Below are 115343 nucleotides of genomic sequence, written 5' to 3' on the forward strand. Positions count from 1 at the left end.
AGCTTTTCATGGATTAAAAACTCCTGTTTTTGATCTAATTTAACTAAAATCAAATCGAATGTCAAAGTATCCAAACACGTTCTAAGGTGATTAGTGCCTTTATACGCATTCAGTTAAGCTAAGAGACGTAATAGTAGCCACCCGGCGACGCCAATTAACAGGGCGTAACCCAGACCTGGTAGTAGTGTTTTACGTAAGATGGCGCCTTCTTGACCACTCAGGCCAACGACTGAGCTGACAGCAACGATATTATGGACACAGACCATATTGCCGGCTGCCGCACCGACGAGCTGGGCTGCCAAGATAATCGTGGGCTTCAAACTCGCATTGGCCGCAATATCAGCTTGAATTTGCGCAAAAGTCAGTGTCGAGACCGTGGTACTACCAGTTACGAACGCCCCTAATTGGCCTAGGAATGGTGCCATGATGACCCAAACACCAGCTAGATAGGTCGCGATAAACTTGGCGATATACATTGGCATGCTGGGTAGGTTGGCCTGATTCAAGCCAGAATTAGTGAAGACTTGAACCATGATCAGGGTAACACCGAGGGCAATTGCGGTGTTGCCCATCGAACGGATGACCGAATGGGCAGTTGGTAGTAAGGGCTTTAATGAACGGGCTTGTACTAGTAACCCAATGATGGCCGCTACCGCCAAGATTGTCCCTGGCGAATAGAGGAGTTCCCAATCAGAGTTGATTTGACTATAACCTAGAATGTGGGACCACGATAAGTTAGCATAACGGGTCAAAACCTGTTTGATTGGTGTCACGACCCGGCTAGCGAGTAATAGCACAACGACCAACAGGTAAGGAAACCAAGCGGTCATCAGGTTCATCGGACTAGGCGCAGGCGTCTGGGCTGCCATCCCGTTCGTCCGCCATGGCGTCAACTGGCTCGACTTTGGTAACAACCAGTGCAATCGGATCGTGATGATGGCAATAACCAGCGTTCCCAGCGGTGCGATGATTGAAACAAATTCATAACCCACTAGCCAAGCACTGAGGAGTGCCAGTAGACTGTAAACGAAACCGATCACTAACGCCCAAGGTAAGACGGAAAGCCAGCTTTTCAAGCGGTGTGCCTTAGGGCCAAACCACATGATGAGAATTAAAATGAGCACCGCTGGCATTAGCGCACCAACGAATAAATCGAGTTGCGTGATGCGCAGGCCAATCAAGTTCAAGACGGATGCTTTTTCGGTCACATTACTCAGTCCCACGGTCAATGGTGTTCCAACGGCGCCGAACGCTGCGGGGGTCGAGTCAGCCACTAAGGCCAAGATAACGGCCGCCATGGGTGAAAAGCCGAGTGCAATTAGTAATGGTGCAGTGACCATCGCTGGGGTCCCGAAGCCCGAGACACCTTCAATCAAGCCCCCAAATAGGAAGGCTACCAAAACGGTTTGTAGCCGCATGTCAGCAGACAAACTTTGAAAGCCCTGGTTAATCCGGTCGATTGCACCAGTGGCACGCAAACAGTTGAGCATGAGTAAGGCGCCAAATAAGATCCATAAGATGGGGAGGGCTTTATGAATCGCCTGCAAAATTGAGGCGGTGAGGACCGTTGGACTAATCTGCCAGAAAAAGTAGCCGGTAATAATCACCACCAGAGCGCTAATGGTCATTCCACGGGTCGCGGATAAATTCAGGCCCCCGAGAAGAATCAGTGGCAGGATGATTGCAGCACTTGCAATAAAAATCATGGTCGTAAAGCCTCCTTAGATGGTGCCTAGTCGTTTGACTGTGCTCGTTTGAAATAATACTGACCGTAGAGCGTGACCAGCGTAACAATCAGAGAAATCGCCGTTAAGGGCCAAACCATCCCTACTAGATAAGTGTTCTTCAAAGCGGTTGAAGCTGGATTGAAGAAATTGAGCAAGTTTAATTGTCGAAAACTGCTAACAATTACTAAGAGGCCGAAGAAACACAGTTGACAAAGCAGGCCCCCATAAGTGGAAAAGCGATATTTATGAATAATTGCGAGATCTGGATCATCAACCTCAGTGGCATAAACGCTAGTATTAATGGCTGGGTTTTCAAAACCGACGTACAACGAGATCAGGAGCAAACCGGCAACATATAAAACGGGTTGGGCCGTGGCAACTAACAAATGGCCGACAATCAAGCCACCGCGCGCAATCGTGGTGGCACGATGTAAGTCATGCCGTCCCAATAATAAATATAGTGGCCGGCCAGTCTCAAAGCCCAACAAATAGATGGCGAAGACCAGGTACATCCCCATTTTGCCAAAGACAAAGACACCGAAGAAACTATTAAACAGTAGGACAAAACTCAGTAAAAAGCCCCGATCAACGATCCGTAGTTTGTTAGCCGGCATGGATTGCCAATCAGCAGCTAGTTCTAGATTTAGTAGAACAATGGCCACGACGATAATTCCTAATACGGCCGGTAGTGCGATTTGTAGGCTCGCCTTACGAAGTAACGTCAGTAAACCAATCGCAGCAAAGAAGACGATAAAGACCACAACGCGCCACGGCTTGATGGGACGTACTTGGGCCATTTCGTGTTGATCGTAAAATGCGAGCGAAAACTGACTCAACAAACGGCCAGCAGGCAACGCAATGATAAATAGTAGCGCCAGTAGGATAAAGGCAAGCCGGTAACCCCAGTTCAGCGCAAAATCTAGCACAAAGAGAATGCCGAGAACTAAGAAAATTAACCAGTAAATTTTCTTTAACTTAAAATCCGTCTGCGCGGACAAGTGTAACTTGATCGTCAAGTAATAGGGCCAGATGTTGGCGGATGTATATCCTAAGAATAGGGCCCCAGCCAGCACGGCCACGATGTTAGCCGTCAAACTGAACAACAAGCTACCAAGCGCACCCAGCCAGAGGCAAATGAGCAAATAACTACTAGCCTTGAGGTTTAGGTGTTTAGTCCCAAAGACGCTCGCCGCCCGGGCCACGTAGAAGACCACGATCGCAGCTAAGTAATTCGCGTTGTGGGTCTGCTGATACTTAAAGAGAATTAGAACGTAGGGCAGGACAATACCGACGTTAGCCAAGAAGTTAAGCGTCGCGACAGAGAAGTCCAACCCAGAGTTTCGTAGACGAGTCAAAGATAATCACAACCATTTCGTTAGTTTTTCTAGGCCTAGTATACCAATTAATGCACATAAATGGTGTTAAAAGGTATGTTTAGGCACTTTTACCTGTAAATTGAGCGCCGGGATACGTAGATATATTTAAGCCAATCGTATAATCTTACTTTAACCAAATAAATAAAAAAACAATTCTTACCAGGAACGTCACACTTCTTTCATATTTATTCACAAAAAACATAAAATTCTTATTTATCATTATCCACATAATTTAAATAATGAATGGGGTCATGTAGATATGATTTATGCACAAATATTAGCCGGCGGTAAAGGAACTCGTATGGGCAATGTTCCGATGCCAAAGCAATTCTTGCTGCTTGCCGACAAACCAATCTTAATCCATACCATCGAAAAATTTACACTTGAAAGTCGCTTTGATGCCATTTTGGTCGTCTGTCCAGCCGATTGGGTCAGCCATACTGAAGATATCATTAAAAAGTACATCACCGATGAGCGCGTTCACGTTGTCGTTGGTGGGGCCGACCGTAACGAAACACTAATGAGTGGAATCAACTATATCCAAGATCATTACGGGATTCAAGACGATGATGTTGTTGTTACCCATGACGCAGTTCGGCCGTTCATCACACAACGTATCATTAACGACAATATCGTCGCCGTTTTAGAAAATAAAGCAGTCGATACTGTCGTTCCAGCAATCGATACAATCGTCCGCGGTGCTAATGATCAGGTGACCGATATTCCGGTTCGTTCCGAAATGTATCAGGGTCAAACCCCTCAAAGTTTTCACATCAAAACATTGATCGACTCATATAACGCACTCAGCTCCGAACAAAAGGCATCACTGTCTGATTCATGCAAAATCTGCTCGCTGGCTGGTCAAAAGGTTAGTTTAGTACGTGGTGAAAATTATAATTTTAAAATCACAACGCCGTTTGACTTACGCGTTGCATCAGCATTAGTAGAAAAGAGGTCATAAGATGTTAAATCAAGTTTATCGCTTAGTAAGTCCCCGTCAATTTGAAGTTGAAACGGTCGCCGAAGAGGTAGACGCCGATGATTTGATCGTGCGGCCAAAGTTCTTATCGATCTGCCATGCTGACACGCGCTATTTCTTTGGCCAACGCTCCCAAGCCGCATTACGTGCTAAGCGCTGATCCATGAGGCCGTGGGTGAGGTCGTTTATGATCCTCGAAATGAGTATAAGCCTGGGACGCTCGTCGCAATGGTGCCTAATACGCCCGTTAAGAAGGATTCAATCATTCAGGAAAATTATTTACCTTCTTCAAGATTCCGTTCAAGCGGCTACGACGGCTTTATGCAAGAATATGTTTGTTTACGACGCGACCGCGCAATCACCGTGCCAAGCGACTTCGATCCACACATGGCCGCATTCATTGAGATGGTCTCGGTCGGCGTTCAAGCATTAACCAAGCTTGAAAGTACCATGGATGAGGACCAACGGGTTATCGGTATTTGGGGCGATGGTAACTTGGGCTATATTACAGCGACTCTGGTTAAGCAAATTTTTCCAGACAGTCAGTTGCTGGTATTCGGTCGGCATCAATCCAAGTTAGATTATTTCTCATTTGCAGACAAAACTTACCTGGTCGATGACATTCCAGCCGATGTCAAGGTCAGTCAGGCCTTAGAATGTACCGGCGGCCAGGGCAGTGAAGCAGCGATTCAACAAATTATCCAGCATATTCAACCGATGGGAACTGCCATTCTAATGGGCGTCTCTGAAAACCCAGTCGGTATCGATACCCGGTCTGTCCTTGCAGAAGGATTGACGTTACGAGGCGTCAGTCGCAGCAGCCGTGAAGATTTTAAACGTGCCGTTGATATTTTATCCTCCAGTCCAGTCACTCGCGAACGGTTGCAAAATTTAGTTGGCTACGTTCAAAAAGTGAGTTCCATTCAAGACATTACCAACTTCTTTGATAGTGCACTTACTAATTATTGGGGCAAGGAGGTGATGGAATGGGACGTCTAAAGACGGTAAAGCTCGTGTTACTACACACGAGCTTTAATTTATTCTATCAATTTTTTTATAAAGTGTTTGGCCCGAAGAAGGGACGGATCACACTTGCCACGATGCGCAGCGGTCAATTAAACGACAATTTGGCAGCTCTTGAGCAGGGCCTAAAAACTGCCAACGTTAAACCGGTTACTGTGTTTTGCTATCATTATGACCGCACCCTGGCTGGAAAAGTGGGCTTCTTGCTCGCCTCCATTAAAGCGCTATACGTGATTGCCAGGGCTGACGTCTTTGTGATCGATGATTACTTTTTTCCACTTTACGCAATTCACAAACATGATGATAATCAAGTGGTACAATTATGGCATGCCATTGGTTCATTGAAAAAGTTTGGCCTCAGCTTACCGAATGCTGATCAGAGCGTCATGAAGCCGCACACAAATTATGATTGGGTCTTGATCAATGCAAAGTCTGATCAGCCTGCTTATCTAGATGCCATGGCTATCAATCAAGATCACGTCATTGCCACTGGATCGCCAATGGTCGACTCGTTGCTTAATCAACAACCACAACAACCGCGGCTCGCCGCCCATCGTATTCTATACTCACCGACTTATCGGCAAGGTGTCCAGGGTAAGCAGCAAGTCATGGGATATGTCAACAACATGATTGCGGCCTGTCAGCAGCTGACCGGTCCATGGGAACTGTACATTTCGCTGCATCCGTACTTAAAACTGTCAGCGATGACGCTACCATCCAACGTGCATATCTTCCAAGATGCTGAGCGGGTTAAGACGCTGATGCCAACGATTGATTTATTTATAACCGATTATTCGTCATTATCATTGACGTTTAGTTATTTTGAACGACCAATCATTCTGTATACGCCTGATTATGATGATTATATGCAAACATCCGGATTCTATGTCGATTACTATCAATATTTGCAAGCACCGCACTTCAGCAAAGCGGCGCGAGTTGTCGATTTTATTAATCAGGAAGTTGATCATATGGATCTATCTTATGTACATGAATTAAAGCAAAAGACATTTCCACATCAAGATGGGCATAATACCGAACGGGTCGTTCAATTTGTTGAAAAATTAGCAGGGGGAGAACATTAGATGATACAACGACTAAAACGAATCGCGCGTCGCATCGTATACGGACGGAATCAACCGCAATATACTCGTAATCGTGAACTGGTTGAGGACGCACAAACGACCAAGGAAGACGTTGATTTTCTAAATACATTGCGAATTGAGAAAGATGCCGAATCATTGATCAAACGTCAAGTGACTAAGCTGGAATTCAACAGTTCTTACTTAGTGATTGAGGGAATGGCGTGGTTTGAAAAGTATCCCGAACAAGATACTGAACGAATTATTAAAAGCTTAATTTTGACTAGCAAGACGAATGAAGAATTAGAAATTCCGTTGATCAACGTTCGTGGTCAAAACGCTGATTTTCCATATGCCGGGTATCATGGTGACATCAACTTTTCGACACTCAGTGAGGGTAAACCGCTAACGCCAGGCACTTATGAAATCAAGATACAATTAAAACAGTATCTAGGTAATGGTTGGATTATCAGACTAACCTCCATTGGTCAAGTGGTGGAAACACAGCAAGACTTAAATTATACGACTAAAATGACAAGCTATTCAGCGAAAAGCAATAAGTCATACAGTCTAATTTTTCGGTATAATTTAGCCGCCCAAGCCTTAAAGGTCACTTCATATAAACTGAGTGATGTCAACCCGCTTGAAAATGAGTTTACTGAAGATGTCGGGTTAGATAGTGTAGCGATGCGTGCCATTAAACGCCGGGCGCTAAAACTCTGGTATCGGTGGTACTGCCTTCAACCGATTCATAAGAAACAAATTTCATTTGTTTCCGATAGTCGGGTGACAATCTCCGGTAATTTCGAGTCTATCTACCAGGAATTAAAACGTCGCAATACTGATTTTAAGATTTCATTCTATTTGAAGCCAAGTATTAAAACCAAAAAATCCTGGAAAGAGGTTCGAACGTTGGCTAAAGCGTTGGCTACTAGTCGCTATGTGATTTTAGATGACTTTTACCCACTAGTTTACCCATTGCATATCCGGGAAAATGCGGATTTGATTCAGGTATGGCATGCGGTCGGTGCCTTTAAAACATTTGGTTACAGCCGGTTGGGGATGCCTGGTGGTCCTAAGGTTCAATCGTTAAATCATCGCAATTACACCAAAGCCTTGGTTTCTTCGCATAACATCGCGGATAAATACGCGGAAGGATTTGGAATTGCGCCGGATAAGATTCAGCCGCTAGGAATTCCGCGGACGGATATCTTTTTCGATGAGCCCAAGAAACAGGCAATCCGGGAACGGCTCGCGCAAGATTTGCCATTCATCAAGGGCAAAAAAGTCATTCTCTTTGCCCCAACATTTCGTGGCAATGGTCAGCAATCAGCATACTATCCCTTTGAAATGTTGAATTTTAGAGCAATCTACGAAGCGTTACACGAAGATTACGTCTTTTTACTGAAGATTCATCCGTTTGTGCAAAACAAACCAACGTTACCATATGAATATTCGGACTTCTATTACGATGTTTCTGATTATCGTGAGATCAACGATTTATTACTCGTTGCTGACCAATTAATCACTGACTACTCATCAGTTTGTTTCGAATACGCACTACTGAACCGGCCAATGATTTTCTTTGCGCCGGACTTAGCGGATTACATGCAATCCCGGAGTTTTTACTTCAACTACTTTGATTTTATTCCTGGTAGTTTAGCGGAAAACACGGGTGAGTTGATCAGCCAGTTGCAACATCCACAAGTTGACCAAGCTAAATTGGACGGCTTTGTGAACTTCTTCTTTGATGATCTAGATGGTAAGTCTACAGCTCGTTTCGTGGATGCGCTTGAAAATGACTTCGAGGATCCGAACGCAGCTGAGTTAGAAAATAACGACGGTCTCGCCATTAGTGAAGATGGTAAGATTATCCCTGATTGGGGTAAAAAGGCTAAATAATATGTTAAGATAAAGCAGTCAGTCACATCATCAGCGCATTTACAGCGTTGATTGTGTGACCGACTGTTTTTGCTAGGAAACTATAGGAGGAATTGATCATGTCACAAATTACGACACGGCGGCTCACCACTGCTGACGTGAACAAACTACAACAAATCAGTATTGAAACCTTTAAGGACACGTTTGGTGTACAAAACACCTCTGAAAATATGGCCGCATACTTACAAGATGCATATAACTTGCCCAAGTTAACCCATGAATTAGCGGAATCCGAATCACAATTTTATTTTGTTGAACGAGCCGGTGAATCATTAGGATACTTGAAATTAAACACCGGTGCGGCACAATCAGAAGCAATGGGTCCAGACACTTTAGAAGTCGAACGAATCTATATCCGAAAAGCTTTCCAACACCAAGGGCTCGGTAATCAATTTATGCAACAAGCGATTCAAATTGCTAAAGCTGATCATAAGCAGAAGATCTGGCTTGGTGTTTGGGAGCATAACGAACCCGCGAAGGGCTTCTATGCGAAGTGGGGCTTTGAACAATTCAGTGCTCACGATTTTGTGATGGGGGACGATCGCCAAACCGATTTGCTCATGATCAAGTCACTGACCCAAGACTAAGGGCAGTAAAGGCTTTTGAGTGAACTGCTTTTACAAGTTTAGAATTAGTCGCTGTCTGTGGCGACCAGCAGATTACAAATTTATTTACCCCTTGTTTTTTACGGGCAAGGGGCTTATGCTGATAATCAATCGCACGCGATTGAAAGGAGCATCCGCATGACACCAGAAATTGACCTTGCTAATCAACTTTGTTTTAGCATATACAATGCCAATCGGTTATTTAACAAATTTTATGTCGAAGCGTTAACACCATTCAAACTGACTTACGCACAGTATCTCGTACTAATGGCATTGTGGGAACACGACGACCAGTCATTACACGAGTTAGGTCAGGTTCTGCGCTTAAGCAGCAACACCTTGACACCGCTTTTGCGACGCATGGAAGACGCAGGGTGGTTGCAGCGCGAGCGACCGGCAACAGATCGGCGCCAGTTACTCATTCATCTCACGACGCAGGGTAAGCAACAACAAGCACCAATCGAAGCCGCGATTGCAACTTGTATCAGTCGCTACCACCTGACTGTCGATGAATATCAACAAGCACTGGCCCTGAACCAGAAGATTATTACCGCATTATCACAGGATTTGGCCTAAACGGGCCTTTTTATTGACCGTTTCAATCGCGTGCGACTGAAATATAATTTTAGGAGGAATCTCTAATGGCAGATTATGACACAATTTTTATCGGTAGCGGGCACGCAACGTGGCATGCGGCAGTGGCCCTAGCACATGCGCAACATAAGGTAGCAATCATTGAAGAAGATACCATCGCCGGGACGTGCACTAACTTTGGCTGTGATGCTAAGATTCTGTTAGACGGTCCCTTCGAGCTGACTGAACAACTCAAACAATATCAAGGGATTGGCGTCAACACAACGCCCACCATCGATTGGTCACAGTTGATGGCCTATAAGCAACAAGTCATTCAACCTTTATCGGTACAAATGACGGCCGTCTTCAAACAATTGGGGATTACAATTATTACCGGTCATGGTGAGCTGACTGATACCCACACTGTTCAAGTAGCGGACAGCACGTATACAGCGGATACCATCGTCATCGGGACCGGACAACGACCAGCCAAGCTGGCTATCCCGGGTGCGGACCTGATGCATGACAGTCGTGATTTTCTTGACCTACCAACCATGCCTAAACGGTTGACCTTAATTGGTGCTGGAATCATCTCGCTGGAATTTGCCAACATGGCCGTGTTACTAGGGTCAGAAGTGCATATTATTGAGTTTGCCGATCGAGCACTACCCGCATTTTATTCAGAACACGTTAAAAAGATGATCACACATCTACAGGCAGCCGGGGTGCACTTCCACTTTGGCGAAGCGCTTAGCCAAGTGACTAAAACGGCCACAGGGTTAATGGCAACCACTGCCAGCGGCCTGAAGATTGAGAGTGATGATATCATTGCGGCCACTGGTCGGATTCCAAACATCGAACACTTAGGACTAACGAAAGTTGGCATTAAGACCGACCGGCACGGCATTATCGTCGACGACCATTTTCGGACAAGCATTCCAAACATTTACGCCAGTGGTGATGTCATTAGTAAGACTTTGCCGAAGCTAACCCCGACCGCGATCTTTGAATCTAACTACATTGCCGGCCAACTGCTTGGTAGCACTGCCGCCATTGATTATCCGGTCATTCCAGCGGTCGTCTTTACGCTACCAAGAATCGCCCAAGTCGGTGTCAGTGTCGAGGCTGCCCAGCATGATACTGAACACTTTCACGTTCAAGCGCTGCCATATGGTAAACTGTTAGCCTTTCAGTATCAAAACGAGGTCGACGCTGATTTACAATTAGTCTTTGACCAAGAGAATTACCTCGTCGGTGCCTCAATCTATGGTAATGGCGCACCAGACCTGATTAACTTACTGACCATGATTATTGCTGATCACGTCTCCGCCACAACGTTAAGTCAGAAGATTTTTGCCTTTCCAAGTGCTTCAGTGGGGATCATTGATATGTTGACACCACTACTACACCATGACTAGTTATTAAACCAACTAACTAATTTAAAGATACTGGGTATGTTGCTGACTACCCAGTATCTTTTTGTCGTTTCAGATTAACTCACTGACTGAGGACACCTAATAATTTAGCGAGCAGGACCATGGCGCCACCGAGTGACCAAAGAAAGATACCCCAGCTTAGCCAGCTAGCTTGAACAAACAGGCTGATCAGAATAAACCAATTCATTCCAAATAGCCACCAGCCGAGCGTCCTTTTCAAAATCGTTGACCAAGTATAGGGTGCCGCATACCGATTTAGCGGCTTAAGCGCGATTAATAAGGCCGGAATAAGCGCACTCTCAAGCATCGCCAAATAATGGTGCGGATCACTCGTATAAGCGATTGCTCCCAGCAGACCATAGCGACTCGGAATCGTCGTTAATAGGGCCCGTTGCGCGGTGTAAATGACGATCGGTTGTCCAATCAATAATGCGAGTAATCCCCAAGTTGCTTTTTTCATCAATCTCCGCCGTCCTTATTAGTTAATAATACTATCCTACCAATTTATGTACGGCACTAACTACCGAATAAGTGTAAATTTCTCGTGAAAAAGACGTAAAGAATAGGCATGATTCGTTCACTATGTTTTCATAACATAAATAATAGGCATTTTAAAAAAGTATGCGTATAATACCTTCTTAATAAGTTTCGATGGGGGAGTTATGATGATAATAATCAGAGTTGCAATTATGATTTCAGTTGTTTTTTACTTGTATTTTATTATTAACTTATTGTTGATCAATCACTATCGGGAGCCCATTCAAAGCTATGAAAAAGGGCCCACACCCTATGAATTATTTTTGGTCATTCCGGTGCTCAATGAAGAACACGTGATCTCGCGCACGATTACGCAACTTACTGAATCACTCGAACAATTACCACCAACCGTTCACGCCCAGATCATTGCCGTCGATGACGATTCGACTGATCACAGTCTACTGTTGTTAACTCAGTCATCGTCGCGCTTCTTACAAATCCTACACCGCACGGGCAACCAGCGTGCAGGTAAGGGGGCCGTCCTCAACACTGCCGTCCAGTATATTCATAAGACGTTAGCGCTAAAATCTGATCCGCAACGGACGATCGTGGGGGTCCTAGATGCGGACGCATTCATGAATACTGCTGATTTGACGCGGGTACTGGCGCACTTTGAACAAGAACCACAGTTGGCCATGATTCAAACGAGCGTGAATATCTACAATCAGCCCAACTGGCTGACTAAGATGCAGAATTTTGAATTCATGGGGGTTAATAATGCTACCCAACAGTTACGCAATCGCCTTGGTCAGGGAATTGCGTCAGGTAATGGTCAGTTCGTCCGGCTAGATTTAGCGTTACAGAATCCGTGGGGGAATAGCTTACTTGAAGATCTCGAATTCACTTTGCGGACCTGGCTGCTAGGTGGTACGCGAACGGCCTTTGATCATACCTTGGTTGTCCAGCAAGAGGCCGTTGAACAACTACGCCCATTTTTTCGTCAACGGGTACGCTGGTGTCAGGGTGCCGTTCAATGCATGCGTTATCTACCAGCACTTTGGCGTTCGGGACGTCTGAACCATTTTCAAAAATTGGACACGACCTTTTGGATTTTGATGCCTATCAGTGGTTGTATCGTGCCACTGACCAGTCTAATCACGTTAGTCGTGCTTGTGAGCCGTAGCCTACAACATTGGCAAGTTGGGTGGCATCACTTGGCTATCGGGACATTACTAGTGATCGCTTTTTCGGCTTGTTTGGTATTAGCAGCACTGTATCAACGCAACTGTGCCATCGTGAAACAACCCGTTGGATTCATGAATGCCCTCAAACAAAGTTTAAGCTTTCAGGCATTCTTATTGATCATTAGCCTGACGCCATACGTCGCCATTTATCGGCAGTTACGCGGTCAAACAGCGTGGGCTAAAACGCGCCATGGTGTTACGACCCGCGTTGCAAAATATCCAGATACTGGCTTAAAACGCTCATATTAAGATGAAGGTGCATGCCGATGAAGTGGTGCTATAAGATATTTCAAATTACCGTTCTCACGATTGCAGCTGCCTTACTCGGGTGGATGATTGTCGCCAACTGGCAAGTCAACCTGAAATTACACCTCGCAATCAGTGCTTGGATAGGCGCTGGTTTATTCGTATTGTTCATTGGTGCCACGATTGGCCTTGGCAGCTGGTGGTTGAGCCGCCACCAAACTAGCTGGTTAGTTGCAGCACTGATGGGGTTAACTATCTTAAAATTTCCACTAGTTGCAGGGTTAAAGATCGACCCGACCTCAGATTTCTGGAATTACCATACACTAGCCGCGTTTAGTGCCCAAGGATTCACCTGGACCCAACTGTTACACCATGGTATCGTTGGCAATTACGTCGTTTTTCCGCACGCTTTAAATATCGCGAACGGCTACAGTTTAGTCGCAGCTTTTGGCGGGGCCAACTTTTTTGTCAGCCAACTAATCAATATTGGGTGTACTTTAGTCGATATGGTCTTAATTTACTGGCTAGTCGCACGGTGGCTCTCACGACAATTAGGCATCATGGCTGCCCTCATTTTTTACTGGATTCCAGCTTATTGGCTGTACGGCACGCTCTTAAATGGTAGTGAACCGTTCTTTTTCACCAGCGTCCTACTCATGATGTATGCGCTTACGCGGGCATTAGTCCCACTCACGACGACCACAATCACGGATCGACGACTATACCTAGCGTTAGCGATCGTGATGACTGTCGTGGCCAATATGCTGAGGCCAATCATGGGCGTCTGGTTAATTGCACTGGGTTTGATGAGTTTGTGTGTCCTGCTTAAATCTCACCACCTTTACCGCGTTCAAGTACGTCAGCTCCTCACATACAGTGCGGTCGTGTTAGGACTCATGTTCACAGCGACTAATCTCGACAGCTGGTTATATGGCTTTAAGGTTGCGCCAGCCCAAGTTGAAACTTTATACAGCCTGGCTACGGGGACAGATGTTAAAAGTCACGGGACCTATAGCCCGGCACTACAAGCTACCGTCAGCCACGAATTACGGGTGGCGCCCACGTTGACGCAAGCCTATCCGCGAATCACACGAACGATGGCGAGGACTTTGCAGACTAATCTCAAACAAATCAAGCCACAGTTGGGGTCATTTGTTAATGAAAAAATGCAGGGCTTTATTCGTGAGGATTATGGCTATGATTGGAGCTTATATAACTTAAGCCATCATCCCGGTTTGCTTAACCGCCACTGGTTTTATTTAGCCCCTATATCTATATTGATTACAAGTGCGACGGTTTATTGGCAGGTAATGCTGGTGATTGCGTTATTCAGTGTTTTAATGGGGCTGGGACTGCTATGGCATCAACACTATCTTAACCACTATTTGCTAATGGCAGCGCTTTTGTTAGACGGTTTCACCTTAAGCGCTTTACCATTAGAAGTACAGGGCCGCTATCATATTATCTTGTACTTACCAATCCTTATGTTGATGACTTGCGGGATCGCGGGGGCCAAGCTCTGGCGGCGTCAAATCAAGCAGAGTTGAGTAACAGTGGCCATTTCAAGATCAATACCCAAATGAATCGCTAGCGTTCGAAGCTCACTGAATGAAAATTAAACTGATGATATAAAAAAGATTATTGCTGACAGTAGTGACTGTTACTTCAGTAATAATCTTTTTATAATGTTTAAAAGGGGACAGATCGTCTAATTTGTACTATCAAATTATTGTGGCTACGGTCATAGTTAATAGCTGGCACTGCCAGTATCGTTAGCAAATACCACGGATCAATTGACTTTAATGGCCCGTAATCCCCATTTACTAATGCCGATTGGGTGCTCGTCAAGGTGCCAGGACAGCCCGGTGATGACCACTAAATGATTGATTGCTCTTCGCCAACATGTCATGGCAACGGGTTTCAAGCTAGGGCGACCATGCAACTTAAGCAGGGCGACAGTCAGTACTATGGGCGATGGATGACGCTGTTAGTGGCTGGGGGAGCGGTTCGGCGTAATTACGCGGGCTAGCAAAATCATTGCTATGAGCCGTCATGTCAATCCGCCAGGCTTCAGCCAAAACGTGCGTTGAAATGGAATAGGCTTAAAAGTAGGGCGACCGGGTGCTATTTTTGGCCGGGTAGGGGTTGTCACAAAAGGTTGAAATGAACCCCAACGACCCATTTGGGCGTAATATCGGTTCGCGTGATGACATTGCGTTCGTGACAACTTGCTACAAATTACACAATTTTATTTACCGTGGTATTGAAAGAACCCATCACCCCGGTAAATTATTCACCAAACTTTTGATCTAGCGCATGTCCAACAAACATATGAGGCCATGGCGAATTACTGTTCGTAGTCTGCAATAATTGTTGACACTAAATTGAATGGCACAATCAGTTTCAATAAATACGCTTAATTTTAGGACTAATGGTCTGAAAATTAACAAGTTGTCAAGCCACAATTCTGACTAATAATCGCCAAAAAACAGTTGAAAGCTAGGCTAGTTGCCGCTAATTACCTGGGCTTCATACAACCGCAGGTACTCAAGGATGCCACTCACATTTATGGTGTTCAGCCCGCGGCCTCTAATATAAATTACGGTAGACTGATGTGGTTGCCGACAAGATAAATTAGTATTGTCGTTAGCAAACCATCGATTCAATAAATCGGCTTGATAAACAATTACGTTCTAAAAGCCAGTTTTAAACCCAAGGTGCACAGCAATTCAGTCGATTGACTAACAGTTATGAGCAATAACATCATTAACACAGTCAAAAGCTATTTCATGATGCATGGTGGCCACCTTATGAATCATAATCATATATTCACGGTAAGTCACATCCATATGATTCAGTGAGTTCAGTAGATTTTATAAAAATGTGCTATAAATTAATTTACCACCTAAAAATTATCGCTGTGCTAGCAGTAAACTTGATGACAATTCACGCGATAAAAGCGGTTTGTTGTGATTATGATGGCTTATGTGTGGATTATGGGTAAATCTAGCTAGGGGGCTTTTTTTACATTTCCTAGTTTACATAATATATATTATACAAAGTAGAATCAAAAACAAAATTGCTCCCCCACGACCTGATTTAGGTCCCCTGTGGTAATTTTTTGATTTTAAGTTAGCTTTCTGGTGATTCAGTTCTCAGATTGTCATTTTGTCGCAATCATTTTGCTGGCTCTAACTGTTCAGAATTTTTCAAGACGTCCGCTTAACTTAAATTATTTTTTATGATTCACAAACATCAACACTAAAATTAGTCGATTGAATTTCAACCGAGCATTTTTCGTTAATTTGGATCAACTTATCTGAATCACTAAAAGTTCAAATGTTTTCAGACTCCTAAATCCAATTATCACTAGTTTGCATGCACGCTCATAATTTGCTGATAACTAACATCGATTTTACGGTTTATTTAAGGGACAACTCTTCAACTAATAAACGAACACGCGCTTAGAACGCGTCTCTCAGCATCGGTCAAATCGCTTGTTTTTGTTGTAAATTTATGTTTTAGTTAAAGTAAGAATTCTAACCCAGAAAGGATGTCCTACTATCAATGACCGCTAAATTTCCGTATGCTAAAAGCTTTCTCGCCTCATTAGAAACTGCTGGCAAGCAAGCTAGTACGATTGAGCAATATGAATTAACCTTGGCTGACTTTTTCAACTATGAGCAGCACTTCAATGAAACCTTTGCTAAGGATCAATTATTAGCAGATTTAACTGAGAATGATATTCAAGCTTACTTGGCCATGCTCCGTGAACAACGCCAATTCAAAACATCGACACTGAACAAATGTCTGTCGAATCTAAACGGCTACTTTAGCTATTTATTTTCACACCGAATTATTACAACTTTACCAACCTTTACAATCAAAGGGCAACCCTTGACCAATCGTCAACAAACAACGACCTGGCCAGAGCAATTGGCGGCATGGTTAGCAATGGATGATCTGCATCCATACACCCGCTTATTCTTGTTACTAACGACCAAGGGTTATACTGCCACGGAGATGCTAACCCCAGGGTTTTATCAGCAGTTGAATGCAATTACCTTTACAGCAGTAGAACAGGCTTTTCTGGTTAAACTACGGGCCTATTTGCAGCCATTACAGACTCAAAGTGGTAGTTCGGATCTTTTTTTAAAGCAGCGTCAACGCGGAACCGACCCACATATCACCCTCGCGGCATTGCATAAATACTTGGCGGGTGATAGTCAACGTTTAGGTGTGCCATTAAAGCCGGTTGCATTGCGCCAGGACTTCATGCTGTGGTTTCTCAAGCAACACCGGACGACCGAACCGACTGAGATCATGCAACAACTACGGTTAGATGAAACCAGCCTCGAGTATTACCAAAACTTGCTACGACAACGTGATTTGCGAACTTTAAAAGCCACTAAAACCGACTAAGTGACACTGATGGGCTAACTGCTACAGTTAGCTTTTTTAGTTAAAGTAGCTTTACGTTGTTGCACGATCTTTACATAACTTTACAAACACGTCACAAGCATTACGTGGAATTTGCTAGTTAATTAAGAAGCCTTAAAACGCCTATACAACGCACCTTTTTGCAGTTAAACTAGTTTTATTGAATTTAACTAAAGTATTGAAAGGATGATTTGATGACATTCTATCGTTGGTTAGAACCGTTTATTGAACAAAATGGTCCGTTCGCGCCAGCCGCTTGTTATGCGCACTCAGATTTTGATTTTCCTTTGACTAGTAATGTTCATGAATTATCTGATTATATTACTTACTTAAATATTCGTGACTCAGTCAAAAAATCATTTTATTCAGCATTGGACGCGTACCAAGCAAGTTAACAATCATAATTGAACTCAAAAACCAACCTACTAGCCCAGCGACGATTGCTGTGGTTGCAGGTTGGTTTATTCGTGTTTTTAGCCTTATTTTTATCGAGATGAGACTCAAACGATACGAAGATCGCAAATCTGAGCCATTTTCAACGCTTAATCACCATCTAGCTTATTGCCAATGTTGCTTAATAAACGCCTCACGACCACCCATTTCTTCGATTTGATAACGGAATGGATTGCGTCGATAAAAGTCTTGGTGCTCGGCTTCTGCGGGATAAAATGGCTTCGCATCTTCAATGGTTGTCACAATCGGCTCAGCAAACTTACCGCTAGCTGCAAGTGCATCTCTTGAAGCAGTTGCAGTTCGACGTTGAGCTTCACTATTAACAAAAATTACTGGTCGATAACTGTCACCACGGTCCTGAAATTGGCCAGAAGCATCGGTTGGATCAGTCTGACGCCAGTAAATTTCGACCAAGTCAGCATAACTGATTACATCTGGGTCAAAAGTGATTTTAACCGCTTCAGTATGCCCAGTCGTGTGGCTGGCAACTTGTTCATACGTCGGATTAGCGACGGTACCACCAGTGTAACCTGAAATGACTGACTTGATCCCGGGCTGTTGATCAAACGGTTTGACCATGCACCAGAAACAGCCACCAGCAAATATTGCAGTCTCTGTCATCTAAATTCCTCCCGTTTATTAACTCAATTATTTAAATAAACTCTGATACTGACCATAACCAGCCTTTTCAAGGTCGGCAACTGGAATGAACTTCAGTGCTGCTGAATTAATACAATAACGAAGCCCGCCACGATCTCGTGGCCCATCTGGAAAGACGTGACCTAAATGTGAGTTTGCTTGTGTGCTAGTCACTTCTGTTCGATGCATGCCAAACGACTCGTCACGGTGTTCGTTAAGATTAGTCTGATCGATTGGTTTAGTGAAGGATGGCCACCCACAACCCGCATCATATTTGTCACGCGAGCTAAAGAGTGCTTGACCACTAACTACATCAACGTAAATACCTTCCTGGTAAAAGTTATCATACTCACCGCTAAATGGCCGTTCGGTCGCTGCCTCTTGAGTAACGGCGTATTGTTCAGGCGTTAGACGCTGTCGTAATTCACCTTGCTGTTTATCCATTACTATCAGTCCTTCCATAATTGAGTTGTGTACAATCTAATTACAGTATTTATCATACCCCAATCTAGCTAGAATGCAAAAAAGAAGCTCCAACAAGTGGTAGCTTCTTTTTAAATTAATCTGTAAATTAAGCGTTGAAGGCGTCCGTTAATTGAGGGACAACTTGCTTCTTACGTGAAACGACACCTGGTAAGCTTAACCGGTTGTTAGCAATCGTCTTACCAAAGGCTTTTTCAACAGGTTCCGTTGGGTTACCAACGACTAATAATTCCGAGTTACTATCTAAGATATTAGTAGCCAAGATTAAGAATAAATCATAGCTGTCACTCGCATTTTCGTCTTTTGCAGCAGCTTCTAAAGCAGCTTGACGCTTGAAAACATCATCCAAGTCAACTGTATTGATTTGCGCAACGCGCACGGTCTTGCCAGCCATTTCAAATGACTTCGCATCGGCATCGATTAATTCCTTTTCAGTCTTGCTGTCAAGGTTAGTGCCCGCTTTAAGCATTGCTAAACCATACGTTTCATAATCAATATCAGCAATTTTAGCTAAGTCTTTAACAACTGCCACGTCAGTTTCCGTTGTGGTTGGGGACTTTAAGAGTAATGTATCTGAAATGATTGCAGATAACATTAATCCAGCTAACTTGGCTGGAATTTCAATGTCATTTTCTTTGAACAACTTGTAAATGACAGTGCTGCAGCAACCAAGTGGTTCAGCCCGGTAGAATAATGGTTGGGCCGTGTCAAAACCAGCAATTCGATGATGATCAACCACGTGACTAACAGTTACGTCAGCAATGTCACTCACACTTTGTTGAGGTTCGTTATGATCAACAAGCATAACACTGTCAACTTCATCACTGGCCTTAGTAATCACCCGTAGTGCTGGTTCATCGAAGTAATCCAAAACAAATTGAGTTTCTTCGTTTGGTTCGCCTAATGCAACTGCTTCAGTGTCCGCTCCCATCTTATTTTCGTAGTATGAGAACGCCTTAGCCGCCACGATTGCGTCGGTATCAGGATTTTGATGCCCAAAAACTAATTCCTTACTCATTAGCACAAAACTCCCTTAAAACTTATTTTTGATTAATCTTTTGTAACCGTGAAATATAATCTTCGGTCCGTAAGTAGGCATCAAATTCATCAAGGAAATTCTTGATTCGCGGAATTTGGTCCTTATCTTTACGGAAGACAAAATTTAAGTCAAACTTGATGGCTGGTTCAAATGACAACGTGTGGAGCTTATCAGTTGCCGGATTAGCCACCATAAATGAATTTGGCAACGCCGTGTTAGTATTAGTTGCTGCCACAAAGCGATAAATCTGTTGTGGCGTCGTAAACCGTGCGACTGCCGTTGGCAAATCAGCCAACTGGTTCTTATAAGATTCCTTAACCACTTGATCCAAGTAATAGTTTTCAGGATACGTCACCCATGGATTGAGCGTCGTATCTTTGAACTTGATGCGCTTCTTATTCGCTAACTTCTCGTCACCCGAAATGAATAGCAATTCGTCTTGGATAATCTTCTTAGACTGGTATGGCTTCCAGTTCTTGATACTTTCATCAGGTAGGTACATGACTGCCAAATCAATCCGATTATTTTCTAATCGTTCCCAAATCTCTTTACGCGTCAGCATGTGCAACGAAATAATAACATTTGGATTGGCCTCGTAATACTTAATGGCAAAATCCTCAAATACATGGTCTTCAATTGAAGCTAGCACGCCAATATTGATTGTTCCTTGAGTAGCACTAGTTGTCTGCTGGATTTCATCAGTTGCCTTGTTCAATACACTATAAATACTGTGGGTTGCGTTAAGCATTGTGTAACCGGCGTCAGAGAGACGTAACTTTTTCCCAACGGAATAAAATAAAGGGGCACCAACGGTACGCTCTAGTTTTTTGATCTGTTGGGTCAATGCTGGTTGCGTAATTCCTAAAATTTGAGCTGCCTGTGTGTAATTCATAGTTTCAGCTAGTTGCAAGAAATACGTTAACGTTTTCGATGAGAAAATACTTTCTTGAGTTGTCTTCATGAATTTTACCTGATCCTTTCTTCTTATCGCCATCTTATGATATCTATAATTTTATACAAGATTCAAAGTGAAAGCAAGCGGTTGTTATTGGTAAATAAAGCTTAACTAATTCATAATCTTTTACCCTGTTATAATATTATCTTAATCGAATGCCCGTTAACGTGCAAGTATTCGCATTGGAAACTATACCGTTAGTGGGATCGGATGGATCTGCATAGAAACAGGTTCCCCTTCAGTATCAGTATCAACTACAAAAGAGCCATTAGAATAACGCGCACTAGTAGGATGATCATCATTCAAGATCGAATGGTGCTTACCACGATCAGTCAGCACATCAAGTGCAACCCCATTTGCGTCACTAGCAACTAAGACATAATCAACGACCCGGTGTGGATTGTTTTTCAACTCCCGTAAGACTTGAACGCCCCGCCGTGCACGACTTGTCACGGGTAAATCTGCCACCTTCATCTTCTTGAATGAACCCCGTTGCGTAATCATGGCAATCAAATCATCATCTGCGGCGATTGTTGCCCGTACAATGGCATCGTCGCGCAGATCCATAGATTTCACGCCGACCGCCTTCGCACCAATCGTTGGGACCTCGCTTAAATCATAACGAAGGCCATACCCATGTTGCGTTATCAGAATCAGGGTTCCCGTTGGTGCAGCTGGTAAGTATTCGACTGTTACAACGGTTGCATCGTCTGACTTCATTTTGATGAACTGGCTAGCCCGAGTCTTATAAGTTCGACCCGGCGTGTAATCAGCAAAAGCCGTTTGTTTGATATAGCCATCACTAGTTGCCACTAAGAATTTTCCGGTAGCTTTAAGGTTCTCAAAAGAATAGACCCACGTGATGCGCTCGTTTTCAGCCAGCCCAATCGTCTGAGAAATGTGCTCACCGGTATCTTTCCATTTGGCGTCAGCAATTTCATAAATCGGCCGGTAAATGAGATGGCCCATGTTGGTGAACATCATTAAATGATCTAACGTGCTATTTTTAGCTAGATAGATCGGATAATCCTCATCTTTAAGCCCGTTATCATCGGGCTCAGACGCTGAATAAGAGCGTAAGCTGGTTCGCTTGATATAACCATCATGGCTAATCATAACAATGACGTCTTCTTGTGGAATCACGACCTCGGTCTTGACCTTTAATTCTTGAATTTCATTTTGAATCTCAGTCAAACGGCTCGTTGGATAGGCTTTTTGAACGGCCTTTAGTTCGCGCCGTAAAACTTTATCGAGTTCTTTAGGCTCTGCCAGAATCAGCTGATAGGTTGCGATAGCCTTGGCCAGTTCAGCTGATTCTTTTTCTAGCTGCGTCACATCGGTATTGGTTAACCGATAAAGTTGCATTGTCACGATGGCTTCAGCTTGAATCTCAGAGAAATCGAATTGACTGACCAAGTTCTGTTTGGCGTTCTTCTTATCCTTGCTACCACGAATCGTTTTAATTACTTGGTCGAGGATGGACATCGCCTTGATTAATCCTTGAACGATGTGTTGGCGATCCATAGCCTTCTGTAAGTTAAATTGGGTCCGACGGGTTACAACGTCCCGTTGATGTTCCAAGTAGGCCGTTAGAATCGTTTTCAGCCCAACGTGTTCGGGCCGTTGATGATAAATGGCGACCATATTGAAGTTATAAGTAATTTGTAGATCGGTATTTTTGAGTAAGTAAGTCAGAATACCTTCTGCATTGACGTCACGCTTCAGTTCAATCACCACTGATAATCCCTGACGGTCACTTTCATCACGAACTTCGGCGATACCTTCGATCTTCTTCAGAATGCGAATTTCATCAATTTTTTTCACCAATTGCGCCTTGTTAACTTCATAAGGGATCTCTGAAACTTCAATCTGTGATTTATTCCCCTTAAGCGGTACGATCCTGGTTCGCGAACGCACGACGATACGCCCACGGCCAGTTTCATAGGCTTGCTTGATACCTGCTAAGCCTTGAATGATCCCCCCAGTTGGAAAATCGGGGCCCTTGACAAAGTCCATCAAATCTTCAAGCGTTGCCTTAGGGTGATTCATCAGGAATAAAATCGCATCAATGACTTCACTCAAGTTATGCGGCGGAATTTCCGTTGCATAACCGGCTGAAATCCCCGTTGCCCCGTTAACTAATAAGTTCGGAAAGCGGGCCGGTAAAACAGTTGGTTCGTACTCCGTATCATCAAAATTTAGGACCATATCGACAGTCTTTTTATCAATGTCTTGAAGCATTTCACCAGCGATTTTGCTCAAACGTGCCTCGGTATACCGCATGGCGGCAGCCGGATCACCGTCCATGGAACCATTATTCCCGTGCATTTCAATCAGCGGTTCCCGTAACTTCCAGTCCTGACTAAGACGAACCATTGCTTCATAAATCGAAGAATCACCATGGGGATGAAAATTACCCATGACGTTTCCGACTGATTTAGCGGACTTACGGAACGCTTTGTCAAAGGTGTTGCCATCCTGATTCATGGCGTATAAGATTCGTCGTTGTACTGGCTTCAAGCCATCACGGATGTCTGGCAAGGCCCGTTCTTGAATAATATATTTAGAATAACGGCCGAAGCGGTCGCCCATGACGTCTTCAAGGGTTAGTTCTTGAATTTTTGGTTGTTCAGTTGCCATTTTACGACCCCCTCTATTGTTTTAGCTGTTGTGCCAATTCTTCGTCGGCTTGCTCATGTGCGGATGAGACGGCCTCGTTATCTAGTAACGACCCGTCTTCGTCCAAATTAAAGTGGACGTTACTTTCGATCCATTTTCGACGAGGTTCAACTTTGTCACCCATTAACGTTGTGACCCGTTTTTCTGCTAAGGCAGCGTCATCGATTCGAACTCGGACTAAGGTCCGTTTTTCAGGATCCATGGTTGTTTCCCATAGCTGTTCCGCGTTCATTTCGCCAAGTCCCTTGTAGCGCTGGAGTGCATAGCCCTTACCAAATGACTTGGTCTTGAGCGTTAACTCTTCGTCAGTCCATGCATATTCCGTCCGTAACTGCTTGTTCTGCTTTTTTTGTAATCGATACAGCGGTGGCAACGCAATGTAGATTTTACCAGCGTCAATCATTGGCCGCATGTACTTATAAAAGAATGTCAGTAAGAGAATTTGAATATGGGCACCATCGGTATCGGCATCGGTCATAATAATGATCTTGTCATAATTACTGGCCTTAATATCAAATTCAGGACCAACACCCGCACCAATTGTGTAAATCATGGTATTAATTTCTTCATTCTTGACAATATCAGCTAATTTGGCCTTTTCGGTATTCAACACCTTACCACGTAATGGCAAAATTGCTTGAAACTTTCGATCACGCCCCTGTTTAGCTGAACCACCGGCCGAATCCCCTTCGACTAAGAATAATTCATTCTTCTTAGCGTCTTTAGACTGCGCTGGCGTTAATTTTCCAGAAAGTAACCGTTCCTGCTTATGACGCCGCTTACCGTTTCGGCTTTCATCACGGGCCTTACGGGCAGCCTCACGAGCCTGCCGAGCTTTGGTGGATTTGCGAATCAGCATTTGAGCAAATTCACCATTTTCCATCAAGAAGAATTGAAGTTGTTCACTCACAATATTATCAACAATCGTTCGTGCTTCGGGTGTTCCGAGCTTTTCCTTAGTTTGACCTTCAAATTGTAAGAGATTTTCCGGTACTCGTAATGAAATAACAGCGGATAACCCTTCACGGACATCGGAGCCTTCCAAATTTTTATCCTTGTCCTTCAATAGGCCAACCTTGCGAGCATATTCATTGAACGCTTTCGTCCAGGCACTGCGGAACCCTACTTCATGAGTCCCACCGTCTGGCGTTCGCACGTTATTGACGAATGACAACAAGTTTTCCGAATAGCCATCGTTGTACTGCGCAGCGACCTCAACTTCGACACCTTCCTTAGTGCCGTCAAAGAACATAATATCCCCGAGGGTGTCCTTATCTTCATTGAGGTAACTGACAAACGCCTTGATACCATCTTCGTAATGGAAGACCAGCTCTTGTTGTTGATTTTCCCGTTCGTCAGTCAGCGTGATTTTGACGCCTTTCAGTAAGAATGCAGATTCACGCAACCGTTCAGCCAACGTTTGAAAATTATAAACCGTCGTTGTAAAGATACTAGCGTCCGGCTTAAAAGTCATTGTCGTTCCAGTTGGCTTATTAGTCTTCCCTTTCTTTTCAAGGGTACCGACGGGATGACCCCCATCTTTGAAATGTTCAACGTAGCGGTAGCCATCACGGACGATGGTTACCGTCAATTCGGACGACAATGCGTTAACGACGCTCGCACCGACCCCATGCAGCCCACCAGAAGTCTTATAACCACCCTGGCCGAACTTACCACCAGCATGCAAAACCGTGAGGATAACTTCAGGTGTTGGAATACCGGAAGCATGCATTCCAACTGGCATCCCACGACCATGATCGACAACGGTGATGCTGTTATCGGCGTGAATAATCACGTTGATTTCTTTACCATAGCCAGCTAAGGCTTCATCAACGGCATTATCGACAATTTCATAAACTAAGTGATGGAGTCCGCGGCCGTCTGTAGAACCGATATACATTCCGGGACGTTTCCGAACGGCTTCTAATCCTTCAAGTACTTGGATTGAAGAATCATCATATTTTGGGCTTTTCTTGGCCATTCTCACAACTCCTTTTATCTTTAAAAATCTACCTCAACTAGGTGCGGCTTTCAGGTAACCGTAATAAAATAGTCCTAAAAGCCCCAACCTGTCAAGGTACAATTATGTTAATTTCTAATTGTCACTTGTGGCTCTTCATCTGTTAGCATACACGTTAACAATTAAAATAGCAAACACACGTTCGCGTCTAAAACTATCTTTTAAAAATTAAGCCACTTACTAGCTTACCTCATGTTGATTCTAAGCGCCAGTTCAATGAATAAACTTATTACTGGTCACGACCAGTTCTTAAAATGCGTGATTAATTTGACAGTTAGCGCTTTAAAGGCCCTAACCACCCGCTTTTAGGCACATAATAATTATCAAAAAATCATTTTATTTTCATAATTTGACACGCAATCATCATTTTTTAAACTAATTAATCCCCACAATCTTAAAAAGAATGCTAAAATATTGAGTGATTCTATTGCAGGAGGAACCAACTTTGAAAATAATAATTATGCTGATCATCGCCTACTTAATTGGCGCGATTCCTTCGGGTGTCATTATTGGCAAGTTTTTCTTTCACACTGATATTCGTCAAGCAGGTAGCGGTAATATCGGAACTACCAACACGTACCGGGTCCTAGGCCCGACCGCTGGGACAATTGTCATGGTGATGGATATTCTAAAAGGCACCATCGCAGCACTACAACCGACCTTGCTATTTCATATGAATAACCGGTATACCTTATTGATTGGACTAGCAGCTATTTTAGGACATACTTTCTCAATTTACATCGGCTTTAAAGGTGGTAAGGCCGTTGCCACGAGTGCTGGGATCTTATTGGCCTACAACTGGGAGTTCTTCTTAATTGCTAGTGCCATCATGTTATTATTGGTTTACACGACCAGTATGGTCAGTGTTGCTAGTATGACGGCTTTTCCAATCGTCACGTTGATTGCAATTTTTTACTATCAGGATTGGTTGCTATCACTCGTGGCCTTTGCATTGACCCTCTTCATCTTCTATCGGCACCGCAGTAATATTGCACGTATCAAAAACGGGACCGAATCATTGGTACACTTCGGACTTGGTTGGCGACGTCAGCAACGGGCTAACCGCAAATAATTATGTTACTTTCAAGACCATTTCATTACTGAGTGGTCTTTTTATTTAGGAACGGGTAAGCTTTGGTGCTGGGTTTGTATTTTTTGTTTCTAGTTAAAGTAAGATGATACAATTCTTTATTTTGCTATCTTTTCAGACCACAATAAAAACCGGTCAAACCTGTCGACCGGTTTCACTAAACCACAGTATTTTAGTTAGAAAAAGCTAATCGCATATTTAGCATCAAACGTCTGGTTCGCTGCAAGCCGGTTAATGCCCATCTTATGGCTTAATTGACCGTCGCTATCAACGTTATCCGCAATGCCCCACCATGGCTCTAAGCACACGAACGGCGCTTCTGCGGGGTATGGTGACCACATGCCGACGTATGGTGCATCTTCAATCGTCATCGCTACCCCATGATCATCCAGATCAGTGTCCAACATTAACGTCGTCTCGTGATGATTCAAATCCAAAATCAGGGCATCGTCCTTAAACAAATCCCGGCTAAGTGCTAATGGCTTGGTCAGGTCGAAGTCATCCGCATTTGCCGCATCGTTCAACGGTGCCTGTAATGGAATATGCGCGTAGACCTTTCGTGGTGCCACAGTAACCTTATAATCAGCTAGTGTGCCCGCCGGATCAGCGAGTGGTACGTTAAATGCTGGGTGCCCACCAACAGAAAATAACAGCTCTTGATTAGCTGGATTATGCACATTGTAGTTAACGGTCAATTCATGATCCGTCAACGTATAAATCAAACGTAATCGAAACGCGTACGGATACATCTCCCGCGTCGCACGACTATCGGTCAATTCAAATGTTGCTTGTGTGGCCGTTTGGTTGACGACCGTAAAGTCATTGTCGCGGGCAAAACCATGTTGTCCCATGTGATAAGCCTGACCAGCAACAGTATACTGGTCATCCTTTAAACGACCAACGATTGGAAAAAGCACGGGTGCGTGCCGGCCCCAAAAAGTTTTGTCGGCCTGCCACATGTACTCAATACCGTCACTCGACTTGACACTACTTAATTCCGCCCCAGCTTCATTGATCAAAACGGTGAGGTACTCATTCTTTAATTCGACTGTCATCCGCGTAAACGCCCCCTTGATAAATTTTATAAGATGTAACGACTAAGATCCTTATCCTGTGCAATGTTACCGATTCGCTCGTTGACATAGCTTTCAGTGATTGTGACTTCGCCCATTTCCATGTCAGGACCTTCGTATAGCAATTCTTCCAAGAGCTTTTCCAAAATGGTGTGCAAACGACGGGCGCCGATATTTTGTGTCTCATGGTTGACCTTATAGGCAATCGTGGCAATCGCTTCGATAGCTTCAATCGTGAACGTCACTTTAATGTTGTCCGTACCGATCAAGGCGATATACTGCTTAATCAACGCATTCTTAGGTTCCGTCAAAATCTTAACAAAGTCATCCTTGCTTAAATCGTCTAATTCGACTCGAATTGGAAAACGGCCTTGCAATTCAGCAATCAGATCACTAGGTTTACTTTCCGCAAAGGCCCCGGAAGCGATAAACAGAATGTGATCAGTATTGATGGGACCATATTTTGTTGAAATTTGCGACCCCTCAACGATTGGCAGAATATCTCGTTGAACCCCTTCACGTGAAACTTCACCGGAACCTTGCTGACCACCCTTAGTAATCTTATCAATTTCATCGATAAAAATAATCCCGGTATTTTCAGCACGGACAATCGCATCATGATAAATATCAGCGTTATTGACTAACTTTTCGGATTCTTCCCGGACTAAAATTTCTCGGGCCTCTGAGACTGGCATTGTCCGTTGGATCCGCTTCTTGGGCATTAAGGCACCTAAACTATCACCAAGATCAATACCCATTTGACCAAGCATGTTATTATTACCCGCGGCGGCTTGCTGGGGGTCATCCATCTCGATGGTAACCTCTGAGTTTTCTAAGCGCCCCGTTTTCAACTGATCGGCAACTGATAATCGTTGATTACGAACTTCATCGGTCACTTCTTCGTTACTTGAATCGTCAACGTTGGGGGTCTGGCCGTTTTGCATCTGGCTAAACATGTTCATCATGTTTTGGAACTCGTTACCATTGTTCTTAGCCTGCTTCTTTTGGGCTGGTACTAATAATTTGACGAGCCGTTTGTCAGCAGCCTGCACCGCTTGTGCCCGCACACCAGAATAAGCCTGTTGTTTTTCCATCTCGGTAGCCACGTCCACTAAGTCACGAACCATGGATTCAACATCGCGACCAACATAGCCGACTTCCGTAAACTTAGTTGCTTCAACCTTCACAAACGGGGCGTGCACAATCTTAGCCAACCGCCGGGCAATTTCGGTCTTCCCGACCCCGGTTGGTCCGATCATCAGCATATTTTTGGGGGTAATTTCTTCCTGCATTTCAGCAGAAAGTTCCATCCGCCGATAACGATTACGTAGCGCGATTGCCACCGCTTTTTTAGCTTGGTTTTGACCAATAACATAATTATCAAGCGCGGCCACAATTTGTTTCGGTGTCTTATTGATTTCTTCCATAAGCGTTTCCTCCTACATTACAACGTTTCTGAGATCACATTATGATTGGTAAAGATATCAATGTCGCCGGCAATATGGATTGCCGCTTCAGCGACTTCCTTGGCACTCATATCCTTGGCATGCAGCTGCATTGCGCGAGCTGCGGCTAAGGCAAAATTACCACCAGAACCAATGGCTAAGACGTCGTTATCCGGCGTGATTACTTCACCACTCCCAGAAACAAGTAACATGTCATCTTTGTTCATGACGATCAACAAAGCTTCCAATTTCTGTAACGCCTGGTCACTGCGCCATTCCTGGGCAAGCTCAACGGCTGCCCGTTGTAAATTACCAGAAAATTCGTTGAGTTTCTTTTCAAAACGATCTTCAAGGTTAAACGCATCCGCGACACTCCCGGCAAAACCTACGACGACCTGATCATTATAAATCCGCCGAACTTTATGGGCTGTCCCTTTCATTACGACTTTTTCACCCATCGTGACCTGACCATCACCGGCCATGGCGTTATGGCCGTTTTGGCGAACGGCGCAAATGGTAGTTGCTTCAAATTTCGTTGTCATGTTCAGTCTCCTTTGTCGATTCCCGCGTTGCCCGTGGGAAAAATTGACGATAATCTTGTTGTAAATGTTCCTTTGTCACGTGCGCATAAATTTGCGTCGTTGACAAACTTGTATGACCTAACAGCTCCTGCACGGTCCGTAAATCGGCACCATTATTCAGCATCTGCGTTGCAAACGTGTGCCGGAGCATGTGGGGATGAATATCAGCCGTTAAACTACTTTTCTTAACGATTTGATTCAAGACATATTCGATTCCGCCGCCAGTAATGGGGCCGCCGTGACGATTAATAAACACCGTTTGGTGCGTTTGACCATACTTGGCCATCACGGGCTGCCGGCAGACGGTTTCGTAATGCTGAAGCGCGGTAGCCGCGTACCGACCAAACGGGACGTAACGTTCCTTATCGCCCTTCCCACGAATCAACATCATTTTTAGGTCGTAATCAACGTCGGCTAATTGTAGATCGACACACTCACTCAGCCGAATCCCAGTACCATACAGGACTTCTAATAACGCCGCGTTCCGGGCCCCCATCACGCTATCATCCGCATAGACGGTTTGAAATAATACGTCCAGCTCCTTTTGATAGAAAAAACGGGGTAAGCGCGCCGCGTGTTTTTTGAGTTGGACGTACACGAAGGGATTCAATTTAGCTAAATCATTCTTAACCAAAAAGTTATAGAACGACCGCAAGCTTGAAACTTTCCGAGCAATTGAATTTCGGGTCAAGTGCCGGTCATATAAATGACTTAAATAGACGTTAACGTCCAACCGGTCAACTTCAGTATACGCTTTCGCGCCGCCATTTGCCGTTAAGAAATCATTAAAAGCTTGAATGTCTTCCCGATAAGCAGCAGCGGTCTCTTCCGAATACTGTCGTTCAACCCGAATGTACTTTAAAAAGAGGGTTAAATAATCCGTTTCCATGCAAAAACCTCCATACGTTGCTACTTTAGCAAAGTATGGAGGAAAACACAATTATGCACCCTGTCAATGGGGCGATATTTTAGTTGTTAACGGTCAACGTTTCATCTTTAAAAGTCGTCAGGTCAGCCAAGGCCCGTTCAGAAATCGCCGTATTACGTTCACGCTTATCCCGAATGCGCTGTTTGAGTTTTGGCATAATGCCAAAGTTGGCGTTCATGGGCTGGAAGTTGCTAGCGCTCGTATGCGTGATATAGTGGGCCATCGCCCCCATCATCGTGTCCGTTGGAAAAACGACCGGTTCTAAACCAAGTGCTAAGCGCGCTGCGTTGGTTCCAGCAACGATGCCACTCGCCGCACTTTCAATATAGCCTTCGACACCCGTCATTTGGCCCGCAAAAAATAAATCGGGCCGTTGCTGTGTCTGATAAGTTGGCGTTAATAGTTTCGGTGACTTCATAAAAGTATTACGATGCATGACGCCATAACGGACAAATTCAACGTTCTCCAGACCCGGAATCAGTGAAAAGACCCGTTTTTGTTCGCCCCACTTAAGATGAGTTTGGAAGCCGACAATATTATATAGATCACCAGCGGCATCATCTTGGCGCAACTGAACGACCGCAAAGGGTTGTTTGCCCGTCTTCGGATCTTCAAGGCCCACTGGTTTAAGTGGGCCAAATAGCATCGTTTGGCGCCCACGTTGTGCCATCACTTCGATCGGCATGCAGCCTTCAAAGACATCTGAATTTTCAAAATCATGCGCTTCGGCCATTTCGGCGTGAATCAACGCGTCATAGAAAACGTCAAATTCGGCTTCCGACATTGGGCAGTTCAGATAGGCCGCTTCACCACGGTCATAGCGTGATTTGAGATACACCTTATCCATGTCGATCGAATCTTTCGTTAAAATCGGTGCGGCCGCATCAAAAAAGTGTAAGTCATCTTCGTCGTTAAACGCTTGAATCGATTTCGCTAAGGACGCCGCCGTTAATGGTCCAGTCGCTACGATCGTAATGCCATCTGGGAGACTAGTAATTTCTTCATTAATAATTTCAACATTAGGTAACGCGGTGATTGCAGCCGTGATTTCTGCAGAGAACGTATCCCGATCAACGGCTAGCGCACCACCAGCTGGGACAGCGTGGTGTTCAGCCGCTTGCATCACGATCGAATCCATCTGCCGCATTTCGGCCTTTAGTAGGCCCGCCGCGTTGGCTAATTGGTTCGCCCGCAGTGAGTTCGTACACACTAATTCAGCAAATTGCGCCGTGTGATGGGCGGGAGTCATTTTGTTGGGCCGCATTTCATACAGCCGGACATTGACGCCCATATTAGCAATATGCCAAGCGGCCTCTGAGCCGGCTAAACCGGCGCCAATTACGTTTACTGTTGGTATTGATGCCATCCAGAATTCCTCTTTTCTTGTTGTCATACCATTGATAGTATTGTTGTCATCATACCTGAGAAACTAGCAGAAGACAACTAATGGCATCAGCAAATCCTGCAATGACATGTCCACCGTCAAGCTTAAAGCGAACATTAATTTAAACGGGCGTTTATTTTCCCGATAAAACACTTGTTAATCAGTTTAAATTACGAATTTTATCAACGTATTTTCAAAAATTGTACGCATTATTTGACAATGCACAAAAAAAGATCATCCCTAGATGACCTTTTTTTCATTTATTTTTGAACGTTTTCGGTATAATCGCCATTCGGACAAAGCACTTGCTTGCCACCTTTGACCTTCTTTTCGACCAGGTAATGGCCATCCTTCGGGCAATCACGGCCAACCGGTTTATCCCAAGAGACAAAGTCACAATCTGGGAAGCGGGAACAACCATAAAAAATCCGGTTCTTCTTCGATTTCCGCTCAATGACCTGGCCCTTCTTACATTGCGGACAAACGACACCAATTTCTTTAACGATCGGCTTCGTATTACGACAATCCGGGAAACGGGAGCAGGCAAAGAATTTGCCGTAACGGCCCATCTTCACAACCATTGGCGCGCCACAAATATCACAATTGAAGCCCGCTAATTCGTCTTTGATTTGGATCTTCTCCATACTTTCCTCAGCCGTTGCGACTTCTTTAGAAAACGGCTTGTAGAAACTATCGACGACTTTAACCCAGTTTTCCTTACCTTCTTCAGTCGCATCCAACTGTTCTTCTAAACTGGCAGTAAAGCCGACATTAACGACATCCGGGAAGTATTCCTGAATAATATCGTTAACGATCTCGCCGAGTTCAGTCGGCACAAACCGGCGCGCTTCTAATTTGACGTAGTAGCGCCGCTGAATCGTATCCAGGGTTGGTGCGTACGTTGACGGCCGCCCCACACCATTTTCTTCCAATGCTTTGATGAGGTTGGCTTCAGAGTAACGTGCGGGTGGCTGGGTGAAGTGTTGTTGCGGATCAGTCTTCGATAACTTGACCACATCACCTTCACTTAAATCTGGTAAGACGTTATTCTTTTCCGTCTTATCGTAGATCTTCGTAAAACCAGCAAACTTCGTCTTCGACCCGTTCGCCCGGAATTGGACGTCATTTTGGTCGATCGTGACCGCCATTGTGTCAAGTACTTCGGGCGTCATCTGACTAGCCACAAACCGTGACCAGATCAGCTGGTATAACCGGAATTGATCCTTCGTCAAGTAGTCTTTGATGCTAGCTGGTGTCCGGAAGACGGATGAGGGTCGGATTGCTTCATGGGCATCCTGAGCGCCTTCTGGTAACTTGCCCTTGACAGGTTTGGTGGCCGCATATTCTGCGCCGTATTCTTTATGCAAGAATTGTGACGCTTCGTGCTTCGCAATCGACGAAATCCGCGTCGAGTCAGTCCGCATATAAGTGATTAAGCCGACGCTACCTTCCTTACCACCAACATTGATGCCTTCATATAATTGTTGTGCTGCCATCATGGTCTTACGCGTCCGGAAATTCAACTTCCGGTTGGCATCCTGTTGCATGGTAGAGGTTGTAAATGGCGGCGCCGGGAACCGTTTACGTTCTTTTTTGACGACTTTGACGACATTAAAATCGCCATTCCGGTCTAATTGGCCCAAGATTTTTTGCACCGCATCGTTGTCATCCAACGGTTGCTTCTTACCATGGGTTCCATAAAAACTTGCCATGAATTTGGAACGACCCTTTTGAAATTCACTATCGATCGTCCAATACTCTTGGGGTTTGAACGCTTTAATTTCATTTTCACGTTGAATGATCAAATCTAGCGCGATCGATTGCACCCGACCGGCCGATAACCCCTTTTTGACCTTTTTCCACAATAATGGACTAATTGAGTAACCCACTAACCGGTCCAAAATTCGCCGGGCCTGTTGGGCATCCACTAGGTCCATATCAATTGAACGCGGTTCCTTAAAAGCGTTTTTGACCGTATCCTTGGTGATTTCATTGAAGACGACCCGGTTTTTATCCTTAGGGTCAAGTCCTAATAAATAGGATAAGTGCCAAGCAATGGCTTCCCCTTCACGGTCCGGGTCAGATGCGAGGTACACGGCTTTGGCTTTTTTAGCCTCTTTCCGCAATCCTTTGATCACATCACCCTTACCGCGAATCGAGATATAGTGCGGTTCGTAGTCGTTATCCACGTCGACACCCATCTTGCTCTTCGGTAAATCCCGAATATGGCCCAGACTAGCGACGACTTTATAAGAACGACCTAAATATTTTTCAATCGTTTTTGCTTTAGATGGTGATTCCACGATCACCAATTTTTTAGCGGGTGTTTTGCTTTTCCGCTTGGTAGCAGTTTTAGTTGCGGTCTTCCGCTTTGCCGCCGGTTTGGCTTTAGTTGTACTTGCAGCCACTCGATCAGCTCCTTACAGGTTTCATTATCATTATTATAAATATCAGTTTAAGAAATCCCTGTAATCATATTTCAAAAATTTCGTGTTGTCAAATTTTTGGTAAAAACTCTTCTATTATATGTCGCGAATTTAAGACTGGTTTGGCCCCCGCAACGATCAATTGATTGCACCCAACTGAAAATGGTGCATCAATTGGTCCAGGTACCGCCAGAACGTTGCGATTGTTTTGTAACGCGATATTAGCAGTGATCAGACTCCCAGAATGGGCCTGCGCCTCGACCACGATAACCGTTTGGCACAGCCCGGCAATAATCCGGTTACGAGCAACGAAGTGGTATGGTTCCGGACCCACCCCCAGCGGGTACTCACTGATTAGTAAACCGACCTGACTAATTTGCTGCTGTAGGTCACGGTGTTGACGGGGGTAACTAATATCCAGCCCGGTCCCAATCACCCCGATTGTCGGTAAGTTAAAACGAAGGGCGGTCCGATGTGCAAAACCATCGGCTCCCTTCGCTAGTCCACTGACAATGGTCAACTTTGCCGTTGCTAACGGTGCCAATAATTGCGTCGTGACCCGTTCCGCATACGATGTGGCCTGCCGAGCACCAACAACCGCAAGTTGACGTGTCGTTAGTAACGCACGCTGCCCGCGCAAAAACAACACTAATGGTGGTTGATAGGCTTCTAATAAGGCCGGTGGGTAATCATCATCCAAGATTGTTAAAATATCAAGCTGCGCATGGCGTTTTAGTCGCTGTTGAAACGCCATACTTTGCCAATCAGCGGTAAAACGCCCCTGCTGACTAGCAGTTAAATGGGCCAACTTACCTAATCGGCGGGGATCAGTGACGACCGTCTGAACCTGCCGACAGTGTTGTAACACGCGTACCATCCCGGCATACCCGATGCCGTGCGCTAAATGTAATCGAATCAATAAACTTCTTAATTGCATGTTATCACGACTCCTTAAGTTCGCCCTTGTTGACATTAGTCGTCAACGGAACGGCTTCTTTAAAGAGTAGTTACGGATTTAGACCCGCTTAGCATTTCGAACCGGTGAAAAAGATTGGCGATGAATCGGCGTAGCGCCGAGACTGGCCAACCCGGCCAAATGCTTAGCAGTCCCGTAGCCCATATTATCAGCAAAGTCGTACCCGGGATACACTTGATCATACATTGTCATTAAGTGATCCCGGACGACTTTGGCGACAATACTAGCCGCCGAGATGCTCGCGCTTTTCGCATCGCCCTTGATTAGACGGGTCTGTTCAATTGGTACCGGCACCTGCATCGCATCAACTAGTAAACGTGTTGGCCGGACGGACAGGTTACGGACGGCTTGGGCCATTGCGACTCGGGTCGCCTCATAAATGTTTAATTGATCAATTTGTTGGGCATCCGCAACGCCGATTCCCACGGCGACCGCTTCTTCTAGGATCCGTGGCATCAGGGCCGCCCGTTTCTTAGCGGTTAATTGCTTTGAATCATTGACTTCTAGCAAATCAAAATGATCGTCCAAGACTACAGCGGCAGTTACGACTGGTCCAGCTAACGGGCCGCGACCAACTTCATCGATCCCAGCAACGTATTGTCCGCCGTGGGCCCAAAAATCCCGTTCTAAACGCATATGTTGATTAAAACGTGTCACTAACGCCGCCTGTTTTTCAGCTTGTCGCAAATAGTGTTGATAAGCCTGTTGCACGCCCTTGCGAGGATCGGCTTGAGCCGCGGCTAGAAGCGATACCGTTGGTTGGTCAGCCAGTAGCCGTTTAAAATCCGCAATCGTTCGTTCAGGCATCGGGTTGATCCCCCGTTAAGTCGAGCGTAAAACGACCGAGCCGGCCCTTGCGAATATCTAAGAGGAAGGCCACGCAGAAACGTTCCCAGTCATCGCGCATCCCCGCATTTTTCGTCATCGCAATCAGTAATTCCGGATTTGGTAAGGTTAACTGCTCAGCCGTCAAATGATAACGATCGACTAAGCGTGCCGCGTAGTGCTGCTTGAAGAAGTCCAAGGCAAACAAAGCGACGTCATCGTTAGGATAGATATTTTCCTTAATCGCACCCGTGACGGCCAGCTTGGTACCAACGACTTGGTCTTCAAACTTCGGCCATAAAATCCCTGGGGTGTCGAGTAATTCCAATTTATTGGACGCTTTGAGCCACTGTTGGCCCTTGGTAACGCCCGGACGATCACCGACTTTGGCAATTTTTTTATTGACAATATGGTTTAATAAGGTCGATTTACCAACGTTGGGGATACCGACACAAACTGCGCGGATTGGCCGATTAGTAATGCCACGGGCCGCAATTTTTGCTAACTTGTCAGCTAACATGTCACTAGCCGCTTGCGTCATTTGTTTACCAATCGTACGGCTACGTGAATCGACCGCGATCGCAACTTGACCCTGGTCTTCGTAATACTTGACCCAGTCAGCTGTCGCTTGGGGATCTGCCAAGTCCTTCTTGGTCATAATTAAGAGGTGTGGTTTTTGTTGGACCGTTTTTTCAATTTCTGGATTCCGGGAAGCCACTGGGATCCGGGCGTCGACCAATTCAAAAACAATATCAACTAAATGTAAATTGTCCTGAATTTGATGAATCGCCTTGGCCATGTGACCTGGGTACCATTGAATATTTGCCATTACGTTGTGCTCCTTTTTCTCGTGGCGTGAATGCCTTCAAACTTTGATCATTGTTAAAATTCTTTAACGGCACTGGCTGTCAAGCCGATGCTGCTAGCTCCAGTGGCGACATGCTTAAGTGCTGTGCACCAACCGCCACTAATGCATTCATTCAACGAAATCGTTGGTCGCTATGCCGCCCATGAACTAAAATACCGGACGCTTGCTAGTCCAGGACTGGCATGATGCAGCAATCTATATTTTACCATGTTTACACCGACCATGCTTTGAAACCGACCATTGATCTGCTGCCCAATACTTCCACACGTTAATTTAGCTAACCGGAACATCGACCCCATTTTATTGGCTGCAAGCTTGCGGTAGCTGTCAATTAGCTCGTTAGTCCAAGCACATCGCATAACCGTCCTTAACGTTAACGTCCACCGATACGATCATACACACAGTTCACCTACTACAACTGCAAATAAGCGCGACGTCACAGCCTTCATCATCAAGATGGCCGCAACATCGCGCTTGTTTGATTGTCGTTTGATAGCCGTCAGCTAATTAACTGACGTGACTTAATCCCAGAATTTAGCCGCAATCTTTTGTCCCTGATCAATCTTTGCCCACTGCTGAGCCGCCGTTAACTCGTTGCCTGAGTCACACGAAGCGAAGCCGCATTGATGAGATAAATATAACTGGTTCTTATTCAAAATTTGACTAGCTTGCGTCAGTAACCGTAACGCGCGATCTTCATCATCTAAGGTATTGGTCTTACTGGATAACAGGCCCAAGACGACTTCCACATTCGGCCGGTCCTCAAGTACCTTGAGCGCTGAAAGATCACCGGCGCGGTCATCGTCCCATTCAAGGAAGAAACGGTCGTAGTGTTGGTCATGCAGGAATTTCTTAGCAATCGTATTGTAACTGCCTTCTGCAAAGTGCCGACTTTCATAATTACCACGACAATTATGCGTCCAAACTTTCAACCCTAATTGATGGCCAAAATCAACTAACTCATTATTGGTGTTGACGGCTACATCAGCTAATTCTTGGAGACTGCCATTTCCAGCACCAAAGGGACTTTGCTGATTATCACTGGCAAACACTTCCCACAAGCAGTCATCGAATTGGATGATTTTGCCACCCGCAGCTTGATAATCCGTTAAGAATTCTTTATACGCCCCGAGTAAGCCTGCATGCAAGTCATCAACAGTTTTGTAAATCTGGTCAGGGCCATATAGCTTATCGATGTATCCAAACTCAACAAAGGCGTGTGCGGGACTCCAGATCGTTAATTTAACGTCATTACCATCGGCTTGTGACTTAAGTTGCTGATAAATATCAATAAAATGATGATGCTTGCCAGAAAGTGGTGCTGTGATTTCAATGCCAATATCTTTACGTGTTTCAAAATCACTGCCGTCATGATCGCGAAAATTATAACCTTCATCCGCAATAAACCGCCGAACACCACTAAACCCCCAAATAAAATCCAAATGCCACATTGACTTCGTATATTCGCCATCCGTTAGCACATCAATCCCATGCGCCTTTTCGGTGGCAATCACCGTCTTCACTGCCGCTGTTTCGGCAGCCTGGTAGCCCGGCAAAGCCTCATAAAATGGGTATTGAATATCGTCACGATGTTCGATTTGATTTTTATAAGTAAGTAAACTAGCCGGGCGTAAGAGTGAGCCGACCAATTGGAAATGTGTTTTTGTCATAATGTAATCATCCTCCGTGTCTGTCTTAATGAGTTTATTATAACAATCTGATTAAAAAATAGATAAGACTGATTGCATTGATGATATAATAGGCAATACCTATAACCTAAATAATTTATTCAATCACACCAGCTACAATCATGCGTTAATTAGATACTGAAACCAGACATTTCTCAGGAGGTGCACTTAATGCGTATTCAACAATTGCGCTACTTAGAAAAAATTGCCACGACTGGCTCGATCAACGAGGCGGCCAAACAGTTATTTATCAGCCAACCCTCATTATCCCAAGCAATGAAAGAACTCGAAAAGGAATATCAAGTACAGCTGTTTTATCGTCATAAAACGGGGATCACTTTGACGGATACGGGCCGTGAATTCATTAACTATTCTCGCAGTGTCCTCGACCAAGTTAATTTACTCAACGAACATTTTGGTCAGGGAACCGTTCGCAAGCGTATCTTTAGTGTCTCTGCGCAACACTATGCGTTTGTCGTGAACGCCTTTGTCGAATTAGTCAAGGAAATTGGTGGCGATACCTATCAGTTCACATTACGCGAGACTGAAACGGCCAACGTGCTCAATGACGTTCAGACTTTGAAAAGCGAGCTCGGCGTCATTTATCTTAATAAGTTCAATCAGACCGTGCTTAGCCGTTTAATTGCTGACAAAGACTTAAGCTTCGTACCGCTATTCGAGGCTCGCCCGCATGTTTTCGTCGGTCGTGATAACCCATTAACGCACAAGCAAGAACTGACTTTGGATGACCTACGAGACTATCCCTACCTCTCTTATGAGCAAGGCGATACGAGTTCCTTTTATTTTGCAGAAGAAATCCTCAGTACGCTACCTCATAAAAAGCATATCCGCATCAGTGATCGGGCAACGATCTTCAACTTGATGGTGGGTTTAAACGGCTATACGATCAGTTCAGGCATCATCAGCAGTGAACTCAATGACGAAAAAATTGTGGCGATTCCACTAAAAGTGGATGATGCAATGACCCTTGGATACCTGCGCCATAAGAAAATCGAATTGAGCGCTACGGCCCAGCGCTATTTGACACTATTGAAACAGCACATTCAAGGATATGGCTTTGACGTTTTTAATAATAATTGACTGATCGACACATGACGTGACTGAATTCATTTTTTGTTAACAACATACAGTGGCGGGTTGTTTTTTGCAATTTGATCAAGGCTTTAATGTCCAAACCGCAATCGCCTTCACTAAAGCAGGACACCTAAACCATTTAAACATCATATATATCCTTTTTCAAAACCCCCGCTGAGTATGGATTAACTCAGCGGGGATATCAGTTTTTTTATCTTAATTTATTGATGAGATTTCAACACACTCAAAATTCAATCAATCTTGTTCATAATAATATGCATTTAAAGTATATGTTTTAATAGGGGTAATCTGTAATTCATATTTTTCAACTAAATCAGCTAACTCCTGACCATCAATTAGTGTTACCGTATTATTTCCCTGCATCGCCTTAGCTTTAGCTCGGTTAGTGAAATGACTAGTTGTCACAAAGATACCATATTCAGCATTAAAACTATCCATGACGCCCTTAAATTTATCAATTTCAGGTTCGGATACCTGGTCCTGCGTATACCGTTTGCACTGTATTGCCACCCGGCTAGTACGAAACTCGTCGGATTTAAAATAGCCAAAGCCATCGATACCGTGATCAGCTGAACGTACCACACCACGATTTTTATCAATGGTCACACCCATTTTTGAAATCAATGCTCGCGAAAAGTTTTCAAACTTTCCAGAATTGAATTTTTTTAAACATTCAATTAAATCACTCTTCCATTGTGATTCATCTGCATCTTGTCGCGACTCTGGATCATCGATTACGACCAGATCCTCATCCCTATCTGCCAACTTGTCATCAGATTCCTGCATTGCTGTTAATTTCCGATGTACTCTTTCACGTGTCTTTTGATTCCAATAGTTCGTAACTAGTTGGGTTTGTTCAGAGGTCGGATAATTTGATAATTCAGCAGTTCTGCCGATACTTGTCAGTGAAATTTCCTTTCCCCATTACATGGAACTAATATAGCCAACTGTAAGTAGATTTTTTAACCCAAAGTTGAAATCGTATAGGAAGGGATTATACGCTCTTCCGGTCCGTGCACTGACTTTAGTATCATAGACATCCTCATACTTCAGATTAACATATTCATTTGTAGCAATTGTCTGGCGTATTATTTTTCGTGAGGCTGTTCCACCAAGTTCCCGTAGTGCTAAAACGATTGCCTTCTCTACATTCCAACGCTTATAACTCATCTCAAATGCCAACTTTCAAATTTAATGCCAACTATTTTTTGACACAGCAAACTGTCAATATTCGGCTTCAAAATTTATTCTATCATGTTTGAATTAGTCTTGCGTTGTGCGTTTCCCCATCTAACCAACTAAGATCACGAAAAAATACGACATTCAGGTTGAATGCCACATTTTAGTTTGGTTTAGCTACTTGTTTGTTCCAACATCCAATGCATGTTTGGCCGCAAGCGCACGACCAAAATCAGTTTCATCAAAATGATCAATGATTTGCTGAAGCGCGGTCGCACTTAAACTGGCCCCAAATAACGGACTGCCGGGTTCAGTCATAATACCATCCGCCAGTCGGGGATAGCTAATGGGATCAAACCCAAGCGTCTCCACAAAGTGGGCCACAGTTGCTACGGCTTGGGGCTCATCACCAGCTACCAATAGGGCCTTCCGCGCCGGATCGCCATTAGGTCTGGCGTCTTCTTGCAGATTATGATAACCCATATGGTTCAGTGTTTTAACCAGATGGCTCCCTTTGAAGTATTGCTGGACTTGTTCGCTGGAGGACGTCTGGGGATCCAGAACTTCTTCCCGTACCCCGTCTGTTTCCCACCAATAATTCATAGCGTCAATTACAAGTTTGCCATCAAGCGCCGTAGCCGGGATTTGCCGGTAACGACTCAGCGGCAATGCTAAAATAATTAACTCACTGTTGGCGATGACATCCTGATTTTCCGCCGCAATTGCACCCGGAACTAGTGTTTGAATCGTTAGTTCAATTTTGCTTACTTTGCCAGAGCCCGAAATGCGAACGTCATACCCGGCCGCCAATGCCAGTTCCGCTAAGACGATACCAACTTTACCGGCGCCGAGGATTCCAACGTTTTTGACTGTCATTTGGTCGTCACCTGCTTCGCTTGTAAAATAGTTTTAACTTGTGGAATCACCTGTGTCGCATACAATTCAATCATCCGTTCACGTTGAGCCGCCGTTTGATTACCGGCCCCGTATACCAAGTCAAAGCGCCCCAGCCCTAGTGTTTCAATCGTCGTCGCGATCCGTTGCGCAACCACGGTCGGCGTCCCAACATAAAACGACCCGTATTTGGTTTCACGGTCAAATTGTTCGTGACTCATTGGCGCCCATCCCCGGGTCAATCCAATGCGATCAAAATTAGCTTTGATATTTTGATAAGCCACCGTCAAGGCCTCATCCTGATCATCCGCAATGAATCCATGTGAATGCACCGCAATCGGATAAGCTGGCTGATTGAACTTTTTAGCGGCTTCATGATACAGCTTGATATACGGTTTAAATCGGTCCGCCCGACCACCGATGATTGCAATGATGACTTTATAGCCAATCTTAGCCGCGCGAATAATTGATTCTGGTGAACCACCAATCCCAATGTAAGTCTCAAGTTCACCAGTAGCTGTCTTTGGATACACGTCTTGATTCGTTAACGAAGCCCGAAACTTACCCGACCAAGTCACCGGCTTTTCCGTTCGCAATTGGTCATATAGTGCGAGTTTTTCGTTAAATAGGTCATCATAATCCGTCAAATCATAGCCAAATAACGGGAACGATTCGGTAAACGACCCCCGTCCTAACATCACTTGGGCGCGCCCATTAGACAGACCGTCTAACGTTGCAAACCGTTCATAAACTCGAACCGGGTCATCGGAACTCAGCACCGTTACTGCTGACGCTAATTTGATGTGCTGGGTCACGGCAGCGGTGGCTGCTAACACCGTTTCCGGACTTGAGACACTGTAGTCTGGTCGGTGATGTTCACCAATGCCAAAAACATCCAGCCCATACTGATCCGCTAACTGAACTTCGCGCACGATTTGGCGCAATGACTCTCCCGCCGACTGTAAACTACCATCCGTGTTCGCCACAATATCCCCAAATGTTTCTAACCCAAATTCTAGTTGATTAACATCAATCATCTTAATGCCCCCATTACTTTTGTTTTACTTACTTTTAGTAAGTTGTTGATGTTAATATATCGTATTATCTCTTTAAATGCAACTGATAGGCACAGCTTGACAGTCACCTTCAATCATGATTAAAACAATCTGCCAATTGGATGAATTCCGGTTCGGTAGTAATTCAGCGATACAAGCATCGCACAGAATAAAAAGAGGTATTCAATTAGAATACCTCTCCGTAAGTTGTTCCGAACCAATCATCATTGCAAAAATCAAGTTTGCACATGCTATCTAGCTCTGGGCCTGCCGTTGCGTCTCATGACGTTGTGCCCATAAGTTGATCACTAAAGCGACGATCATTAATCCGAACGCAACAATCATGATATTTTGTAGTCCAGTGTGTAAGATGCCACGCATCATCGGCACTAGGTGCGCTGGTAGCCGGCCCGCCCGACTAGCATCACTTAACTGGTTCATCATCGCCATGGTGATTTTACCATCCGATCGTGCCACCCCACTAGTCAGAGCTTGGTTCATGATTAGCCCAAAGATAGCCGTGGTAAACGTCTGGCTGAGCATCCGAATCAAATAACTAAACGAAGTCGCAACTGGAATGTCACGTTGATCAGCGTCTACTTGGACCTTAACCTGCAGCTCATTAAAGCAGGCCCCATTGCCCCAACCTTCAAAGAAGCCAGCTAAGAGTAAGACCCAGTATGGAAGCTTAACACCGCCAATCATCAATGGAACGAAGGTCAGCGTCAAAATGATAATATTGATCGTCAAGACGCGATGGGGCGTCAAGTGCCGCCGCATGCGGGGAACTGATTCACTACCCCCAAAATTAGCAAAAGCACTTGGAATCTGCGTGGCTCCCCCAATTAACGCTGACGTCCCTAGCAAGCCCTGAGCCCACATCGGACTGTACGTCAAAAAGGCAACGAACGCGCCCCAAATAAGCACAAATAAGACGAAATCGACCACTAACGGCGCGTTCTTAAACAGGCGGCCCGGAATAACCGGGTCCACAGCGCGACGTTCCACGATGGTTAAACTGCCCAACACAATGAGCGCCCCCACGATCACGATCGCGACAATCCATAACGACACCATGCCGATCAGTTCAATACCACCAAGCAAACTGATGATCCCAACCGCCATCAATAACGCCCCTGCACGATCCATTGGTTGCAAGTTATGTTCCCGCTTAGGTTCTTGATAGAAGATTTGTAACAGCACGGCTGAGACAATCCCAATTGGTACGTTGAGGTAAAAGATCCAGTGCCAAGACCACACATCGACAATCACACCACCGACCATGGGGCCAATAATCGTTGCCATACTAAAGCAAGCCGAGACTAGTCCCAGTGCCCGCATTCGATCACGCGGATTCTTAAAAATGTCCGCATACATGATGTAAGGTAAGGAAATCATCCCCCCGTTGCCGAGACCCGCAACACCCCGAGCAATAATCAAAAACCAGATGTTGGGTGCTAATCCTTGTAGTAAGGAGCCGACAATAAAGAGTGCCGTCGTCATTTGATAAGCTCGCTTATTACCAAAGCGCTCACCCATTTTTGACCAGATCAAGGTCGAAACTGCCGTTCCTAGTAAGAAAACAGCGACGATCCACGCCATTAACCGTAGACCGTGTAAATCCGCAATAATTGCTGGTAGCGCCGTATTGACATTCGTACTATCGATACCAGCCATAACGTTCGATAGTAACAGGGCGCCCTGAACAAAATAAATGGCCCGTCGATTCACAACAAAACTTCTTTCTATAATTGCTAAACATCTCGCCAGTCGTTCAGCTAAAAGTTACCTCAATCCAACCCGTTGAAATTCACTATTTCATACTGATCAATTAACGCACAATTTCTAGTATACCGCTTTACCCCCACCGCAAGGCAAGTCTAAATCTTGATTTAAATTCATGATGAACAAGACTTTCCACTGCCGATTTATAAAGCCACCCGTGACAAGCCATTTTTGAGCCTAATTCGTAGATCCACCTCCATCTTGTCAAAGCTTCGTTGACGGTACCGCATTAAAATTCCGCAACTAAAAAGGCATAACCGAAAGCCATGCGGATTTCGGTTACGCCTTTTAAAATATACGAATCAGCTTTGAACTAATTTGTCTTTTCAATCAATTTCATTGCTGCATCGTAAGCCCGATCATTATCACTGATCTTATTAGCTAATTCAGTCTCGATCTTAGTCAGTGTCTGTTTATCGACCTTGCCATTGACCGTTAACTTGGCATGCTTTTGATACTGCTTGACCGCACTGGTGGTTGAATCACCAAAGTAGCCATTAACGGTTCCTTTAAAGTAACCTAAGGCTTGCAAGTACTTCTGGAACGTCTTGACATTGCTATTGACCTTGTCAGCTTGTAAATCACTGACCTTGCTAATAACCGTCAAGCTTGCATAACTCGGCTCATCAGCTTTAACATCAGGTGTCAAGCCCTTCTTGTTGATCCAAGTGCCGTTTGGTGTCAGCCACTTCGCGACCGTGATCTTCATCTCAGTCTTATCATTAAAAGTCGTCACCGTTTGAACGGTCCCCTTACCATATGACTGTGACCCGACCAGTTTAACACCTGCCGATTGATGCAAGGCTGCGGAGAAGATTTCAGCTGCCGAAGCACTCCCACCATCAATTAAGACGGTCGTTGGCTTCGTTTCTTTAAAGCCACCATCATACTTCTTGGACGCCGTGTATTTTTCGGTCGAACCATCGCGTGCTTGGACCTGCATGATCGTCTTACCATTCTTCAAGAAGATTGAGGCCATCTTCAAGGCAGCCGTCATCAACCCGCCAGGATTACCACGCATATCGATGACTAACTTCTTGGCCCCCTTCTTATCGAGTGCCTTCAACGCCGTCTTAAATTCCTTAGCAGTATTCGTCGAGAAGGTCGATACCGTAATATAACCGATCTTCTTATCGCCACCGACTAACTTATAATCAACGGTCGTCACTGGAATCTTAGCCCGCTTCAAACTTACGGTAAAGGTTTGACCACTGCGTTCAATCGTCAATTTGACCGTCGTACCGATCTTACCACGCATCATGCTAACGGCTTGTGTCAAGGTCTTACCGGCCACTGACTTGCCATTGACCGCCTTAATAATGTCCTTCGGTTTCAAACCAGCTTTCTTAGCTGGCGTACCAGCAATTGGTGAAATAATTTGAACATAGTTGCCAGATTTTTGAACCTGGGCACCAATTCCAGAAAACGAACTGTCGATCGTGTCATTCAAGCTTTCCGTCTCGCTCTTGTCCATGTACTCGGAAAATTTATCACCTAACGAATTGACCATGCCGTTAATGGCACCGTTGGCCAACTTATTCGCATTGACCGGTTTGTAGTAATTCTCATTGATCGTTTCATAAACTGATTCGATCTTTTTCATTGCTTTACTAGTCTGCTGCATACTGCTGAGCTGGGCATTGACTTGCCGACCAATCAGCCAGTACGTCCCACCCACCCCAATGCCTAATGCGACGACAATGGAAATAATATAGGTCCATAGACCAACGCGTCGCTTGGGCCGGGGCACTTTTTTTATGTGCGGATTAGTTTGTTTGGGTTCCTCTGGCATACCGAACGTCCTCTTTCCTACAAATTAATTTAAGCTTCACTTGCCAAATAGGCTTGCCACGCGTCATCAAAGACCGTCATCGTTGGCAAATAACCAGCGTTCAATTCCAAATATTGTGAGAGTTCGTGAAAATCTTTACTCTGCTTTGGAAACGATTGATCCAAAAACGCATTATTGGCAAATTCGGCAATGGCATCGGTACTGTCTGGGTTCCGTTGCGTCATCAAGAATGTATAAAATGTTTTATGCATGAATTCACTCCTTAGTCACTAGTTTTTGGAATATGCATTTCGAACTTGAACTGATTATTCTTCAAATCAAGCTTATCTACACTATAACGAACATCATGTTTACCAACTAATTTATTCAAGTAGAGGTCGATTGTCTTCTTCTTGGCATTCAACTTGACCCACTTAGGTGTCTTGTAATTATTATTAATATAATTAATCACAAAGCTGATTGGCAAGGACATCGTCCCGACCGATAAATTGGTTGCTTTCAACGAAATATTGCCGTTATCGATGACACTTGGTTGCATCGTGATCACAAACGACACGTTCTGACCCAGTACCTGCGTCGTTCCGAGCAAATAAGCGCCGGTAGACCGGACCACGAAGCGATATTTCATGTCTTGGCCCTTTTGTAGATCATTCAAATAATAACTCGCAAGGGCGTTTAATTGTTTTCGATTCATTGTAATCGGCACACTAGCCGCATCCGTATTGCTTGCAGCCGTCAAACTAGTGCTTTCGCTAGGCGATCGTAAGACCTGGGTGCCGACGTAAGCACCGGTGCCGACAATCAACGCAATCAAGACAACGGCGACCCATTTCCAAACATTGATTGGACCGTTTGTCTTCGGATTTTTAGGTGCTGATGCCTGCTTGTTTCGTTGTGCTTCCCGCATCTCATTACCTCCCTATTTTTTGATTAACCACGCATCATGGGCCATCATGGTCTGATACAGTTTGGTTGTAAACACACGATACCCCCGCTTATTGGGATGGAAATTATCAGCAGTCGAAATCAAATCATTCGTCTTGTTTTCTGTCTCTAAAGCGCCAGTAATGGCCTTTGAGCTGGTTAAGCTAGTTAAGGTCGTGGCACTCGCTGCTTTCTTCAACTTGCGAATCTGGGCTGCCGTCTTGTACTGGCCGTGTGACATGGTCCAATTGATATCCATAAAATACGTGTGCTTGTATTGACTAACCGTCGTCTGTGTCTGATCATTCCACTGGCTAATGTAGTGCGTGATCGACGTCACATTTGGAAAGTTCACATAAATTGGATTATAGATGCTAAAGACAAAAACTGACGCAGTGCCATTCAAACTTTGTAATTTATTAAATAATTTAGTTAGTTTATTCGCATATAAAGTTTGCGCTTTAGCAACCGTCGCGTTATTTTTGGCCGTATTGTTAGAAGTTAGGGACCCTTCGAGCGTTTGCAAGAGGTCGTTACCGCCAACCGTCACAGTAATCACATCCGCCTTGGCAATTTTCTGTTGTAACACTTTCGACTTATTAATGCGTGCTAAAATCTGGTCACTCCGATCACCGGACTTACCAGCATTCGTGGTCGTCACCTTCAGCTTTTGCTTAGTCGTCAACGTTTTTTTGATCTGACCAACGTAGCCACCCTCGGACTCATCGCCGACCCCTTCGGTTAAGGAGTCACCGACCGCGACCAAGTTGATTTTCGCCTTTTGGGGCGTCTTCTTGGCAGTGGTCTTTTTAGTCGTTGTTGGGGTAGTCGTCGCCGATTCATTTTGCGGATGCAGCAGATAATTGACCCCGAAAAACACCCCGACCGCTAACACCGCCACCACTAAAATGATTTTGATGGTTTCTTTAACTTTGGACATTGGCATCCAACCTTTCTTCACCGTTGAGCAGTCCATTTAATCAGAGCTAACTCATCTTTGAACAATAAAATGGTCACCATCCCCTGTTGGGACGATCACCATTTGCCATTAGTGCTCGTAGACAAGTCGCCTGTGGGACACCGCTCACTTTACGCTGGCGCTTGCGTATGATATTCCACGGCAAACGCACCCGGGCCACCATGGGTCGCAATAATTGGCACCGTTGGTTGAACACTGATCTTGAGACTTGGTAAAGCCGCTTGTAGGCGCGCCCGATATTCTTCCACGCGCTCCGTGGCGCCAACGTGAGAGATTGCAACTTCGGCGACGTTCGGCGTTGCAATAATATCGTCGAGAACCTTATCAAAAAACTTATTAATCGCCTTAACACCGCGCCCCTTCATCTTCACATCTAGGGTGCCGTCATCAACTTCCAAGGCAATCTTAACATTCAGTAGCGTACTGATTGCCCCCGTCAGACGACTGATTCGACCACCAGCAACGAGGTTATTCAGGGTCATTACGCCCATGAATAGCTTTGTATGGGCCTGAGTCGCATGAATCTGATCGATGACCGCCTGTTTGTCAGCACCACTCTGGGCTAACTTAGCAGCAGTCAAAACTTGAAAGGCCATCGCACGGTCGGTCGTCCGAGCGTCGATCACGGTGACATCGGTCTTCGTAATCGAAGCCGCTTGTTCCGCCGTGTGCACTGTTCCTGAAATGGCTTCGAGCATATTGATACAAATCACACTCGCGCCATCCGCACCTAACTTATCAAACGTTTCAATGAACGTTCCGAGTGCCGGTTGGCTCGTCTTTGGTAAAGATTTAGCCGTTGCCATCTTGTCAATAAATTCTTCACGCGTAATCGTTTCATCTTCCACGTAAATGGTGCCATCGATCATGACAGTCAACGGAATCACGGTAATATCGTATTTTTTTACCTCGGCATCCGTCAAATTTGCCGAAGAATCGGTCACAATCTTGATTTTCGTCATACTTTGCCACGCTTTCTTATACTTGTAACGTTTAAACGATCGTTACAATAAAATTAATGCTTTCAGTATAGCAGAAATCTGCCTGAGTTTCACGGTTGCCACTGAATTAACGACGGCGGAAATCATCAAATTCGTACGGATATTGATTTTTCTCATCCACCGTCCCAATTTGTTGGCTCACCAGCTGCCACTGCGTGTAATCCACGGCCGGCATCCAAGTATCACCATCAAACCTTGCGTTGATACGCGTCCGATATAAATAATCGGCCACCGGTAACACGGCTTCAAACACCACCGCACCACCAATGACAAAAATCGGTTCATCCGGATGGGCAGCCGCGAGTGTTTGGATCGCCGCCACATCTGCTAGTTGATGGACTTCCGGTGGCAACTTTAAATCAGACTGACGTGAGAGCACCCAATTGGTCCGCCGTGGGAGCGGGCGTTTAAAGCCCGCAAAAGTCTTGCGCCCCATCACGACATGGTGTCCGGTCGTCAGCGCTTTGAACCGCTGCATATCTGCTGGTAAATGCCAGGGAAGCTGGCCCTGGTTGCCAATCAGGCCATTTTGATCTTCTGCCCATATCAATGCAATCATTGCGGCCTCCTAAATCGCGACCGGCGCTTTGATTGCCGGTGCGGGATCATAACCACTGAGCTTGATGTCACTCATTTGGTAATCAAAAATACTGTCATGAGCCCCACTTAAAGTCAGCTGGGGTGCTGGCCGAGGTTGCCGGGTCAACTGCGTTTTAACTTGTTCCACATGGTTAGTATAAATGTGCGCGTCACCCAACGTATGCACGAACTCGCCCACTGCTAGGCCCGTCTCCTTAGCAATCAGATGTGTTAGTAACGCATAACTCGCAATATTGAATGGCACACCTAGGAAGACATCGCCTGAACGTTGGTAGAGTTGGCAAGAGAGCTTACCATCCGCGACATAGAATTGAAACAGAGTATGACACGGTGGTAACGCCATGTTCGGCACATCTTCTGGATTCCAAGCGGAAACGATTAACCGCCGCGAATCCGGATGCGTCTTGATCATTTCAATCACATTGGCAATTTGATCGATCGTCTTTCCCTGACGCGTTTGCCAGTGACGCCATTGCGCACCGTAAACGTCACCCAAATTACCATACTTGGCCGCAAACGCGTCGTCTGTCAAGATCTGGTCATCAAAGGTCTGCATCTGAGCTTGATAAATCGGCGCAAAGTCAGGATCATCTAGCCGGCGGTGTTCAAAATTCGTCATATCAGGGCCGTCATAATCGGCACTCGTAACCCAATTTTTGAACGCCCATTCGTCCCAGATATGGTTGTGATGTTGCAATAAATACTGAATATTCGTATCACCATGCAAAAACCATAGTAATTCGCTCTTGATCAGTCCAAAGGGAACTTTTTTGGTCGTCAATAACGGGAAGCCTTGACTCAGGTCAAAGCGCATCTGGTAACCAAACACACTGTATGTTCCCGTGCCGGTACGGTCATCCTTATACGTGCCGTGTTCTAAAATGGTGCGCGCGAGTTGTAAATAACTATCTTCTAACATGCGATCATCCTTTCAGGCTTCTGCATACTGGCTGAGGTAGTCCCAGCGATCCATCTTCTCATCAATCGTTTGTTCCGTCTTAGTCAATTCTTTTTGCAAATCAGCCAACTTGCCATAATCACTGGCATTGGCAGCCATCGCCGCTTCGATCTCACTCTTATGGCTATCCAATTGCTCGATAACCCCTTCGATCTTGTCGTATTCGAGCTGTTCCGCGTAAGTCAGCTTGACTTTGGCTTTCTTGGCCAATGGTGCGGTCGAGTCATCCGTGACCGGCTTAGCCGTAGTTTTTGTCGCAGTGGCCTTGGCCGCGTCTTTTTGATCCTTCAAATAACTGGAGAAACGGCCAGAATAGCGTTCAATATGCCCCTGACCATCAAAAATCAGTAGTTTCGTGCCGACCTTGTCCAAAAAATAGCGGTCATGGGAAACAGTGATGACGGTCCCGGCAAAATCATCGAGGTAGTTCTCCAACACCGTTAACGTACCAATATCCAAATCATTAGTCGGTTCGTCCAATAAGAGGACGTTCGGCTGTTGCATCAACAACTTCAGTAAGTATAGCCGGCGCTGTTCGCCCCCAGATAACTTGCGAATCAGCGTGCCGTGCATCGAACGTGGGAACAGAAACTCTTCTAGTAACTCAGTCACTGAAACATGCTCGCCCTGCTTATTCAAGACCGTCTCACCGACATCTTGCAAGTAATTAATGATGCGCTTGTCGCCCGGAATCGGTTCGGTCTGTTGAGTATAATAGGCCATCTTGACGGTCTCACCGATCGTCACGGTCCCACTATCAAGTGGCAGTCGACCCGCAATCACATTCAATAAACTAGATTTCCCGGCACCGTTGATTCCAGTGATACCGATGCGGTCATTGGCTTGGATCAACATCGAAAAGTGATCCAGGATGGTTTGCCGATCAAACTGCAAGCTCGCGTCCTTTAACTCGATCACTTTCTTACCCAAACGCTGCTGACCGAGCGAAATATCAACATCGTTATCAACTTGGAGCGTATTCAAATTATCCTTCAAATCATTGAACCGATTGATGCGCCCCTGTTGCTTCGTGCTACGCGCGGGTGCTCCCGCACGCATCCAAGCCAGTTCCTTTTTGTACAGCTGCTGTTGCTTATGTTCAGCTAACACGTCACGGGCGACCCGTTCGGCTTTCGCTTGCACGAAATCTTGGTAATTTCCCGTATACTTATGCAGCTCGCCAAATGACAATTCAAACATCTGGTTGGCGACTTGATCCAAGAAATACCGGTCATGGGTCACGACAATCAAAGCACCCTTATAACTAGCTAAATAGCTTTCTAACCACTCAATTGAGTCAAAATCAAGATGGTTGGTCGGTTCGTCTAGTAATAAAAGATCCGGTGATTGAATCAACACTTGCGCCAGGCCCACCCGCTTCTGTTGGCCCCCCGACATCTGACTGACGGTCTGCGTCAGGTCGGTAATGTGCAGTTGTGTCAAAATCGTTTTGACATCACTTTCAGCCGTCCAAGCATCTTCTTGGTTCATTCGATCCTCAGCGGCCACGTAAGCTTTTTGGGTCGCTTGGTCTTCGGGATGATCAGCATAAGCGGCCAACGTTTGCTCGTAGTGGCGAATCGCTCGAAAGACTTGCTGACTACCGGCCAAAACGGCATCAATGACTGTCAGATTCTGGTCAAGTTCCGGCTTTTGCTTTAAATAACCAATCGTATAATTTTTGGGCATCACCAGTTGACCGGCTTCCGGTGCCGTAATCCCGGCTAATACGTCTAATAAATTCGTTTTCCCGGACCCGTTAACGCCAATGACACCAATCCGGTCATGTTCATTCACAATAAATGAAATATCGTGAAATAACGTCTTCTCACCATAAGTTCGGGTCAGATTTTCTGCTCTTAAAGTTTGCATTGTTACGATCCACCCTTTTTTTACATCATTAAGTTCTATCTTAGCTAGAATCGGCTTAAAACACAACTGACAAACGCGCAAACGTTAATATTTCCTAACGATCATCGATTCGATTGGGTCGTGAGTCACAAAAAAACTCCTGAGGCTCACTCGGCCCCAAGAGTTGTTTGGCAACACCTTATTAGTTATGATCACCATAAACATCAAAGACGGTCCGTTCATCATCAACGACTAAGTGTAATTTTCCATCGCTGGCTAATGAGCTCGTCTGATAAATGTTGTCGATACCATCCGCATCCCGTGGCTTGAATGGCAAGTAAATTTGTTCACTACCACGTTCGTCGCCAAACAGGATGTCAATTTTTTCAATGTCTTGATAATGCGTCACCCGTTCAAACATCCCACTTGTCACGGATGATAGTTGGGTCGTGTCCGGATCGATCGCATCAGCGTCAGGTTTAAATTCAGCCTTAAATGATTTACAAGGATGAATGATGGTCATATGGCCACCCTTAATTCGACCGTAACTCGTCGTTACCCGGCCGATCCACAGGTCAGAGATATCTTGATGATGAACTGTCCAAGTGTCACCATTCCGAAAATGAAATTTCAATGCTTCTAATGCTCGTTCCATTCAAATCACCTCATTGAATTAGTTTCACTTTAATCGTAACAGATTCATAGAAAATATCAATGGTTTTTTGAATCCGCTACCATCCTTGCAAAATCAAGCAAAGCATCCTGCTGATTTGGGACCTGTTTCATCACCACGGCCTGTAAGCAAGCCGCTAGAATTTGACCCATCATTGGCCCAGGCGTCACCAATTTAGCTTTCAATAAATCGCCACCGTTAATGGCCAATTCATGCTTGTCATGGATTGGTAAGCTAGCATAAGCTTGCACCAATTGTGCTTGGTCCTGGCCAAAGCCTAAAATCGTAGCCACCTGATTAGCCGTTTTCAGCGCCTCTAAGCCCGTATAAAAGTTCTCCTGCGCAGTTAACTGACCGTTGTGTTTTAACGCCATCAGCGCTTTAATAGCGGCCGTCACGTGATTAATCAGCTCATTGCTCGTCTTCCACGTCTTTAACAACTGGCGAACAGCCGCTTCGTCAGTCCGTTGCATGGTCCAGCTAAGCAAGGTCCAAGTACTTTCAATACTCGGCAAATGCCAAGCTGGAAGTGCCATTAACTGCCGCAACATCGCTTCTTGATCAGCCATTGCGGGCATATAACGATACAAGTCAGTGGTCAGCAAGCCGGTCAAACCAGCAACTGGGTGCTGCCCCATCAGCAGCTTCTCCCACTCGACACGCGTCCGTTCCACGGCAATTTTCGCCAACAACGCCGCATTATCGGCAATCGCTTGTTCGGTCTGCGATTCAATGGTAAAGCCTAACTGACTTGCAAACCGAACGGCACGCATCATCCGCAGCGCATCTTCGTGAAACCGTTCTTCAGCCACTCCAACGGCGCGTAAGATTCCTTGTTCCATATCTGCTAACCCGTCAAACAGATCAATCACTTCACCGTTAGCAGTCATGGCTAAGGCGTTGATTGTGAAATCCCGGCGCTTCAGGTCCTCTTTCAATGATCGGACGAACGTAACCTGATCAGGGCGGCGAAAATCTTGGTAACCAGATTCAGTCCGAAACGTCGTCGTTTCATAACCATTGCCGTGATCTAAAATCATCACCGTTCCGTGCTCGATTCCCGTATCAACCGTCCGTTTAAATAATTGTTTGACCTCAGCCGGAAACGCGCTGGTCGCAATATCGACGTCATGTAGGGGCTTCCCCAAAATCGTATCGCGAACACACCCACCAACAAAGTACGCCTCATAGCCGGCCGCTTCGATCGTCTCAATAATCGGCTTAGCTGCTTGAAACTCAGCTGGCAACTGCGTCAAAATCATAGTAAGTGCTCCAAACCAACAAAGAGTTCGTGATACTGGTTAACTTTTTCAACCGCCACTTTGACACCAGTCATAAATGAGATCCGGTCAAAGGAATCTTGGCGAATCGTTAACCCTTCACCAGGGCCGCCAAACATGACCTCTTCGTGCGCCACTAGTCCAGGTAACCGAACCGCGTGAATCCGCATCCCTTCATATTCGGCACCACGTGCGCCAGGTAGAGTTTCAGTTGCGTCAGGATTACCTTGTTCCTTTGGTTGCCGAACTTCAGCAATCTTCTTAGCAGTACTGATAGCAGTACCACTTGGCGAGTCAATCTTATCGTCATGATGCATCTCGATAATTTCAACATCTGGGAAGTACTTCGCTGCTTGTTGGGCAAATTGCATGAGTAAGACGGCACTGATCCCAAAGTTAGGCGCAATGAGGCCGCCCACTTGCTTGTCCTTTGCTAATTTTTGCAACTCGGCAACTTGTTCATCGGTCATCCCAGTAGTCCCAATAACAGGCGAAATACCATGGTTAAGTGCAAACTTTGCATTTTCATAAACGGCGGTTGGAATCGTAAAGTCGATCCAGACCGTGGCATCCGTCTTAATTTGGTCTAAATCATGAAAAGCTGGCACGTCTTGACCCTTAAAGCGGTCGTCCTCACCTAGATTTTGTTCTCCACTGCGCGCGTCATAGACCCCAACCAATTCAAAATCAGGATTATCAATGACCATCTGAGCAGCCGTACTACCCATCCGACCCTTATAGCCGGCAACAATTACTTTTACCACAATAAATTCCTCCTCAAGATTAAGCTAATTATATTTTAGCAGACAATTGCCAAATTAGGCAGGAGAATCCTCGCCGAACCTGTTTAAACTGTTAAACTACCCCCATTTTGTTCGTACCCAATGACTAAAACGGTCCCGCTAATTAACTTGCTACTTTGTGAGACGAGCCACGTCCGTCCTATAACACTGATATGAATAAAAAATAGTGTCTGACTCAAAGCGTAGTCCCGCTCGGTCGAACACTATTTGCTTATATATTTCGGCCGTCAACAACACCTGGTGACGCTAAATTAACGTGTCAATCGTCGCTAACACCCCATCATGATTATTGTCATGTGACGTAAGGTACGTAGCCATCTCTTTGACAGGTGCAATCGCATTTTGCATCGCAAAACTGTAATCGGCCTCCCGTAGCATTTCAAGATCATTACCGTTATCACCGAACGCGGCCGTTTGACTAGGGACAACGTGCCAATGCTGCTGGAGATAAGCAAGCCCGGTTGCCTTGTTAACATGTGGTGGAATGACGTCAAGCCCATTACCACCGCTGACAGTTGCACGTAACCGGCCAGCAAATTGCTGATTGATCAAAGCGGCGTGCGCATCAGCATCCGTGGCTTGCCAACTAAAAGTCGCTTTATAGATATGGTCATCAATTGCTGATAGCGATGGCACCACTTGCAGCCGGCTCAAATAGTACCGCATGATCGGACTGTCATCTTGGGGCCGAATATATGCCCCTTGCTTGCCGGAGACCGAGATCTCAGCACCAGCTAGTGCTGGTTCAGTCGCCACGTAAACTAACAGTTCCTGATAAAGCGCCGGCTCAATCAGGCTTTCAGCCAACACGTTGCCGTGATTATCAATGACTAACCCGCCATTTTCAGCCACATACGTCAATTCACCATTGATCCCGTCAAAAACATCAATACAATGTTGCAGCTGATTGCCGCTCGCCACAACAAAGTGCTGGCCCTGAGCATTCATTTGATCCAACTGGGCCTGAAACCGATGGTGATCAAACTGATGGTCGTCTCTCAAAAACGTGCCATCTAAATCGGTGGCAATAATAGCTACTTTCACGATAGTAAACGCCTCACTTAAATTTGGTATACGTTCATTTTACCAAAATTGAAAGTGGTTTCAATAACTTTAGAAATGAAGCCTCTCAGCAAATGGTGAAGAACTAAAGGCCTAGTAGCCCTGATCCTCGTAGTCTTCTAGCATCGCAACCATTTCACCATCATCTGGTTCAATCGTTAGATAATTCCGCAACGCTGCCACGGCACTGTCGGCCATTCCTGCTTCGCGGAAGAAATAAATTGCTGGCTTAAGGAAATCCTTGTTATGTTCAAAGAACGGATAAGCCGCTTCGTAATTATCCTTAGCCGCCTGAAAATGATCGAGCCGGTCATTAGAGATTGCCAAGTTCCAGTAGAACTGCGGATCAAACTCATTACTTTGCAAATATTGATCTAACAAGTCGATATTGTCTTGATAACGTTCCCGCTGAACTAACAAATTAGACAGTTCCAATACCGTAGTCAAGTTATCAGGGTCAATACTCAAGCCTTCCCGCAAATACTTTTCAGCTAATTCCTGATCGTCTAATTTCAAGGCTAAGCGGGCAGTTTGCAAGTACAGCTGCTCATTGTACTGGTCGACCGCTAAACCTTCTTGTAAGGTCAATAACGCCTTGTCCAGTTGATGAAGTTGCTCTTGGGCCTGGGCCAAGTATGGGTACAGGGACGCATACTGATTGTCTTGTTCCCGCAGTTTGTCGAAGATATCAACAGCTTTCTGAGGTTCGTTTAATTGCAAATAAGTGAAGCCTAATTCAAACTGGCTGTCCGGCGTGAGCTTGGCAGGCTTGATTTGTTCTAAATAACCCACCGCCTGCTCAAAGCGCCCGGACTCAGCATAAGCCACCCCTAGTCGTTCAACTAAGTTAACTTTAGAGATCTCTAGTTGTCCCTGCTTGATCAAGTCCAAGTAGAAGCGAGTCGCCTGACCGTAGTTACGAATCAAGAAGTAAAATTCTGCGAGCGCAAATTCGACAACTGGTTCGTCCGGTGCCAGCTGATAGGCTTCCTTGAGTTTTTGCTCACTGACTTCAAATAACTCTTGGGTCTGGTATAGATCGGCCTCAACTAACAACGCTTGAACGTATGCCGGTGAGTCTGGCTTAACTTGTTGTAAATAGTCGAGTGCCAGGTCCGTATCGTCCTCATCGATGGCAATATCAGCCAGACTTGTCCGTAAGTCGTCCTCATCCGGATACTTAGCCAGTAACTTCTTATAAGTCCGTTCCGCTTGCTTTAAAAAGCCCAAACCGTACAATTCTTCAGCCAGACTATACAGCGTCTGGTCATCGTCCTTACGTAAGGCCCATGCAAAGTGCTTTTTGGCCGTGTCAATTTGCCCGTTTGATAGTGCTGCGAGCATTTTTTCTGAATAACTCATTACACCCATCCTTTAAACCACTAAGAAACGACTTCATTTAGTCGCCATGGTTTCATCATTTATTTCAATAGTCAGCCTGATATCGTCACATGGGATACCAGCTGTTAATCACTTGAACTGACAGTCTATCATACCGCAGACGACAGCAAAAAAGCCAGTATAACGGTCGCTATACTGGCTTTCATGTTTGCATTTCATTAACTGATATGCATTATTTAACTGCGTCCTTTAAAGCTTTCCCTGGCTTAAATGCAGGTACTTTGCTTGCAGGAATTTGGATTTCGTCACCAGTTTGTGGGTTACGGCCCTTACGAGCTGCACGTTCACGTACTTCAAAGTTACCAAATCCGATCAGTTGAACTTTTTCACCCTTTGCAAGAGTGTCTTGGATTGATGCAAAGACTGCGTCAACTGCAGCAGTTGCGTCTTTCTTCGTTAAGTTAGTTGCCGCAGCAACGTTGTTAACTAATTCAGCTTTGTTTGCCATGTTTGATTCACCTCCCCGTTACAGAGTGAAGGATCGCCGTGCTTTTTAACATCGTTGATCCAGATGATCATTTTTGAGTGGTCCAAAAATGAGAGAAACGATAACAAGCATCATTTCTTCATCAAAGATAGCATAGGAATGCTGTAATAGCAAGCTTTTTTAGCCTTTTCAGCGAAAATAGCGCAAAAAGATGATAATCGTTTACATCAATCAAATAATGTGCTAAAATGCTGACTTTACGCGCTTTAGCCTACTTACGTCGCCGTTCGATCATGTGGATCGGCGTACCACTAAAATCAAAGGCATTCCGAATTTGATTTTCAAGGAAGCGTTCATATGAAAAGTGCATCATATCAGGGTCATTCACGAAGACCACAAAAGTTGGGGGTTGAATCGCCACCTGAGTGGCATAGTAAACCCGTAGCCGCTTACCATTGTCACTCGGTGTCGGATTCATCGCAATCGCATCCATAATAACGTCATTTAAAACGGACGACTGAATCCGCCGCATATGGTTCATATTGACTTTCTTAATCAACGCGGGTAGTTGCTCCAAACGTTGATTAGTCTTAGCAGAGACAAAAATAATCGGCGCATAGCTCAAGTAAACGAACTGATCACGAATATATGCTTCGAATTCTTGCATGGTGTGGTTGTCTTTCTTAACCAGATCCCACTTATTGACCACGATGATAATACCCTTACCCGCTTCATGCGCATAACCAGCAACCCGCTTATCCTGCTCACGAATGCCTTCTTCACCATTGATGACAAAGAGTGCCACGTCACTATTATCGATTGCCTTGAGCGCACGCATAACGCTATAACGCTCGGTATTTTCGTAAACTTTTCCTTTTTTACGGATACCGGCCGTATCGACCATCACAAACCGGTCACCATCCTGATCAGTAAACTTGGTATCAATGGCATCCCGGGTTGTCCCGGCCACGTCAGAAACGATGACCCGGTCTTCACCCAGCAAGGCGTTGACAATTGATGACTTACCCACGTTCGGGCGGCCAATCAAACTGAAACGAATCGTCCCCGGTTCGTCCTCCCCACTTTTTTCAGGAAAGTTTTTGATAACAGCATCGAGCAAGTCCCCAAGTCCGAGTCCATGCGCACCTGAGATAGGGTACGGATCGCCAAAGCCAAGGGAATAAAAGTCATAGACTTCACTCCGAAGTTCAGGGTTATCGACTTTATTAACACCCAGCACGACCGGTTTGTTCGACCGGTACAAGATTTGGGCAACGTGTTCATCAGCGTCCGTGACGCCTTCTTTGATGCTAACTAAATAAATAATGACATCAGCTTCATCGATTGCAATTTCGGCTTGCTGTGTGATCTGTTTAATGAATGGGGCATCTTCGATATCGATCCCACCCGTATCGATCAAACTGAATTCTTGACCAAGCCATTCACTGTTGGCGTAAATCCGGTCACGGGTCACACCCGGTGTATCTTCAACAATCGAGATCCGATCACCCGCAATCCGATTAAAAATCGTGGATTTACCAACGTTTGGTCGCCCAACAATGGCGACGACTGGTTTTGCCATATTAATTCCTCCTTTACCCTCGTAGCGTCAGGTTCCTGCTACGAGTCTCAAATTAATTGGTAACACCAACTAATCTGTTCCTAAAAAAATATCCTTCAAGGCAAGCTTGAAGGGTATTTTTAATCAATCAATGATTAGTTTTCATCATTGTTGCTTTCAGCATTCTTCAATTCGTCACCGATCAAATCACCTAAAGTGAAACCAGTTGATTCTTCAGGAGCATTAGCCGTTGAACGTTCGCTAGCAGTCCGGTTGTCCCGGTTGTTGTTACGACGACGGTTATTGTTACTCCGACGTTCTGGTTGACTTTCGTTGTCATCGTCAGCAGTTTGTGGCTTTTCTTCCAAAGCTTTAATTGATAAAGCTAACCGCTTTTCGTCTGGACGAACGTCTAAGACTTTGACTTTGATTTCTTGACCAACTTTTAAGACATCGTTTGGTGTTGCAATGTGTTGGTGTGAGATTTGTGAAATGTGAACTAACCCTTCAACACCAGGGAAGACTTCCACAAAGGCACCAAAACTCGTCAAACGCTTAACTTTACCATCAAGTACAGCCCCTTGTGGTGCTTTTTCTTCAATACCATCCCAAGGTTCTGGTAAGGTTGCTTTGATTGATAATGAAACCCGTTCGCGGTCAGCATCAACGGATAAAATCTTAACCGTGACTTCTTGACCAACCTTCAATACATCAGCAGGCTTTTCAACCCGTTCGTATGAGATTTCTGAAACGTGAACCAAACCATCAATTCCGCCGAGGTCAACAAAGGCACCGAAGTTCGTCAAACGAGCAACTTTACCTTCAACGACATCACCAGCTTGTAAGGTCTTCAAAGCTTCTTCACGCTGTGCTTCGCGTTGCTTTTCAACAACGGCACGGTGTGACAAGATCAAGCGATTTTCGCTAGGTTCAATTTCAATAATCTTAAGTTCAAGTTCTTGGCCTTTATAGGCATTTAAGTCTTCAACATAATGATCATCAATCATTGAGGCAGGGATGAAGCCACGAACACCAGCGTCAACGACTAACCCGCCCTTAACAACTTGCGTTACCGGAGCTTTAATCGTATGACCTGCTTCGTATTCTTTTTCAACATCGTCCCAAACTTTGCGAGCTTCTAACCGACGATGTGACAGTAAATAACTGCCGTTTTCCTTGTCGCTGCCAATTCGAGAAATGACAACCAAGTCTAATACATCACCGACTTTAGCGGCTTCGTTGACATCGTCAACCCGTTGTGTTGAGAGTTCCTTCAAAGGAACGACCCCTTCAACACCGGTACCTTGGATACCAACAATTACTTGTTTGTCGTCGTCGATTGCTAAGACTTCACCCTTAACAACGTCACCGACGTTTACTTCTTCAACGCTGTTTAAAGCGTCTAAAAGTTCATTTTTCTCTTGGCTGTTTTCGTTTTCACTCATGCAAATTTCCTCCTGTCAACAATAACTCTAACCTATATCATAGCTGAAAATGCAATGAAAAGCTAGCTAAAAGCATTAAGTTAATGCAATTAGATTGTTGAACTTTGTTTTTTTGTAATAATTTTGGCAATGGCAGCAACAACTTCATCGATTGACATTGGCGTCGTATCAACAAGTGTGGCGTCCGTTGCTTGTGTTAATGGTGACACTTTACGCGTTGAATCTTTGTGGTCACGTAATTCAATCTCAGCCTGTAGCTGAGCCAAGGGCGTGTCGATCCCTTTTTTTACATTTTCGGCGTATCGACGCTTAGCCCGTTCAGCCGCTGAAGCAACTAAAAAGATCTTAACTTCAGCATTTGGCAATACCGTTGTCCCGATATCACGACCGTCCATCACGATCCCACCTGCATTGGCCATCTCTCGCTGTTGCTCAGTTAAAATCGTACGCACCTGTGGTAACGCCGCAATCGTCGAGACGTTATTCGTCACGTCTGGTTGGCGTATCGCCGCCGTAATATCTTCCTGATTAGCAAAAACCAGTTGATCCGGCTCGCCGGGTTTAAAACTGATCTTGAGCGACTTCATTGCCGTAATCACAGCCGCTTCGTCTGCTAAATCAACGTGCTGTTGCATTGCCCAGTACGTGACTGCCCGATACATGGCACCAGTATCCACATAAATATAGCCAAACCGTTTTGCAACGAGTTTGGCTACGGTACTCTTGCCAGCTGAAGCCGGACCATCGATGGCCACCTGTAATGCTTGCTTAGCCATTAACTAACCCCTCACAATCTGAAAAAATCGTGTATTAACGGACACGTAACCGTTGACCAGCCGAAATCGTTGCATCAGATGATAACCCATTTAATTCCAATAGCTTATCCACTGAGATTCCAGCATTCGTAGCGACCCGATAGACCCCTTGACCGGCTTCTACCGTGACGTACTTAGTCCCTGAAGATGATTCTGAGGAGCTACTACTACTGCTAGCGCTGCTGTCGTCAGTACTCGCACTTTCTTCCGAGCTGGCAGCAGTAGAACTAGCAGCCTTGGAACTGGCAGCTTTAGAGCTAGCCAAGGCTAGGCTACTACTTTTAGCAGCCGCCTTTTTCGACGATGCGGCCGCCTTCTTCTTGCTAGCAGCAGTCGATGACTTACTGGCAGCAACACTGGCCGATGACTTCTTCGAGCTCGAACTAGCAACTTGTTCAGTCTGTTGCGGATTATTAAGCGAATTCTTTTTCACCAAGAAATAACCAATTGGTGCCAAAGCAAGCAACAATATTAGTACGACTAACACGGTCGTTAGCGTAGAGTTGCTACTGTCTTGTTTTCGTTTTTGAGTTCGCGATAAATTGCCCGAGTCATCCCGATCGTCTTCAAAAGTTTTGTCCCACGGCTTATCCGCTTGGGATTTGTCATTATCATTTTTTTGACTCATAGGGTGTTCCTCCTCAAAAAACTTTCAACCAATATTGTAACATAACCCGGAATCGATTTCTTTAAGAATTTGGTAAAAACAATTGAGCTAAGTGCTGATCCCACGACATTATCGTGGCTGTTGACTCATCATGCGTCGCCATCAACCCTAACGCAGCCAGCGGTAGTGGTTCACCAGCCAACTGACAACACTGATCTGTATGGGTAACAGCTGGCTCACCAAAGTAAGTTAACATCACGGTCCGATGACAAGTTGTCGTTTGGACGTAACCCATGAGCGCCCGCAATTCACGTTCCTTAGCTGCTTGGCGATCAGCAAAAATCGTTGCCACGGTCGTTGGGGGAGTTCCTTGTAGCCAGTATGACTGCAAAACCTTACTACGATCATCAGTCGGTGGCTGCTGCGCTTGATAACGGCTATAATCTTGCTGAATTTCATTGGGAGTCGCAGCCGTCAATTCGTTCAAATTCCGCACCAGGTTTTCGTCACCTGGTGCGTACAACATAATCGCCATCGCCTGCTGACCATCACGACCTGCGCGCCCAATTTCTTGAACATAGTCGGCCAAAGTCGTCGGTAAATGATAGTGGATCACTAAGCGAATATCAGCTTTGTTGATACCCATTCCAAAAGCAGATGTAGCACAGATCACATCCAATTGTCCTGCCATGAACTGCTGCTGGATCTTGAAACGGTCATCGGTCGCTAAGCCGGCATGATAAGCCGCGACCCTTAACGTGGTTGTCGTTCGTAGCCATTCCGCTATCAAATCAGTTTGCCGCTTGGAAGTAAAGTAAACGATGACTGGTCCGCGCGCACTCGTCACTAAATGTTGCAAGGTCGCGCGTTTACTAGCTTCATCATTGACCTGTTCGACTGCTAAGTAAATATTAGGACGATTAACCGAATATAAGACTTGCTGGGCATCTGGAACGGTTAATTGTGTCAAAATATCTTGTCGAACGCGTTGTGTAGCCGTTGCCGTGAGCATTAGCGTTGTCGGTGCCTGTAACCGTTGTCGAATTTGACCCAGGCGACGGTAGTCAGGGCGAAAATCTGGTCCCCAAGTTGAAATGCAGTGGGCCTCGTCGATAACTAATAACGCCAGTTGCACTTGCATCAGCGCTGTTTGAATAATGTCTTGACCCAACATTTCCGGCGAAATGAACAAGAATTTAAGCTGTCCTAAATGATTCAGCAGATACTGGCGAGCACCATAATCTAGTTGGGAGGTCAAAGCAGCAACTTGCTTTTCGCCTTGATAGTTTAAGCGAGCCACCTGATCTTGCATCAAGGAAATCAGCGGTGAAACCACCACAACTAGCCCGGGTAGTGCGGTCCCGACGAGTTGATAGATCAATGATTTGCCGGTCCCAGTTGGTAACACTGCCAAGACATCTTGACCTGCTAATAATTTCTGAATGACGGCTAGCTGCCCGGGGCGAAATTCATCGAAGCCATATTTCGTTTTCAACAGCTCATATAATTCATCTTCTGACATGCTGACACCTCATAATCTGAAATAGCCGAAATTCAAAAAAATCTAGCGTGGGTAGCGCAGCTTGGGCCTCTTGGAATGACCAGTTTGCAATGTCGGACTGGGCTGCAAAGATGGTGGTCAACTGCTGAGTTAATTCATGATTCAACACCATTTCAAACGGAAAATCAGGCGACCAAATCGCCACCTCCAACAAGTGCTCCCGTACCGTACTCATCTTTAAGTGCCGCGTCTGCGCAATTGCTGCAAGTTGCTGGGTCTTCAAGAAAGCTTGGTAAGTTTGCTCAGCGCTTTGACTGATGGCACTCGCTTGAGTGAGCACTGACAACAACTGGGCAAATGGATCACGCGGGTGTCGCTGAATCCAAGCAATCCATTGGCATATCACGTCCGTGTGCATCAAGCTCGCCTCCCAGGGTTGCCGACCTAATTGTGCCGCTAATTGCTCATTAGTCAGTCCCGGTTCTTGATACCCCGTTATGCCTTGAACAAACACCGTTGGTAACTCTGGGTCTGCCAAACTCGTCAAGAAGGCAGTCAAGGCCGCATGAATTTGCTCGCCAAGTTCCACCTTCGACTGCTGACGTAACCATTGTTTGACCTGGGCCTGAATCCCCGGATCAGTCGTCACCGGATAGTAATGGCGATTATGATGTACGAGTTCGGAAACGACTTGTAGGGCTAGCTGACTGACGATTCTAAATCGGCGGACATCAGTGGTTTGAAACACTTCAAAATTTTGGGGCATGTATAAAGTCTGCCGGAGTTTGGCTTGCCGTTGTTCCCCCGTCTGCGTTAATTGCCAGCATCCCGTGGCCGTACTCGTCAATTGACCGTTTTCAGTCAAAGCCGCAGTTGCTGCCATGAAATCTTCCAAGGGAACCTCGTGGCAACTGTCGAGCAAATCCAAGTAGCCGGCAGTTAACCCCGCAAAAAGCGTGGAGACCGTACGGCGACCGCGCAAGACATTGAATAGGCCCTTTGCTCGTCGCGGCGTTGTACTGAATAACAATAAAACGTAGTCTGTAAACACGCTAAGGCCTCCCTTAAGTCTTGCTGTTGTGATTGTTAATTGCGCACTAAATGTGCCAGTTTTTAAATTAAGTCGTGATCAGCCCAAATTTACGTGCGTCAGTGTCGCTGACAGTGACCCGCGACACAGCATAGCGACCGACAGCTTTTTAATCTTTCTAAGCCTTGATCGAAGCTTCAAATTTATCAACTTACTGCCACATTAAAGCTCATGGATAACCATCCGCCAACCGGCAGTGTGCGTCTTTAAGAATATCACGGTGGCACCAATATAAAAAGGCAGTCACCCTGCAGTTACGCAATTAGTGACCACCCACATTATTTTAACGACTTAAATTAAATTCGGCTCATAAGCTGATTATGGTTGCCTAACCACTTAGCTAATCGCTGATAGACCAGCCAGAAGACGTTACCCACTAGCAATCCCTTGATCAAGTTAAATGGAATGACTGCCACTAACACCACTGTATTCAGCGACATGCTGAGCTTCATACCCATTACTTGCAAATAGAATGGCAGAACAAACGTTAAGTTAGCCAACGATTCAATCACCACCAGGCCGATTGTGGCGACCACAATCGCCACAGGCATCCGCCACTTGGGATTGCCCCGATAGTAACGAAGTACTAATGCAAATGCTAAAATCAATACTGCCGTACCTAAAAAACTAGCAAAAGAACCGATTAAGTCATAGATGGCAAAGCCCATCATGGCTGAATGTAGGAGCAGTTTGATGATAGTGATGACAAACGCGCCCCCGACACCAAAGAGAAAGAGACCAATCAGAATTGGAATATCCGAAAAATCAATCTTCATCCATGGCGCTACCGGTAAAATCGGAAACTCCAGTAACATTAAAATATACGCAATGGCACCGAGTAAGGCTATGCCCACTAGTCGGTGTAACGTTGTATGTTGCATAACGCACCCTCCTATGGGTCATCTTCAATGAACCGCATTACCATTTGTTCAACTAAAAAAGTCCGCCCGATCACACTAACTGTCATCTGGGGGCGGACTTACTTGCAACGCTTGGCAAATAAGCTCGATCTTCTTTATACCAGACTTTACTGTCGACTTTGGAATTGCACCAAATCACTATGCACACGCATAGGTCGCGGGTTATTACCGCCGGTCGGGAATCACACCCTGCCCTGAAGATGAACCAATATTTATTTTTACAAATTCATTTTAACGGCTTTCATTCAAAAATGCAAGCGCTATCGTTCACCTTTTAACTTACTAATTTCAATCGGCTTCAATTTACGGTATTCGCCCGGTTGTAAACTTTGCAAATCGAGAACCCCATAACGTTCACGTTTCAACTTAGTCACTGGGTGACCCACTGCAGCCAACATCTTTTTCACCTGGTGGTTATGACCCTCGTGAATCGTTAGTTGGACCAGCGCATTATTCTTCTTGTGATCACTATCTAACAAGTTCGACTTCGCTGGAGCTGTCTTACGGCCATCGATTTCAACACCCAAGCGCAATTGCTTGAGATCAGCATTGGTTGGTACCCCTTCAACTTTGGCCAAATAAGTTTTTTTGACTTCGTACTTCGGATGAGTTAGCCGATTAGCGAGAGCCCCATCATTTGTCATGATCAACAAACCTGAAGTATCGTAATCCAAACGTCCCACCGGATAGATTCGTTCCGGTACGTCTTCAAAGAAGTCTAATACCGTTTTACGGCCCTTCTCATCATGAACAGTTGTAACGACCCCCCGCGGCTTATAAAATAAATAATACACGAGTTTTTCTGCATTCAATGGCACGCCATCAACCTCGACATGGTCACTAGGTTCAACCTTTACACCGAGCGTGGTGACCGTCTTCCCATTCACCTTAACGTGACCAGACGTGATCAACACTTCTGATTTACGCCGCGAAGCGATGCCCGCTTCCGCCATTACCTTTTGTAATCGTTCTGCCATTATTCATCCTCACGTTCTGCTTGTAATTTATCCTGAAATGCATTTAAAAAGAGGTCTGTCTCTGGTGCCGGATGCTCAGCGTCACTTAAAGCAGCTAAGTCAATCGCTGGTAAGTCATCCAAAGACTTTAGCCCAAAATAATCTAAGAACAGTTCCGTCGTTCCGTATAAAATTGGTCGTCCCGGCTCACTTAAACGCCCCGTCTCAGTAACTAGTTGTCGCAAAACCAGCTTTTGAATCGTTGACCCACTGTGTACGCCACGAATCTCATCAATTTCAATCCGCGTCAAGGGTTGCCGATACGCAATGATTGCTAACACTTCCAACGATGCTTGCGACAAACTCGTGGTGAGTGGTGCTTCAAAGTAGCGCTTTAACACCGGCGCCACCGCGGCCTTAGTTGCTAGCCGGTAAGTATTCGCCGTTGATAAGATCATTAGGGCACTGTCTGGGTCGGCTTGATACTTCGTGGCCAGTTGTGTGAGCATCGTTGTAATCGCCGGCTTAGCAAACCCCGTGGCGTGCTCGATTTCGGCGACCGTGATGCCCTCATCGCCAGCCACAAATAATAGTCCTTCAATTTGTTCAATGTTCGTCATGCTGTTCATCCTGTCGTAAATATAAATGAATCGGACTCAGTGGCTCAGCTTGCTGCAGCGCCACTTGATCCTGCTTGGTTAATTCTAACACAGCCATAAAGGTTGTCACTAACATTTCATCGCTGGCACTAACCGTAAATAGGTCGGCAAAATCCAGTCCTTGTGGTTGATGTTGCAATTGCGTCGTAATTTGTGTCATCCGCTCATCAATGTTGATGGTTTCAGCCACAACCGTTTTCGTTAGTGGCCGTACCCGCCGCCGTTTAGCCACTAATTGCCGAAAAGCCGCTTGCAGATCATCTAATGTAATCCCCGCAGTCAGCTTGGGCGCACTCAGATCAGCTGGTACTAACATCGCTTCACGCGTAAAATGCTGATGGCGCGCCTGTTCTTTTTCTCGCAATTCACCAGCGGCTTCCTGATAAACCTTGTAAGCCAACAGTTCAGCTACAAGTGAGTCACGAGGATCATCGTCCTCATTATCTTCGTCCATCTCATCTGGTTCAGGCTGTGGCAATAAGAAACGGCTCTTGATCGTCATCAAAGTCGCAGCCATAACCAAATAATCACCAGCAATATCTAATTTTAGCGCTCGCATAGAGTGTAAGTAATCCAAATACTGCTGCGTAATTGCCGCAATTGGAATATCATAAATATCCATCTTGTTTTGGCGGATGAGGTGCAACAGCAAGTCGAGTGGCCCCTCAAACTCCGAAATCTTAATGGTGATTGGTTGTTGTTGGTTGTTTGTCACGATTACGCTCCCACGCGCCAATGATCGGCGCCATTTCTAAAGTTCCCATGACCCGTTGCTTGGGATATAACGCGGCCAACTCATCCAACATTTGATACTGGTTGGCCGCCGTCCGTTCCTCGGGTGATAATGAATCGTGATGCAGTAGAATAAAGTCACTGCCGACTTCAATGCCGATAATACCACAGAAATCGCCGTCACCTTGCCGCCATAGTAATAGTTGGTGGTCTTCCGTTGACTGATACCACTGCATCTCAGTTTGTAGATGAATTAGGTCCTTAAAATCTGGAATAAATGACAGTAGCCCCATTGCTACCTTTTCATAATCCTTCCGATATTTAACGAGCACGGTATTGCCTCCCTTGACTGCTTGATTCCGCACCGCATCTATGCCCGCGGATGATATTTATTATAAACCTCAGCTAGGCGTTTTTTCGAAATATGCGTATAAATTTGAGTCGTCGAAATATCGGCATGCCCTAAAAGCTCCTGAACGACACGCAAGTCCGCACCATTTTCTAAGATGTGAGTCGCAAACGAGTGGCGCAACGTATGCGGCGTCACGTTTTTTTCGATGCCAGCCGCCTTGACTTCTGCCTTCAGATTTTTCCAAACCCCTTGCCGACTTAATTTACCACCGTGATTATTAATAAACAAATAGCTATTCCGGCGTTTGGCAGAGACGAGTTTGGGCCGAGCCGTTTTTAAATAACGGGTAATAAAATCAATGGCAACATCACCGATAGGAATGATCCGCTCTTTATCACCCTTACCGATTGTTTGAATCAATCCCAAGTCTAAGTGCAGATCATCCATCGTTAAATTAATTGTCTCGCTGACTCGCAGACCGGTCGCATACATCACTTCTAACAGAGTTCGGTCTCGTAATCCTAACGGGGTATTCAACTTGGGCACCGCTAGCAACCGTTCGACCTCGCGTGGTGACAATACTTGCGGTAAATGCTGCGCCCGCTTAGGCGTGTCGATTTTTAGCATCGGATCAGTATCGATAGCGTGCATCTGTGCTAAATATTGAAAAAACTTACGTAAACTAGAAACACTGTGAATGATTGTATTTCGCGATTTACCAGCCTCATCTAGATACTGTAAATAATTCAATAGGACGTACCGATCAACCACCCGATAGTCCGTGATTTGCTGACTCATCAAGTATTCGCTAAACGTAGTCAGGTCCTGAGAATAACTCTTAATCGTATTCTCAACTAACCCCCGTTCAACACGCAAAAAATGCAGGTAATCAGCAAGCTGGTCCTGCATTTTTTGATCAATCGTCGGCTTGCTCATCCGCATTTTCCAGTAACTTGATCTCGCCTGGTTGTTGACTGATCAAGCGTTGCTTCAAGAGATTACCCACAGCGCGCTTAAATTGTGATTTGCTGATACCAAAGTAATTCCGAATATCATCGGGATCACTCTTATCCCAAAATGGTAGCGCGTGGTCAGCTTGATGTTGCAATGCTGCTAATAACATTTGGGCATCATCGCCAATTTCTTCGTATCCCCGCGGCTTCAAGGACAAATTCAATTCACCATCGCGCAAGAAACCAATGACCCGCGCCTTGACGTGTTGCCCCATGCGTGGTTCCTGTTCACGTTCTGACGGATGAACAAAGCCCAGATGATTGTCATCTGTAATAACCGACGTACCGGCCATCTTCAAACGAAAAACGGTCGCCATGGTATCCGTATTCTTAACTTGAGCCCGGTCATATGGCTTGGCAATTGCTTCAAAATCCGTCAATTCTGCCAGCGTCGCCCATAGCCGTTGCTTATTGTCACGGGCTAACTTAACGTATAAACGATCATCTTTTTTAGGCCATAGTCGACTGATGGTCGGTAATTCGTCTAATGACACCACCAAGTCCTTATTTGGTAAACCAACATCGACAAAGACACCCAGATCATGCCGCGTCCGGACAACCGTTCCCCACACAAAGTGATCAAACGAAATTTCCGGGACGAACCGCGTCATCTGCAGATGATGGTCTTCATTCTCATAAACAAAACCTTCGTAAAGCCCGCCAATGTGCAATGGCTTCTCTGGTTCAGTTTTATCGACCCACAACGTCTGTCCATCAATCTGTACGAAGTATGCTTCATCGTTTTCATCGGTTACCTTCGCCGTAACCACTGTTCCAATAATACTATCCATGTGATAACTCCTCTAATATATCCGTCTATAAATATCAACGGATGGTTCTTTTAAATTACTGTAAGCTCAAATGCAAGACTTGAATAATGCAATAGGTTATACCAGCCGCAATAATTGGCCCGGCCGCGATTCCCTTGAGCAAAACAACACCCATAATGGTCCCGAATACTAATGCCACGGTAATCTCTGGTGTCGCTGACAAAAGCCCGACACCGTGAAATGAGAGCACTGAAACCAACACTCCACATGCAACCGCAATCCAGCCAACTGGCGACTTAAACGCATGCCAAAGGTCCCGAAATCCAATCTGACCAGTCGCAATCGGAATTAAAATTGCGACGGTAATCACCGTCACACCCCAATTGATTCCCTTCTGACCAATCGTCGTCAGCAATTTACTCGTATTAGGAATCAATTTGATAAGCAACACAACCACGGTCGCAATTTGTAAGGACTGATTTTTTCCTAACCATGCCACCACTAAAATCGCTAATAAAAATAACCAACTTTCCATACGACACCTCACGTGTTATCAATTGTAACTGAAAATGGCCCGAATTACGAGGGGTGTTGGTCGTTACTCACCAATTTCACTATCCCCCCCTGATCAATAACCGATTCCTGTTCTTTAATTTAGGCGGGAACAGGGTTAAAAGGTGCCAAATCGTTTGGATTCCAGCTCGTCAGCAAGGTTCGTCCTATTCCGACTTACGGGGCTGGGTGACAATTGCCGGAACGTAGCCGACGTCGATTTGAGCTCACGCAGCAACCCACTGCGCAATCTCAAATACGAGTCTTATTCTAGGCCGGAAGCAACCCACTTCCAGCCAAGAATAATTTGGCTACTGAGCATTGTCACCCAACCCCTCCAGTCGGTAAGCCAGTCGAATGGCTGATGAACGACCACCTAACTTGTCGCTGAACGGGTTTACTACTTAGAATTTTGAACATGCGTTAATGCTGTCTCAATTGTTTTGGACACCTCAGTACTAATACGGTGGAATTAGAAATAATCGTACAATCACAATTATATTATCAAACTAACTGTTGTATGATAAAATCGCTGTTTTAAAATAGCAACATCTAATTCGTTCAATGCTGGGTCCACCCATGTCGGCCATTCGCATACTATCACGACTGGAAGGCGTTTCGGCCAATGCTCAGCGGTGAAATTCCACTTAGTAAGCGTTTTTGGCTTGGTTAGTGGAAGACCAGTATTTAAGACGTGGTCTTCGGCTTAAATCTGTGTCCACCGCGTTCCAGCAATTGGCCGAAATGCCTGGAAGTCGGTATAGGGCGCCGCTAGCTAAGTAAATTTCCGCTAAGTAGATCTTTTTCCAGCGGGCTTAAGCTGGATCATTTGACGTTGACGATTTGGCACCTTTTAACCATGTTTCATACTAATTTAACTGGGAGTGAAGCACTTTATGTAATATAAAAAGCCGCCGCAAAGCGACGACTTTTCAATATCAAATTAGATTTGATCTTAAAGGGCGTTTGAAGCACCGCGGTATACAAGGCCACGACGTGAATCAACTGTGATCAATTGACCATCAGCAATAACACTAGTAGCGTCCTTAACACCAACGATAACAGGAATTCCCATTGAGATACCAACAACAGCAGCGTGTGAAGTTAAACCACCGTTTTCAACAACTAAAGCACTAGACTTTTCGATTGCTGGTAAGTAGTCTTTGTCAGTCGTCTTAGTAACTAAGACGCCACCTTCAACGGCCTTGTCGATAGCTTCTTGAGCAGACGTTGCGATTACGGCTTTACCGATAACCGTTTCATCACCGACACCTTGACCATCAGCTAACTTAGAACCAATTAATTGGATCTTCATGATGTTAGTCGTACCGCGTTCGCCAACTGGCACACCGGCAGTGATCAAGATTAAGTCGCCTTCCTTGGCAAAGCCAAGTTCAACAGCCTTAGAAGCAGCTAAATCAAACATGTCATCAGTGGTTTCTGGTTTTTCAGCCACGATTGGTTGAACACCCCAGTTAACCATTAAGCCACGTTGCGTCCGTTCGTCAAAAGTGATTGCTAAGATATCAGCATTTGGACGGTACTTCGAAATCATCTTAGCAGTGTAGCCAGATTCAGTCGCAGCAACAATCGTCTTAATGTTCAAGTTCTTAGCTGCCCGAGCAATCGCAATACCGATTGTTTCAGTAACACTAGTCTTGTCGAAACGGTTTAATTGTAACGTACCGTTTTCAGCCAAAGTGTTTTCAGCCTTTTCGTCAATCTTAGCCATCATGGCAACAGATTCAACAGGGTAAAGACCGTTAGCACTTTCACCAGAAAGCATCGTTGCGTCAGTACCATCAAAGACAGCGTTGGCAACGTCAGAAGCTTCGGCACGAGTAGGACGTGGGTTTTCTTGCATTGAGTCTAACATTTGAGTAGCCGTAATAACAGGCATACCTAAAGCATTACACTTCTTGATTAAACTCTTTTGTACCAATGGCACATTTTCAGCAGGAATTTCAACACCCATGTCACCACGAGCAACCATCAAACCATCACAAACCTTAAGAATTTCATCGGCGTTGTCGATACCTTCTTGTGATTCGATCTTAGGGAAGATTTGAACGTGTTCCATGTGCTTTTCTTCAAGTAATTCACGAATGTCTAAGACATCTTGTGGCTTACGAACGAATGAAGCAGCGATGTAGTTGATTTCATGATCCAAACCAAAGCGAATATCACTTGAGTCTTTTTCAGTGATCCCAGGTAAGTTGATTGAAACGCCAGGAGCGTTAACACCCTTACGTGAGCCTAAAACGCCGGCGTTTTGAACAGTTGTAACCAATTCGCGGTTAGCTTCGTCCTTTTCGTCGATCTTCATATCTAATAAACCATCATCAAAGAGGACATGGCCACCTACATGAACATCATCATAGAGGTTCTTGTAAGTAACGGCAATCTTATCATGGGTCGTATCTAATGAATCATCCATGGTGATACGAACCTTGTCACCGATCTTGTATTCAGATTTTCCGTTAGCTTGAACGGTCGTCCGAATTTCAGCACCCTTAGTATCAAGCATGATACCAACGGTCTTACCCGTAATCTTTTCTGCTTCGTGAACTTTGTTTAAGCGATCTAAATGTTCTTCATGATCACCATGTGAAAAGTTAAAGCGGAAAATATTTGCGCCGGCTTCGATTAATTTAACAATAGTGTCAGTATCGGTGCTGGCAGGACCAAGTGTTGAAACAATCTTGGTTTTTTTCATAAGAAAAATCTCTCCCTTGAAAGTTTTTATAAAAAGACATTAACGTCATTTTTATCAAATTAAAATAAGAACTAACATGCCATGATTACTTGAATGAAATTTCTTCATTCAACTTATCTAATGACACTTCAACGTCATGCTTAGATTCAAATAAATCTAAGATGTTGTGGTTGACTAATTGGTTGTTTTGAATCCCAACCGCTAAGCCACCCTTGCCGGCAAGCAAGAGTTCCACAGCGTAGGCACCCATCTTGCTGGCCATGACACGGTCTTTAGCAGTTGGATTCCCACCACGTTGCATATGAGCAATGGTATTCCCACGAGCATCAAAGTCACCATATTCGGATAACTTCTCAACAAACTCCTGGGCACCCATCACACCTTCGGCTAACACGATCAAGTTGCTCCGATGACCATTGGCCCGGTTATGCTTAATCTTGTTGGCGATTTCTTCCATGTCCCAATCAACTTCGGGGACCACAATAGCAGTCGCGCCGATTGAAACACCGGACCATAAGGCTACGTCACCAGCGCCACGACCCATAACTTCCACAACGAAAGTACGGTCATGACTATGAGCCGTATCATAAATCCGGTCAAGGGCTTGCACGTTGGTGTTGACAGCAGTGTCAAAACCAATTGTGAAGTCCGTGTAAGGAATATCATTATCGATCGTCCCTGGAAGACCAATCGTGTTGTAGCCGTGTTCCGTTAAGCGCAATGCGCCATGGTAAGAACCGTCGCCACCGATAACAACTAAAGCATCAATCCCAAACCGCTTCAATTGTTCGATCCCTTTTAATTGACCTTCTTCATGGGCAAATTCTGGATAACGTGCGGAGTATAGTAAAGTTCCGCCGCGTTGAATCACACCATCTAAGTCGGCTGCTTCTATTTTGTGAATGTCACCGGCAACTAATCCAGCAAAGCCGTAATTGATGCCGTATGCTTCCAACCCTTCAGCCATTGCTTTACCAGCAACTGCACGAACGGCCGCATTCATACCAGGAGCGTCGCCGCCACTGGTTAAAATACCAATGCGTTTCATTTTTTCACCTCAGGCAATAAATTGAGTTCGTAACTCCATAAGTGATTCTAACACTTTTCACGTGGATTGTCTGTTATTTTCTAAAATTAAATGCGTTAAAAAACGCCGTCGTATCAAGGGATAGCGTTCTTCATCACCACATTATCGCGACCTAATAAGGTTGTAAGCGCTCCAACCAAATCTGGATTTTCTGCGACCCAATACTGTGAATTTAGTTCAACCGTTCGATGTGCTGCTACCGAGTAAATTAGAACTGGATTAGGACCTCGATATTGACTTAAGATCCTTAAAATTTCCTTTTGCACAGTCGCCGTTGCTTGCTCAGGTTGCAACCGCAAAAAGAGTTGGCCGGTTGGTTTGGGTAATTGTTCCGCCAACTGCCAGGTGTTTACGATCACTTGCAAATCCCGCTGTTGCTCGACCTTACCAGTAATTAACACGATTGCTTCTGGTTTCAATTCCGCCTGAATCCGTTGATAGGTGTTGGGAAAAATCGTCAAGTCAATTTCGCCGGACAAATCACTTCCCGTTGCAAATGCCATTGGTTGACCACGTTTGGTCCGAATCGTTCGGACCTTAGTAATATAGACCAGTATTTGTGCCGGTTGTTCACTCGTGAGCGTGCTGACTAATTGCGTATGTCGTTGTTGCGCGAGCCAATCATACGTTTCCACAGGGTGCCCTGAAACGTACACACCAAGATACTCCGCTTCTTTGGCCAATCGCTCACCTAACGAAAGCTCCGGCTGTTTTTTGATCTTAGGGGCTAATGATTCAAATAAACTCATACTGCCACCGGCTAACTCGGCACTTGACATCAATTCAGGCACACTGGTCAGTAGCTCTGCACGGTTCAAACCAAAGTGGTCAAAAGCCCCCGCATAGATCAGTGCATCCATCAAATCGGCTTTGAGCCACTTCGCGTCAATCCGTTGCATGAACTGCTGAAGACTTTTAAACGGTCCGTTCGCCTGCCGCTCGTCTAACACACTCGCAATAAAGTCACGGCGCAACCCTTTGATTGAGCTGAGTCCAAACACAATGGCTTGACCATTCCAATCAAAGTATTGACCGCTCCGATTAATATCCGGGGGAATAATCGCCACTTGGTGCTGACGAGCTTCCGCTAGATACTGTTTCAGCTTCGTTCCATTGCCCAACACAGAATTCATCAATGAGGTAAAGAACGCTCCGGAATAATGGACTTTCAAGTAAGCAAGTTCAAAAGCCATCTTACTGTAGGCAATCGCGTGTGAGCGGTTGAAACCATAGTTCGCAAATTGTTCAATATATTGATAAACCTGTGTCGCAACTGCTTCGGAATAACCATTCTGTTGTGCACCAGCGATAAATTGTTGCCGCATTTTATCAATCACAGCACGTTTTTTCTTGCTCATCGCCCGCCGCAATAAGTCGGCTTCACCTAGTGTAAAACCGCCCATGACCGCGGCGACTTGCATGACTTGTTCTTGATAGACCAGAATACCGTACGTTGGTCCTAAGATGGGCGCAAGTTGTTCCGCCGGATAACTGACCGGTTCTTGGCCTTGTTTGCGGGCAATAAAATGGTCGATATTTTCCATGGGCCCCGGCCGGTAAAGTGCATTGACCGCGGCGACCAATTCAAAGTTATCCGGGTGCAGACGCCGTAACACGTTTCGAATTCCCGCCGATTCAAATTGGAAGACTCCGGTCGTGTCGCCCGCCTGAAATAATTTCAGGGTCGCTGGATCGTTCAAATCGATTTTAGTAATAGCCAGTGGCCTGCCAGTTTGACGCTGCACATAATGTAGCGCACTTGCCATCAAAGACAAATTCCGTAATCCTAAGAAATCCATCTTTAACAAACCAACCGCTTCAACAGTGTCCTTAGTATACTGGGTCATCATCATAGTTTCACTACCTGCTTGTAGTGGTACGATCTGAATTAATGGTTTTTGGCTTAATACCACCCCGGCCGCGTGTGTTGAATAATGTCGTGGCAACCCTTCCAAACGGCGAGCTGTTTCAAATAATAATTTATTTTTAGATGAATCAGCAACGAGGTTTTGTAACCGTTGTGAGCCCTGGTAGGCCTGGTCAAGTGTAATATGCAATTGGTTTGGGATTGCGGCACTCCAGTCACTCATCTCGTAAGTTGAGAGGCCAAACACACGGCCAACATCGCGCAATGCTTGCTTTGCTGCCAAGGTCCCAAACGTAATGATTTGTGCGACGCGGTCATGACCATACTTATCATGAACATAATTAAGTACCTGTTCACGGCGATTATCTGGAATATCCAAGTCAATATCTGGCATATTCGCCCGTTTAGCGTTCAAGAAACGTTCAAATAGCAAGTCATATTTTAAGGGATCGACATCCGTAATATTGAGTGCATAAGCAACTAATGAGCCTGCTGCAGAACCTCGCCCAGGTCCAGTTGTAATCTGGGCCTCATGCGCAAAATTCATGACATCCCACACGATCAAAAAGTAATCATCAAAGCCCATCTGATCGATCACGGTCAGTTCGTGATCCAAACGGTCCTGGTAAGCCTGCTGATCAACCGACGGCGTTATTGCCGCCAATCGCTCCGTTAGACCAGCCGTGCATAACTGCCGTAAATAAACATTCGCTGGTTGTCCAGCGGGCGTTGGAAATTGCGGCAACTGTGGCTGTTGAAATTGTAATTCAACTTGACACTGTGCCGCAATTTCGGCCGTAGCCGCCACCGCCGTCGTCAATCCCAGTTGCTCATAGTCAGCCGTTACGGTGTTGGCCGGCCGTAAGTAGTGACTGCCTTCGATACCTTGTAACGATTCGGGCTGTTCGATCTGTTGGCCCCGATCGATTGCTCGCAAAACTGAAACGGCAAAGTAATCCTTTGCTTGGACATAGTCGACTGGATCTAACGCAACTACCGGCAATTGATGCTGTTGCGCAAAGGCCGTCATTGTTGTTCGCAATGCAGGGGCCTGATCCAAAGAAATCCCTAAGTAAAGGCTAGCAGAGTCGACCGCCTGCCTCAGCGTGGTAATCCAATCAGCAGCTCGCTCAGCGGTGTTTTGTAACAACAGCGCAGCTAGTTCACTGTCTTTAGCCGGGGTTAAGACCATTAAATGGTTCAAATAAGGTAATACGGCTGTTAGCGACAATCCTGCATCCGTCGCCGTCTGCTTCATCGTCGACAACCGCATCAAGTTTTGATAGCCAGCTTGATCTTTCGCAAGCACGACCAGACTAAACGTTTGCGCCGTTAGTTCACGTCCTAATAAGTTCAATGTTATTCCCAATATCGGGGTAATTTCTGCCTGGCGACAGGCATTATAAAAATCAACAATACCGTACATGATATCAACGTCTGTTAAAGCCAACGTGGAATACCCCTGTTGCTTGGCAGTTTGGACTAGCTCACTAACTGTACTAGTGCTGTGAAGTAAACTAAAAGTACTCAATACTTGCAATGGAACATATTGCGCCACTATCGCCGCCCCCTTTCATAAAATATCAGCTTTCAACTCGCATCGAAAACGTAACATCCGATCAGCTACGTCAAGCCCGCTCCCAATTGATGGGTAAACAAAGAATTTACCAGTCTATTCAATGCCAGTTGATGACCAATCTTGTCCTCAGATATATTCGTTACTATTCATTATACCAAACAGTTGTTCTAAGCGGCAGTTTTAAGTCATCAGATAACGTGCACGGTTATGTTTACTAGGGTTTCACCGCCGTCTCGTCGTAATTATATCAGCCTAATTAAAGCCTTAATATCCCGTTATTACCTAATTGCTTTTTCCTGTCGGTGTGTTAAAATAATTTTCATTGGGAGGTGTCGGAAAATGATGAGACAACTTACGATTATCTTTTGGAGTGTCCTCTTCGGTGAAGTCATCGGCTATATCGGTGGCGCCCTCGAACAACTCTCCTATAATCCTGGTGAAATTGGCATCGTTGCCGCAATTTTTGCGCTAATCGTGGTCAACAGCATCACTTATATTACTAATCATTCCCAACCCGCTAAAGGTTCAGATAATAAGTAATTAAAAACAACCAGAGGCTTTGCTTCGCTTAGTCTCAGCACAACAAAAAAAGACGAGTATCCCGATTGCGGTTACTCGTCTTTTTTTGTTGTGTGCTTGACGCGCCAGCCAACTAGAATGCTGGTACATACCCGACCCTAACATTCAGATTAATGACGCTTACGATCCATCACTTGCTTTGAGCATTTGCAGCGTTTTGGCATATTTCTGCTTTGCGCGTTGTGCTGCTGCCCAAAATGCCAAATCGGCCGCTGATAAAGAACCACGTTGTACATTAATTTTTCGATTCATTTTTTGCATACTGGTCAAACCTTTTACGATCGTCGTCCATGTTCGCTTACTCCTCGATTTTGGAGTAGCTTAACACGACAGCGTCGGCGGTAACAACTCTTTTCTCAGTATGAGGTTAAACGCACGGGCGCAAGGTCCCCCTCGTCCGAAGCTAAGCGCGGCTACCATCATCATAAACCAAAGATAGCTGCCTCACACCTACACGATCAAGCCATCCAGAATCATAGGCTCAACCAAGTCACAATAATAATCCGCCTAAAAAAAGCTGGACCGTGAGCATCGCAAGGTGCTCACGGTCCAGTTTTTATTGGCCCAATTATCGTCACTGAAACGCATTATCACGCGTTCAAATCAGTGATTACGCTTATGCCGGCTGGGTCGATTGGTTTTCGAAGACTAAGTGATCGTCCATCAAATTAATGGCGACTGTCGATTTTGGTGCCACGCGCCCCGCAATGATCTCTTTTGCCAGCGGTGTTTCGACGTGATTCGTGATAAAGCGCCGGAGCGGCCGGGCACCGTATGCCGGTTCATACCCCTGCTTAGCGATCCACTTCTTCGCTTCGTCAGAAATTTTCAGTGTAATCTCACGATCTTGGAGACGGGCAGACAACCGATCAATCAATTTCACCACAATTTCCTCAATTGCGCCCAATTGTAGTGGCGTGAACATAATGATGTCATCGATTCGGTTCAAAAATTCCGGTTTGAATCGACTTTGAACCAGCTGCATAACCTGTTGATGGGTGTCGGCCGACAAGTGACCCTGGTCATCAACCCCCGCCAGTAGCAACTCTGATCCTAAGTTCGACGTCATAATCAAGATGGTATTTTTGAAGTCGACGGTCCGTCCTTGACCATCCGTCAACCGACCGTCATCCAATACTTGTAACAAGATGTTAAACACATCTGGATGCGCCTTTTCAATTTCATCGAATAACACGATCGAGTACGGATTACGCCGGACAGCTTCGGTCAACTGACCGCCTTCTTCGTAACCAACGTAGCCCGGTGCCGCCCCGACCAATCGCGAAACGGACTCTTTCTCCATATATTCACTCATATCGATCCGAACCATATGATCATCGGCGTCAAACAAATTCTCAGCCAATGCTTTCGCTAATTCCGTCTTACCAACCCCAGTTGGGCCTAAAAACATAAAAGAACCCAGGGGACGATTAGGATCTTGCAAACCGGCCCGCGAACGTAATACGGCATCCGAAACGGCATCGACCGCCGCATCCTGACCAACCACTCGTTCATGCAAATGGTCCGCCAAGTGTAATAATTTCTCCCGCTCACCGGCAACCAGTTTGGCTACTGGGATTCCTGTCATCCGGGAAACCACGTTTGCAATCTGATCTGGCGTGACGGATTCCTCAACTAACCAATCTTCATGATGATCATTGGCTTCCATGGCCTTCAACTCTTGTTCCAGCTTGGGAATCGTCCCGTGCTGCAACTTAGCTGCTTGTTCCAGATCATAATTATTTTCAGCATTTTCCAAGTCGTGCTTAGCTTTGTCTAACGCCGACTTTTTGTCGCTTAACGCTTGGAGGCTCTTCTTTTCACTGTCCCAGCGTTCGGATAAAGCCCGCTGTTTTTCTTTTGCGCTGGCGAGTTCTTTTTGCACATCCGCTAGCCGTTTAACGGAGGCATCGTCAGTTTCATTCTTTAAGGCGGCTTCCTCGACCTCTAAACGCATTAATTGTCGGTTGACTTGGTCTAATTCCGTTGGGTTGGAGTTCATTTCGACCCGGATTTCAGCAGAAGCCTCATCTACTAAATCTAAGGCCTTATCTGGCAAGTAACGATCCGTAATATAACGATCAGATAACTTGGCAGCGGCCACTAAGGCGTTATCATGAATCCGAACACCATGATGGATTTCAAAGCGTTCCTTTAAGCCACGTAAAATACTGATTGTATCTTCAACACTCGGTTCAGCAACCAATACTTTTTGGAACCGCCGCTCGAGTGCCTTGTCCTTTTCCATGTACTGACGATATTCATCTAACGTCGTGGCCCCGATCAAATGAAGTTCTCCCCGCGCCAACATTGGTTTCAACAAGTTACCGGCGTCCATACTGCCTTCTGTCTTACCAGCACCAACGATATTATGGATTTCATCGATGAACATGATGATCTGCCCATCGCTCTTCTTGATTTCCTTGAGGACGGCTTTGAGTCGTTCTTCAAATTCACCACGATACTTCGCCCCGGCAATCAGAGACCCCATATCTAGCGAGAACAACGTCTTATCTTTTAAGTTCTCCGGCACATCACCACGAACAATTCGTTGTGCTAGACCTTCCACGATGGCCGTTTTCCCAACTCCCGGTTCACCAATCAAGACAGGATTGTTTTTCGTCTTTCGTGACAAGATCCGAATAACGTCCAGAATCTCTTCGTCCCGGCCAATTACTGGATCTTGATTCCCCTGGCGCGCCTGTTTAACCAAGTCGACGCCGTACTTTTCCAAAGCTTGATACTGATCTTCCTGATTACGTGACGTGACCCGTTGACCCCCGCGAATACGATCAACGGCATTCTTGACTTGTCCTGCCGTGATGCCTTGCTGATTCAAGTATTTGGTCAACTGATCACCAGTTTGATCCATCAGCGCTAAAGCCAAAGTGTCGGTCGCAAGGTAATCATCACCTAACGCTTTGCGCTTAGCATCGGCAGCCTGCATCAGCGTAGCTAGACTACTGCTCATACTGCCACCGTACTGAACGTTACCACCGCTAACAACGGCAATGTCATCCAGCTCACGGTCGAGCTCTGTTTGTAATTGGTCTAAATCAGCGCCGGCCTCACTAAAGATCTGCCGAACCAGTTCGCCTGGTTGCGTTAAAAATTTAAATAGATGGGGCACCCCAATTTCTTGATGGCGCCGTGTTTGTGCGATTTGTTGTGCCTGTTGTAAGGCTTGTTGTAAACTTTCTGTAAATTGTTCTGGATTCATATTTACGTACCTCCTCAAAAACGGTAGCAAAAAGGCAGCCGTCATAGCTGCCAATTTTTGTTTGACCTTTATTGACTATTAGAGTATAACCCGTAAGGTCAAACAAGGTCAAGGATTTAGTCCTGGTCATAATTATCCTGAACGATTTGTAAGACAACGTCCACGGCTTGGGCCATCACTTGTTCTGAAACGTATTCAAACCGACCGTGCATGTTCTCACCACCAGCAAACAAGTTTGGTGTCGGCAAGCCCATAAATGAGATCTTGGAGCCATCCGTCCCACCACGAACCGGATAAATGGCTGGCGTGATACCGAGCTTGAGCATGGCTTGTTTGGCCAATTCAACGACCCGCATATCTTTTTCAATGATTTCGCGCATATTGTAATACTGGTCCTTCATGTCGACCTTGATCCGGGCCACACCGTCAGCCAAATTCAGCCGATCCGCAACCGCCATAAATAACCGTTTACGTGCTTCGAACTTATCGCGGTCATGATCACGAATAATGTAAGTCATCTTAGCGCTGTCAACGGTCCCGTCTAAACTAAGCAAGAAGAAGAACCCTTCACGGCCTTCCGTGTGTTCCGGGACATCATGTGCGGGTAACGCCGATTGAAAATCAACGGCTAACTGCAAGGCGTTGACCATCTTATCCTTAGCTTCCCCTGGATGAACGTTGACACCTGTAATCGTCACCGTCGCTTGGGCCGCGTTGAACGTTTCATACTCCAGTTCACCAAGCGGACCACCATCGACGGTGTAGGCATAATCGGCGCCAAAGGCAGGCACATTAAAGTGATCAGCACCAGTCCCAATTTCTTCATCGGGACCAAAAGCTAACCGAATCTTGCCATGTTTGATCTCAGGATGGGCCAACAAATATTCCGCAGCACTAATGATTTCAGCAACGCCAGACTTATCATCAGCTCCAAGCAGCGTGGTTCCATCAGTTGTGATCAGCGTGTGACCAGCATAGTTCTTTAAGTTTGGGAAGACCGCCGGATCCAGCACATAGTCCCCGTTTCCGAGCTTAATAACTGATTCACCGTCATAATTGTCAACAATTTGTGGATTGACATTTTCCGCGTTAAAGTCAGCCGTATCAATATGTGAAATAAAGCCAAGAGTTTTAACAGCTTTGTCACTATTCGCAGGAATCGTCGCAAAAACGTACGCACTTTGCGCATCCTGTTCAACATCGCTCAAGCCTAAATCAGTGAGCTTACTCATTAATTGCTTTAAAAAGGCCGTTTCACGTGGTGACGAAGGAATTGTCGTTGATTCCTCATCTGAACGACTATTAATTTTGACAAAGGTTAAAAAATCTGAAATTAAGTTTGGATATTTTGACATATGATAACTTCCTTTCCTTATTAAAGTTCATGATTAACTTAGATGAAGGTAAACGGATCAGTATTCAGCTGAGACGCCACAATCTCGATTGGCCAGCCAGCTTGTACACGCCACTGATCAAACAGCTTAGTGAGTTGTGACTTACAAATACTCTCGATATGGTGGCCTGGATCAATGACCGTCAACCCGGCTGCCAGCATATCATGACCGGTGTGATAATAGACATCCCCGGTCACGTAAGCTTGTGCACCTGCTCGCAACGCTTGGGGATAGAACTTACCACCATCGCCGCCCAGGACGGCCACACGGGTAATCCGTTGTCGGGGATCGGCACTGACTAGTCGCAGGCCGCTGACACCAAATACTTGTTTACACTGTTCGGCAAATGCCTGCGCTGATAACGGTGTCGGCAAATCACCGACTCGGCCCATATAATACTGATGACCGCCAGACAACAGTTGCACGACCTGGTAATCCCACGTGTCAGCGGCTAAGTCATTAATGCCCGCTACCGCAGTTGGAATCTGATCGGCTAGTAAGTCGACGCTGAACTGTTCACCCGAGTTGACAGCGTAACGATCTAGCGTGGCACCCACGGTATTCGTTAAGTATTCCTGTACCGTTTCAACTTGATTGGTCGGTACCGTTAAAGTCAACTTAACAGCCTGTGCACGATACCCAGGAACCAATCCCTGCACATTTTGCAAGTCTAAGGCCGCCGCAAGCCAATCGTTCATTCCGCCCTCAGCACAGTCCAGATTCGTATGGGCCGCGTACACCAAGATGTGGTGAGCTGCAAGTTCTGCATACATTGCTTTCTGAGGATCCTGATAATCAAGATTGTTGGCCGGTCGAAACATGACGGGATGATGAGCAAAAATCATGTCAGCACCGATCGTGATGGCTTCTTGGACAACTTCCGGCCGCACATCCAGGGTAACTAACACCTTGTGGATATCCTGATGAGGATCGCCGATTTGTAATCCGGTGGGATCATGCTCCCACTTCAACTTGAGTGGCGCAAATTTTTCAAAACGCGCAATTAATTCACTTGCTTGCATCCGTCAAGACTCCTTCAATCAATTTGATTTTAGCGTGAGCCAGCGCTAACTGTTCCTCTGGTATCACTTTAGCCCGTTGCATTTGCGCAACCGCCGCATTTACTCGTTGTAACTCACGTTGCCACTTAGCGATAAACACCGGCGACTTCTCAGCTAGCAGAAACGGGCCAAACATCTGTTCAGCCGTCGTATACGTCACCTGATGATCAACCCGATCAGCACAAAGAATCTCATAAGTATGGCCATCTTCAGCTAGAATTCGTTCAGCTACAATTTGAAACTGATTGGCCGCCAGCCATTCCCGCACGGTCGCTTCACCAACATTAGGCTCGAGTACCAACCGTTGAACACCGGCGAGCTGGGTCGGCCCCTGTTCAAGAATATGGCGAATCAAAGGGCCCCCCATCCCGGCAATCGTGACCGTATCAATACGATCAGCTGGTTCAATCGCAGCAAGACCGTCAGCTAGACGGGCCACTAAGCAATCCGTTAACCCCAGCTTTTGAATCTCATGACGCGCATTTTCAAAGGGCCCCCGGACGACTTCACCAGCTACACCATAACTAATTTGATGATTTAATGCGAGATTAGCTGGCAAATAAGCGTGATCTGACCCAATATCGGCCACGCGGGCGCCCGGCTGAACGAAAGCGCCAACCGTTGCTAATCGTTTTGATAATTGTTTTGCATCCACATACAGTTCCCCTTTAATTCGGGAAGATTTACCCACACGACTAACTTTCAGTGGTTGTGGTCAAATCCACCCGGTTCAATTGTTTTAATTATTCAGTTTAACTAACCACGCACGTCACTCGCTATCCTTAGTATGCACCAAAATCGAAACGTGCTGGTCGTTGAATTACGGGTCGGCTCTTTATCAGAAATACCCAACGAGGTTCAACTAAGATCATGGCGATACCCAATGGCCCGGAAGTTAGCAGTCTGAACAAAGGTCGCACACTAGATTAGACCTTTGTTGGCCAATCATCTTTGACCTTAAAAACCAACGCATTTCAATGGTGATTCAGGATAGCACCCGTATCACCGTACGTTACTAATCATATTTTACCATGCTTCACTGTGAATACGCATTCAGCTGGTTAAATTTTCCTGAAAATTCCTAAGCTTTGTTCAAACTAACTAAAATTCTATTAATGCAAGTTTGGATGACAGGCAGACGTGCCATAATATGGCTAATGTCGACTGGCAAGCGACATATTATCTAATGAGAGAAAGTTTGATTAACCATGCGAAAACGTCTTTTAACGACGTCGCCATTTTTGACTGGCCTAAAATTATTAGCTATTCTGCCGCCGGTAGGTATCGGATGGCTGATTTATTTAAGCCGGTGGCAATGGCTGGCGTTACTCAAACATCCACGACAATTCAGTCGGCACGACCCGTTGCTAGGGTTTATCGTCCTATTAATGGGCATCACGACGCTCAATCTCAATCACCACGATTATCGTAGTGTTATTCTGTCTGTCCTAATGCTTTTTGTATTGGGCAATCTTTGGTTGTTGTGTCGTGAGTCCACGCAGTCGATTGCTTGGCACGAGCTTCGTAAATTTATCATCCAATTTGGCTTGTATATTACAATTAGTGGTTTTGCTTTCCACTGGCTTAACCAAGTATTGACATTACCAACGTGGCTGAAGTTCATGCTGGGTGACCTATTATGGGGCTATGCTGCTAATCAGAATCGCTTGTTCGGGTCCGCCTATAATCCAAATGATGCCTGCTGTTTATTATTGATTGCCCTCGGCTTACTATTGACACAGTTAAGTCATGGAAGTGTTCACCCCTTCACGCGCTGGCCGCTCATAAACTGGTTTTTGGTCGGCTTACTTTGTGTGGGCGTTTATCAAACCAAATCGCGCACAGGGCTCATGATCATGATTGCCATTCTGATCATGACGACTTACCAGCTTTGCCGTCACCATCGCATTTTGGTTACAACAATCTTGATTGCTGGCAGTTTAATTGTCTGGCACGTTTTCCCTAGAAGTGCTTCGACCATCACCGCACTTCAAAGTCGCTTGACGATTTGGCACAACAGCTTCACCGTTTTCAAACAGGCCCCGTACCTCGGCGTGACGTATTTTGGCTTTGCGCGGCACTATTTGCAACTGACGGGAACCTACGTCCCACACGCCCACGATATTTTGCTCATGCTACTAGCTTCTTTTGGTATCCTAGGCGGTGCCGGCTTTATTTACTTAGTCCTCAGCAGTGGCTGGCACTTAACCAAATATTGGCACCAGTATCGTACGCCGAATTTGCGTTACTTTATGATGACTTTGCCCATCATTCTAGCCTATGGATTGACAGACTTCGTTTTATCTTCTATGCAAGTATTGATTATTATTTTGCTCATTATCGCTTGTTGGCACCACGAACAACAATTGCGGCCAATCATTGGCCCTCGCAAGTATCAGTCTCCACTTATCTGACACTTTTCATCACCATCAATTTCGAACGGGCAGTAATTCCCCATTTCAAAAATAGTGTGCGCTGCCGGTCATTAAGCCGCAACACACACTATTTTTAGCGTACCGTTAACCAAATCGGCGATATGCCAACACAGTTAACGGCATAAAAATCACAATAATAAGGAAACCACTTAACAGTACACCAAATGCATCGGGCCCCCAATGGCCAGTCCGCAAAATTGTGCGTATCGCGGTAATTGTTAGACTGACCGGATTCAATCGGACAATTGTTTGCAACAAATGTGGTAACGTCTTAGTCGGAATAAAGGCGTTAGATAAAAAGGTCAGCACTAAAATAATGATCATTGACAGACTGCCAATCAGGGCCGCATTTTTGACCATTAAACCAACTAAAGCAAAGACCCATGAAAGCGACCATCCAACAAATACTGCCAGCAGTAAAACGCCGATCAATACTAGCGGACTAACAATAGGTCGCCAGCCCATCATAAAAGCTGTCACCAGTGCCATCAAGCCAGAAATAAGCAATCGGAAAACATCCCCCACTAACTGACCGGCTAACGGTACGATCGGTGAAATCGGTAGCGTCTTGAAGCGGTCAAACACCCCCGCGTTAATGTCTTCACGTAATTGCTGTCCGGATCCCGATGCTGCATTCAAAATACTTTGAATCAAAATACCGGTAACTAGCATTGGTAAATAGGCCTGGACACTGCCCGCAATGGCCCCACCAAACAAGTAACCGAATAATAGGGTAAAAATAATTGGTTGTATCACCACGTCACTAACATTATCTGGATTATGCCACATTTTTAATAAGTTCCGATGCGTCATTGTCAAAACATGACTTAACTCTGCTGGTTGTTTGATTTCCATCGCTTTGTCCTCCTCTAATTTGTGCCCACGGTCAGTTTAAAAAACACATCATCGAGCGATGGCGCGTGCATCGCAAAGTTACTGACCGTGATTTGAGCAGCTTGTAACCGCATCAGAATTTCAGTGACCGGCGTCAAGCTAGCGGTATCCAACGGCACTGTTAGGGTCCGTTCCGCAACACGGACATCTTGACCGAGCATGGCTTGTAAGATATCCTTAGCCGGTGTGACGGCCGTCGTCGCACTGACTTCCAATTCAAGCTCTTGACCCCCTACTGTTTGTTTCAAAGCGGTGGGCGTCCCACTGGCGACTAACTGGCCATGATCTATGAGCGCAATGTGGTCGGCTAACTGGTCGGCTTCTTCTAAGTACTGAGTCGTTAGCACCACAGTCGAACCATCGGCCACTAGTTGACGAATCGCTTGCCACATCTGCGCTCTTGTCCGCGGATCCAAGCCCGTGGTCGGTTCATCGAGAAAAAGAATGGCCGGTTTACCAATCAAGCTAACCGCCAAATCTAATCGTCGCCGCATCCCGCCAGAAAATGTGGCCAAAACGTGATCCGCAGAATGCTTCAAATCAAAATCCGTCAGTAATTCCATCGCTCGATGCTTCGCCGCCGCACGGCTTAAACCATTCAAGCGCCCAAAAATCTGCAAGTTTTCCCGCGCACTCAGGTCCTGATCGATACTAGCGGTTTGACCGGTCAAACCAAACTGCTGGCGAACGCGTCGGGCTTGCGACAATGAATCAAAGCCATTGACTAAGATTTTCCCAGCATCTTGTCGCAATAGGGTCGTCATCATCCTGATGACCGTCGTTTTACCCGCACCATTAGGACCCAATAAGCCAAAAATTTCACCCCGTTGGACTTGCAGTGACAAGTCTTGAACGGCGACTTTCGTTCCAAATCGCTTCTGAACATGTGTCATTTGAATCATCATTTCTTCATCCAAGTTAAAACCTCCCACAAATCAATCAGGTGCCCTGACTAAATATATGTTAAGGCCCCCTGACTAAATTGTCAACGACTAATTATTGACCATCAATCTAAAAATCAACTAACCTTAACGTACCGCATACCAAAGAATGTTGTATACTTAAGAAAAGAACGAATGGAATGATCAATCGTGACAACGAATATTAAGGCGGAACTAGTCGCCGGAAAATTGGCCGAGTACGAACAATTAAGCAAAATTTATGATGACATTGTCAAGCAGGCCCGTCCAAGAATAACTGTTGAAGGTCAGGGCAAGATTCTACTAGCACTAGCCGATGAGGACCACCTCTCACAAAAACAGTTGGCAAGTCGCCTTGGCATGTCGCCGCAATCAACGAGCGAGTTCGTCTATAAACTTGTCAATCGTCAGCTGGTCACTTTATCCAAGTCCACCAAAGATCGCCGCGTCAACCTTGTGAACTTAACGGCTGCTGGTCGCAAAGAGATTGCATCCGCAGCCCAGGAGGTCCCCCCATTTGTCAACACGCTTTCTGACGACGAGCTCGATCAACTGGCACCCTTGTTAACCAAAATTACCACCGCGATGTATGCGGATATTGACGCTGCCAACCCGACTTTGGGCGTTAAGTTTCACAAATTATTTGCTAGTCGGTACTTGAAACAGTTTAAAAAGTAAATCATATGCCACCTGCCCGTCATTTTTAGATGACCTCTTGCTCCGAATTAACCCTGAATCAGTATTTGGCTCTAAACAAACTTAAAGGCGGACCAATTCAGTTACGAATTGGTTCGCCTTTAGTGATTATTTAACTTTTAACAGGAATCATAGTTTACCATTTATAATCAATTGGGTCCTGTAAGCCCCGGCCAGTCGCTTTGTCCAACATAATGCGTTGTTCAAAGTGCGCCACATTTCGTTTAGTCTCCTTGACCATATCCGGATTGACTGAAACATAGTCGATGCCGCTTTGAATCAGGAAGTTAGTAAACTCTGGGTACTCTGATGGTGCTTGACCACAAATCGAAACCGTCTTGCCATCTTTATGGGCTGTCTTAATCAGGTGCCGAATCGCTCGTTTAACGGCCAAGTTCCGCTCATCAAAGAGGTGAGCCACCGTATCATTATTACGATCACAACCCAGAATCAACATTGCAAGGTCATTCGAACCGATCGAATAGCCATCAACGAATTGATTGAATTGGTCGGCCAAAATAATGTTGGTTGGGATTTCAGCCATCATATAGACTTTGAAGTCAGCACTCCGAGCTAGGCCTTCATCGCGCATAATGGTCGTTACTTTTTGTGCTTCGTCAACGGTTCGTACGAATGGAATCATGACATTTAAATTCTTCAACCCAAATTCGTTCCGAACTTTCTTGACCGCAGCCAGTTCCAACTTGAATGCCTCGATATACTTGGAATCATAGTACCGAGATGCACCCCGCCAACCCAGTAAATCAGCTGGTTCATGCGGCTCGTATTTGTCGCCACCCTTTAGATTACGATATTCGCTCGACTTAAAGTCTGAGAAGCGTAGGACGACTGGCCGTGGTGCCATTGCCCGAACAACCTTCGCGATACCATCCGCCAGCATATTGACCACCTTTTCAGGGTGACCCTGCTCGATCAAGTATAGTGGATGTTCATGAATAAAGGTTGTCCATAGGAACTCTTCGCGCATTAAGCCGATTCCATCAGCTGGTAAACTTGAATATTTGTCAGCCAAATCAGGATCACCCAAATTCATCATCACGCCCGTAGCAGTTGGAGCAAAGCTCTCGGCCGCAACCACCTGACCAGCAACCGCCGTAGCACCACTCTTTGGCTTCAACATGCTAGCGACTTTACCTTGATAAACAACCCCGTTCTTAGCATCGACCGTTACGACATCGCCGGTCTTCAAGACGTCGGTTGCCGCGACTTCCTTACTTTTAGTGCCGACAATACATGGAATCTGCATCTCACGAGAAACGATCGCAGCGTGACAAGTCATGCCACCGTTATTAGTCACGATCGCTGCAGCTTTCTTCATTGCCGGTACCCAATCTGGTGATGTCATTAACGTCACTAACACTTCGCCTTGCTTAAACTGATCAATGTCTTTCGGATTATCAATGACATGCACGACCCCACTGGCTAAGCCCGGACTAGCTGGTAACCCCCGGACGATAACTTTGGCATCCGCCTCATCCACAACATCTTCATCGTCAGCTGCATCTTTGTGCTTATTACGCTGTGACCAAACTGTTTCTGGCCGCGCTTGAACGATCCATAGCCGGTTGGTATTCGTGTCCAAAGCGTATTCCATGTCCATATAACAACCGTAATGCCGTTCGATTTCTTTAGCGTAGCCAGCCAATTCAATGACTTGCGCATCTGTTAATACTGGCTGACCCTGTAATTCATCGGGGACGGACTCTTCCTTAGTCCCGCCACCCGGTAACCGCATTAATTGGACAGGTTGTTTGATAATATTCTTTTCAACGATTTTCATTGATTGTTTATCGATAACAAAGTGATCCGGCGTAACTTTGCCCAACACAATATATTCACCCAAACCATAAATGGCATCGATCACGATCTTGGAAGCATCCCCATCCGCTACATTGACGGAGAACATGATCCCGGAAGCCTTAGAAAAGACCATCATTTGAATCGCCGCTGAGAGGGCCACTTTTTCGTGTGGAAAATGCTGTTTGTGCCGATAATATGTCGCGCGATCCGTGAACAGTGACGAGTAACATTGTTGAACCCGATTAACGACATCGGCAGCACCTTTAATATTTAAGTAAGATTCTTGTTGGCCGGCAAATGAAGCGTTTGGTAAGTCTTCCGCAGTCGCTGAAGAGCGAATCGCCACGAACGGATCAGTTTGCCCCATTTTCTTAGCGAGATCCGCATAGGCTTGTTCAATATCAGCCGCCAGATCTGCGGGCATTGTCGCATTCACGATCAAGTTACGAATTTGTTCGCACGCAGTATGCAATTCATCAGAATTTTCATAATCCTGAATGCTGGCTAACAAATCATTGACCTTATCATTCAATCCCGTCTGGGTCATGAAGTACTGATACGCCCGGGCGGTGGTTGCAAAGCCATATGGGACTGGAACATCCATCGATGACGTCATTTCACCCAGTGAAGACGACTTACCGCCCACTAGGTTCACATCTTCGCGGTGTAATTCATCAAACCATAAAACGTTTGCCGTATCACGACTACTCATAAGATTACCTCCCTATGTTCCTGCACTTGAATATCATCATTATCAAACTTAAGTTCTGTAAGCGTTTACATTAACCATTTATATTGTAGTTCATTTTTACACAAAGTAAAACCCATTTTCATTATTTTATCGGCAAAATATAGTTGGTGATGTTGACTGGTTACGCCCGTTAAAGTTCAACACAGGCTTGAAAGAAAAGGCATTTAATGGGGACATGTTTTCAAATCAACTCGGATTATAATGATAAACTGTAAGGCCAACTAATTAACGAACTTATTTCACAATATACGAAATCAACTCATTGTGGACGACGCAACCCAGTGTTTATCACAAAAACGCAAGCACTTTAACTGGCAGTTGCATCCCTTTCCAGCGCTCCTGCTAATTCATACGCGTCAAAGCCTGCGGATAGTAGCACGAGTAACGCCGTCTTGCCTAGGGTTGTTCCCCCCGTCCAATCGTACACGACATAGGTCTTCGCCGGATCCAGTTCACTGATTCTGGTTGCCAGATCCTTGGCAGGCATCGCGATTGCACCCTTGATTTGATCTTTCTTCACTTGGGCCGGTGCATTCCGAACATCTAAGACGACGTACTTGCCCGTCGCATTTTGCATATCGGCTAAAACGGTGTGATGATCGATGTATAAGCTTAAATATGTTGTTAACAATTCAATTTTCTTGTCATTCATAATTAATTGCCTCACTTTTTAATTGTTGGGTGCCTTGCTTGATTTTATCCAATAAGCCTTTAAACTGCTGCTGCTCTTGAACCGTAAACGACGCAAAAATTGTTGTAACCGCCTTAAAATTGGCCGGTAAAAATTGCGTCAAAACACTACTACCGGCGGCGGTCAAATGAATGGCAACCGTCCGCTTATCATCTTGTGGATGCTGCTTTTCCACCCAGCCTCGCTTTTGCAAGCCGACCAGTAACTTGCTCACAGTCGCCCGAGCAGACCCTAGCTTTGTGGCTAACTCCGACGGCAATAGCGTGTGATCAGTTTCATTTTCCAGCAACATTAAAATAATAAACTTGGATTCTGAAAGTTGATATTGATCGAGTAATTGTTCATAGGTGGCTTGCATGGTTCGAAATGTCCACTGAAAATCCAGAAAAGCCAACACCTGCTCAGCATCCGCCGAGCTACTTGCTTTGCCCAGTGTCAATTGCACTCGCTGTTTATCTGGTCGATCACGAAACGAAAAGTCAGGCATTGAAATCCTTCTTTCTAAAGTTAATTAGCCGGCTAACTACTTTTAGAAGTATACACGCTTTTTCATCATCGTCAACCCTTAAATCGGACTAGCTGTTATTCGAAACACTCACCATCCAAATAACCCTAGCCATCAAGCACCACGACATTTTTCGTTTAAACTGATGCAGATTGAAATCAATAGATTAGCGTGCACGACTCAACAGAAAATAAGCAGTCAGTTGTGAAACCTCCCAACACTCATGAACCCTGCGCACACCAGGTCCAGTACAATTGACACTCACCATAATCGCATATGCTATACTGATGATCACGATACCTATTGATTTGGAGGAGTACCCTAATGCACAAATTAGCTATTTTGGTGATGACAATTGGCCTTGCACTTGCTGGTTGTACGACCCAAACATTCGCTCCAGTGAAGCATCATCGGTCCGTCAAAGCGACGACCCAAAAAGTGATTCAAGCACCAACCAAAACATGGACTTTTGATCAAGCCGTTAGTTCCAGCCAAACAAAACACGGCGTCGCCAGCAATTTAGACATTTCCGTGGTTGACAAAACTACTGCCCAATCAAGCTGGACCACTAGTAACGGCCAATTTTTGTCCGCCGGCGTCAAACATCGTCAAGTTTCGTACGCCAAATGGCACCATGATCAGCAACGCCATATCATGAAAAGTTACCGACACCGGCTGCATCACATGTCAGTTAGTCAGATCAACGCGGTTTTGAAAAAGCTCGGTGCCTCAATCCAGATTAACAAACTGACTGACTTGATTTACTTGGAATCCGGCAATCACACCGATCCGTTACCAGTCAACACCGCCTTTGCTGCTAAGGGGCACCACCTCTACGCTGTCAACATTCAATATTCAGATACTGAACAGGCAACGACCATTGAACGGGGCCGCGCTTTCACTGATACTAGTGCCAAGGCGGCGCCTAAACACGTCAACGTAGCGAATTTGAATGGTACCTGGATTGCTGCCGAAACTACGACTAGCGCTAGCGATACAGGCAAGTTGCTGATCAAAGATGGCTATCTATATCAGCATCGTTATGATAGTTATGAACGATCTGCTATCCAGGACCTCAGTCACTATTCATTAGGCTCACTGAATCAAAACGTGACCTATGCGGCCTTCAAAACCGATGCAGCCCACGCTGGCTATCAATTAACACATACCGCCGTTGCCAGTGGTGATAGTACCGGTATGTTATATCTCATCATCAACGCTAATAAAATCATTCGTATCAATCAGCAGATTGTTACGACCTATACGAAAACCAGTGCCGTCGTCGCTGCTAACGACCTACCGAAAACAGACGTTGATTTATTTAAGCAAATGGATCAAAAAAAAGCTGGTGAAGTCGCCACGACGATTACGGTAAAGGCCGGTCCCGCGCAAGTTGGCATGACCAATAGTATTAACTATCTAACCGACCCCAATGCTGGTCAAATTACAGAGACAATCGTGGTCAACTAACAACCAAACAACCAGGCGCTTCATTTGAAAAATTATCAGGTAGTCACTTATCAAAAACGCTACTTCATAAAGCGCGCAGCAAAAGCCCTGTTGACCTAATTCCCACATCAAAATAAGCACGTTGTAAAACCACACTCTGGTGATTTTTACAACGTGCTTATTTTGTCATCGAACATCTGCACAGCATCAATAATTTTATGATTAACACAGTAACGCAATTTCAATTTCACGACACCTCAAGCCGATTCAGAAAGTGGTCTGGTCAACTTACATCCCAGTATGACACGACAATTGTCCCGCTTTAATCATGAAGAATACGACTAATTACAAGGTTAGCCCCTAATCATGCTCGTATTCACGTTTAAGTCGCATCCATCCTGCATGCAGACCAAAAGCCGTTGTAAAGGACAATAACCAGGTCAAACCATAACACAGCGCAATGCTCAGCCAGGGAGCCTTGACCATCAAAGTACGACCAAAACCACGCCACAACAATTCAGACCAGAAAACATTCGCTAAGTATGCCTTATAGGCCATACCAGCAAAGAAATGTACAAATTTGCTAAAAGGACGTTGACGACAAGCTTGAATCTCACACAACGCCGCCAACAGGCCGATGACTGCTAGCGCATACCCCGTCATTGATGGTTTGTAATACGGGGCGTTGCGCAAATTAACCGGGAAGCCGTAACTGAACAGTTCCCAATTAGTCCAGATCAGGCCAACTAACCATAGACCAAGTAATCCCGGCCACCACTTGTTAAGCATGCGCTGAAAGGTATCTCGAAACACCCAAGCTAACATGCCATAGAACCCGAAAATCTGGAAACTGATAAAAAGCCGGTCCAGTAAATACCAATCACGGCTGTGAGGACCATGGAAAACTTGTTGGTCATAAAACCACAACCAAAGAACGGCGACCAGTGTTGTACCGCCAAATACGATCCAGCCGCGTCGAGGTCGAGACTGACACCAACGGCCAAGCGCCCAGAATAACGGCATTAATATGATAAATTGTAGCATCATGGTGTTATACCACAGATGAGGCGCTGCATTACCATTAACGAACTGCCAGAAAAATCCCCGCCAGTCATGATACTGGCTACCTTGCTGCAATTGTGGCATCAAGATTAAGTAGATCATGGTCCACCAAATCGTTGGAATAAACAGCGCATGCCATTGCTGGCGCAAATAGTCGGTATAGGTCAACGCGGTCTGATTAAGCGTCAAACGCGTCGTCGTATAGAGAATGCCAAAAATAAAGGCCGGTGCCGTATACTTGACCAGATTATAAACAACACCAATCCCAGTTTGCGTGGCAATCGACGGCCCACTTGCCAATGCGTCTGTGAGAATCGGCTGGGCCATCACCGCAGTACAGGCCCCTAGTTTGAGGTAATCGCCAACGTCAGTGACCTCCATCGACGGACTAGAAATCATCGTCACTGCTACCACCTCTTCGAATTTTTACCAGATCAACCGATGGTCAACCTTAAACCCAGTCTAATAGATTCCCATGGGATTACAAGTACACTTCGCGAACATTACCAGCTAATGATTGTATTTTTTGATACGATTCCAACTGCTTTACCTTTCAAGCAAACCATACACTTAAGCGACCATTTAGGCAAAAAAATCGCGTCAGACCAGTCAGCATTAGCCGATTTACGGTCAGACACGATCGTGATTTCTTTATTATAGATTCCTTTACAGATTTCAATCCGGTGGTCTAAGCCCCACATGCAAGTACTAGGCTGAGCAGTATCCAACCACCAGATTACTCAGCGTTTTGGTCCAACAACACAATGACCTTTCCAAAACTGTCTGCCGCTTGCAAATAAGCATGGGCCGCCGGTACCTGATTAAAGTTAAAAATCCGAGCGGGGGCGACCGACACATGATATGCTGCGATGAAGTCAAATAAATCTTGCAACAATGTCTGAGAAACATCGCCAGAGGAAAAGCCCGCTAAATAACACCCATTCGGAATATCACTAATCGGGTCAAAATCAGGAACGGTCCACAGCCCACCTAATTCGCCCGTCATATTTACAATGCCGCCTTCGTTGAGATGCGACAATGAATCTTTGACACTGAGCGGACCAATCAAGTCGATGATTTTATCAAAATGAGCCGTTGCGGCTGGTAAACGAGCGCTATCCGGAGCGACAATGACCTCATCAAAGCCAGCATCAATCAATTGTTGGCGCTTAACTAGCCGCCGAGTAGTCCCGGCCACATGGATCTTTGGATTATAAGCCTTGATCAGATTTAAATCGGCAATTCCAACCCCACTAGTAGCTGCTCGAATCAGCACCCGGTCCGTCGCTTTAAGCTGCAAAGACTTAAAAATGCCATAGGCCGTGTAGTAGGTCTCAGGGGTTGCCACCAATGAGGCAATCGATAGATTCGTTTTGATCGGATAAACCTGCTCGTTCGGTAATAATACGTATTCGGCATAACTACCATCATATGCCCGACCCATCTCACCCATGATTGAAACCACACGTTGCCCAGACGTGAATGTTGCTGGCGCACTGGTCTCATCGACCACACCAACTACTTCGATTCCGAGCACTCGTGGGAACTGCACGCTCGGTGACTTGCCTTCCCGCGTAAAGATTTCTGAGTGGTTGATACCAAAACCTAAAACTTTTACCCGGGTCCACCCCGGTTTGACGTTCGGTTCAGGAAGTGTCGTTAATTGTAACGCTTCTGGTCCACCTGGTTGGTTCACGACGTATGCTTGCAACTTTGCTACCTCCGTTCGTTTTTAATGCCAATTTAACGATAGCTGAGATTCACGCTTTTCGCAATTAATTAATCCCCTGCGGAATATCAGCATTGCAATCATTTAGTCAATCGTCGCCAGAGGTCGCCGGCCACCGTCAAACCGATACCAGTCATTAACACTAATACGATCACTATTAAAGTTAGCCAGCCACTAATAGCCGGCACTCCCCAACCACTGCTAGCTAATCCGATGGTCAACAGACAGTTCAAGCCGATGGTCAACCCAACTGCGCGACTAGGCCGTTCCCGCCAAAATGGACCACTAGTACGAGTCATCAAGATTGTTAACATTGCACTAAATATGAGATAGACGTAAAGACTAGTGCTCAACTGACCAGCAGACAACCCCAAACCATGCAGCCAGACTATCAAACCAACACCCACAGCTGTCCACCCAGTCGCTAGGAACCCCGCAATTTTGCTTAAGCGGGGCATATCCCACTGTTCGGGACGATGGCGAATGATTGTGCGATCAGTGCCAAGGACCAATGTTACTAAATCATTCAGAATAGCCACTAATACCATCGCATTCAGCGACAATGGCACGTAATCTAGCCATAAATAGCCGATTGTTAAAAGCACGGTCAGTTCGACCGTCCGAGTGAGTTTGGTAATTGTCCAAGTCAGCATCCGCTGGTAGACGCGATGACCACTGTCTAAAATCGTCAGAATATTTGCCAAACCACCCGTTAACAGGACGAACTTAGCACTTCGTTTGGCTAAATCAGTGGCATTGTCAACGGCAATCCCAACCTCCGACTGCTTTAATGCTGGCGCATCATTAACACCGTCGCCCGTCATCCCCACCACGTAACCCGCGCGCTGCATAGCTTTGACAATTGCCAATTTGTTCTCTGGAACAACTTCGGCAATCCCAGCAACTTGCGCTAACGGTCGCGAGTGCGTTTTAAAGGTCTGGTAGGAAACCACTTGGCCCTTTAATCCAACCGCATCAGCCACAGCCTGTGCTGTTTTTAAATTATCGCCTGTCAGCATAATCGTTTTAACGCCCCGGTGTTGAATCCTTTTTAAGGCCGCCGCACTATCTGGGCGCGGTTGATCTTGCAAAATCAACACACCTTGTAAAACATTATTAATCATGACCGCCACTGAACGGCCCCGGGTCAAATCCAGTTGGTCGATTGCTAAAGCCGGTTGCTGTGCGGTTAACTCGTACAAACGACTAAGTGCACCAATACGTACCCGCACAACTGTTGGCGCTTCACCAACTAGCGCTTCGGCATAACCAACACTTGCATCAAATGGCTTAAATTCCTGCTGTGGCAGCCGTTTCAACTGATAGCGATGAGCAAAGTTCACAATTGCTTGATCCACCACGCTAGGATGTCGCGAATCGGTCGCGCTAGCTGCTAACCGCAACAATTGCTGATCTGATCTGGCCGACAAATTTTTAAACTGCACGACTTGCGGCTGATTTGTCGTTATCGTTCCCGTTTTGTCAACAAGTAATAAATTCAAATTGGCAGCTTCCTGAATACCCGTTAATTCACTGACCAGAATCCGCTGCTGGCTAAGTTCACGGGCTTCTACCGAATTTGCAACTGCAAAACTTGACGGCATGGCAATCGGAATCGTCGCAATGAACAGCATCGCTAGAAACGGTAACATCTGAATCATGTCTGCATGGCGAATTAACGCTATTCCAACAATGATGAGTGCTAAAGCACTGTCTAACAATGCCAAGTAACCAATAATTTTACCCAATAATCGTTGTAAATGACCAGGCGCATTGTTTTGATTAATCAAACTGACTGTTTTTCCAGCCCGACTATGACTTCCAGTCGCCAGTACGCGTGCTAAAGTTTCCCCGGCTACCACCATTGTGCCTGCAAAGGCCGTTTCACCCGGCGTATGGCTAACTGCAACGGATTCACCGGTTATTGAGCTTTCATCCGTATGAATTGGATTCGTTAACACACGAATATCAGCTGGGATTACACTCCCTACCTGTAAACTAATCAGATCACCCACAACTAAAGCCTTCGCATCAATCAACTGCCAATGACCAGCACGACGTACCGAACTGGTTGGCGTCAATTGATGCGCCAGCTCCTGTAAAACCAGGGCCGCACGTCGCGATTGAATTGCACCATTGACGGCTGCAAAGACCAGCATTAACGCAATAAAGCCAGCCTGAATTTCTTTACCCAAAACAACTTCAATAACTAAAGCTCCCTCCAAAATCCATGCCGATGGTTCCCATAGACGACTGACTACGGCCTTAAAAAAGTTAAACGTTGGTTCTGGGACATCATTAAATCCATCTGCCGCTAGTTTAGCGGCTGCTTGTTGCTCCGTTAAATCTTCAATCATGTCTGCACCTCGAATTTGACAAGCACCACTGGCAACCTAACTGTCGAATCAGGTTTATCACAAATAATTAGTCAAACATCACGTTATTTGGGAAGTGTGCCAACCGAGCACCATCAGTACCTAATTCTTCCTCAATTCGCAATAATTGATTATATTTTTCAATGCGTTCAGAGCGGGCTGGCGCACCAGCTTTTAGTTGAGCCGCATTGGTGGCCACTGTGAAATCAGCGACGAAAGTATCACCAGTTTCGCCAGATCGGTGTGACATCATCGTGGCATAACCATTTTTGCGAGCTAGCCGAATCGCGGCCAAAGTTTCGGTAACGGTCCCGATTTGATTTAATTTAATTAAAATATTGTTAGCCATCCCCCGCTGAATTGCTTGCCGAATTAATTGCGGATTAGTGCAGACCGGATCATCAGCCACAATTTGAAGCTGGTCACCATGAGCAGCTGTAAAGCTTGCAAAGTTATCCCAGTCCTCTTCCCCGTATGGGTCCTCAATTGAAACGATTTCTGGAAACTTCGCTAATAACTGCAGATAATAATCACCAAGGGCTGCCGGCGTGTACGTTTTGCCCTCAAAGTCATAATTGTGGGTCGTTCGATTATAAAAATACGATGCCGCCGCGTCAAAAGCAATCGCAATTTCTTTACCAGGTGTATAACCAGCTTTAATAATCGCATCATGTAATATTTGCAAGGCTTCTTCTGAGTTTTTAAGATCAGGCGCAAAGCCACCCTCATCACCTAAACCAGTCGTGTACCCGGCATCTTCGATAACTTTTTTCAAAGTATGATAAGTATTCACGATCTTTTCAAAACCGTCCCGAAAACTGGTTCGTTCGACCGGTTTAATCATGAATTCTTGAATATCAATGCCATTATCTGCATGCTCCCCACCATTGATCACGTTATGAAATGTTTGGGGTAGCTCTAAATCAGTGCCACCTAAGTAACGATAAAGCGGCTGCTGTAATGCGTTTGCCGCCGCTCGTGCCGTTGCCATTGAAACACCCAAAATAGCATTCGCACCCAGACGCGCTTTGTTGGGCGTACCATCTAGGTCAATCATGATTTGATCAATATGGGCTTGGTTAAACGGGTCAGCACCATGTAAAGCATGATTAATGACCGTATTAACATTATTAACAGCCTTAAGAACACCTTTACCTGCTAAACGATCACCACCATCGCGTAATTCAACTGCCTCTTTTTCTCCAGTCGAAGCTCCCGATGGTACTTCCGCGCGTCCTAGCGTCCCATCTGACAAAATAACGTCAGCCTCAACTGTTGGATTACCTCGTGAATCAAAAATTTCGCGAGCCTTTACCGTTTCAATAACTTGTTTTTCCATATCAATCTCTCCTTCTTAACCAAAAAGAAAAGACGCCTACTGTCTGAAAAACAAACAGTAGACGTCATCAAATTGATTATCAATTATTATGTGGCGAACGTCATCGCCGATTAACTTTTGAACAACTAAAGATTACACCTTCTCAAAACAATGTCAATCTTTTTATAACATTTTTATCGTTGACCAGCTTGACGCGTCTTCATTGCCAATATCATGGTCCCCAATTCAATCAGCACTAAAATCAGCAACAACCCCAAGGCCATGGTTGATCCTAACGCTGTCCGATGCGCACTCGTTCCAGTCGTCTGTACTTGAACTAACGTGATAACGGCGGACACGACTGAAGTCCCAATGGCCCCTGCAAACTGCTGCATGGTATTGAACACGGCATTGCCATCAGCTTGATGCTCAGCTGACAACTGCTGTAAGCCACTCGTCATCGTATTACCCATGGTTAAGCCAATACCAATCATTAATAAAATGTAAATGGCTAAAATCCAACCGCCTGACAGGTGCATCCCCAACACCGTAAACAGTGCCATGGCAATAGCCAAAATTGTTGAACCCGTTAGGACTGGTTTGGCTGCACCCAGACTGTCTAGAATACGTCCACCTAGTGGGGCAAAAACAGCCCCGATTGCCGCGCCAGGTAGTACAAATAAGCCAGCTAACAAAGCACTCTTGCCGTTCACTAACTGGATGTAGTTGGGCAATATGAAGGCCAACCCGAGGGCACAGATTTGAACCAAAAAGTACGCCATTAAGTGCAAATCATAAGATTTTGTGGTAAAAATCGCCAGATTGATTAGCGGTTGTGCCGCTCGACGTGTGCGGATAACGAACCCCACAAGACCAATCAGACCGACCACTAGCCAAGCCACAAAAATCAGTGGTTGCGTGGTAATCGTGGCTAACTTGCTAAATCCAATTGTAAAGCCAACGAATAAGAGGACGATCATCAGCCAACCGACCACATCAAATCCAACTTTAACTGTCGGCTGGGCTTGTCGAATCGCATACAGCCCTAACACAAGTGAAATCACGAGTACCGGGATTAGCAATACGAAAATCCAATGCCAATCCATCCAACTAACGATCAAGCCCCCAAAAGTCGGCCCCAGTGCTGGGGCGATTGCGGTAATCAGCGTGCCAATTCCCATCAAGGTCCCTTTCTGCCGTGCTGGTGCCCAATCAATAATAATATTAAACATTAACGGTAAAGCAATCCCAGTTCCCATTCCCTGAATGATTCGTCCAGTGACTAAAACGGGAAAACTGGTCGCGGTCGCGTCAACGACCAATCCCAGTATAAACAATAAATTGGCTGTCACAAACAGCGTTTTAGTGCGAAAACGGCGTTTCAGAAACGCCGAAATTGGCACAATAATTGCGACTACTAACAAGTAAGCCGTGGTCATCCACTGGACCGTCGCCGTATTGAGTGCAAATTCTCGCATCAACTTAGGGAAAGTGATATTCATCGCAGTCTCCACGATCACTCCGCAAAATGAAAGTAATCCGGCAGCCACGATTGCAAGAATCAATTTGAGGTCAACACGTTTTTCCATACTTAAAATCAGCTCCTTAACCTATAGTTCGAATACGAACTAATTAACTATTTTAGCACACTATTTCAAAATTTTAAGCCCTATTTTAATTGACTTTTTAACAATTAGTTCTTATAATTCACTTTAGTTAGAATACGAACCATAATATCATTAAGGAGTCCTCCCATGCAAGATTCATTAGGGATCATGATTAAGAAAGCGAACAATGCATTAGCCAGGGACTCAGACCATTATGCAAAATCACTGGGACTAACTGGCATGCAAATCAGTACGATCAACTTTATTGCCAACAATGAACAGCATCACGACCTCTTCCAACGGGACTTAGAATTAGAGTTCAATATTCGTAAAGCAACCTGTTCCAGCCTCGTTTCCAAAATGGAAGCCGCTGATTTACTCATTCGTGTGCCAGCAAAGGACGATGGTCGCTACAAACGACTACTCCTAACACCCAAGGCCCGCCAATTAGCCACCAAGATCGAACGTTTCTTTGAAACCAGTGAACAACGAATGGCGACAATTTTAGGGGTAAATACCGCCGAAACTTACGAAGCCCTGCGACAAATTGCCGTTGCTTTTTCAACACCGACCCATGCACCTGAAAATTGGTACTAACCATTCAAAGACCCGCTGACAGTCACTGACTGCTAGCGGGTCTTTGATTTTACGATCAATCAACACCGATTACTCGGCCAAAAAACGTGTAAACAGCTGTTGATAAATTGCAATAAAGTCATAAAACATCTGTTTTGGTAAACTTTCATTGACCTGATGTTGGGTCATATTACCCGGTCCATAAACCGCAAAGGGAAAATCGGCTGGTTGACGCTTAGCCAAATTAGAAGCATCGGTAATTCCCGGACTTGAGACAACGACAACATCGCGGCCAGCATAGGGCTTGCCAATGGCCTGCACTAACTTTACTAACCGATTATCAGCCGTGGTTGCAATTGGTGACTCATTCATGATAGCGGTCATCTTAATGTCAGCACCTTGCTGATTATACGCTGCGATCAGGTCCGTTAATTTTTGGGTCACTTGGTCATTATCGTATTCCGGAATCGTCCGCACACTAACGAGTGCAGTCGCTAAATCGGGTAACGAATTTACTTGGTCCCCACCGTTTAACACGTCAATGTTAAATCTGACCGGTCCCACCTCGCCTGCCGGAATCGTTTCAAAATAGTCATTGGCTTCATTGAGTAATTTAATCAGCGGGACTAAAGCATTATAGCCGCGTTCGGGTGTCGAACTGTGTACCGCCTTACCCTTAGACGTCAATTTTAAGTCATAAGACCCCTTCTGCTCAGCCGCTGTTCCATAAACCGTTGAAGGTTCAGCAATCAGTAAACCAGCTGCATCTTGCATCGCCCCTTGTTGATAAAAGGCAGCTGAGCCAGCTTCACCAACTTCTTCGCCCATTGTCGCCAACAAGCGAATGGTGCCATGTTTAGGGCCACCTTGCTGCTGAATATTGATCATCGCAGCGACTAATGCGACTAAACCAGCCTTCATATCCGTGACGCCCCGACCAAATAACTGACCGGATTTTTCTACTAAGGTGAAAGGATCGGTGTCCCACGCCGCCAGGTCACCTGCCGCAACCACATCCATATGACCGGAAACCGCTAAAACAGGCTGCCCATGACCAATCTCTGCAACTAGATTTGCACGATCACCGGTAATGGGGTAAATCTTAGCTGAAATATCATACTTCGCCAACAGGGCTTGCAAATATTTTGCGACCGTCAACTCATGGTCGTTAACTGATGGAATCTTAATCACATCCGCTAGAATCTTAAGCGCTGCATCGTCTTCAATCGTTCGCATATTTTGCCACCAACTTTCTTATGATAATTTCAGTCTAACACTTCTGAACCTTCTATTTTACCCAATAGCCTCTGCTACGTTATCAAATTTTGTTGAAATTAATATCTTAGTTATCAATCATCATGTTCGTGTCAAAATTGAGGTTCGCCCCGTTGTCTGATCATTAAAATATTCATACTGAACTAGTTCGGCATACGACCCAGCAATGTTGACCACATTCGTATAGCCGCGCTGAAGTAACGCGCGGACCATATTGTAACTTCGCTGTCCAGTCTGGCAATGAATATAAACTGGCTGATTGGTCGGAATTTCCACTAAGCGCTGCCGAAACTGACTCAGTGGAATATTATGAGCGCCCTTGATGTGCCCATCAGCGTACTCTTGTGGTTCACGGGCATCGATGATAAACGCCCCCGCCAAGACCAGCTGTCGAACCTGCGTCACCGCAACCTGCTTAAATTCATCATTCAGGACGTTTTCCGCCACCAAGCCAACCATGTTGACGACATTTTTGGCGGTACTGACCCATGGCGAATAACATAATTCAACATCTGTCAGGTCACTGACTCGACCGTGCATCGTGATTAGACTAGCGATAATATCAATCGGTTTGTCAACGTCCGATTGACCAATGGCCTGCGCGCCCAAAATCTCACCGGTCGGATAACTGAATATCAACTTAAGAAAGACGGCTGTTGTCCCTGGCATCACGCTGACCCGATTCTGTGGTGCCACCGTTGCGAACCGATAATCAAGTTGCTGGTGATCACACTCAGTAGCGTTCAGGCCCGTTGACGCCACGTTTAACGTAAAGATGTGAAGAACCTGCGATCCGATCACACCCTGATACTGTGGCGTCCGCCCGTATAAATGATCCACCATGTGTCGGGCCTGCATTTGTGCGGGAAATGCCAATGCTAGCCGCGTAGATTGACGTGTAAGCCGATTAGTCACTTCAATGGCATCACCCACCGCATAAATGTCGGCCACGGACGTCTGGTAACGATGATCAACCTTGATACCACCGGTCACGCCTAACGCACAACCCGCTTGAACCGCTAATTCAGTTACTGGTGTAACCCCAATTGCCACAATCACTAACTGGCTGGTCACGGCGCGTCCCGAGGCGAGCTGCACTTTTGTTGCACCAATGGCCGTCACTTGTTCTTGCAGTATCACCTGCACACCGTAATCGTATAGTTCCTTGTGTACTAGCTGAGCAAACTAGTCATCCAAAGTGCCCAAGACGTGTTCGGCAGCCTCAATGATTGTGATCTGATAGCCAGCCTGTTGTAAATTCTCAGCCATCTCTAGTCCGATAAAGCCGCCGCCAACAATCGTCACATCATGAACGTGTTGTTCAGTCAGATACGCTTGAATCGTTCGGACATCTTGAACATTGCGGACCGTTTTAACATTGGGCCGGTCGATTCCCGCAATCACTGCGGGTAGTATCGGTCGAGCACCAGGTGAAAGAATCAGTGTATCATATGGGACGATCGTCGTTGCTACCTGTCCTTGCCGTTTGATCATCACTGTCTTAGCCTGCGCATCAATGGCGACAACCGTTGTATTCACTTGAACGTCAATATTGTACTGTTGCTCGAATTGCATCGGTGTCTTTAAAATCACGTCATCGGGCTGGTCAATCACATCACTGAATGTGTACGGTAAGGCACAATTGGAAAATGAGACATCCGGCCCCTTTTCAAAAATTGTAATCTGGGCGAACTCGTCCAATCGACGCACGCGGGCCGCCGCCGAAGCACCACCACCAACGCCACCAACAATGACCACTTTTTTCACTTCCATCTGAACCATCCTTTCGTAGGTATGCTGTAGCCCTGCCACTAATTAGCTTAATTTTAAGGGTTTCAAGGCGTAACCACAACATCAACGCCGATTAATTCAACCGTTTTCATTAATTGACGTCATTGGCTTTCTATTTAAGCTAAAATAAGTTAGTATGTGTTTAACACTTAAAAAAGCTTAAGGTGATCAATTATGAACCAAAAAACACGCTTAACATTGATTCTTGATGAATTAAAAAACCACCCATCACTGAGTTTAAAAGACATTATGCAATTAACGGGGACTTCACGCGACACTGCCCGGCGCGATATTGTCAAACTCGCAGCTCATAATTTGGCTGAACGAAACTACGGCGGCATTAGTCGGCCGAATACGTTTAATAAGCTAGATCAATACCTGGACCGGGATGATGACTTACTGCAAACTAAACGAGCCCTGGCCCACACTGCCAGTTCGTATTTACTAAATGATGCGTTATTATTTCTAGATATCTCAACCACCGTTGCCTGTCTACCACAATATCTCCAGTCCAAGCACCCCGGCATGATCGTTACGAATTCCCTTGACATTGCTGACCAGGCATTACGACATAGCAATTTTCAAACGCGTATCCTGGGTGGCACATTAGATGCACAACAACGGTGTGTTCAAGGCGCTGACAGCATTCTAGCACTACACAAATTTCGATTTACGACCACGGTCTTGAGTTGCGCTGGGTTGACCGCAGACGGCGTTTATTACGCTTACGAATCTGATATTGCTTTAAAGGAAACGTTACGCGCCCAAAGCGACCGGCTAGTGCTGTTGTTTGACCACACCAAGGTGAACGTCAGCCACAACTTCAACTTGCTAGCTCTCAGTGATTTTGATTACTTTGTGACTGATCAGCCACTACCGGATAACCTAGCTACTAAGATTGCACCTGATAAACTTATTTACCTTTAGAGGAGGATCATTAACATGCCATCTTCACTATTAACCACTCAACGGGCAATGTTAGCTCTGATTCAAAGTGGCTTAGCCTACACGACTGACCCGTTCGACAAAGATCGCTATCAAAAGTTACAAACCTTATTGATTCAACAAATGGCCGCCACTTCCAACATATCAACTGCTGACTTAACGACTGCTCTGACTCAGGATTCCGGCTACATCACCCCCAAAATCGACGTCCGCGGCTTGATACGCCATGGTAATCAGCTACTACTCGTTCAAGATATTAAAACGAAACTATGGGCCTTACCAGGCGGCTTTGCTGACGTGGGCTACACGCCGACTGAAAATGTGCAACGCGAGGTGTGGGAAGAGACTGGCCGTCACGTCGCGGTTCAGGGGCTCATCACCGTTTTTGACACTGCTCTACGTGTCGATATTCCCCAACCATTTCAGTATTATAAATTGGTCTTTGCTTGTGAAATTACTGATGGCCAATTTGAGCCTAACATTGAGGTCGCCCAAACAGCCTACTTTACGCTCGACAACTTGCCACCGTTGTCCCAAAACCGGACAACCGAAGAACAGTTGGCACAGCTAATGGCATCTTCCACTACCATCACAGTCGACTAAATGACTGCTGAAGCGCCAAAAACATCCCGACTAGCCTGTCTGCTAGCCGGGATGTTTTTGTTTCTTTATGACGTCTTTCAATCAAGTTAGGCCGCTATTGGCATCAACAATTATGAAAAAGAGCGTCGGATTAACATTAATTTACATCAACCTAGTAATTACCATTTTCACAATATGGTGGACTTTAAGTCCCCTATCATTACATATCCACCAATCCAACTAAGGTTTGTTGAAAATTCAGTCGCCGAATATGCCGGGGAATGAATTGGCGAATATCATCATCATTAAAGCCTACTTGCAATTTATTACGACCAACAATAATTGGCCGCCGCAACAACTGGGGTTGTTCGCATAACAGCCGGAGCGTCTCATTGAATGACATATCTGGCAGCTTATCAGCAATTGCGGGATAACTTTGTGAACGGGTAGAAATAATATCTTCCAATCCATTCTCAGTTAGGCACAGAATTTGTTTTAACTCACTAACAGTAGGGGCTGCGCTACTAAAGTTCTTCTCCTCAAATGCAATATCATGATCCCGGAACCATTGGCGGGCCTTTCGCGATGAGTTACATCCTGCTTGCGTAAACAATTTAATCATAATTATTTCGCCTCCTTGATTAGTGTTTTTATTATGATAATTATAACTTGTTTATTATTGTAGCAGGTTATTCATAACTTTGTAAAGACCTGAACGAAGTAATCGTAAAAAATTCATTGTTTTTTCATATTTATTATTGTTTAAATAATATAAATGTTATACGAATCACCGTTGATTTTCATGCTGATCAAACGCACGCAGCAAGCGTGACGCCAGCAAATAGGCCACTTCGTACTTCACCGTTAACTGCCACAAGAACGGCCCAAGCTGATCGTGTGCCGGGGTTAAATTCGTTAGTAAATTCAGGTAACGTTGCTTCTCGGCCAGCGTACACCGCTTTTTAAAATAGCCCCAGACGTGCTGATAAGCCGTTGTCAACGTGGCTTTAGTTGGCGTAATTTGTTCGGCTTCTGCTAATAATTGTTGGTAGCGTTCCTGTTTTGCAGCTGACCAATCATTGTGCCGAGCTAATTGTCGGATGGCATTATAATGCTGCTGTGAGTGTGCCATGACCCAGTACTTTTGGTAAGCCCAATCTTGTTGCCATTGTGACATTGCTCCCATCTCCTCAATCTTTTGATGAATTTACAAATATTGTACCGTCTGGCTCAGAAAAATAGAACCAATTTACATTAGTACACTGGTAACAGTCGTAAGTTTTGAAACTTAGCACAAAAATGGCGATAGCCCAGTTACCTGTTGGTGCAACTTAGCTATCGCCATCAAAACTTATATTTTATGAGTACTACTGTTGTCAATTCAAGTTAATCAGCCAGAACTGATGTTACTTTTCGCCTGGCCGAGCTGAGATCATGAGCTCACGTTGCGGATAATCTTGTGGATGTTCCAACATATCGGTGATCAATGTCGCCAATGAGAATAGACTAAGTGGCCCACCGCTAACAGCATTTCCAGCTGGTTCAACAATTAACTGATCCGCTTCATCATTGTACTTGAAAAAATGACAGGCTAGCAATGTATAGTCCAAATCACTATTCCTGATAACTGCAGCCCCGGCCTTTTGCCCCGCCACATAGGTCGTCTCAACTTCACGACTAAACCCAAACTCGCGGCGGGCTAAGGTGTACATTGCTTCTGAAATCTGATCGTAGTTGATTTGAAACTGGGTCGTCCAAAATAGCCGTTTGACCCCAACTGCATCCATCGCTTGCACCAATGCCGTGGCAAACTGCGCCGCGTGGGTAATGCCCACCGTTGAGAATACGACGTCAATCCCTCGCAGCGCGCGTTTTAAATCATCAACATTGCTCGCATCCCCGATTAACTGCGTGGCTAACGAGACATCATGCTCATGCCGGTGATGATCCAACAAAGTCACGTGGTGCTGCGGCATCACGGCCACTCGACGATACACTTCATACCCCAATTTACCCGTTCCAATAATCAAAATATTCATTACTGATCACGTCCTCACATCACTCGCTAATTTATTCGTAGCAACGGCCGGACCACGAATGACGCCAACAGCGCATATCCACACCCTATGGTTAATCAGTTCGGTCGCTTAAGGCTTATTATACCGGTTCCAAGATGATAATTCGGTCATTATTTAAACTTAATTGTGATTCGATGACTGATTAGCCTTATTTTGAATAACAGGGTCAATGACAGCCACCGGTCAGCCCTGAGTACGGATAGCTATTAATAACTTTGAAATAAACTAATGTCCTACCATTTTATCTTGGCCAGGATGACCAAGGCCCAAAGACAATTTATTATGCCCGCAGTTGGCTATGAAAAAAGCACCGCTAAGTTTGGGGTAGGAACCGATCCTAAACTTAGCGATGCGACTTAACTCTGTTCGCGATTGTGGATGTAAGCTGATTCCTGAGACAACTTTTAAGAGAGCGTATAATGAATAAATCATCTCTCAAAAGGAAGGAATTTTTACATGCCAACTCGTTACGACAAAGAATTCAAACAAAACATTATCAACCTATATAAGCAAGGCGAATCAGCTGCCCAACTGGCCAGAGAATATGGCATTGGCTATTCAACCGTTCATAAGTGGATCCAGGGCCAGGCCAAAACTCAACCCGGTAAATCGCCAGACGAAATCAAAGCGATGGAAAAGCGACTGGCTTCGCTGTCTGAGGAGAACGAAATCCTAAAAAAAGCCCTGGGCTTCCTTGCGCAGAAGTAACCAATATCTTTGATTACATTCACCAAGAAAGCCATAACCACCAGGTAACTAAGATGTGCCGCATCCTCGGTGTTTCCAGAGCTCAGTATTATCGTTATCGATCCCCAAAGCCTTCAAAACGCCGGGCCGAAGATGCGGACTTAAAACAACGGATTCTGCGGATCTTTGCGGAATTCAAGCAGCGATACGGCGTTATGAAGATCCACCATGAATTGAATCTGGAACTTCAACCACTGCAGCGTCGGTGCAGCCCAAGACGGATTTCCCGGCTCATGAAGGAACTGGATATCCACTCCGTTACCGTCAATAAATGGAAAGCGGCTTCGGCTTCCAAAACCAAGGTTGAACAGCGTCCCAACTTGCTTAAGCAGGATTTCTCGACCACTGGTTTAAATCAAAAATGGACCGCTGATATGACCTATATTCAAACGAAGCGTAATGGCTGGTGTTACTTATCAACCATCATGGATCTGCACTCAAGACGAATTATCGGCTATTCATTCTCAAAAAAGATGGATACTGATTTAGTCTTAAAGACCCTGGAAAGCGCGGTTAAAAATCGAACCATTACTGGGGACCTGATTATCCACACAGACTTAGGATCACAGTACACCAGCGATGATTACAACCAACGGTTAACAGAACTACATATCCGCCACTCTTACAGCCGTAAGGGGTGTCCATACGATAATGCACCAATGGAATCTTTTCATGCTTCCCTCAAAAAGGAATGTGTTTATCCAGTGCCGGTCTTTGAGAATTATGAAACTGCCGCTGCTGTCCTTTTTGAATATGTGCATGCTTTCTACAATAGGAAGAGAATTCATAGTTCACTGGGCTACCAGACCCCCTTACAAGTTGAAATCGCAACACTTACGAGCCAAATGGCCGCCTGATTTAATGCTTTCCATGGTTCAAATAAGTTATTAATCACGATTAATGATTTATTTGAGCTGTGGAAGGTAAACGCGGTTCTGAATGTCTCTTAAAATCTGTCTCAAATATTGACTTCAATCCAGTATCCGAAAATCAGGATCAATGTGACGAGTAGTAATGCGAATCAGATTCGAACCAACCTCAAAACCGGGAACTTTGACTTTGGAATCGTCACGGAACCAACTGACAAACACGACTTAAACTTTATCCATCTGCCCGGCGAAAGTCGCTGGGGATTACTGGTTCCGCGGCATTCGCCGCTAGCTGACCATGATTACATTAGCTTAGCTGATCTTGAAGGCCAAAAGATCATTGTTTCTGCACAACACGGTACGATCAATCAACTTCAGGATTGGTATGGTGAAAGCACGCCCAAATTCACCATCGTCGCCACTTATAATTTACTCTATAATGCCTCGTTACTAGTTTCTGCGGGCGTCGGGTACGCGTTAGGGATTGATGGCATCATCAATACGAACCAATCCGATTTGATTTTCATCCCACTAACACCTCGAATAACCGCCCGCACTAGCCTAGTCTGGACTAAGGGACAACGCTTGTCGGAAGCCGCCAAAACCTTTTTAACGCAACTGGCGACAGACCTGCAGCAACAAATACCTACTGACTAACAGTATCGACTCAGCTCTCACCAATCACCACAACACACTACCCAATTGATGGCTGCTGAAGACGACGCGCATCTAATTCACGCTAATTCGAACTAAATAATTGAATTGAGCACAACTAAAATGCTAAGCTAGGTTATTCAGTTTCAGGGAGGAATTATTTAAAATGAAAGCAGTCATTATTAATCAGTACGGTGGGCCCGAAGAACTCCAGATGGCCACTATCGAACGTCCCAGCATTGATCAGGACGAGGTCTTAGTCGCCGTTCAGGCAACGAGTATCAACCCCATCGATTGGAAAGCTCGTCAAGGGTTGCTTAAAGGCATGTTTGACTGGAAAATGCCAGTTGTCCTTGGTTGGGACGTCGCTGGGACCATTGTTGAGGCTGGCGCGGCCGTGACCAACTTTAAGGTTGGTGATGAAGTCTTTGCCCGCCCAGACATTTATGCGGATGGCCGGCGCGGGACCTACGCTGAATATGCCGCAGTCAAAGAAGACAAGTTAGCACTAAAACCAGCCAGTCTTTCTTTTGAACAAGCCGCCGCTTTGCCGTTAGCGGGGCTAACTGCTTACCAAGTCATTCATGACCAATTAAAGATTCAAGCTGGCGAGAAAGTCTTAATTCAAGCCGGTGCTGGCGGGGTTGGTTTAAATGCCATCCAGATTGCTAAGTACCTCGGTGCCGAGGTTGCGACTACTGCGAGCGCCAATCACCATACGCTGTTGAAGCAAATCGGCGCTGACCACGTCATTGATTACCACACGACGGCTATTCAAGATGTCCTTACAGACTACGATGCCGTCTTTGATACCATTGACGCCATTGATGAGGGCTTGGCAATCTTAAAGCCAACTGGCCGACTCGTGACGATTGATGGGCAACCAACGGCGGCTCAAAAATCCCAAGGTCCCACTGTCTCCAGCTGGTGGTTACAACCCAACGGCCGGGAGTTAGCCATCTTGGGGCAGCTCGCCGTTGAAGGACACTTACAAGTCATCATCGACCAAGTCTTTCCGTTTAGTACGGCTGGTCTCCAAGCCGCCCACCGGTATAGCGAAAACAGTCACAGTGCTGGTAAGCTCATCATCAACGTCGGCACTGAAGCTTAATACGGTATCGGCTCCAGCCTCAGCCAATTGACCAATCGCCACATTGACTGTCAAACGACGCATTAAAGCCTTAAAAGGGCGCTTCAAGAATCCACTACGAATTCCTGAAGCGCCCTTTTTTAAGCCCCATCGCCCGAATAACGCTAGTTGTCACCCCTGCATTTTCAGCCGCTTGTCCCATCTGTGCCTCGGCGTGATACCTATTACCGCCACCGTGGAAAAATAACGTAGGCGTATTTGACTGTACATACTTCATGCGGTGTTGTTGTGCCATACATCCACTGAGCCCCAGTACTAGCAAAACCACTAGCAACCCCGACAGCCATTTCACTTTTACTTGCATGTCCTGATCCCCACCTTTGATTGGAACCTATTATACAGGGTTCCTGTCAGCGTAAGTCAAGCTTTTTCAACAATTATGGGATGACGAACAGTGCTTTCATCATTTGGATGGCATAAAAACAGACTTGGGAAATGATCCCAAGTCTGTGATTTAATGCGCCTGTGCTGCTTTACGTTAGGTCAATGCTTATCACTACTATTCGACCAGTTACCACGAGCTGTAATTCGTGGTGTTTGATTGCCTCGCTGATATTCTTGTTTGACGGCTAGTTGCCCCACCAAATTTAAATAGTTGAACGGTTGATTAAAATTCGGCTGAAAGAACATATCCACGTAAGCCAAATCATCAATCGTATTCTGATTTTGAATCATTACTGAGATCGTGTTTGCAGCTTGGGCAATGTCGTGACGACTCCAGAATTGCGCGCCGAGAAGCTGACGATTCTGATAATTATAAACTAGTTCAATCGTGACTTTGGCCGTCGTCGGCATATAAGCTGGCCGCCAATTGCCTTGATAGACGGCGTGTCGTACTGGTAGTTCTCGTCTTTGCGCGGCTAGATAGGTCAAACCAGTTGTGGCCATCGTGTGATCAAATAATTGCATGGCTGAGGTGGCTTGCGTTCCCATGTACGGCTGTAAATCTCCGAAAACATTGATCCCCGCCAACGCACCTTGGCGCAGTGCGTTAGTTGCCAATGGTGTATACGCCGGCTGTCCCGTGGGATTATAATTGACCACGCAAGCATCCCCAGCCGCATAAATATCCGGGTCAGAGGTTTGAACATAATCATTGATCAAGATAGCACCATGGCGGTCCATAGCGACCTGCCCGCGTAACAATTCCGTATTCGGCATAAAGCCCGCGCAAACGACGGCCAGATCAACCTCATAATCACCCTGCGCGGTTTCAACGATCAACTGATCATTCGAACCGCTTGCGAATCCAGTCACCCGTTCATTGAGGTGGATATCGACCTGGTGATGTTGTAAGAGTTTAGTTGCAGCATCCGCCATTTGGGGGCCAAGATAATTATTCAAAATATGTGAATGCGAATGAAATAACATGACTTGTTGGTCCATACTAGCATAGCTTTCCGCTAACTCGGTCCCCATATATCCGGCCCCAACAATTGCAACGCGTTGGTTGGCCTGTAGAGATT

The 115343-nt window shown here is 45.5% G+C and carries 96 protein-coding genes, 4 pseudogenes and 2 riboswitches (1 of these 102 running past the window's edge); of the genes and pseudogenes, 24 read left to right on the top strand and 76 right to left on the bottom strand.

Annotated features, from left to right (window positions below; genetic code table 11):
- Positions 1-113 precede the first annotated feature (113 nt).
- Both ACOV1R_RS02845 and ACOV1R_RS02850 read right to left on the bottom strand, forming a co-directional pair.
- A complete protein-coding gene (locus tag ACOV1R_RS02845; protein WP_011101559.1) occupies positions 114-1706 on the bottom strand; it encodes an L-lactate permease in 1593 nt (530 codons plus the stop codon).
- 26 nt (positions 1707-1732) lie between these two features.
- Entirely contained in the window at positions 1733-3082 is a 1350-nt protein-coding gene (locus ACOV1R_RS02850; RefSeq protein ID WP_016511701.1) for a hypothetical protein, read from the bottom strand.
- A 280-nt stretch (positions 3083-3362) separates the two neighbouring features.
- On the opposite strand from ACOV1R_RS02850, the gene ACOV1R_RS02855 reads away from it, so the two are divergent.
- From ACOV1R_RS02855 to ACOV1R_RS02885, 7 genes and pseudogenes are all read left to right on the top strand, one after another.
- Positions 3363-4064 (top strand): IspD/TarI family cytidylyltransferase, encoded by a 702-nt coding sequence (locus ACOV1R_RS02855; RefSeq protein WP_003645042.1) that lies wholly within the window; start codon positions 3363-3365, stop codon positions 4062-4064.
- A gap of 1 nt (position 4065) precedes the next feature.
- Positions 4066-5081, top strand: a pseudogene (locus tag ACOV1R_RS02860) (ribitol-5-phosphate dehydrogenase).
- On the top strand, positions 5069-6190 hold the full coding sequence (locus ACOV1R_RS02865; RefSeq protein WP_054518985.1) for a CDP-glycerol glycerophosphotransferase family protein: 1122 nt from the start codon (positions 5069-5071) through the stop codon (positions 6188-6190). The pseudogene ACOV1R_RS02860 and the gene ACOV1R_RS02865 overlap by 13 nt, the downstream one beginning before the upstream one ends.
- Positions 6191-8089, top strand: a complete 1899-nt coding sequence (locus ACOV1R_RS02870; RefSeq protein WP_054518986.1) for a CDP-glycerol glycerophosphotransferase family protein — start codon at positions 6191-6193, stop codon at positions 8087-8089. It begins immediately after the preceding gene.
- Between the two features lie 98 nt (positions 8090-8187).
- Complete coding sequence (locus ACOV1R_RS02875) at positions 8188-8715, top strand: GNAT family N-acetyltransferase (protein ID WP_016511660.1); 528 nt, start codon at positions 8188-8190, stop codon at positions 8713-8715.
- Positions 8716-8871: 156 nt separating this feature from the next.
- The gene (locus ACOV1R_RS02880) at positions 8872-9309 is read left to right on the top strand and encodes a MarR family winged helix-turn-helix transcriptional regulator (protein ID WP_003645037.1); all 438 of its coding nucleotides are present in this window, start codon (positions 8872-8874) and stop codon (positions 9307-9309) included.
- Between the two features lie 65 nt (positions 9310-9374).
- Entirely contained in the window at positions 9375-10724 is a 1350-nt protein-coding gene (locus tag ACOV1R_RS02885) for a dihydrolipoyl dehydrogenase family protein (protein ID WP_054519328.1), read from the top strand.
- A gap of 79 nt (positions 10725-10803) precedes the next feature.
- Here ACOV1R_RS02885 and ACOV1R_RS02890 read toward each other — a convergent pair whose 3' ends face one another.
- Complete coding sequence (locus ACOV1R_RS02890) at positions 10804-11202, bottom strand: hypothetical protein (RefSeq protein ID WP_003645035.1); 399 nt, start codon at positions 11200-11202, stop codon at positions 10804-10806.
- A 202-nt stretch (positions 11203-11404) separates the two neighbouring features.
- Here ACOV1R_RS02890 and ACOV1R_RS02895 point away from each other — a divergent pair, with 202 nt between their 5' ends.
- The 4 genes from ACOV1R_RS02895 to ACOV1R_RS02910 all read left to right on the top strand — a co-directional run bounded on the left by ACOV1R_RS02895 (position 11405) and on the right by ACOV1R_RS02910 (position 17544).
- Positions 11405-12712 (top strand): glycosyltransferase family 2 protein, encoded by a 1308-nt coding sequence (locus ACOV1R_RS02895; protein WP_015380369.1) that lies wholly within the window; start codon positions 11405-11407, stop codon positions 12710-12712.
- An 11-nt stretch (positions 12713-12723) separates the two neighbouring features.
- On the top strand, positions 12724-14256 hold the full coding sequence (locus tag ACOV1R_RS02900; RefSeq protein WP_128485034.1) for a hypothetical protein: 1533 nt from the start codon (positions 12724-12726) through the stop codon (positions 14254-14256).
- Between the two features lie 2020 nt (positions 14257-16276).
- Positions 16277-17131, top strand: coding sequence for a phage integrase N-terminal SAM-like domain-containing protein (locus ACOV1R_RS02905; RefSeq protein ID WP_015380373.1), 855 nt, complete (start codon positions 16277-16279; stop codon positions 17129-17131).
- 212 nt (positions 17132-17343) lie between these two features.
- Positions 17344-17544, top strand: a complete 201-nt coding sequence (locus ACOV1R_RS02910; RefSeq protein WP_003640551.1) for a sterile alpha motif-like domain-containing protein — start codon at positions 17344-17346, stop codon at positions 17542-17544.
- A gap of 163 nt (positions 17545-17707) precedes the next feature.
- Here ACOV1R_RS02910 and msrA read toward each other — a convergent pair whose 3' ends face one another.
- The 6 genes from msrA to parE form a co-directional block, all read right to left on the bottom strand.
- Positions 17708-18223, bottom strand: a complete 516-nt coding sequence (gene msrA / locus ACOV1R_RS02915) for a peptide-methionine (S)-S-oxide reductase MsrA (protein WP_003640552.1) — start codon at positions 18221-18223, stop codon at positions 17708-17710.
- Positions 18224-18250: 27 nt separating this feature from the next.
- Positions 18251-18685 (bottom strand): peptide-methionine (R)-S-oxide reductase MsrB, encoded by a 435-nt coding sequence (gene msrB / locus ACOV1R_RS02920; protein ID WP_003644417.1) that lies wholly within the window; start codon positions 18683-18685, stop codon positions 18251-18253.
- 127 nt (positions 18686-18812) lie between these two features.
- Complete coding sequence (locus ACOV1R_RS02925) at positions 18813-19742, bottom strand: manganese-dependent inorganic pyrophosphatase (RefSeq protein WP_015380375.1); 930 nt, start codon at positions 19740-19742, stop codon at positions 18813-18815.
- Between the two features lie 22 nt (positions 19743-19764).
- A complete protein-coding gene (locus tag ACOV1R_RS02930) occupies positions 19765-20724 on the bottom strand; it encodes a LysR family transcriptional regulator (RefSeq protein ID WP_054519181.1) in 960 nt (319 codons plus the stop codon).
- Between the two features lie 183 nt (positions 20725-20907).
- Entirely contained in the window at positions 20908-23358 is a 2451-nt protein-coding gene (parC, locus tag ACOV1R_RS02935) for a DNA topoisomerase IV subunit A (RefSeq protein ID WP_027822558.1), read from the bottom strand.
- A gap of 13 nt (positions 23359-23371) precedes the next feature.
- Positions 23372-25378 (bottom strand): DNA topoisomerase IV subunit B, encoded by a 2007-nt coding sequence (gene parE, locus ACOV1R_RS02940; protein WP_027822557.1) that lies wholly within the window; start codon positions 25376-25378, stop codon positions 23372-23374.
- A 484-nt stretch (positions 25379-25862) separates the two neighbouring features.
- On the opposite strand from parE, the gene plsY reads away from it, so the two are divergent.
- Positions 25863-26489, top strand: a complete 627-nt coding sequence (plsY, locus tag ACOV1R_RS02945; RefSeq protein ID WP_003644419.1) for a glycerol-3-phosphate 1-O-acyltransferase PlsY — start codon at positions 25863-25865, stop codon at positions 26487-26489.
- A 194-nt stretch (positions 26490-26683) separates the two neighbouring features.
- Here plsY and ACOV1R_RS02950 read toward each other — a convergent pair whose 3' ends face one another.
- From ACOV1R_RS02950 to ACOV1R_RS02995, 10 genes are all read right to left on the bottom strand, one after another.
- Positions 26684-27562 (bottom strand): aldose 1-epimerase family protein, encoded by an 879-nt coding sequence (locus ACOV1R_RS02950; RefSeq protein ID WP_003640559.1) that lies wholly within the window; start codon positions 27560-27562, stop codon positions 26684-26686.
- A 26-nt stretch (positions 27563-27588) separates the two neighbouring features.
- On the bottom strand, positions 27589-29007 hold the full coding sequence (hslU, locus tag ACOV1R_RS02955) for an ATP-dependent protease ATPase subunit HslU (RefSeq protein ID WP_027822556.1): 1419 nt from the start codon (positions 29005-29007) through the stop codon (positions 27589-27591).
- A 17-nt stretch (positions 29008-29024) separates the two neighbouring features.
- The gene (hslV, locus tag ACOV1R_RS02960) at positions 29025-29567 is read right to left on the bottom strand and encodes an HslVU peptidase proteolytic subunit (protein WP_003638820.1); all 543 of its coding nucleotides are present in this window, start codon (positions 29565-29567) and stop codon (positions 29025-29027) included.
- Positions 29551-30495, bottom strand: a complete 945-nt coding sequence (gene xerC, locus ACOV1R_RS02965; protein WP_003640561.1) for a tyrosine recombinase XerC — start codon at positions 30493-30495, stop codon at positions 29551-29553. Before xerC ends, hslV begins: the two co-directional genes overlap by 17 nt.
- Before the next feature lie 79 nt (positions 30496-30574).
- Complete coding sequence (gene trmFO / locus ACOV1R_RS02970; protein ID WP_015380379.1) at positions 30575-31900, bottom strand: FADH(2)-oxidizing methylenetetrahydrofolate--tRNA-(uracil(54)-C(5))-methyltransferase TrmFO; 1326 nt, start codon at positions 31898-31900, stop codon at positions 30575-30577.
- A gap of 278 nt (positions 31901-32178) precedes the next feature.
- Positions 32179-34326 (bottom strand): type I DNA topoisomerase, encoded by a 2148-nt coding sequence (gene topA / locus ACOV1R_RS02975; RefSeq protein WP_003645027.1) that lies wholly within the window; start codon positions 34324-34326, stop codon positions 32179-32181.
- An 88-nt stretch (positions 34327-34414) separates the two neighbouring features.
- Entirely contained in the window at positions 34415-35281 is an 867-nt protein-coding gene (dprA, locus tag ACOV1R_RS02980) for a DNA-processing protein DprA (RefSeq protein ID WP_003640564.1), read from the bottom strand.
- Between the two features lie 78 nt (positions 35282-35359).
- Positions 35360-36127: a ribonuclease HII gene (locus ACOV1R_RS02985; protein WP_015380381.1), complete on the bottom strand. Its 768-nt coding sequence runs from the start codon at positions 36125-36127 to the stop codon at positions 35360-35362.
- Positions 36120-36974, bottom strand: a complete 855-nt coding sequence (gene ylqF, locus ACOV1R_RS02990; protein WP_003644425.1) for a ribosome biogenesis GTPase YlqF — start codon at positions 36972-36974, stop codon at positions 36120-36122. Before ylqF ends, ACOV1R_RS02985 begins: the two co-directional genes overlap by 8 nt.
- Before the next feature lie 560 nt (positions 36975-37534).
- Positions 37535-38683 carry a cobalamin-independent methionine synthase II family protein gene (locus tag ACOV1R_RS02995; protein WP_003640567.1) on the bottom strand — a complete coding sequence of 383 codons (1149 nt, stop codon included), beginning with the start codon at positions 38681-38683 and terminating at the stop codon, positions 37535-37537.
- 189 nt (positions 38684-38872) lie between these two features.
- On the opposite strand from ACOV1R_RS02995, the gene ACOV1R_RS03000 reads away from it, so the two are divergent.
- Positions 38873-39802 carry a LysR family transcriptional regulator gene (locus tag ACOV1R_RS03000; RefSeq protein WP_013355560.1) on the top strand — a complete coding sequence of 310 codons (930 nt, stop codon included), beginning with the start codon at positions 38873-38875 and terminating at the stop codon, positions 39800-39802.
- Positions 39803-40051: 249 nt separating this feature from the next.
- Here ACOV1R_RS03000 and ACOV1R_RS03005 read toward each other — a convergent pair.
- The 35 genes and pseudogenes from ACOV1R_RS03005 to dnaE all read right to left on the bottom strand — a co-directional run bounded on the left by ACOV1R_RS03005 (position 40052) and on the right by dnaE (position 78682).
- Positions 40052-40987, bottom strand: a pseudogene (locus ACOV1R_RS03005) (restriction endonuclease).
- 186 nt (positions 40988-41173) lie between these two features.
- Positions 41174-41872 (bottom strand): NADPH-dependent F420 reductase, encoded by a 699-nt coding sequence (locus tag ACOV1R_RS03010; RefSeq protein WP_128485032.1) that lies wholly within the window; start codon positions 41870-41872, stop codon positions 41174-41176.
- On the bottom strand, positions 41869-42927 hold the full coding sequence (locus ACOV1R_RS03015; RefSeq protein ID WP_021357062.1) for an LLM class flavin-dependent oxidoreductase: 1059 nt from the start codon (positions 42925-42927) through the stop codon (positions 41869-41871). The genes ACOV1R_RS03010 and ACOV1R_RS03015 overlap by 4 nt, the downstream gene beginning before the upstream one ends.
- A gap of 273 nt (positions 42928-43200) precedes the next feature.
- On the bottom strand, positions 43201-44676 hold the full coding sequence (locus ACOV1R_RS03020; RefSeq protein ID WP_003640572.1) for an MFS transporter: 1476 nt from the start codon (positions 44674-44676) through the stop codon (positions 43201-43203).
- A gap of 367 nt (positions 44677-45043) precedes the next feature.
- Positions 45044-46522: a S41 family peptidase gene (locus ACOV1R_RS03025; RefSeq protein WP_003640573.1), complete on the bottom strand. Its 1479-nt coding sequence runs from the start codon at positions 46520-46522 to the stop codon at positions 45044-45046.
- A 29-nt stretch (positions 46523-46551) separates the two neighbouring features.
- On the bottom strand, positions 46552-46773 hold the full coding sequence (locus ACOV1R_RS03030; RefSeq protein ID WP_003640574.1) for a YozE family protein: 222 nt from the start codon (positions 46771-46773) through the stop codon (positions 46552-46554).
- 11 nt (positions 46774-46784) lie between these two features.
- Positions 46785-47429, bottom strand: a complete 645-nt coding sequence (locus tag ACOV1R_RS03035; protein ID WP_003640575.1) for a YpmS family protein — start codon at positions 47427-47429, stop codon at positions 46785-46787.
- Between the two features lie 12 nt (positions 47430-47441).
- Positions 47442-48386, bottom strand: a complete 945-nt coding sequence (locus ACOV1R_RS03040) for an SGNH/GDSL hydrolase family protein (protein ID WP_043993018.1) — start codon at positions 48384-48386, stop codon at positions 47442-47444.
- Between the two features lie 149 nt (positions 48387-48535).
- Positions 48536-49387: a DegV family protein gene (locus ACOV1R_RS03045; protein WP_003640577.1), complete on the bottom strand. Its 852-nt coding sequence runs from the start codon at positions 49385-49387 to the stop codon at positions 48536-48538.
- A gap of 106 nt (positions 49388-49493) precedes the next feature.
- Positions 49494-49985, bottom strand: coding sequence for a dihydrofolate reductase (locus ACOV1R_RS03050; protein WP_003640578.1), 492 nt, complete (start codon positions 49983-49985; stop codon positions 49494-49496).
- A 9-nt stretch (positions 49986-49994) separates the two neighbouring features.
- On the bottom strand, positions 49995-50945 hold the full coding sequence (locus ACOV1R_RS03055; RefSeq protein WP_003640579.1) for a thymidylate synthase: 951 nt from the start codon (positions 50943-50945) through the stop codon (positions 49995-49997).
- Positions 50946-50957: 12 nt separating this feature from the next.
- Positions 50958-52856: an ABC-F family ATP-binding cassette domain-containing protein gene (locus ACOV1R_RS03060; RefSeq protein ID WP_217203162.1), complete on the bottom strand. Its 1899-nt coding sequence runs from the start codon at positions 52854-52856 to the stop codon at positions 50958-50960.
- 181 nt (positions 52857-53037) lie between these two features.
- Entirely contained in the window at positions 53038-53490 is a 453-nt protein-coding gene (locus ACOV1R_RS03065; protein ID WP_003640581.1) for a hypothetical protein, read from the bottom strand.
- A gap of 56 nt (positions 53491-53546) precedes the next feature.
- A complete protein-coding gene (locus tag ACOV1R_RS03070; protein ID WP_015380389.1) occupies positions 53547-54770 on the bottom strand; it encodes a CCA tRNA nucleotidyltransferase in 1224 nt (407 codons plus the stop codon).
- Complete coding sequence (gene dapB / locus ACOV1R_RS03075; RefSeq protein WP_003640583.1) at positions 54767-55552, bottom strand: 4-hydroxy-tetrahydrodipicolinate reductase; 786 nt, start codon at positions 55550-55552, stop codon at positions 54767-54769. Before dapB ends, ACOV1R_RS03070 begins: the two co-directional genes overlap by 4 nt.
- Positions 55553-55837: 285 nt before the next feature.
- Positions 55838-56635, bottom strand: coding sequence for a Cof-type HAD-IIB family hydrolase (locus tag ACOV1R_RS03080; RefSeq protein WP_015380391.1), 798 nt, complete (start codon positions 56633-56635; stop codon positions 55838-55840).
- 111 nt (positions 56636-56746) lie between these two features.
- The gene (locus ACOV1R_RS03085) at positions 56747-58015 is read right to left on the bottom strand and encodes a tetratricopeptide repeat protein (RefSeq protein ID WP_003644434.1); all 1269 of its coding nucleotides are present in this window, start codon (positions 58013-58015) and stop codon (positions 56747-56749) included.
- A gap of 211 nt (positions 58016-58226) precedes the next feature.
- Positions 58227-58502, bottom strand: a complete 276-nt coding sequence (locus ACOV1R_RS03090; RefSeq protein ID WP_003640587.1) for an HU family DNA-binding protein — start codon at positions 58500-58502, stop codon at positions 58227-58229.
- Positions 58503-58752: 250 nt separating this feature from the next.
- Positions 58753-60063 carry a ribosome biogenesis GTPase Der gene (gene der / locus ACOV1R_RS03095; RefSeq protein WP_016511644.1) on the bottom strand — a complete coding sequence of 437 codons (1311 nt, stop codon included), beginning with the start codon at positions 60061-60063 and terminating at the stop codon, positions 58753-58755.
- A 134-nt stretch (positions 60064-60197) separates the two neighbouring features.
- A complete protein-coding gene (gene rpsA / locus ACOV1R_RS03100; RefSeq protein ID WP_003640589.1) occupies positions 60198-61487 on the bottom strand; it encodes a 30S ribosomal protein S1 in 1290 nt (429 codons plus the stop codon).
- Between the two features lie 89 nt (positions 61488-61576).
- Complete coding sequence (cmk, locus tag ACOV1R_RS03105; protein WP_003640590.1) at positions 61577-62263, bottom strand: (d)CMP kinase; 687 nt, start codon at positions 62261-62263, stop codon at positions 61577-61579.
- A gap of 34 nt (positions 62264-62297) precedes the next feature.
- Complete coding sequence (locus ACOV1R_RS03110; RefSeq protein ID WP_003640591.1) at positions 62298-62930, bottom strand: LysM peptidoglycan-binding domain-containing protein; 633 nt, start codon at positions 62928-62930, stop codon at positions 62298-62300.
- Positions 62931-62991: 61 nt separating this feature from the next.
- Positions 62992-64431, bottom strand: coding sequence for a RecQ family ATP-dependent DNA helicase (locus ACOV1R_RS03115; protein ID WP_015380394.1), 1440 nt, complete (start codon positions 64429-64431; stop codon positions 62992-62994).
- On the bottom strand, positions 64418-65461 hold the full coding sequence (locus ACOV1R_RS03120; protein WP_054519091.1) for a helix-turn-helix domain-containing protein: 1044 nt from the start codon (positions 65459-65461) through the stop codon (positions 64418-64420). Before ACOV1R_RS03120 ends, ACOV1R_RS03115 begins: the two co-directional genes overlap by 14 nt.
- A 335-nt stretch (positions 65462-65796) precedes the next feature.
- Positions 65797-66381, bottom strand: coding sequence for a Gx transporter family protein (locus ACOV1R_RS03125; RefSeq protein WP_003644438.1), 585 nt, complete (start codon positions 66379-66381; stop codon positions 65797-65799).
- Positions 66382-66504: 123 nt separating this feature from the next.
- Positions 66505-66626: riboswitch (FMN riboswitch) on the bottom strand.
- Between the two features lie 54 nt (positions 66627-66680).
- The gene (locus ACOV1R_RS03130) at positions 66681-67397 is read right to left on the bottom strand and encodes a pseudouridine synthase (RefSeq protein ID WP_003640595.1); all 717 of its coding nucleotides are present in this window, start codon (positions 67395-67397) and stop codon (positions 66681-66683) included.
- On the bottom strand, positions 67397-67996 hold the full coding sequence (gene scpB / locus ACOV1R_RS03135) for an SMC-Scp complex subunit ScpB (protein WP_003640596.1): 600 nt from the start codon (positions 67994-67996) through the stop codon (positions 67397-67399). Before scpB ends, ACOV1R_RS03130 begins: the two co-directional genes overlap by 1 nt.
- Complete coding sequence (locus ACOV1R_RS03140; RefSeq protein WP_003640597.1) at positions 67983-68750, bottom strand: segregation and condensation protein A; 768 nt, start codon at positions 68748-68750, stop codon at positions 67983-67985. The genes scpB and ACOV1R_RS03140 overlap by 14 nt, the downstream gene beginning before the upstream one ends.
- Positions 68716-69099, bottom strand: a complete 384-nt coding sequence (locus ACOV1R_RS03145; RefSeq protein ID WP_003644440.1) for a hypothetical protein — start codon at positions 69097-69099, stop codon at positions 68716-68718. The genes ACOV1R_RS03140 and ACOV1R_RS03145 overlap by 35 nt, the downstream gene beginning before the upstream one ends.
- 38 nt (positions 69100-69137) lie before the next feature.
- Positions 69138-70028, bottom strand: a complete 891-nt coding sequence (xerD, locus tag ACOV1R_RS03150; RefSeq protein WP_003644441.1) for a site-specific tyrosine recombinase XerD — start codon at positions 70026-70028, stop codon at positions 69138-69140.
- Positions 70029-70035: 7 nt separating this feature from the next.
- Entirely contained in the window at positions 70036-70923 is an 888-nt protein-coding gene (locus ACOV1R_RS03155) for a CvfB family protein (protein ID WP_003640600.1), read from the bottom strand.
- A 55-nt stretch (positions 70924-70978) separates the two neighbouring features.
- Positions 70979-71437, bottom strand: a complete 459-nt coding sequence (locus tag ACOV1R_RS03160; protein ID WP_003640601.1) for a DUF441 domain-containing protein — start codon at positions 71435-71437, stop codon at positions 70979-70981.
- A 972-nt stretch (positions 71438-72409) separates the two neighbouring features.
- The gene (gene pyk, locus ACOV1R_RS03165) at positions 72410-74170 is read right to left on the bottom strand and encodes a pyruvate kinase (RefSeq protein ID WP_003640603.1); all 1761 of its coding nucleotides are present in this window, start codon (positions 74168-74170) and stop codon (positions 72410-72412) included.
- An 85-nt stretch (positions 74171-74255) separates the two neighbouring features.
- The gene (pfkA, locus tag ACOV1R_RS03170; protein WP_003640604.1) at positions 74256-75218 is read right to left on the bottom strand and encodes a 6-phosphofructokinase; all 963 of its coding nucleotides are present in this window, start codon (positions 75216-75218) and stop codon (positions 74256-74258) included.
- A gap of 113 nt (positions 75219-75331) precedes the next feature.
- A complete protein-coding gene (gene dnaE / locus ACOV1R_RS03175; protein WP_003646035.1) occupies positions 75332-78682 on the bottom strand; it encodes a DNA polymerase III subunit alpha in 3351 nt (1116 codons plus the stop codon).
- 360 nt (positions 78683-79042) lie between these two features.
- On the opposite strand from dnaE, the gene ACOV1R_RS03180 reads away from it, so the two are divergent.
- Positions 79043-79243, top strand: a complete 201-nt coding sequence (locus ACOV1R_RS03180) for a YjzD family protein (protein ID WP_003640606.1) — start codon at positions 79043-79045, stop codon at positions 79241-79243.
- 159 nt (positions 79244-79402) lie between these two features.
- Here the strand turns inward: ACOV1R_RS03180 and ACOV1R_RS03185 are convergent, their stop codons facing one another.
- The 5 genes from ACOV1R_RS03185 to ACOV1R_RS03205 form a co-directional block, all read right to left on the bottom strand.
- Positions 79403-79543 (bottom strand): hypothetical protein, encoded by a 141-nt coding sequence (locus ACOV1R_RS03185; protein ID WP_003640607.1) that lies wholly within the window; start codon positions 79541-79543, stop codon positions 79403-79405.
- A gap of 355 nt (positions 79544-79898) precedes the next feature.
- Positions 79899-82502: an ATP-dependent chaperone ClpB gene (gene clpB, locus ACOV1R_RS03190; RefSeq protein ID WP_003646034.1), complete on the bottom strand. Its 2604-nt coding sequence runs from the start codon at positions 82500-82502 to the stop codon at positions 79899-79901.
- A gap of 116 nt (positions 82503-82618) precedes the next feature.
- Positions 82619-83857: a peptidase T gene (gene pepT / locus ACOV1R_RS03195; RefSeq protein ID WP_003644443.1), complete on the bottom strand. Its 1239-nt coding sequence runs from the start codon at positions 83855-83857 to the stop codon at positions 82619-82621.
- Positions 83858-83895: 38 nt separating this feature from the next.
- The gene (locus ACOV1R_RS03200) at positions 83896-84918 is read right to left on the bottom strand and encodes a Nif3-like dinuclear metal center hexameric protein (protein ID WP_003646033.1); all 1023 of its coding nucleotides are present in this window, start codon (positions 84916-84918) and stop codon (positions 83896-83898) included.
- The gene (locus ACOV1R_RS03205; RefSeq protein ID WP_003646032.1) at positions 84905-85612 is read right to left on the bottom strand and encodes a tRNA (adenine(22)-N(1))-methyltransferase; all 708 of its coding nucleotides are present in this window, start codon (positions 85610-85612) and stop codon (positions 84905-84907) included. The genes ACOV1R_RS03200 and ACOV1R_RS03205 overlap by 14 nt, the downstream gene beginning before the upstream one ends.
- A 553-nt stretch (positions 85613-86165) precedes the next feature.
- Here ACOV1R_RS03205 and ACOV1R_RS03210 point away from each other — a divergent pair.
- Positions 86166-87371 carry an O-antigen ligase family protein gene (locus ACOV1R_RS03210; protein ID WP_003646031.1) on the top strand — a complete coding sequence of 402 codons (1206 nt, stop codon included), beginning with the start codon at positions 86166-86168 and terminating at the stop codon, positions 87369-87371.
- 105 nt (positions 87372-87476) lie between these two features.
- On the opposite strand, the gene ACOV1R_RS03215 is transcribed toward ACOV1R_RS03210, so the two are convergent.
- On the bottom strand, positions 87477-88247 hold the full coding sequence (locus ACOV1R_RS03215; RefSeq protein WP_003646030.1) for an ABC transporter permease: 771 nt from the start codon (positions 88245-88247) through the stop codon (positions 87477-87479).
- A gap of 14 nt (positions 88248-88261) precedes the next feature.
- Positions 88262-89203, bottom strand: a complete 942-nt coding sequence (locus tag ACOV1R_RS03220) for a daunorubicin resistance protein DrrA family ABC transporter ATP-binding protein (RefSeq protein ID WP_003646029.1) — start codon at positions 89201-89203, stop codon at positions 88262-88264.
- Between the two features lie 174 nt (positions 89204-89377).
- On the opposite strand from ACOV1R_RS03220, the gene ACOV1R_RS03225 reads away from it, so the two are divergent.
- A complete protein-coding gene (locus ACOV1R_RS03225; RefSeq protein ID WP_003644447.1) occupies positions 89378-89884 on the top strand; it encodes a MarR family winged helix-turn-helix transcriptional regulator in 507 nt (168 codons plus the stop codon).
- A gap of 154 nt (positions 89885-90038) precedes the next feature.
- Here the strand turns inward: ACOV1R_RS03225 and ppsA are convergent, their stop codons facing one another.
- The 3 genes and pseudogenes from ppsA to ACOV1R_RS03240 all read right to left on the bottom strand — a co-directional run bounded on the left by ppsA (position 90039) and on the right by ACOV1R_RS03240 (position 93652).
- Complete coding sequence (ppsA, locus tag ACOV1R_RS03230) at positions 90039-92435, bottom strand: phosphoenolpyruvate synthase (protein WP_003646028.1); 2397 nt, start codon at positions 92433-92435, stop codon at positions 90039-90041.
- Positions 92436-92762: 327 nt separating this feature from the next.
- Positions 92763-93126 (bottom strand): annotated as a pseudogene (locus ACOV1R_RS03235) (rhodanese-like domain-containing protein).
- The gene (locus tag ACOV1R_RS03240) at positions 93119-93652 is read right to left on the bottom strand and encodes a MarR family winged helix-turn-helix transcriptional regulator (protein WP_003646025.1); all 534 of its coding nucleotides are present in this window, start codon (positions 93650-93652) and stop codon (positions 93119-93121) included. Before ACOV1R_RS03240 ends, ACOV1R_RS03235 begins: the two are co-directional and overlap by 8 nt.
- A gap of 342 nt (positions 93653-93994) precedes the next feature.
- Between ACOV1R_RS03240 and ACOV1R_RS03245 the strand changes: the two genes are divergently transcribed.
- The gene (locus ACOV1R_RS03245) at positions 93995-95140 is read left to right on the top strand and encodes a hypothetical protein (protein ID WP_013355574.1); all 1146 of its coding nucleotides are present in this window, start codon (positions 93995-93997) and stop codon (positions 95138-95140) included.
- Positions 95141-95479: 339 nt separating this feature from the next.
- On the opposite strand, the gene ACOV1R_RS03250 is transcribed toward ACOV1R_RS03245, so the two are convergent.
- The 5 genes from ACOV1R_RS03250 to ACOV1R_RS03270 all read right to left on the bottom strand — a co-directional run bounded on the left by ACOV1R_RS03250 (position 95480) and on the right by ACOV1R_RS03270 (position 103192).
- Complete coding sequence (locus tag ACOV1R_RS03250) at positions 95480-96580, bottom strand: acyltransferase family protein (protein WP_003646023.1); 1101 nt, start codon at positions 96578-96580, stop codon at positions 95480-95482.
- A 337-nt stretch (positions 96581-96917) separates the two neighbouring features.
- On the bottom strand, positions 96918-97892 hold the full coding sequence (locus ACOV1R_RS03255) for a zinc-binding alcohol dehydrogenase family protein (RefSeq protein ID WP_003646021.1): 975 nt from the start codon (positions 97890-97892) through the stop codon (positions 96918-96920).
- A gap of 98 nt (positions 97893-97990) precedes the next feature.
- Entirely contained in the window at positions 97991-100267 is a 2277-nt protein-coding gene (locus ACOV1R_RS03260) for an HAD-IC family P-type ATPase (protein WP_216781728.1), read from the bottom strand.
- A gap of 67 nt (positions 100268-100334) precedes the next feature.
- A complete protein-coding gene (eno, locus tag ACOV1R_RS03265; RefSeq protein ID WP_097557980.1) occupies positions 100335-101624 on the bottom strand; it encodes a phosphopyruvate hydratase in 1290 nt (429 codons plus the stop codon).
- Between the two features lie 51 nt (positions 101625-101675).
- Positions 101676-101741: riboswitch (Fluoride riboswitch) on the bottom strand.
- Positions 101742-101797: 56 nt separating this feature from the next.
- The gene (locus ACOV1R_RS03270) at positions 101798-103192 is read right to left on the bottom strand and encodes a DHA2 family efflux MFS transporter permease subunit (RefSeq protein WP_054519157.1); all 1395 of its coding nucleotides are present in this window, start codon (positions 103190-103192) and stop codon (positions 101798-101800) included.
- Between the two features lie 165 nt (positions 103193-103357).
- Here ACOV1R_RS03270 and ACOV1R_RS03275 point away from each other — a divergent pair, with 165 nt between their 5' ends.
- Entirely contained in the window at positions 103358-103807 is a 450-nt protein-coding gene (locus ACOV1R_RS03275) for a MarR family winged helix-turn-helix transcriptional regulator (RefSeq protein WP_003640626.1), read from the top strand.
- Positions 103808-103876: 69 nt separating this feature from the next.
- Here the strand turns inward: ACOV1R_RS03275 and ACOV1R_RS03280 are convergent, their stop codons facing one another.
- Together ACOV1R_RS03280 and ACOV1R_RS03285 are read right to left on the bottom strand one after the other, a co-directional pair.
- The gene (locus ACOV1R_RS03280) at positions 103877-105022 is read right to left on the bottom strand and encodes an ArgE/DapE family deacylase (RefSeq protein ID WP_054519158.1); all 1146 of its coding nucleotides are present in this window, start codon (positions 105020-105022) and stop codon (positions 103877-103879) included.
- Positions 105023-105142: 120 nt separating this feature from the next.
- Positions 105143-106834 (bottom strand): annotated as a pseudogene (locus tag ACOV1R_RS03285) (FAD-dependent oxidoreductase).
- A gap of 192 nt (positions 106835-107026) precedes the next feature.
- On the opposite strand from ACOV1R_RS03285, the gene ACOV1R_RS03290 reads away from it, so the two are divergent.
- Both ACOV1R_RS03290 and ACOV1R_RS03295 read left to right on the top strand, forming a co-directional pair.
- Positions 107027-107779 carry a DeoR/GlpR family DNA-binding transcription regulator gene (locus ACOV1R_RS03290; protein WP_003646015.1) on the top strand — a complete coding sequence of 251 codons (753 nt, stop codon included), beginning with the start codon at positions 107027-107029 and terminating at the stop codon, positions 107777-107779.
- Positions 107780-107794: 15 nt separating this feature from the next.
- Positions 107795-108400, top strand: coding sequence for an NUDIX hydrolase N-terminal domain-containing protein (locus ACOV1R_RS03295; protein WP_003646014.1), 606 nt, complete (start codon positions 107795-107797; stop codon positions 108398-108400).
- 199 nt (positions 108401-108599) lie between these two features.
- Here the strand turns inward: ACOV1R_RS03295 and ACOV1R_RS03300 are convergent, their stop codons facing one another.
- The 3 genes from ACOV1R_RS03300 to ACOV1R_RS03310 all read right to left on the bottom strand — a co-directional run bounded on the left by ACOV1R_RS03300 (position 108600) and on the right by ACOV1R_RS03310 (position 110418).
- Positions 108600-109001, bottom strand: a complete 402-nt coding sequence (locus ACOV1R_RS03300) for a Spx/MgsR family RNA polymerase-binding regulatory protein (RefSeq protein WP_003640632.1) — start codon at positions 108999-109001, stop codon at positions 108600-108602.
- A 165-nt stretch (positions 109002-109166) separates the two neighbouring features.
- Complete coding sequence (locus tag ACOV1R_RS03305; RefSeq protein ID WP_003646013.1) at positions 109167-109556, bottom strand: YbgA family protein; 390 nt, start codon at positions 109554-109556, stop codon at positions 109167-109169.
- Positions 109557-109785: 229 nt separating this feature from the next.
- Positions 109786-110418 (bottom strand): NAD(P)H-binding protein, encoded by a 633-nt coding sequence (locus ACOV1R_RS03310; protein ID WP_003646012.1) that lies wholly within the window; start codon positions 110416-110418, stop codon positions 109786-109788.
- A 495-nt stretch (positions 110419-110913) separates the two neighbouring features.
- On the opposite strand from ACOV1R_RS03310, the gene ACOV1R_RS03315 reads away from it, so the two are divergent.
- The 4 genes from ACOV1R_RS03315 to ACOV1R_RS03330 all read left to right on the top strand — a co-directional run bounded on the left by ACOV1R_RS03315 (position 110914) and on the right by ACOV1R_RS03330 (position 113838).
- Positions 110914-111165 carry a transposase gene (locus tag ACOV1R_RS03315; protein ID WP_424743269.1) on the top strand — a complete coding sequence of 84 codons (252 nt, stop codon included), beginning with the start codon at positions 110914-110916 and terminating at the stop codon, positions 111163-111165.
- Between the two features lie 17 nt (positions 111166-111182).
- Positions 111183-112061 (top strand): IS3 family transposase, encoded by an 879-nt coding sequence (locus ACOV1R_RS03320; protein WP_261798361.1) that lies wholly within the window; start codon positions 111183-111185, stop codon positions 112059-112061.
- A 144-nt stretch (positions 112062-112205) separates the two neighbouring features.
- Positions 112206-112730, top strand: a complete 525-nt coding sequence (locus ACOV1R_RS03325; protein WP_024272617.1) for a substrate-binding domain-containing protein — start codon at positions 112206-112208, stop codon at positions 112728-112730.
- Between the two features lie 163 nt (positions 112731-112893).
- Entirely contained in the window at positions 112894-113838 is a 945-nt protein-coding gene (locus ACOV1R_RS03330) for an NADP-dependent oxidoreductase (protein ID WP_003645999.1), read from the top strand.
- A gap of 94 nt (positions 113839-113932) precedes the next feature.
- Here ACOV1R_RS03330 and ACOV1R_RS03335 read toward each other — a convergent pair whose 3' ends face one another.
- Both ACOV1R_RS03335 and ACOV1R_RS03340 read right to left on the bottom strand, forming a co-directional pair.
- Positions 113933-114181 (bottom strand): hypothetical protein, encoded by a 249-nt coding sequence (locus tag ACOV1R_RS03335; protein WP_003645998.1) that lies wholly within the window; start codon positions 114179-114181, stop codon positions 113933-113935.
- Between the two features lie 179 nt (positions 114182-114360).
- On the bottom strand, positions 114361-115343 hold the 3' portion of the coding sequence (locus ACOV1R_RS03340) for an FAD-dependent oxidoreductase (protein ID WP_003645997.1). Its footprint extends 424 nt past the window's final position; 983 of the gene's 1407 nt are visible here — the last part of the coding sequence; its start codon lies off the right edge, out of view — the gene reads right to left on this strand; it ends in the stop codon at positions 114361-114363.

It is taken from the genome of Lactiplantibacillus sp. YT640 (assembly GCF_049745435.1).
GTDB lineage: Bacteria > Bacillota > Bacilli > Lactobacillales > Lactobacillaceae > Lactiplantibacillus > Lactiplantibacillus plantarum.

What these genes read in the sequence shown, in the direction of transcription:
- ACOV1R_RS02845 (WP_011101559.1), bottom strand. Translation starts at nt 1,706, where the DNA reads ATGATTTTTATTGCAAGTGCTGCAATCATCCTGCCACTGATTCTTCTC.
- ACOV1R_RS02855 (WP_003645042.1), top strand. Translation starts at nt 3,363, where the DNA reads ATGATTTATGCACAAATATTAGCCGGCGGTAAAGGAACTCGTATGGGC.
- ACOV1R_RS02865 (WP_054518985.1), top strand. Translation starts at nt 5,069, where the DNA reads ATGGGACGTCTAAAGACGGTAAAGCTCGTGTTACTACACACGAGCTTT.
- ACOV1R_RS02870 (WP_054518986.1), top strand. Translation starts at nt 6,191, where the DNA reads ATGATACAACGACTAAAACGAATCGCGCGTCGCATCGTATACGGACGG.
- ACOV1R_RS02875 (WP_016511660.1), top strand. Translation starts at nt 8,188, where the DNA reads ATGTCACAAATTACGACACGGCGGCTCACCACTGCTGACGTGAACAAA.
- ACOV1R_RS02880 (WP_003645037.1), top strand. Translation starts at nt 8,872, where the DNA reads ATGACACCAGAAATTGACCTTGCTAATCAACTTTGTTTTAGCATATAC.
- ACOV1R_RS02885 (WP_054519328.1), top strand. Translation starts at nt 9,375, where the DNA reads ATGGCAGATTATGACACAATTTTTATCGGTAGCGGGCACGCAACGTGG.
- ACOV1R_RS02890 (WP_003645035.1), bottom strand. Translation starts at nt 11,202, where the DNA reads ATGAAAAAAGCAACTTGGGGATTACTCGCATTATTGATTGGACAACCG.
- ACOV1R_RS02895 (WP_015380369.1), top strand. Translation starts at nt 11,405, where the DNA reads ATGATGATAATAATCAGAGTTGCAATTATGATTTCAGTTGTTTTTTAC.
- ACOV1R_RS02900 (WP_128485034.1), top strand. Translation starts at nt 12,724, where the DNA reads ATGCCGATGAAGTGGTGCTATAAGATATTTCAAATTACCGTTCTCACG.
- ACOV1R_RS02905 (WP_015380373.1), top strand. Translation starts at nt 16,277, where the DNA reads ATGACCGCTAAATTTCCGTATGCTAAAAGCTTTCTCGCCTCATTAGAA.
- ACOV1R_RS02910 (WP_003640551.1), top strand. Translation starts at nt 17,344, where the DNA reads ATGACATTCTATCGTTGGTTAGAACCGTTTATTGAACAAAATGGTCCG.
- msrA (WP_003640552.1), bottom strand. Translation starts at nt 18,223, where the DNA reads ATGACAGAGACTGCAATATTTGCTGGTGGCTGTTTCTGGTGCATGGTC.
- msrB (WP_003644417.1), bottom strand. Translation starts at nt 18,685, where the DNA reads ATGGATAAACAGCAAGGTGAATTACGACAGCGTCTAACGCCTGAACAA.
- ACOV1R_RS02925 (WP_015380375.1), bottom strand. Translation starts at nt 19,742, where the DNA reads ATGAGTAAGGAATTAGTTTTTGGGCATCAAAATCCTGATACCGACGCA.
- ACOV1R_RS02930 (WP_054519181.1), bottom strand. Translation starts at nt 20,724, where the DNA reads ATGAAGACAACTCAAGAAAGTATTTTCTCATCGAAAACGTTAACGTAT.
- parC (WP_027822558.1), bottom strand. Translation starts at nt 23,358, where the DNA reads ATGGCAACTGAACAACCAAAAATTCAAGAACTAACCCTTGAAGACGTC.
- parE (WP_027822557.1), bottom strand. Translation starts at nt 25,378, where the DNA reads ATGGCCAAGAAAAGCCCAAAATATGATGATTCTTCAATCCAAGTACTT.
- ACOV1R_RS02950 (WP_003640559.1), bottom strand. Translation starts at nt 27,562, where the DNA reads ATGACAGTCGAATTAAAGAATGAGTACCTCACCGTTTTGATCAATGAA.
- hslU (WP_027822556.1), bottom strand. Translation starts at nt 29,007, where the DNA reads ATGGAAGAAATCAATAAGACACCGAAACAAATTGTGGCCGCGCTTGAT.
- hslV (WP_003638820.1), bottom strand. Translation starts at nt 29,567, where the DNA reads ATGACAACGAAATTTGAAGCAACTACCATTTGCGCCGTTCGCCAAAAC.
- xerC (WP_003640561.1), bottom strand. Translation starts at nt 30,495, where the DNA reads ATGGAAACGGATTATTTAACCCTCTTTTTAAAGTACATTCGGGTTGAA.
- trmFO (WP_015380379.1), bottom strand. Translation starts at nt 31,900, where the DNA reads ATGGCATCAATACCAACAGTAAACGTAATTGGCGCCGGTTTAGCCGGC.
- dprA (WP_003640564.1), bottom strand. Translation starts at nt 35,281, where the DNA reads ATGCAATTAAGAAGTTTATTGATTCGATTACATTTAGCGCACGGCATC.
- ACOV1R_RS02985 (WP_015380381.1), bottom strand. Translation starts at nt 36,127, where the DNA reads ATGCCTGAACGAACGATTGCGGATTTTAAACGGCTACTGGCTGACCAA.
- ylqF (WP_003644425.1), bottom strand. Translation starts at nt 36,974, where the DNA reads ATGGCAAATATTCAATGGTACCCAGGTCACATGGCCAAGGCGATTCAT.
- ACOV1R_RS02995 (WP_003640567.1), bottom strand. Translation starts at nt 38,683, where the DNA reads ATGACAAAAACACATTTCCAATTGGTCGGCTCACTCTTACGCCCGGCT.
- ACOV1R_RS03000 (WP_013355560.1), top strand. Translation starts at nt 38,873, where the DNA reads ATGCGTATTCAACAATTGCGCTACTTAGAAAAAATTGCCACGACTGGC.
- ACOV1R_RS03010 (WP_128485032.1), bottom strand. Translation starts at nt 41,872, where the DNA reads ATGACAGTCAAAAACGTTGGAATCCTCGGCGCCGGTAAAGTTGGTATC.
- ACOV1R_RS03015 (WP_021357062.1), bottom strand. Translation starts at nt 42,927, where the DNA reads ATGATTGATGTTAATCAACTAGAATTTGGGTTAGAAACATTTGGGGAT.
- ACOV1R_RS03025 (WP_003640573.1), bottom strand. Translation starts at nt 46,522, where the DNA reads ATGCCAGAGGAACCCAAACAAACTAATCCGCACATAAAAAAAGTGCCC.
- ACOV1R_RS03030 (WP_003640574.1), bottom strand. Translation starts at nt 46,773, where the DNA reads ATGCATAAAACATTTTATACATTCTTGATGACGCAACGGAACCCAGAC.
- ACOV1R_RS03035 (WP_003640575.1), bottom strand. Translation starts at nt 47,429, where the DNA reads ATGCGGGAAGCACAACGAAACAAGCAGGCATCAGCACCTAAAAATCCG.
- ACOV1R_RS03040 (WP_043993018.1), bottom strand. Translation starts at nt 48,386, where the DNA reads ATGTCCAAAGTTAAAGAAACCATCAAAATCATTTTAGTGGTGGCGGTG.
- ACOV1R_RS03045 (WP_003640577.1), bottom strand. Translation starts at nt 49,387, where the DNA reads ATGACGAAAATCAAGATTGTGACCGATTCTTCGGCAAATTTGACGGAT.
- ACOV1R_RS03050 (WP_003640578.1), bottom strand. Translation starts at nt 49,985, where the DNA reads ATGATTGCATTGATATGGGCAGAAGATCAAAATGGCCTGATTGGCAAC.
- ACOV1R_RS03055 (WP_003640579.1), bottom strand. Translation starts at nt 50,945, where the DNA reads ATGTTAGAAGATAGTTATTTACAACTCGCGCGCACCATTTTAGAACAC.
- ACOV1R_RS03060 (WP_217203162.1), bottom strand. Translation starts at nt 52,856, where the DNA reads ATGCAAACTTTAAGAGCAGAAAATCTGACCCGAACTTATGGTGAGAAG.
- ACOV1R_RS03065 (WP_003640581.1), bottom strand. Translation starts at nt 53,490, where the DNA reads ATGGAACGAGCATTAGAAGCATTGAAATTTCATTTTCGGAATGGTGAC.
- ACOV1R_RS03070 (WP_015380389.1), bottom strand. Translation starts at nt 54,770, where the DNA reads ATGATTTTGACGCAGTTGCCAGCTGAGTTTCAAGCAGCTAAGCCGATT.
- ACOV1R_RS03085 (WP_003644434.1), bottom strand. Translation starts at nt 58,015, where the DNA reads ATGAGTTATTCAGAAAAAATGCTCGCAGCACTATCAAACGGGCAAATT.
- ACOV1R_RS03090 (WP_003640587.1), bottom strand. Translation starts at nt 58,502, where the DNA reads ATGGCAAACAAAGCTGAATTAGTTAACAACGTTGCTGCGGCAACTAAC.
- der (WP_016511644.1), bottom strand. Translation starts at nt 60,063, where the DNA reads ATGGCAAAACCAGTCGTCGCCATTGTTGGGCGACCAAACGTTGGTAAA.
- rpsA (WP_003640589.1), bottom strand. Translation starts at nt 61,487, where the DNA reads ATGAGTGAAAACGAAAACAGCCAAGAGAAAAATGAACTTTTAGACGCT.
- cmk (WP_003640590.1), bottom strand. Translation starts at nt 62,263, where the DNA reads ATGGCTAAGCAAGCATTACAGGTGGCCATCGATGGTCCGGCTTCAGCT.
- ACOV1R_RS03110 (WP_003640591.1), bottom strand. Translation starts at nt 62,930, where the DNA reads ATGAGTCAAAAAAATGATAATGACAAATCCCAAGCGGATAAGCCGTGG.
- ACOV1R_RS03115 (WP_015380394.1), bottom strand. Translation starts at nt 64,431, where the DNA reads ATGTCAGAAGATGAATTATATGAGCTGTTGAAAACGAAATATGGCTTC.
- ACOV1R_RS03125 (WP_003644438.1), bottom strand. Translation starts at nt 66,381, where the DNA reads ATGCAACATACAACGTTACACCGACTAGTGGGCATAGCCTTACTCGGT.
- ACOV1R_RS03130 (WP_003640595.1), bottom strand. Translation starts at nt 67,397, where the DNA reads ATGGCAGAACGATTACAAAAGGTAATGGCGGAAGCGGGCATCGCTTCG.
- scpB (WP_003640596.1), bottom strand. Translation starts at nt 67,996, where the DNA reads ATGACGAACATTGAACAAATTGAAGGACTATTATTTGTGGCTGGCGAT.
- xerD (WP_003644441.1), bottom strand. Translation starts at nt 70,028, where the DNA reads ATGCAGGACCAGCTTGCTGATTACCTGCATTTTTTGCGTGTTGAACGG.
- ACOV1R_RS03155 (WP_003640600.1), bottom strand. Translation starts at nt 70,923, where the DNA reads ATGGATAGTATTATTGGAACAGTGGTTACGGCGAAGGTAACCGATGAA.
- ACOV1R_RS03160 (WP_003640601.1), bottom strand. Translation starts at nt 71,437, where the DNA reads ATGGAAAGTTGGTTATTTTTATTAGCGATTTTAGTGGTGGCATGGTTA.
- pyk (WP_003640603.1), bottom strand. Translation starts at nt 74,170, where the DNA reads ATGAAAAAAACCAAGATTGTTTCAACACTTGGTCCTGCCAGCACCGAT.
- pfkA (WP_003640604.1), bottom strand. Translation starts at nt 75,218, where the DNA reads ATGAAACGCATTGGTATTTTAACCAGTGGCGGCGACGCTCCTGGTATG.
- ACOV1R_RS03180 (WP_003640606.1), top strand. Translation starts at nt 79,043, where the DNA reads ATGATGAGACAACTTACGATTATCTTTTGGAGTGTCCTCTTCGGTGAA.
- ACOV1R_RS03185 (WP_003640607.1), bottom strand. Translation starts at nt 79,543, where the DNA reads ATGCAAAAAATGAATCGAAAAATTAATGTACAACGTGGTTCTTTATCA.
- clpB (WP_003646034.1), bottom strand. Translation starts at nt 82,502, where the DNA reads ATGAATCCAGAACAATTTACAGAAAGTTTACAACAAGCCTTACAACAG.
- pepT (WP_003644443.1), bottom strand. Translation starts at nt 83,857, where the DNA reads ATGTCAAAATATCCAAACTTAATTTCAGATTTTTTAACCTTTGTCAAA.
- ACOV1R_RS03200 (WP_003646033.1), bottom strand. Translation starts at nt 84,918, where the DNA reads ATGCAAGCAAGTGAATTAATTGCGCGTTTTGAAAAATTTGCGCCACTC.
- ACOV1R_RS03210 (WP_003646031.1), top strand. Translation starts at nt 86,166, where the DNA reads ATGCGAAAACGTCTTTTAACGACGTCGCCATTTTTGACTGGCCTAAAA.
- ACOV1R_RS03215 (WP_003646030.1), bottom strand. Translation starts at nt 88,247, where the DNA reads ATGGAAATCAAACAACCAGCAGAGTTAAGTCATGTTTTGACAATGACG.
- ppsA (WP_003646028.1), bottom strand. Translation starts at nt 92,435, where the DNA reads ATGAGTAGTCGTGATACGGCAAACGTTTTATGGTTTGATGAATTACAC.
- ACOV1R_RS03240 (WP_003646025.1), bottom strand. Translation starts at nt 93,652, where the DNA reads ATGCCTGACTTTTCGTTTCGTGATCGACCAGATAAACAGCGAGTGCAA.
- ACOV1R_RS03245 (WP_013355574.1), top strand. Translation starts at nt 93,995, where the DNA reads ATGCACAAATTAGCTATTTTGGTGATGACAATTGGCCTTGCACTTGCT.
- ACOV1R_RS03250 (WP_003646023.1), bottom strand. Translation starts at nt 96,580, where the DNA reads ATGATTTCTAGTCCGTCGATGGAGGTCACTGACGTTGGCGATTACCTC.
- ACOV1R_RS03260 (WP_216781728.1), bottom strand. Translation starts at nt 100,267, where the DNA reads ATGATTGAAGATTTAACGGAGCAACAAGCAGCCGCTAAACTAGCGGCA.
- eno (WP_097557980.1), bottom strand. Translation starts at nt 101,624, where the DNA reads ATGGAAAAACAAGTTATTGAAACGGTAAAGGCTCGCGAAATTTTTGAT.
- ACOV1R_RS03270 (WP_054519157.1), bottom strand. Translation starts at nt 103,192, where the DNA reads ATGGAAAAACGTGTTGACCTCAAATTGATTCTTGCAATCGTGGCTGCC.
- ACOV1R_RS03275 (WP_003640626.1), top strand. Translation starts at nt 103,358, where the DNA reads ATGCAAGATTCATTAGGGATCATGATTAAGAAAGCGAACAATGCATTA.
- ACOV1R_RS03280 (WP_054519158.1), bottom strand. Translation starts at nt 105,022, where the DNA reads ATGCGAACGATTGAAGACGATGCAGCGCTTAAGATTCTAGCGGATGTG.
- ACOV1R_RS03290 (WP_003646015.1), top strand. Translation starts at nt 107,027, where the DNA reads ATGAACCAAAAAACACGCTTAACATTGATTCTTGATGAATTAAAAAAC.
- ACOV1R_RS03295 (WP_003646014.1), top strand. Translation starts at nt 107,795, where the DNA reads ATGCCATCTTCACTATTAACCACTCAACGGGCAATGTTAGCTCTGATT.
- ACOV1R_RS03300 (WP_003640632.1), bottom strand. Translation starts at nt 109,001, where the DNA reads ATGATTAAATTGTTTACGCAAGCAGGATGTAACTCATCGCGAAAGGCC.
- ACOV1R_RS03305 (WP_003646013.1), bottom strand. Translation starts at nt 109,556, where the DNA reads ATGTCACAATGGCAACAAGATTGGGCTTACCAAAAGTACTGGGTCATG.
- ACOV1R_RS03310 (WP_003646012.1), bottom strand. Translation starts at nt 110,418, where the DNA reads ATGAATATTTTGATTATTGGAACGGGTAAATTGGGGTATGAAGTGTAT.
- ACOV1R_RS03315 (WP_424743269.1), top strand. Translation starts at nt 110,914, where the DNA reads ATGCCAACTCGTTACGACAAAGAATTCAAACAAAACATTATCAACCTA.
- ACOV1R_RS03330 (WP_003645999.1), top strand. Translation starts at nt 112,894, where the DNA reads ATGAAAGCAGTCATTATTAATCAGTACGGTGGGCCCGAAGAACTCCAG.
- ACOV1R_RS03335 (WP_003645998.1), bottom strand. Translation starts at nt 114,181, where the DNA reads ATGCAAGTAAAAGTGAAATGGCTGTCGGGGTTGCTAGTGGTTTTGCTA.